Annotated in this window: 105 protein-coding genes and 3 tRNA genes (2 of these 108 cut by a window edge); 33 read left to right on the top strand and 75 right to left on the bottom strand. The window is 55.9% G+C overall.

Annotation, left to right across the window (positions count from 1 at the left end):
- From KIK84_RS12550 to KIK84_RS16625, 4 genes are all read left to right on the top strand, one after another.
- Positions 1-465 carry the 3' portion of a MotA/TolQ/ExbB proton channel family protein gene (locus KIK84_RS12550; protein ID WP_214123443.1) on the top strand. 246 nt of this gene lie to the left of the window's left edge, so 465 of the gene's 711 nt are visible here — the last part of the coding sequence; its start codon lies beyond the left edge, outside the window; the stop codon is at positions 463-465.
- Between the two features lie 27 nt (positions 466-492).
- On the top strand, positions 493-912 hold the full coding sequence (locus KIK84_RS12545; RefSeq protein ID WP_214123442.1) for an ExbD/TolR family protein: 420 nt from the start codon (positions 493-495) through the stop codon (positions 910-912).
- A gap of 104 nt (positions 913-1,016) precedes the next feature.
- The gene (locus tag KIK84_RS12540; protein WP_214123441.1) at positions 1,017-1,706 is read left to right on the top strand and encodes a Bax inhibitor-1 family protein; all 690 of its coding nucleotides are present in this window, start codon (positions 1,017-1,019) and stop codon (positions 1,704-1,706) included.
- 104 nt (positions 1,707-1,810) lie between these two features.
- Positions 1,811-2,218, top strand: a complete 408-nt coding sequence (locus KIK84_RS16625) for a hypothetical protein (protein WP_250207952.1) — start codon at positions 1,811-1,813, stop codon at positions 2,216-2,218.
- A gap of 42 nt (positions 2,219-2,260) precedes the next feature.
- On the opposite strand, the gene rlmD is transcribed toward KIK84_RS16625, so the two are convergent.
- The 4 genes from rlmD to surE are packed head-to-tail and all read right to left on the bottom strand — an operon-like array spanning position 2,261 to position 6,306.
- Positions 2,261-3,766, bottom strand: coding sequence for a 23S rRNA (uracil(1939)-C(5))-methyltransferase RlmD (gene rlmD, locus KIK84_RS12530; RefSeq protein WP_214123440.1), 1,506 nt, complete (start codon positions 3,764-3,766; stop codon positions 2,261-2,263).
- Between the two features lie 7 nt (positions 3,767-3,773).
- On the bottom strand, positions 3,774-4,748 hold the full coding sequence (locus KIK84_RS12525) for a peptidoglycan DD-metalloendopeptidase family protein (protein ID WP_214123439.1): 975 nt from the start codon (positions 4,746-4,748) through the stop codon (positions 3,774-3,776).
- A 13-nt stretch (positions 4,749-4,761) separates the two neighbouring features.
- Entirely contained in the window at positions 4,762-5,541 is a 780-nt protein-coding gene (locus KIK84_RS12520) for a protein-L-isoaspartate(D-aspartate) O-methyltransferase (protein ID WP_214123438.1), read from the bottom strand.
- Between the two features lie 6 nt (positions 5,542-5,547).
- The gene (gene surE, locus KIK84_RS12515) at positions 5,548-6,306 is read right to left on the bottom strand and encodes a 5'/3'-nucleotidase SurE (protein WP_214123437.1); all 759 of its coding nucleotides are present in this window, start codon (positions 6,304-6,306) and stop codon (positions 5,548-5,550) included.
- A gap of 156 nt (positions 6,307-6,462) precedes the next feature.
- Between surE and KIK84_RS12510 the strand changes: the two genes are divergently transcribed.
- The 6 genes from KIK84_RS12510 (at position 6,463) to KIK84_RS12485 (ending at position 12,457) form a co-directional block, all read left to right on the top strand.
- The gene (locus KIK84_RS12510) at positions 6,463-6,834 is read left to right on the top strand and encodes an SWIB/MDM2 domain-containing protein (RefSeq protein WP_214123436.1); all 372 of its coding nucleotides are present in this window, start codon (positions 6,463-6,465) and stop codon (positions 6,832-6,834) included.
- Positions 6,835-6,914: 80 nt separating this feature from the next.
- Positions 6,915-7,928 (top strand): ABC transporter permease subunit, encoded by a 1,014-nt coding sequence (locus KIK84_RS12505; protein WP_214123435.1) that lies wholly within the window; start codon positions 6,915-6,917, stop codon positions 7,926-7,928.
- Positions 7,925-8,827, top strand: a complete 903-nt coding sequence (locus KIK84_RS12500) for an ABC transporter permease subunit (RefSeq protein WP_214123434.1) — start codon at positions 7,925-7,927, stop codon at positions 8,825-8,827. Before KIK84_RS12505 ends, KIK84_RS12500 begins: the two co-directional genes overlap by 4 nt.
- A gap of 4 nt (positions 8,828-8,831) precedes the next feature.
- Positions 8,832-9,821 carry an ABC transporter ATP-binding protein gene (locus KIK84_RS12495; RefSeq protein ID WP_214123433.1) on the top strand — a complete coding sequence of 330 codons (990 nt, stop codon included), beginning with the start codon at positions 8,832-8,834 and terminating at the stop codon, positions 9,819-9,821.
- Positions 9,822-9,832: 11 nt separating this feature from the next.
- Positions 9,833-10,822, top strand: a complete 990-nt coding sequence (locus tag KIK84_RS12490; protein WP_214123432.1) for a dipeptide ABC transporter ATP-binding protein — start codon at positions 9,833-9,835, stop codon at positions 10,820-10,822.
- Positions 10,823-10,852: 30 nt separating this feature from the next.
- Entirely contained in the window at positions 10,853-12,457 is a 1,605-nt protein-coding gene (locus tag KIK84_RS12485) for an ABC transporter substrate-binding protein (protein ID WP_214123431.1), read from the top strand.
- Between the two features lie 313 nt (positions 12,458-12,770).
- Here KIK84_RS12485 and KIK84_RS16620 read toward each other — a convergent pair whose 3' ends face one another.
- Positions 12,771-13,766, bottom strand: coding sequence for a PaaI family thioesterase (locus KIK84_RS16620; protein WP_250207950.1), 996 nt, complete (start codon positions 13,764-13,766; stop codon positions 12,771-12,773).
- Positions 13,759-14,598 (bottom strand): IclR family transcriptional regulator, encoded by an 840-nt coding sequence (locus tag KIK84_RS12475; RefSeq protein WP_214123430.1) that lies wholly within the window; start codon positions 14,596-14,598, stop codon positions 13,759-13,761. The genes KIK84_RS16620 and KIK84_RS12475 overlap by 8 nt, the downstream gene beginning before the upstream one ends.
- 134 nt (positions 14,599-14,732) lie before the next feature.
- Here KIK84_RS12475 and KIK84_RS12470 point away from each other — a divergent pair, with 134 nt between their 5' ends.
- A complete protein-coding gene (locus KIK84_RS12470; RefSeq protein WP_214123429.1) occupies positions 14,733-14,966 on the top strand; it encodes a hypothetical protein in 234 nt (77 codons plus the stop codon).
- Between the two features lie 12 nt (positions 14,967-14,978).
- Here the strand turns inward: KIK84_RS12470 and clpB are convergent, their stop codons facing one another.
- Positions 14,979-17,573 carry an ATP-dependent chaperone ClpB gene (gene clpB, locus KIK84_RS12465; protein ID WP_214123428.1) on the bottom strand — a complete coding sequence of 865 codons (2,595 nt, stop codon included), beginning with the start codon at positions 17,571-17,573 and terminating at the stop codon, positions 14,979-14,981.
- A gap of 316 nt (positions 17,574-17,889) precedes the next feature.
- Here clpB and dapA point away from each other — a divergent pair, with 316 nt between their 5' ends.
- Positions 17,890-18,783 carry a 4-hydroxy-tetrahydrodipicolinate synthase gene (gene dapA / locus KIK84_RS12460; protein WP_214123427.1) on the top strand — a complete coding sequence of 298 codons (894 nt, stop codon included), beginning with the start codon at positions 17,890-17,892 and terminating at the stop codon, positions 18,781-18,783.
- On the opposite strand, the gene galE is transcribed toward dapA, so the two are convergent.
- The 20 genes from galE to KIK84_RS12360 all read right to left on the bottom strand — a co-directional run bounded on the left by galE (position 18,773) and on the right by KIK84_RS12360 (position 44,268).
- Positions 18,773-19,831, bottom strand: coding sequence for a UDP-glucose 4-epimerase GalE (galE, locus tag KIK84_RS12455; RefSeq protein WP_250207949.1), 1,059 nt, complete (start codon positions 19,829-19,831; stop codon positions 18,773-18,775). The two genes, dapA and galE, sit on opposite strands and share 11 nt — an antisense overlap.
- A 52-nt stretch (positions 19,832-19,883) precedes the next feature.
- Positions 19,884-20,393 carry a molybdenum cofactor biosynthesis protein MoaE gene (locus KIK84_RS12450; protein ID WP_214123426.1) on the bottom strand — a complete coding sequence of 170 codons (510 nt, stop codon included), beginning with the start codon at positions 20,391-20,393 and terminating at the stop codon, positions 19,884-19,886.
- Positions 20,394-20,397: 4 nt separating this feature from the next.
- The gene (gene moaD / locus KIK84_RS12445) at positions 20,398-20,649 is read right to left on the bottom strand and encodes a molybdopterin converting factor subunit 1 (protein ID WP_214123590.1); all 252 of its coding nucleotides are present in this window, start codon (positions 20,647-20,649) and stop codon (positions 20,398-20,400) included.
- Between the two features lie 109 nt (positions 20,650-20,758).
- The gene (gene moaA, locus KIK84_RS12440; protein ID WP_214123425.1) at positions 20,759-21,814 is read right to left on the bottom strand and encodes a GTP 3',8-cyclase MoaA; all 1,056 of its coding nucleotides are present in this window, start codon (positions 21,812-21,814) and stop codon (positions 20,759-20,761) included.
- Positions 21,815-21,818: 4 nt separating this feature from the next.
- Positions 21,819-22,394 carry a hemerythrin domain-containing protein gene (locus KIK84_RS12435; protein WP_214123424.1) on the bottom strand — a complete coding sequence of 192 codons (576 nt, stop codon included), beginning with the start codon at positions 22,392-22,394 and terminating at the stop codon, positions 21,819-21,821.
- Positions 22,391-24,829 (bottom strand): adenosylcobalamin-dependent ribonucleoside-diphosphate reductase, encoded by a 2,439-nt coding sequence (locus KIK84_RS12430; RefSeq protein ID WP_214123423.1) that lies wholly within the window; start codon positions 24,827-24,829, stop codon positions 22,391-22,393. Before KIK84_RS12430 ends, KIK84_RS12435 begins: the two co-directional genes overlap by 4 nt.
- A gap of 11 nt (positions 24,830-24,840) precedes the next feature.
- A complete protein-coding gene (locus KIK84_RS12425; RefSeq protein WP_214123422.1) occupies positions 24,841-25,542 on the bottom strand; it encodes a carbonic anhydrase in 702 nt (233 codons plus the stop codon).
- A complete protein-coding gene (locus KIK84_RS12420; protein WP_214123421.1) occupies positions 25,539-26,306 on the bottom strand; it encodes a peptidylprolyl isomerase in 768 nt (255 codons plus the stop codon). The genes KIK84_RS12425 and KIK84_RS12420 overlap by 4 nt, the downstream gene beginning before the upstream one ends.
- Positions 26,307-26,317: 11 nt before the next feature.
- Positions 26,318-27,049 carry a respiratory nitrate reductase subunit gamma gene (narI, locus tag KIK84_RS12415; RefSeq protein ID WP_214123420.1) on the bottom strand — a complete coding sequence of 244 codons (732 nt, stop codon included), beginning with the start codon at positions 27,047-27,049 and terminating at the stop codon, positions 26,318-26,320.
- Positions 27,046-27,720 carry a nitrate reductase molybdenum cofactor assembly chaperone gene (narJ, locus tag KIK84_RS12410; RefSeq protein ID WP_214123419.1) on the bottom strand — a complete coding sequence of 225 codons (675 nt, stop codon included), beginning with the start codon at positions 27,718-27,720 and terminating at the stop codon, positions 27,046-27,048. Before narJ ends, narI begins: the two co-directional genes overlap by 4 nt.
- A gap of 16 nt (positions 27,721-27,736) precedes the next feature.
- Positions 27,737-29,269, bottom strand: a complete 1,533-nt coding sequence (narH, locus tag KIK84_RS12405; RefSeq protein WP_214123418.1) for a nitrate reductase subunit beta — start codon at positions 29,267-29,269, stop codon at positions 27,737-27,739.
- 23 nt (positions 29,270-29,292) lie between these two features.
- Positions 29,293-33,075 (bottom strand): nitrate reductase subunit alpha, encoded by a 3,783-nt coding sequence (locus KIK84_RS12400; RefSeq protein ID WP_214123417.1) that lies wholly within the window; start codon positions 33,073-33,075, stop codon positions 29,293-29,295.
- Positions 33,076-33,103: 28 nt separating this feature from the next.
- Complete coding sequence (locus KIK84_RS12395; protein WP_214123416.1) at positions 33,104-34,735, bottom strand: MFS transporter; 1,632 nt, start codon at positions 34,733-34,735, stop codon at positions 33,104-33,106.
- A 10-nt stretch (positions 34,736-34,745) separates the two neighbouring features.
- Positions 34,746-36,026 carry an MFS transporter gene (locus KIK84_RS12390; protein ID WP_214123415.1) on the bottom strand — a complete coding sequence of 427 codons (1,281 nt, stop codon included), beginning with the start codon at positions 36,024-36,026 and terminating at the stop codon, positions 34,746-34,748.
- A 160-nt stretch (positions 36,027-36,186) separates the two neighbouring features.
- Positions 36,187-36,858, bottom strand: coding sequence for a response regulator (locus KIK84_RS12385; RefSeq protein ID WP_214123414.1), 672 nt, complete (start codon positions 36,856-36,858; stop codon positions 36,187-36,189).
- A gap of 11 nt (positions 36,859-36,869) precedes the next feature.
- Complete coding sequence (locus KIK84_RS12380) at positions 36,870-38,768, bottom strand: type IV pili methyl-accepting chemotaxis transducer N-terminal domain-containing protein (protein ID WP_214123413.1); 1,899 nt, start codon at positions 38,766-38,768, stop codon at positions 36,870-36,872.
- 143 nt (positions 38,769-38,911) lie between these two features.
- Positions 38,912-40,189 (bottom strand): molybdopterin molybdotransferase MoeA, encoded by a 1,278-nt coding sequence (locus KIK84_RS12375; RefSeq protein WP_214123412.1) that lies wholly within the window; start codon positions 40,187-40,189, stop codon positions 38,912-38,914.
- 25 nt (positions 40,190-40,214) lie between these two features.
- Positions 40,215-41,666: a threonine synthase gene (gene thrC, locus KIK84_RS12370; RefSeq protein WP_214123411.1), complete on the bottom strand. Its 1,452-nt coding sequence runs from the start codon at positions 41,664-41,666 to the stop codon at positions 40,215-40,217.
- On the bottom strand, positions 41,666-42,976 hold the full coding sequence (locus KIK84_RS12365; RefSeq protein ID WP_214123410.1) for a homoserine dehydrogenase: 1,311 nt from the start codon (positions 42,974-42,976) through the stop codon (positions 41,666-41,668). Before KIK84_RS12365 ends, thrC begins: the two co-directional genes overlap by 1 nt.
- A gap of 65 nt (positions 42,977-43,041) precedes the next feature.
- Positions 43,042-44,268, bottom strand: a complete 1,227-nt coding sequence (locus KIK84_RS12360) for a pyridoxal phosphate-dependent aminotransferase (protein ID WP_214123409.1) — start codon at positions 44,266-44,268, stop codon at positions 43,042-43,044.
- A gap of 74 nt (positions 44,269-44,342) precedes the next feature.
- Between KIK84_RS12360 and KIK84_RS12355 the strand changes: the two genes are divergently transcribed.
- The 3 genes from KIK84_RS12355 (at position 44,343) to KIK84_RS12345 (ending at position 47,100) form a co-directional block, all read left to right on the top strand.
- Complete coding sequence (locus KIK84_RS12355; protein ID WP_214123408.1) at positions 44,343-44,711, top strand: Mth938-like domain-containing protein; 369 nt, start codon at positions 44,343-44,345, stop codon at positions 44,709-44,711.
- Positions 44,712-44,837: 126 nt separating this feature from the next.
- Positions 44,838-45,350, top strand: coding sequence for a peroxiredoxin (locus tag KIK84_RS12350; protein ID WP_214123407.1), 513 nt, complete (start codon positions 44,838-44,840; stop codon positions 45,348-45,350).
- 100 nt (positions 45,351-45,450) lie between these two features.
- On the top strand, positions 45,451-47,100 hold the full coding sequence (locus KIK84_RS12345) for a PhoH family protein (RefSeq protein WP_214123406.1): 1,650 nt from the start codon (positions 45,451-45,453) through the stop codon (positions 47,098-47,100).
- 40 nt (positions 47,101-47,140) lie between these two features.
- On the opposite strand, the gene dnaB is transcribed toward KIK84_RS12345, so the two are convergent.
- From dnaB to uvrC, 11 genes are all read right to left on the bottom strand, one after another.
- Positions 47,141-48,550 carry a replicative DNA helicase gene (gene dnaB, locus KIK84_RS12340; RefSeq protein WP_214123405.1) on the bottom strand — a complete coding sequence of 470 codons (1,410 nt, stop codon included), beginning with the start codon at positions 48,548-48,550 and terminating at the stop codon, positions 47,141-47,143.
- A gap of 136 nt (positions 48,551-48,686) precedes the next feature.
- Positions 48,687-49,139, bottom strand: coding sequence for a 50S ribosomal protein L9 (rplI, locus tag KIK84_RS12335; protein WP_214123404.1), 453 nt, complete (start codon positions 49,137-49,139; stop codon positions 48,687-48,689).
- 11 nt (positions 49,140-49,150) lie between these two features.
- Entirely contained in the window at positions 49,151-49,432 is a 282-nt protein-coding gene (gene rpsR, locus KIK84_RS12330) for a 30S ribosomal protein S18 (protein WP_214123403.1), read from the bottom strand.
- Between the two features lie 59 nt (positions 49,433-49,491).
- The gene (gene rpsF / locus KIK84_RS12325; protein ID WP_214123402.1) at positions 49,492-49,857 is read right to left on the bottom strand and encodes a 30S ribosomal protein S6; all 366 of its coding nucleotides are present in this window, start codon (positions 49,855-49,857) and stop codon (positions 49,492-49,494) included.
- A gap of 112 nt (positions 49,858-49,969) precedes the next feature.
- Positions 49,970-50,266, bottom strand: a complete 297-nt coding sequence (locus tag KIK84_RS12320; protein WP_214123401.1) for an H-NS histone family protein — start codon at positions 50,264-50,266, stop codon at positions 49,970-49,972.
- Between the two features lie 95 nt (positions 50,267-50,361).
- Positions 50,362-50,437: transfer RNA gene (locus tag KIK84_RS12315), tRNA-His, on the bottom strand.
- Between the two features lie 60 nt (positions 50,438-50,497).
- The gene (locus KIK84_RS12310) at positions 50,498-52,360 is read right to left on the bottom strand and encodes a SurA N-terminal domain-containing protein (protein ID WP_214123400.1); all 1,863 of its coding nucleotides are present in this window, start codon (positions 52,358-52,360) and stop codon (positions 50,498-50,500) included.
- Between the two features lie 68 nt (positions 52,361-52,428).
- A tRNA-Val gene (locus tag KIK84_RS12305) sits at positions 52,429-52,504 on the bottom strand.
- An 8-nt stretch (positions 52,505-52,512) separates the two neighbouring features.
- The gene (locus tag KIK84_RS12300; protein ID WP_214123399.1) at positions 52,513-52,785 is read right to left on the bottom strand and encodes an HU family DNA-binding protein; all 273 of its coding nucleotides are present in this window, start codon (positions 52,783-52,785) and stop codon (positions 52,513-52,515) included.
- 109 nt (positions 52,786-52,894) lie between these two features.
- On the bottom strand, positions 52,895-53,470 hold the full coding sequence (gene pgsA, locus KIK84_RS12295; RefSeq protein WP_214123398.1) for a CDP-diacylglycerol--glycerol-3-phosphate 3-phosphatidyltransferase: 576 nt from the start codon (positions 53,468-53,470) through the stop codon (positions 52,895-52,897).
- Between the two features lie 21 nt (positions 53,471-53,491).
- Positions 53,492-55,411, bottom strand: coding sequence for an excinuclease ABC subunit UvrC (gene uvrC, locus KIK84_RS12290; RefSeq protein ID WP_214123397.1), 1,920 nt, complete (start codon positions 55,409-55,411; stop codon positions 53,492-53,494).
- A 24-nt stretch (positions 55,412-55,435) separates the two neighbouring features.
- On the opposite strand from uvrC, the gene earP reads away from it, so the two are divergent.
- The 3 genes from earP to KIK84_RS12275 all read left to right on the top strand — a co-directional run bounded on the left by earP (position 55,436) and on the right by KIK84_RS12275 (position 58,156).
- Positions 55,436-56,533, top strand: coding sequence for an elongation factor P maturation arginine rhamnosyltransferase EarP (gene earP, locus KIK84_RS12285; protein ID WP_214123589.1), 1,098 nt, complete (start codon positions 55,436-55,438; stop codon positions 56,531-56,533).
- A 106-nt stretch (positions 56,534-56,639) separates the two neighbouring features.
- Entirely contained in the window at positions 56,640-57,194 is a 555-nt protein-coding gene (efp, locus tag KIK84_RS12280; RefSeq protein ID WP_214123396.1) for an elongation factor P, read from the top strand.
- 92 nt (positions 57,195-57,286) lie between these two features.
- Positions 57,287-58,156 carry an LOG family protein gene (locus KIK84_RS12275; RefSeq protein ID WP_214123395.1) on the top strand — a complete coding sequence of 290 codons (870 nt, stop codon included), beginning with the start codon at positions 57,287-57,289 and terminating at the stop codon, positions 58,154-58,156.
- A 43-nt stretch (positions 58,157-58,199) separates the two neighbouring features.
- Here KIK84_RS12275 and KIK84_RS12270 read toward each other — a convergent pair.
- From KIK84_RS12270 to cysS, 5 genes are all read right to left on the bottom strand, one after another.
- Positions 58,200-58,292: transfer RNA gene (locus KIK84_RS12270), tRNA-Ser, on the bottom strand.
- Positions 58,293-58,318: 26 nt separating this feature from the next.
- Complete coding sequence (tilS, locus tag KIK84_RS12265) at positions 58,319-59,266, bottom strand: tRNA lysidine(34) synthetase TilS (protein WP_214123394.1); 948 nt, start codon at positions 59,264-59,266, stop codon at positions 58,319-58,321.
- A 23-nt stretch (positions 59,267-59,289) separates the two neighbouring features.
- Positions 59,290-60,264, bottom strand: a complete 975-nt coding sequence (locus KIK84_RS12260) for an acetyl-CoA carboxylase carboxyltransferase subunit alpha (RefSeq protein WP_214123393.1) — start codon at positions 60,262-60,264, stop codon at positions 59,290-59,292.
- A 16-nt stretch (positions 60,265-60,280) separates the two neighbouring features.
- Positions 60,281-60,925 (bottom strand): DNA-3-methyladenine glycosylase family protein, encoded by a 645-nt coding sequence (locus tag KIK84_RS12255; protein WP_214123392.1) that lies wholly within the window; start codon positions 60,923-60,925, stop codon positions 60,281-60,283.
- A complete protein-coding gene (cysS, locus tag KIK84_RS12250) occupies positions 60,907-62,295 on the bottom strand; it encodes a cysteine--tRNA ligase (RefSeq protein ID WP_214123391.1) in 1,389 nt (462 codons plus the stop codon). Before cysS ends, KIK84_RS12255 begins: the two co-directional genes overlap by 19 nt.
- Positions 62,296-62,459: 164 nt before the next feature.
- Between cysS and KIK84_RS12245 the strand changes: the two genes are divergently transcribed.
- The 5 genes from KIK84_RS12245 to KIK84_RS12225 are packed head-to-tail and all read left to right on the top strand — an operon-like array spanning position 62,460 to position 66,791.
- The gene (locus KIK84_RS12245) at positions 62,460-63,575 is read left to right on the top strand and encodes a tetratricopeptide repeat protein (protein ID WP_250207947.1); all 1,116 of its coding nucleotides are present in this window, start codon (positions 62,460-62,462) and stop codon (positions 63,573-63,575) included.
- An 18-nt stretch (positions 63,576-63,593) separates the two neighbouring features.
- Positions 63,594-64,844: a L,D-transpeptidase family protein gene (locus KIK84_RS12240; RefSeq protein ID WP_214123390.1), complete on the top strand. Its 1,251-nt coding sequence runs from the start codon at positions 63,594-63,596 to the stop codon at positions 64,842-64,844.
- A complete protein-coding gene (locus KIK84_RS12235) occupies positions 64,841-65,425 on the top strand; it encodes a peptidylprolyl isomerase (protein WP_214123389.1) in 585 nt (194 codons plus the stop codon). The genes KIK84_RS12240 and KIK84_RS12235 overlap by 4 nt, the downstream gene beginning before the upstream one ends.
- Before the next feature lie 20 nt (positions 65,426-65,445).
- Positions 65,446-65,955, top strand: a complete 510-nt coding sequence (locus KIK84_RS12230; protein ID WP_214123388.1) for a peptidylprolyl isomerase — start codon at positions 65,446-65,448, stop codon at positions 65,953-65,955.
- 2 nt (positions 65,956-65,957) lie between these two features.
- Positions 65,958-66,791, top strand: a complete 834-nt coding sequence (locus KIK84_RS12225) for a UDP-2,3-diacylglucosamine diphosphatase (protein WP_214123387.1) — start codon at positions 65,958-65,960, stop codon at positions 66,789-66,791.
- Here KIK84_RS12225 and ygiD read toward each other — a convergent pair.
- Positions 66,778-67,719 (bottom strand): 4,5-DOPA-extradiol-dioxygenase, encoded by a 942-nt coding sequence (gene ygiD / locus KIK84_RS12220; protein WP_214123386.1) that lies wholly within the window; start codon positions 67,717-67,719, stop codon positions 66,778-66,780. The genes KIK84_RS12225 and ygiD overlap by 14 nt on opposite strands.
- Before the next feature lie 94 nt (positions 67,720-67,813).
- Here ygiD and KIK84_RS12215 point away from each other — a divergent pair, with 94 nt between their 5' ends.
- Both KIK84_RS12215 and KIK84_RS12210 read left to right on the top strand, forming a co-directional pair.
- Positions 67,814-68,131, top strand: coding sequence for a hypothetical protein (locus KIK84_RS12215; protein ID WP_214123385.1), 318 nt, complete (start codon positions 67,814-67,816; stop codon positions 68,129-68,131).
- 166 nt (positions 68,132-68,297) lie between these two features.
- A complete protein-coding gene (locus KIK84_RS12210; RefSeq protein ID WP_214123384.1) occupies positions 68,298-69,071 on the top strand; it encodes a YceI family protein in 774 nt (257 codons plus the stop codon).
- Between the two features lie 5 nt (positions 69,072-69,076).
- On the opposite strand, the gene KIK84_RS12205 is transcribed toward KIK84_RS12210, so the two are convergent.
- The 7 genes from KIK84_RS12205 to KIK84_RS12175 all read right to left on the bottom strand — a co-directional run bounded on the left by KIK84_RS12205 (position 69,077) and on the right by KIK84_RS12175 (position 77,824).
- Positions 69,077-69,631, bottom strand: a complete 555-nt coding sequence (locus KIK84_RS12205) for a DUF3833 domain-containing protein (RefSeq protein ID WP_502757557.1) — start codon at positions 69,629-69,631, stop codon at positions 69,077-69,079.
- Positions 69,632-69,642: 11 nt separating this feature from the next.
- The gene (locus KIK84_RS12200; RefSeq protein ID WP_214123383.1) at positions 69,643-70,224 is read right to left on the bottom strand and encodes a chalcone isomerase family protein; all 582 of its coding nucleotides are present in this window, start codon (positions 70,222-70,224) and stop codon (positions 69,643-69,645) included.
- A gap of 105 nt (positions 70,225-70,329) precedes the next feature.
- Positions 70,330-71,325 carry a Tim44 domain-containing protein gene (locus KIK84_RS12195; protein ID WP_214123382.1) on the bottom strand — a complete coding sequence of 332 codons (996 nt, stop codon included), beginning with the start codon at positions 71,323-71,325 and terminating at the stop codon, positions 70,330-70,332.
- A gap of 71 nt (positions 71,326-71,396) precedes the next feature.
- Complete coding sequence (locus KIK84_RS12190) at positions 71,397-74,489, bottom strand: efflux RND transporter permease subunit (RefSeq protein WP_214123381.1); 3,093 nt, start codon at positions 74,487-74,489, stop codon at positions 71,397-71,399.
- Between the two features lie 12 nt (positions 74,490-74,501).
- Positions 74,502-75,662, bottom strand: coding sequence for an efflux RND transporter periplasmic adaptor subunit (locus tag KIK84_RS12185; protein WP_214123380.1), 1,161 nt, complete (start codon positions 75,660-75,662; stop codon positions 74,502-74,504).
- 27 nt (positions 75,663-75,689) lie between these two features.
- Positions 75,690-77,123 (bottom strand): efflux transporter outer membrane subunit, encoded by a 1,434-nt coding sequence (locus tag KIK84_RS12180; protein ID WP_250207946.1) that lies wholly within the window; start codon positions 77,121-77,123, stop codon positions 75,690-75,692.
- Complete coding sequence (locus KIK84_RS12175) at positions 77,120-77,824, bottom strand: CerR family C-terminal domain-containing protein (RefSeq protein WP_214123379.1); 705 nt, start codon at positions 77,822-77,824, stop codon at positions 77,120-77,122. Before KIK84_RS12175 ends, KIK84_RS12180 begins: the two co-directional genes overlap by 4 nt.
- A gap of 148 nt (positions 77,825-77,972) precedes the next feature.
- Between KIK84_RS12175 and KIK84_RS12170 the strand changes: the two genes are divergently transcribed.
- Together KIK84_RS12170 and KIK84_RS12165 are read left to right on the top strand one after the other, a co-directional pair.
- Positions 77,973-78,188, top strand: coding sequence for a DUF2061 domain-containing protein (locus tag KIK84_RS12170; protein ID WP_214123378.1), 216 nt, complete (start codon positions 77,973-77,975; stop codon positions 78,186-78,188).
- A gap of 573 nt (positions 78,189-78,761) precedes the next feature.
- On the top strand, positions 78,762-83,285 hold the full coding sequence (locus tag KIK84_RS12165; protein ID WP_214123377.1) for a beta strand repeat-containing protein: 4,524 nt from the start codon (positions 78,762-78,764) through the stop codon (positions 83,283-83,285).
- Positions 83,286-83,298: 13 nt separating this feature from the next.
- Here the strand turns inward: KIK84_RS12165 and KIK84_RS12160 are convergent, their stop codons facing one another.
- The 3 genes from KIK84_RS12160 to KIK84_RS16925 all read right to left on the bottom strand — a co-directional run bounded on the left by KIK84_RS12160 (position 83,299) and on the right by KIK84_RS16925 (position 87,487).
- Entirely contained in the window at positions 83,299-84,858 is a 1,560-nt protein-coding gene (locus KIK84_RS12160; RefSeq protein ID WP_214123376.1) for a ShlB/FhaC/HecB family hemolysin secretion/activation protein, read from the bottom strand.
- Positions 84,859-85,266: 408 nt separating this feature from the next.
- Complete coding sequence (locus tag KIK84_RS12155) at positions 85,267-86,688, bottom strand: aspartate kinase (protein WP_214123375.1); 1,422 nt, start codon at positions 86,686-86,688, stop codon at positions 85,267-85,269.
- 115 nt (positions 86,689-86,803) lie between these two features.
- Positions 86,804-87,487: a PEP-CTERM sorting domain-containing protein gene (locus tag KIK84_RS16925; RefSeq protein WP_214123374.1), complete on the bottom strand. Its 684-nt coding sequence runs from the start codon at positions 87,485-87,487 to the stop codon at positions 86,804-86,806.
- A 231-nt stretch (positions 87,488-87,718) separates the two neighbouring features.
- Here KIK84_RS16925 and KIK84_RS12145 point away from each other — a divergent pair, with 231 nt between their 5' ends.
- A complete protein-coding gene (locus tag KIK84_RS12145; protein ID WP_214123373.1) occupies positions 87,719-90,046 on the top strand; it encodes a heparinase II/III domain-containing protein in 2,328 nt (775 codons plus the stop codon).
- A 6-nt stretch (positions 90,047-90,052) separates the two neighbouring features.
- Here the strand turns inward: KIK84_RS12145 and KIK84_RS12140 are convergent, their stop codons facing one another.
- The 3 genes from KIK84_RS12140 to KIK84_RS12130 form a co-directional block, all read right to left on the bottom strand.
- Positions 90,053-90,514 carry a hypothetical protein gene (locus KIK84_RS12140; protein WP_214123372.1) on the bottom strand — a complete coding sequence of 154 codons (462 nt, stop codon included), beginning with the start codon at positions 90,512-90,514 and terminating at the stop codon, positions 90,053-90,055.
- A 62-nt stretch (positions 90,515-90,576) separates the two neighbouring features.
- Complete coding sequence (locus KIK84_RS12135; protein ID WP_214123371.1) at positions 90,577-92,373, bottom strand: sensor histidine kinase; 1,797 nt, start codon at positions 92,371-92,373, stop codon at positions 90,577-90,579.
- Between the two features lie 12 nt (positions 92,374-92,385).
- The gene (locus KIK84_RS12130) at positions 92,386-93,231 is read right to left on the bottom strand and encodes a phosphate/phosphite/phosphonate ABC transporter substrate-binding protein (RefSeq protein WP_214123370.1); all 846 of its coding nucleotides are present in this window, start codon (positions 93,229-93,231) and stop codon (positions 92,386-92,388) included.
- Positions 93,232-93,452: 221 nt separating this feature from the next.
- On the opposite strand from KIK84_RS12130, the gene KIK84_RS12125 reads away from it, so the two are divergent.
- From KIK84_RS12125 to KIK84_RS12110, 4 genes are read left to right on the top strand one after another with little or no spacing between them, the layout of a single operon-like run.
- Entirely contained in the window at positions 93,453-93,866 is a 414-nt protein-coding gene (locus KIK84_RS12125) for a DUF2306 domain-containing protein (RefSeq protein ID WP_214123369.1), read from the top strand.
- Between the two features lie 30 nt (positions 93,867-93,896).
- Entirely contained in the window at positions 93,897-94,958 is a 1,062-nt protein-coding gene (locus KIK84_RS12120; RefSeq protein ID WP_214123368.1) for a sensor histidine kinase, read from the top strand.
- 10 nt (positions 94,959-94,968) lie between these two features.
- Entirely contained in the window at positions 94,969-95,802 is an 834-nt protein-coding gene (locus KIK84_RS12115; RefSeq protein ID WP_214123367.1) for a LytR/AlgR family response regulator transcription factor, read from the top strand.
- A 51-nt stretch (positions 95,803-95,853) separates the two neighbouring features.
- Positions 95,854-96,786, top strand: coding sequence for an L-lactate dehydrogenase (locus KIK84_RS12110; RefSeq protein ID WP_214123366.1), 933 nt, complete (start codon positions 95,854-95,856; stop codon positions 96,784-96,786).
- A 20-nt stretch (positions 96,787-96,806) separates the two neighbouring features.
- Here KIK84_RS12110 and KIK84_RS12105 read toward each other — a convergent pair whose 3' ends face one another.
- Entirely contained in the window at positions 96,807-97,574 is a 768-nt protein-coding gene (locus KIK84_RS12105) for an SDR family NAD(P)-dependent oxidoreductase (protein ID WP_214123365.1), read from the bottom strand.
- A gap of 109 nt (positions 97,575-97,683) precedes the next feature.
- Here KIK84_RS12105 and KIK84_RS12100 point away from each other — a divergent pair, with 109 nt between their 5' ends.
- The gene (locus tag KIK84_RS12100) at positions 97,684-98,499 is read left to right on the top strand and encodes a sulfite exporter TauE/SafE family protein (protein WP_214123364.1); all 816 of its coding nucleotides are present in this window, start codon (positions 97,684-97,686) and stop codon (positions 98,497-98,499) included.
- Between the two features lie 72 nt (positions 98,500-98,571).
- On the opposite strand, the gene KIK84_RS12095 is transcribed toward KIK84_RS12100, so the two are convergent.
- From KIK84_RS12095 to KIK84_RS12015, 17 genes are all read right to left on the bottom strand, one after another.
- Complete coding sequence (locus tag KIK84_RS12095) at positions 98,572-100,275, bottom strand: amidohydrolase (protein ID WP_214123363.1); 1,704 nt, start codon at positions 100,273-100,275, stop codon at positions 98,572-98,574.
- Positions 100,276-100,313: 38 nt separating this feature from the next.
- On the bottom strand, positions 100,314-101,297 hold the full coding sequence (locus tag KIK84_RS12090; RefSeq protein ID WP_214123362.1) for an aldo/keto reductase: 984 nt from the start codon (positions 101,295-101,297) through the stop codon (positions 100,314-100,316).
- 110 nt (positions 101,298-101,407) lie between these two features.
- A complete protein-coding gene (locus KIK84_RS12085) occupies positions 101,408-101,986 on the bottom strand; it encodes an HD domain-containing protein (RefSeq protein WP_214123361.1) in 579 nt (192 codons plus the stop codon).
- Between the two features lie 23 nt (positions 101,987-102,009).
- Positions 102,010-103,653: a hypothetical protein gene (locus KIK84_RS12080; RefSeq protein ID WP_214123360.1), complete on the bottom strand. Its 1,644-nt coding sequence runs from the start codon at positions 103,651-103,653 to the stop codon at positions 102,010-102,012.
- 2 nt (positions 103,654-103,655) lie between these two features.
- The gene (locus KIK84_RS12075) at positions 103,656-104,462 is read right to left on the bottom strand and encodes a sulfurtransferase (protein WP_250207945.1); all 807 of its coding nucleotides are present in this window, start codon (positions 104,460-104,462) and stop codon (positions 103,656-103,658) included.
- Positions 104,463-104,468: 6 nt separating this feature from the next.
- Positions 104,469-104,945, bottom strand: a complete 477-nt coding sequence (locus tag KIK84_RS12070) for a DUF2269 family protein (protein ID WP_214123358.1) — start codon at positions 104,943-104,945, stop codon at positions 104,469-104,471.
- On the bottom strand, positions 104,942-105,304 hold the full coding sequence (locus KIK84_RS12065; protein WP_214123357.1) for a DoxX-like family protein: 363 nt from the start codon (positions 105,302-105,304) through the stop codon (positions 104,942-104,944). The genes KIK84_RS12070 and KIK84_RS12065 overlap by 4 nt, the downstream gene beginning before the upstream one ends.
- Positions 105,301-106,182: an NAD-dependent epimerase/dehydratase family protein gene (locus KIK84_RS12060; protein WP_214123356.1), complete on the bottom strand. Its 882-nt coding sequence runs from the start codon at positions 106,180-106,182 to the stop codon at positions 105,301-105,303. The genes KIK84_RS12065 and KIK84_RS12060 overlap by 4 nt, the downstream gene beginning before the upstream one ends.
- A 67-nt stretch (positions 106,183-106,249) precedes the next feature.
- On the bottom strand, positions 106,250-106,795 hold the full coding sequence (locus tag KIK84_RS12055) for a GbsR/MarR family transcriptional regulator (protein WP_214123355.1): 546 nt from the start codon (positions 106,793-106,795) through the stop codon (positions 106,250-106,252).
- 116 nt (positions 106,796-106,911) lie between these two features.
- Entirely contained in the window at positions 106,912-108,033 is a 1,122-nt protein-coding gene (locus tag KIK84_RS12050; protein WP_214123354.1) for an ABC transporter substrate-binding protein, read from the bottom strand.
- A gap of 334 nt (positions 108,034-108,367) precedes the next feature.
- The gene (locus KIK84_RS12045) at positions 108,368-109,402 is read right to left on the bottom strand and encodes an ABC transporter substrate-binding protein (RefSeq protein ID WP_250207944.1); all 1,035 of its coding nucleotides are present in this window, start codon (positions 109,400-109,402) and stop codon (positions 108,368-108,370) included.
- 194 nt (positions 109,403-109,596) lie between these two features.
- Complete coding sequence (locus tag KIK84_RS12040) at positions 109,597-111,336, bottom strand: glycoside hydrolase family 43 protein (RefSeq protein WP_214123352.1); 1,740 nt, start codon at positions 111,334-111,336, stop codon at positions 109,597-109,599.
- A 73-nt stretch (positions 111,337-111,409) separates the two neighbouring features.
- The gene (locus KIK84_RS12035; protein WP_214123351.1) at positions 111,410-112,195 is read right to left on the bottom strand and encodes a DUF7402 domain-containing protein; all 786 of its coding nucleotides are present in this window, start codon (positions 112,193-112,195) and stop codon (positions 111,410-111,412) included.
- Between the two features lie 156 nt (positions 112,196-112,351).
- Positions 112,352-112,765, bottom strand: a complete 414-nt coding sequence (locus tag KIK84_RS12030) for a hypothetical protein (RefSeq protein WP_214123350.1) — start codon at positions 112,763-112,765, stop codon at positions 112,352-112,354.
- Positions 112,766-113,458: 693 nt separating this feature from the next.
- The gene (locus KIK84_RS12025) at positions 113,459-114,199 is read right to left on the bottom strand and encodes a sulfite exporter TauE/SafE family protein (RefSeq protein WP_214123349.1); all 741 of its coding nucleotides are present in this window, start codon (positions 114,197-114,199) and stop codon (positions 113,459-113,461) included.
- Between the two features lie 178 nt (positions 114,200-114,377).
- Complete coding sequence (locus tag KIK84_RS12020; RefSeq protein WP_214123605.1) at positions 114,378-114,635, bottom strand: hypothetical protein; 258 nt, start codon at positions 114,633-114,635, stop codon at positions 114,378-114,380.
- A 76-nt stretch (positions 114,636-114,711) separates the two neighbouring features.
- On the bottom strand, positions 114,712-115,343 hold the 3' portion of the coding sequence (locus KIK84_RS12015) for an MFS transporter (RefSeq protein WP_214123348.1). 598 nt of this gene lie beyond the right edge of the window; 632 of the gene's 1,230 nt are visible here — the last part of the coding sequence; its start codon lies beyond the right edge, outside the window; it ends in the stop codon at positions 114,712-114,714.

Genomic DNA, 115,343 nt, shown 5'->3' with positions numbered 1-115,343 from the left:
GCAGGTCAAAGCGCCACCCAACACCACCGCCACACACAAGAACAACTGCACGACGTACTCGACCTGAGTGACTGGGTGAACCGTTGCCTGCGCAACAGCATCGACGACAGTGCAGCCCGCATGCAAACCGGCTTGGCTCTACTGGCTTCTGTCGGTTCGACAGCGCCATTTGTAGGCCTTTTTGGCACGGTATGGGGTATTTACCACGCGCTCATGGCAATGGGCCAAACAGGACAAGCCAATATTGGCCAAGTAGCTGGCCCTATTGGTGAAGCGCTGATCATGACGGCCTGTGGTTTGGCTGTAGCTATTCCTGCCGTGGTGGGTTACAACGCGCTGACACGCAGCAACAAATTCGTGCTGAGCAAACTGCACCGTTTTGCCCACGATTTGCATGCTTTCTTCGTCACTGGAACCCGTGTCACGGATGGCGAGAAAAACTCCCCTGCCCTGCGCTTGGTTTAAGCCCTCACTCACACAGGATTCATCCCTATGGCAATCGGACTTCATGACGAGGGAAACGACGATGGCATGGTCAACGAGATCAACATGACTCCCTTTGTGGATGTCATGCTGGTTTTGTTGATCGTGTTCATGATCACCATCCCCGTGATGCACCAAAGCATCAGCATCAACCTGCCGCAAGCGCAAGTGAAACAGCCTGACCAAGAGCCTGAAGCGATGGAGTTGTCCATCGATGCGCAAGGCCAGTATGTGCTCGACTCGCAGCCACTCGCGCTGACCGATTTGCAGGCCGTGCTCCAACAAAAAGCCCAGCAGCAACCCCAACCTGCTTTGCGCATCCACGGCGACAAAGACGTGCGCTACGAATTCGTAGCACAAGCACTGGCTCACGCAAAGTCTGCAGGCATGCAAAAAGTAGTGTTTGTGACGCAGCCTGTGCACCAATAACCTGTCATCGCTATGGTTATTGCCCTGCTTGGGCAATAACCCAACACTTGAAAAAACCTAGAATAGCCGCATCTGCTTGGCAGAGTTTTTGAGGAGTACACGCTATGAGCGATCTATACACCCTAAATGGCAGCTACACCCTGACCAGCGCCGCCCAACGCAACCGCGTATTGCGCAACACCTATTGGCTGTTGGCTATGAGCCTTGTTCCCACCGTACTAGGCGCGTGGGTTGGCGTAGCTACCGGCATTGGCAACGCCATGAGCGGCGTGATGGGGCTGGTTGTGTTCTTGGCTGGCGCATTTGGTTTTCTGTACGCCATTGAGCGCACGAAAAACTCTGCTGCGGGCATTCCAGTCCTCTTGGGCTTTACCTTCTTCATGGGGTTGATGCTCTCGCGCTTGATTGGTTTTGTACTGGGCTTTAGCAACGGCTTTGAACTGGTCTTCACAGCATTCTTAGGAACCGCAGGCGTATTTGTCGCCATGGCCAGTTTGGCAACAGTGATCAAGCGCGACCTGAGCGGCATGGGCAAATGGCTGTTTGTGGGCACCGTGATGCTGATCATTGGCGGTCTGATCAACGCATTCGTGGCATCGAGCACCGGGATGGTCGTCATGTCCATGATTGCGATTGGCATTTTCAGCGCCTATATGCTGTACGACGTCAAACGCATCATTGACGGTGGTGAGACCAACTACATTACCGCGACCTTGGCACTGTATTTGGACATCATCAATGTGTTCCAAAACTTGCTGGCTTTGCTGGGTATTTTTGGTGGTGAGCGCGACTGAAACACTTTGCGCAATTGCTACGAAGAAAAGGCCCTCATGAGGGCCTTTTTCATTTAAGCTTTTCTGAAAGCTGCCGATAAGCCAGCTAACCACCTTTTTTAGCCATGCCCAAACGCCTCATCCCTTTGCTACTGTCTACGCTGCTAGCGGGTTGCGACCTGCAAAGCGTGCAAGCCCTGCTGGCAGATCCGCGCGAAGTGCAAAAGGAGGCCGATGCCAAAGCGATTGGTGGTGCATGCCGCCATGCCATGCGCAGTATTGAGGACTGTTATGGTCTCAATCCCAAAGCATCCAAGGCAGCCATTTTTGCAGGCTGGCGGGAAATGGACATTTACATGCGGGAAAACAAAATCGAAGGCGTTGCGCCTTTGGGCCTCAAAGCTCCGCCGCTGATCAAACTTCCGCCCAAAGACGGGGTAGAAGACACCACCAGCAGCGATAGCAAGGAAAAAACCGGTACAGCCAACACTGCCAGCACAGACAAAACCACAGGAAAAAGCGCACACCACTAGCCTGTTGCAAAAACCAGTTGCAGGCTAGTGCGTGTGGCGGACTCAGCGCTCAAATACGGCAATACTTTCCACGTGTGCCGTATGCGGAAACATATTGACAGCCCCCGCCTGCACGCAGCGATAACCCGCTTCATTGACCAAGACACCTGCATCACGCGCCAAGGTTGCGGGGTTGCAGCTCACGTACACAATCCGCTGCGGAGGAATCCAAGCAGCAGGACGGGCCGCCTCGTTTTGGCACAAAACTGCCAGTGCTTGCGTCAAAGCGTACGCGCCTTCACGCGGTGGATCCACCAGCCATTTGTCAGCCACCCCATCAGCAGCCAGCATCTCCGGGGTCATGTCAAACAAGTTTCTTGCTACAAAATTAGTAGCACACATGGCACTACCAGTATGCTGTAGAGCCTGTTTACGCTCTAAATTCCAGCGCAAATTTTCACGCGAACGCTGCACCAGTGATTCCGCGCCTTCAATGCCCAACACCTCGCGTGCTTGGGTCGCCAATGGCAGAGTAAAGTTGCCTAAGCCACAGAACCAGTCAATCACGCGTTCGTGCTTTTGCACTTGCAAGAGTGCCAAGGCACGTGCCACCAATACCCGATTGATGTGCGGATTCACTTGGGTGAAATCCGTCGGCTTATAGGGCATGACCACACCAAAATCGGGCAAGGCATACGCCAGTTGCCCTGTCTCATGGCCAGGTAACTCCTCTAAGCGGTGGATTGTGTCTGGTCCTTTGGGCTGCAACCACCATTGCACGCCTGCATTAGCAGCGGCAAAAGCCTGCAAACGGGCGCGATCGGCATCGCTCAGTGGCTGCATATGGCGTAGCACCAGTGCAATGACCGGCACCCCCACGGCACCATGATCGGCATCGCTAGCTGCCAGATCCCCCACAGCCAACTCGATTTGTGGCACCGTTTCGGCGGCATCCATGCTGCCAATCAAGGCCCGCAACGGCAAGAGCAAGCGCTCCACAGCGGGTGCGAGCACAGGGCACACCGTCATATCGGCCACAAACTGGCTCTTGCGCTCATGAAAACCAATTAGCACCACGCCCTTTTTGCGCACATAGCGCACCGATAGGCGTGCTCGATAGCGGTAGCCCCAGCTCGGCCCCTCTATGGGTCGCATCATGCGCTCTGCACGCACTTTACCGATGTGCTGTAGGTTGTCTTCTAACACCCGCTGCTTGACTGCGACCTGTGCGCCCATGTGCAAATGCTGCATCTTGCAGCCGCCACAAGCCCCGGCGTGCAAGCCGAAATGCTGACAACCGGGACGCACCCGTTGCGAGGACTCGCGGTAAAGCTGCGTCAGGCTCGCTTGCTCAAAGCTGGCTTTGCTGCGCTTAACAGCGGCTTGCACCACTTCGCCGGGCAACGCGCCTTCGATGAAGACCACCTTGCCATCAGCGCGGTGGGCTACGCCTTGCGCTTCCAAATCGAGCGCTTTGACATGCAAAGCAGCTTCTGGGAAAGACTGGGCCGCAGGCAATGCGGCATCGTGCAGCCCCTCGGGGGCCGCGTTGTGGGTAGTGTCAGACATGCTGGAATTAACGGCTGGGCAGGTACTTGGTCGGATCGACCGGTTTGCCTTGTTTGCGCACTTCAAAGTGCAATTTGACTTTGTCCGAATCGCTGTCCCCCATGACCGCGATTTTTTGCCCCTTCTTGACCAACTGGTCTTCCTTGACCAGCAGGGTTTGGTTGTGGGCGTAGGCAGTCAGGTAAGTGTTGTCGTGCTTGAGGATGATGAGGTTACCGTAGCCACGCAAGCCAGATCCGGCGTAAACCACCTTGCCGTCGCCAACGGCGACCACAGGGTCGCCGGCTTTGCCGCCAATATCCACACCCTTGTTCTTGGCTTCATCAAAACCAGCCAATACCGCCCCATTGCTCGGCCACATCCAAGAAGGATCGCCATCGGCCGCAGCGTTGCTGCTAGAGGCGGCACTGGGCGTCGCCGTTGCAGTGCTGGCGGCGGCTGATGGCGCACTGCTTGCAGCCGGTGTAGTGGCTGCTCCACTGGTTGCAGGCGTTTTAGTGGCTGCGCCTGCTGCTGGCAAAGCCGTGGTACTGGCGGCACTGCTGGCCACCGGCTTGGTGCTCACCGCGCTGTCAGAAGCCGTTGCGGCAGGGGCAGCCGCTGCAGTAGTGGCTGTTGCAGCTACAGCAGAGCCAGCTACGGGTGGCACAACGCGCACCACTTGGCCCACTTCGAGATGGTTGGGGTTATCCAAACCATTCCAGCGCGCAATATCTTTGTAGCTCTGCCCAGTTTCCAAGCCAATCCGAATCAAGGTGTCACCCGGCTTAATGGTGTAGTAGCCAGGCTTGCCTGCGTTCTCAAAGCCTGGGGGCTGGTGCACTGCCGCTGTGCGTGGATCCATGCCCACCGCGCTGGGCTTGCCTGCCACGCCCGTGCGATCTTCTACAGGGGCTTTGTTAACGGGGGTGGAGCCGCAGCCATACAAAGCCAAGGCTCCGGCCATGATGGCCACCATCCAGTGCAAACGCAATCCTGTCATGTCCTTAAATCCTTCAAGCGAGCCCCGATTTTAGGGGGACGAAATGAACAGCCTCGAGCAACTGCTGGGAATACCCTTGCCGTGTTTTATCCACAACAACCAAGGCCTGCTTCCCACCAGCGACTACAACGGGCGCCACCAATCGCCCACCTACCGCTAACTGATCAAGCCAAGGTTGGGGCAGTTGATCACCTCCCGCTGCCGAAATGATGGCAGCGTAAGGCCCACCAGCAGGGTAGCCCAGCATGCCATCGCCCAATAGCAAGTGGATATTGGGAATGCGCAATGGGCGCAGATTGCTGCGTGCTTTATCGTGTAAACCCTGCAGGCGCTCCATGCTGTAGACCTCGCTGGCTACGCGACTCAAGACCGCCGCTTGGTAGCCACAACCTGTCCCGATTTCCAACACTCTTCCCAAGCGCCCAGATGGAGCCACGTCGAGCAACAAGGCAATCATGCGGGCTACCACACTGGGTTTAGAGATTGTCTGGCCCAACCCAATCGGCAAGCTGGTGTCTTCGTAGGCTTGGTTCACCAGCGCAGAATCCACAAATAAGTGGCGCTCTACTTCGCTCATGGCGCGCAAAACGACTGGGTTGCTCACGCCTTGCGCTGCAATTTTTTCAACCATGCGCAAACGCACAGCAGCAGAATCCATTCCCCAACCTTGTGGAGCTGATGGTGCTGGCGCTTTGGTGGTTTTCAATGCTGCCTTTGGAGCAGCCACTGGTGACACGGGCAAGCGCGCGGGAAAAGCTGGCCGCGGTTTGCTAGACGAACCCGACTGCGACATGCCCACTTACCCCAAACGCGCCACGGTTTGGGCCCAGTAGCCCAAGTGCTGGTGATCGGTCAAATCAACTTGCAGCGGCGTAATAGAAACATGGCCTTGGACAGTGGCATGGAAGTCGGTTCCATCCGCATCGTCCTTGGCAGCGCCTGCGGCCCCGATCCAATACATGGTTTCCCCACGTGGACTGACTTGTCGAATCACACTCTCAGCAGGGTGTCTGCGTCCCAAACGGCAAATTTTGGGATGCTTCAACGCGTCGTAAGGCAAGTTGGGAATATTCACATTAAGCAGCCAAGGCTTGGCGCTGAGCAGACTTTGGTCTATCAACTGCCGCACCAACTCTTGGGCCTTGCGCACTGCACTGTCCAAATGCACCCAGTCTCTGTCCACTTGTGAAAAGGCAATCGAGGGAATACCCATCAAATAACCCTCCATCGCCGCCCCTACCGTGCCCGAGTAAATGGTGTCGTCCCCCATATTGGCACCATTGTTGATACCCGAGACGATCAAGTCTGGCTTGTAGTCCAACAAGCCCGTCAAAGCAATGTGAACGCAGTCTGCTGGTGTGCCGTTGATGTAGCGAAACCCGTTCGGTGCTTGGCGCACATACAAAGGAGAATGCAAGGTCAGCGCATTGGACTTGGCGCTGTTGTTCTGTTCTGGCGCAATCACCTCCACTTGGGCAACGCGGCACAGTGCGTAGTACAAGGTTTCTAGGCCTTTGGCTTGGTAGCCATCATCATTGGAAAGCAGTATCTTGAGCATGCTGCGAGGGTACCAGAACGAACCCAGTGCAAAAAAAAGAGACATTCAGCAAAGAAAATGCGTTTTCACTCTTGGAAGAGCCTATTTTTGCCATTAGCATGTAGCAGTCCAGAGATAGCACTGGCGTTTCATTCCACAGACTAAGGACACTGAACCATGGTTACTGCTAAGAAAGCCCCAGCCCCCAAGGCTGCCCCAGCCAAAAAAGCTGCTCCCGCTAAGAAAGTTGCTGCTGCAAAAAAAGCTGCTCCCGCTAAGAAGGCTGCTCCAGCCAAAAAGCGCACACCTAACGCCGCTTTCATGAAGGCCCTGACCCCCAGCGCCGCTTTGGCTGCAGTGGTTGGAAGCGCCGCACTGCCTCGCACTGAAGTGGTGAGCAAGCTCTGGGCTTACATCAAGAAAAACAACCTGCAAGACAAAACCAACAAGCGCCTGATCAACGCTGACGCCAAGCTCAAAGAAGTTTTTGGCAAAGCACAAGTTTCCATGTTTGAAATGGCTGGCTTGATCGGCAAGCACTTGAAGTAATTCTGCTTACCTGCAATAAAACGGGCTGGTTATTACAACCAGCCCGTTTTTTTTGGCTTAGTTTGTGCTTAAGGATACGCATGCTGCGTCTTGTTCTATCCCGTATTGGCCTTCTTATTCCTACTTTCATTGGGATGACTTTGGCCGCCTTTTTCCTCATCCGACTGATACCGGGTGATCCAATCGAAACTCTGGCTGGCGAGCGCGGCATCGATGCTGCTCGCCACGCTCAATTGCTCAAGGAATATGGCCTAGATCAACCCCTCATCACCCAGTACGGGATTTACCTCAGCCGCGTACTGCATGGTGACCTAGGCAAATCCATGATCACCCAAACCCCGGTGCTGCAAGAATTTTTGTCCTTATTTCCTGCCACCGTAGAACTGGCCATCTGCGCCATCATTCTGGCCGTGTTGATAGGTGTGCCTGCTGGAATATTGGCCGCCGTCAAACGCAACTCCATCTTGGATCATGGTGTCATGGGTTTATCCCTCACCGGCTATTCCATGCCTATCTTTTGGTGGGGTTTGCTGCTGATTTTGCTGTTCTCGGTGCAACTGGATCTGACGCCAGTTTCTGGACGCATTGCGGTAGAGTTTTTCATTGAGCCGCGCACTGGATTTTTGCTGCTAGATAGCCTGCTCAGTGACAGCGAAGGCGCTTTCCAATCCACCGTCTTGCACTTGCTGTTGCCCGCCATCGTATTGGCTACCAATCCGTTGGCTGTCATCGCACGCATGACCCGTTCGGCCATGCTGGAGGTACTGGGCGAGGACTATATCCGCACCGCCAAAGCCAAAGGCTTGTCGAGCACCCGCATCGTGGCAGTGCATGCATTGCGCAATGCACTCATTCCAGTACTCACCGTCATTGGTCTGCAGGTGGGCATGCTCTTTACCGGAGCTATCTTGACGGAAACCATTTTTTCTTGGCCCGGCGTTGGCAAATGGCTGATTGAAGCGATCAGCCGACGCGACTATCCCGTTTTGCAAGGCGGCATGCTGCTACTGGGCGCAGTGGTCATGACGGTCAACCTGTTGGTAGACATCACTTATGGCCTGATCAACCCCCGCATTCGACACGCACGCACATGACACCCTCCCAAACACCCGTTGCTGCAGCCGCAAGCAGCACACGCAGCCCATGGACTGATTTCTGGCGTTATTTCAGTTCCAACAAAGGAGCCGTTGCAGGCTTGGTCATTGTGCTGCTGGTGACTGCCATGGCACTGCTCGCCCCATGGATTGCGCCCCACGCCCCCAATGCCACAGACAGCTCGGTCTTTCTCAAACCACCCGCATGGCAAGCGGGTGGCTCATTGACCCATTTGCTTGGAACCGATGCGATTGGGCGCGACATCCTGTCTCGTCTCATGCACGGCGCTCGCTTGTCGTTGATGATTGGTGTCGTTGTTGTGCTCCTGTCAATGGTCAGTGGCGTGCTGCTAGGGCTGCTGGCTGGCTACTTCAAAGGCATGCTGGAAGCCAGCATCATGCGCTTGATGGACATATTGCTCACACTGCCCAGCCTGCTACTGGCTATCGTGATCGTGGCCATCCTAGGCCCTGGAATGCTCAATGCCATGCTGGCCGTCGCCGTGGTGATGCTGCCGCATTACGTGCGCATTACACGTGCTGCGGTGATTAGCGAAGCATCGCGCGACTACGTGACTGCAGCCCGCATGGGTGGGGCAGGCCACATCCGCCTGATGGTGCTGGAAATTTTGCCCAACTGCGCTGCCCCACTCATAGTGCAGGCCTCATTGGGAATTTCTGCGGCTATTTTGGACGCAGCAGCTTTGGGATTTTTGGGCCTAGGCGCCCAACCTCCTGCTCCCGAATGGGGCACCATGCTGGCCGATGCCCGTGAATTTGTGCTGCGGGCTTGGTGGGTGGTGACCTTCCCCGGTCTGATGATCCTTGTCACCGTATTGGCTTTTAACCTATTGGGCGACGGTCTGCGCGACGCCCTCGACCCCAAACTCAAACGCTAACACCATGGCATTGCTCGATATTCACAACCTGTCTGTGCAATTTCCATCACCCGCAGGTGTGATGCATGCGGTACAAGACATCAGTCTGCACTTGGAGGCAGGCGAAATTCTGGGCATCGTCGGCGAATCCGGCTCTGGCAAAAGCGTGACCATGATGGCACTGATGGGCTTGGTTGCATTTCCCGGCACCGTACAAGCACGCACCATGTCTTTCAATGGACATGACCTGCTCACCTGCAGCCCCCGTGCGCGTCGCCGAATCACCGGCAAAGACATGGCCATGATCTTCCAAGATCCCACCACTTGTCTGAACCCTTGCTTTACCGTCGGCTACCAATTGGCAGAAAGCCTGCAGCTGCACCTGAACATGAGTGCCAAGCAAGCGCGCACGCGCAGCATTGAACTGCTGGAGCAAGTGGGTATTCCTGCAGCCGAAAGCCGCCTCAAAGCCTATCCGCACCAACTCTCGGGGGGCATGAGCCAGCGCGTCATGATTGCCATGGCCATTTCCTGTAATCCCAAGCTGCTCATTGCCGACGAGCCCACCACGGCTTTGGATGTGACGATCCAAGCCCAAATTTTGGATTTACTCAAAACCCTGCAAAAAGAACGCGACATGGCACTCGTATTGATCAGCCACAACATGGGCGTGGTGAGTGAAATGGCCGACCGAGTGGCTGTGATGTACGCTGGACAAGTGATGGAAGAACGCAGCACGCAAGCCATATTTGCAGCGCCAGCCCACCCATACACCGAAGCATTGCTGGCTGCCATGCCAGAGCACAGCACGCACCACAGCCGACTACAAACCATACCGGGCATGGTGCCTGGTCTGCATGACCGCCCCGCAGGTTGCTTGTTTGCGCCACGCTGCCAGCACGTGCGTGAAGGCGCTTGCGCACAACGCCCCGAACTGATGGAGTGGAGCGATGGCCGTGTGCGTTGTCACTTTGCGCTCCAAGCTCCCTCCCCTTCTGCGGCTCAGCCTGCTTAATGCTTAACCCCATGCATAACACCTCTACTCTTCCCCCTGTGGTACAGGCCGAGGATTTGCGCCAGACCTACACCATCCGCAAAGGCTTGTGGCGCAAGCCAGACCAACTCCAAGCGGTGCGCGGCATATCGTTTGCAGTGCACGCAGGCAAAACCTTGGCGGTAGTTGGTGAATCGGGTTGCGGCAAATCGACACTGGCCCGTATGGTGTCTCTGCTAGAAAAGCCCACCAGTGGACAACTTTTGTTGCAAGGCGTGAGCACGGTCAATGCCTCCGCGCAGATACGAACCCAACAGCGCCAACAGGTGCAACTGGTGTTCCAAAACCCCTATGGCTCACTCAATCCTCGGCAGCGTATTGGCAGCATTTTGCAAGCGCCCTTGCGCATCAATACCCCACTCACCGCCCAAGAACGCGAGCAAAAAGTGCGTGACATTCTGGCCAAAGTGGGACTGCGACCAGAGCACTATGACCGCTATCCCCACATGTTCTCTGGCGGTCAACGGCAACGCATTGCCATCGCACGTGCGCTCATGCTCAACCCTGCTTTGGTAGTGGCTGATGAGCCTGTATCGGCGCTGGATGTATCAATACAGGCCCAAGTGTTGAACTTGCTCAGCGACCTGCAAGAAGAATTACAACTGGCCTACTTATTCATTTCGCACGACTTGGGTGTGGTGCGCCACATTGCCCATGATGTGATGGTGATGTACTTGGGCCAAGTGGTTGAACACGGCAGCAAGCAAGCGATTTTCGAGCGCCCCCTGCACCCTTATACGCAAGCCCTTATGGCATCCACGCCTGGACTGCATGGCAGCAGCAAACGCATCGTGCTACAAGGTGAGCTGCCCTCGCCGCTCAAGCCGCCCCAAGGGTGCGTGTTCTCAACCCGCTGCCCCTTGGCCAACGAGCGTTGCCGCCAAGAACGCCCCGTCCTCACAACGGTGCAAGGACGCTTGGTAGCCTGCCACGAGGTCAATACATCAACCGTTTCGCTGTGATTGAACAGCTTTTTGAAGGAGAGTGAAGCAATGTCATCCCGTCAACGTTGGGCCGTAATCGGTGCCCTGGCTATTCCATTCGCACTGGCCGCCGCGCCTGCTGCCGCAAAAACCTTGGTGTACTGCTCTGAAGGAAGCCCAGAAAACTTTGCGCCCAGCCTGAACACCACGGGCACCTCTTTTGACGTGACCGAACAGATTTACGACAACTTGGTGAACTTCGAGCACGGTGGTACCAAAGTCGTTCCAGCACTAGCCGAAAGCTGGACCGTCTCCAAAGACGGTTTGGAATACACCTTCAAACTGCGCAAAGGCGTGAAGTGGCACACCAGCAAAACCTTCACCCCCACCCGCGACTTCAATGCTGACGATGTGCTGTTCATGTTCGAGCGCCAGTGGAAAGAAAGCGACCCCTACTTCAAAGTCACCAGCCCCAACCACTCCTATTTCAACGACATGGGCATGAACAGCCTGCTCAAGTCGGTCGAAAAGGTAGATGACTACACCGTCAAAATCACCCTGAACAAGCCTGAAGCACCCTTCTTGGCCAACTTGGCGATGCAATTTGCAGGCGTGCAATCTAAAGAGTATGCAGACGCCTTGCTCAAAGCAGGCACACCAGAAAAAATTGACCAAGAACCCATTGGCACTGGCCCATTCCAACTGGTGCAATACCAAAAAGACGCCATCATCCGCTACAAAGCCTTCGACAAATACTGGGCTGGCAAAGCCAAGATAGATGATCTGGTGTTTGCCATCACGCCGGACGCCTCGGTGCGCTGGGCCAAGCTGCAAAAGGGTGAATGCCATGTCATGCCCTACCCCAACCCCGCCGACTTGGAAGCCATGCGTGCCGACAAGAACATCACCGTGCTGGAGCAGCCGGGCCTGAACGTGGGCTACTTGGCCTACAACACCACCAAAAAGCCGTTTGATGACGTGCGCGTGCGCAAAGCCCTGAACATGGCTATCAACAAAAAGGCCATTGTGGATGCGGTTTACCTGGGCAGCGGCATCCCCGCTACCAACCCCATTCCTCCCACCATGTGGTCTTACAACAAGGCTGTGAAGGACGACGCATACAACCCAGAGCAAGCCAAGAAACTCTTGGCTGCAGCGGGCTTCCCCAATGGCTTTACCACCGACCTGTGGGCCATGCCCGTGCAACGCCCCTACAACCCCAACGCACGCCGCATTGCCGAGCTGATGCAAGCAGACTTGGCCAAAGTGGGCGTTACAGCGGAAATCAAGAGCTTTGAGTGGGGTGAGTACCGCAAACGCATGCAAGCAGGCGAGCACCAAATGGGCATGCTGGGTTGGAACGGTGACAACGGTGACCCAGACAACTTCCTCAATACCTTGTTGGGCTGCGAGTCCGCCAAGACCAATGGCTCTAACGTCGCCAAGTTCTGCTACAAGCCCTTTGATGATTTGGTTCTGAAAGCCAAGACAGTGACCAACACGGCAGAGCGCACCAAGCTGTATGAAAAGGCCCAAGTGGTGTTCAAAGAGCAAGCGCCTTGGTTTACCATCGCCCACGCCGTGCAAGTGGGGCCCGTGCGCAAAGAAGTGGTGGGCTACAAGCTCAGTCCCTTTGCCAAACACACCTTCTACGGTGTGGACATCAAAAAATAAACTGATTTTTAGACGCAAAAAAGCCGCTTGTACTAAGCGGCTTTTTTTTATGCGCTTGGTTGCAAGCGCACTGTGTGCAGCAGCGCAGGGCTTAGCGATGGCGCTTGCCAGGTTGCTTCTTGCTGCGAGTGTGGGAACCACGCTCCAAGCTCACGCGCTGACCACGACCGGGTGTAGGGATGCTTTGACCAGGCAGAGGTGTAGGACGTGGGGTCGCTTTGCGATCAGCTTCAGTAACAATTTTGTTGCCCATTTGGCTTATTCCTGTTGGTTGGTGAAAACGCGCATTTTCCCACGTTTTTTATCCGTGGCGTTAATCCGCTGCGTTCATCAGCCCATGTACCGTGCGATGCCCACTGGCCAAACGGGTCAGAATTTTGAAAGTACCGGTTCCATGGGCGCAGCACTGTCCTTTGCCATCCCATACCGATACCTCACAAAACGCCAAGGTGGGGGTGCGGTGCAAAACCTTGCCAATAGCCTGCAAATGCCCATGCGCTAGGTCAGCGGCACGCATAAAACTGCTTTTCATTTCGATAGTGACAACACCTTGGCGCATATCGAAGCTGCGCGCAGCCAAGGCCATGGCCACATCCATCACACTCATCAATGCCCCACCATGGGCTACCCCAAAGCTGTTGCGAACCGCTTCGCGGGCGCTGAGCCGCACCGTGGCACTGCCCTGCTCTAGCGTATGCAGCTCCATGCCTAGGCATTGCGACAAAGGCGACATGCCGCTGGCATCGTACGCTCCACCGTTTTGCACGGCACCAGCCCAAGCTTGCTGCCATGCTGCGTCGGTGGTCATAGGACTGACGCATACAGCACCCAATCGCAGGCCTTGGGCACGCCAGACATCGGCCTGTTGCTGCAACCAGTCCTTGAGCTGCCACCACACAGCAGTCCCTGCTAGTAGTACAACAGGCATGGCCTGCTTTGCAGATTGCAAAGCAGGCAAACAGGCTTGCACCAAAAGCTGCAATTGCGCTGCGAGCCGCTCTTCGTACTCTTCGCTGCTCTCGTGCTCAGCCATACACACCACCAAGCCTTGTAATGCCCCAACGCGATGGGCTATGGCCTGCCCATCTTGGTGTGCATGTGCTGCATGCAGCACGTGCCAACGCACCGCGCTGAGTTGACCTTGCCACTCCTGCGCAGCTTGCTCTAGGCTATCGGCATCTGAGCCCAGCAAGACCAGCGAGGCTTGGGCACCATCCAAAACTTGGGCCACCCATGGCTGAACTCTGTCAGGCACACGGCCCCACAGTGCCCATGCATGCGCAGGGGATAGAGAGGAAGTTTCATTCATACAGATACGAAATTTGATCCTGCAGCAAAGACAAACTGATTGCAGCCTCTTTCAAATACTGCCGTACTTGGGCTTGGTCAGGACCGATATGCTGGTCAATACGGCGAATGTACGGGCACGTCAGCGCCGCCAGAGCGATGTTATTGGGCCCCAGTATGGGGTAGGAAATATCCACCACCCCGTAAGACTGGGCACTGGGGCGCTCCAAGAAACCTTGTTGGCGCACCAACTCCATGGTTTGCTGCAGTTTGTCGTTGCTGATGGGCACCTCACCATCGACCGGCGTGTGCTCGGCCAACATGCGGTCAAAAGACGCCGCATCGGAATAAGCCAGCAACAAATGCCCAGATGCTGTATCGAGCAAGCCCACCCGGGTCCCCCGTTGCACCGAAAAACTCCATCCCCGTGGACTGTGTATCTGCGCGGCAATCAGCACGTTGCCACGGTCGTACACCCCCATATGACACGATTGCTCCGACTTGCGGGCAAACTCATCCATCACTGGCAGCGCTTGGTTGATCAATCTGCTCAAGGGTGGATGCATATTGGCCAAAGCAAATAGTTTGAGGCTGAGCGCATACCGATCACCCGATGCGGTACGACGCACATACTGGCGTGCAACCAAACGCTCAAGCATGCGGTAAATCTCGCTGGCACTGCGATCCATTTCCTTGACGATTTCCGCACGGGTCAAGCCATGGGGTTGACTGGCCAGCAATTCCAAAATGTCCAGCCCCTTATCCAACGCTGGGGCTCGGTATTTATCCGTGGCATCAAGTGCAATCGCATTTTTTGGTGGACGTCCACGGGGACGTGGTGGGGTAGCGCTCATAATTGTTAAAGTGTCGCTTTAAGGATAAAAATAACAAGCACATTAGAACGTTAAAAATCCTTGCAACCTTACGCTATTGGCTAGAGTGAAAGGATTTTCTAGAATGCCCTCAACATACCACTACAAAGGTTCGCATGGCCACTGTCACATGGAAACAAACCGCCCCTACATGGGTAGCGCTCATTGATGATGAGCCTGTTTGCACCCTCAAAGGCAAAGACATTGGCGGCTGGACTGCCAGCTGGCATGGTGATCGGCTCTGGCAACCACCTGCGCATTTGCCCAAGGCAAGCCCGCAGGCCACCCGGTTTTTCATGGACTTGGCCGAAGCCAAAGCCGCTGTAGAGGAAGCCCTAGGCACTGCCTAAGGCTTAGCGGCTTCAAGCCTTGCCAAACTCAAATTGGCCGGGGCTTTTAATGGGATCTACGTCCACAGCGATCACATCCTTGGGGGCAAATTGCCCCTCTAGCAGGAGTTTTGAGAGTGGATTTTCAATGCGCTGCTGGATCGCGCGCTTGAGCGGTCGCGCCCCAAACACCGGATCGAAGCCCACCTTGGCCAACTCGGCCAAGGCTTTGTCAGACACCTGCAACGCGATATCCATACGCTGCAAACGCACTTGCAGTTGCTGTAGCTGGATCTTGGCGATGCTCGCGATGTGCTGTGCATCCAAACCATGGAAGACGACAGTTTCGTCGATGCGATTCAAGAACTCGGGGCGGAAGTGGTTCTTCAGCTCACCCCAGACGGCGTCTTTGATGTCCTCGTAGTCCTGGCCCACCATGCTCTGGATGAGGTGCGAGCCGATGTTGCTCGTCATCACAATCACCGTGTTCTTGAAGTCGACGGTGCGGCCTTGGCCGTCAGTGAGGCGGCCATCGTCCAGCACTTGCAGCAGGATGTTGAACACATCGGGGTGGGCCTTCTCCACCTCGTCGAGCAGCAGCACGCTGTAGGGCTTGCGGCGCACGGCCTCGGTGAGATAACCGCCCTCTTCGTAGCCCACATACCCCGGAGGCGCACCGATCAGACGCGCCACAGAGTGCTTTTCCATGAACTCGCTCATGTCGATGCGCACCAGATGGTCCACGCTGTCAAACAGGAAACCCGCCAAGGCCTTGCACAGCTCGGTCTTGCCCACGCCCGTGGGGCCGAGGAAAAGGAAAGAGCCCGTCGGGCGGTTCGGGTCGGAGAGGCCCGAGCGTGAACGGCGGATGGCATTGGCCACCGCGCTGATGGCTTCATCCTGCCCCACCACGCGCTCGTGCAGCTTGCCCTCCATCTGCAAGAGCTTGTCTTTCTCGCCCTGCATCATCTTGGCCACCGGGATGCCCGTGGCACGGCTCACCACCTCGGCGATTTCTTCCGCACCCACTTGGGTGCGCAACAGCTTGTTGCCGACAGCCCCTTCGCCCTTGGCCTCTTTGGCCTGGGCTTCCTTGAGGCGCTTGTCCAACTCTGGCAACTTGCCGTATTGGAGCTCGGCCACTTTGTTGAAATCACCTTTGCGGGTGAATTCATCGATCTGCAGCTTGAGCTTTTCGATGTCTTCGCGCACCTGCTGGCTGCCCTGGGCCTGAGCCTTCTCTGACTTCCAGATTTCTTCCAGATCAGCCGCTTCTTTTTGCAGCTGCGCGATTTCTTCCTGAATCAGCTCCAGACGCTTTTGCGAGGCCTCGTCGGTCTCTTTCTTCATGGCCTCACGCTCGATCTGCAGTTGGATCAAGCGGCGATCCAGCTTGTCCATGACCTCGGGCTTGGAGTCGATTTCGATCTTGATCTTGGCCGCAGCTTCGTCAATGAGGTCAATGGCCTTGTCGGGCAGGAAGCGGTCGGTGATGTAGCGGTGGCTCAGCTCGGCCGCAGCCACGATGGCTGGATCGGTGATGTCCACGCCATGGTGTACTTCGTATTTCTCTTGCAGACCGCGCAGGATGGCAATGGTCTGCTCCACCGTGGGCTCGCCCACGAGCACCTTCTGGAAGCGGCGCTCCAGTGCGGCATCCTTCTCGATGTACTTGCGGTATTCGTCCAGCGTGGTCGCGCCAATACAGTGCAGCTCACCGCGCGCCAGAGCGGGCTTGAGCATATTGCCAGCGTCGATCGCACCCTCGGCCTTGCCCGCGCCCACCATGGTGTGGATCTCATCGATGAAGAGGATGATGCGGCCCTCGTCCTGCGACACCTCTTTGAGCACCGCTTTGAGGCGTTCTTCAAAATCGCCCCGGTATTTCGCCCCGGCAAGCAAGCCCGCCATATCGAGCACCAGCACGCGCTTGTCGCGCAGGCTCTCGGGCACCTCGCCGTTGACGATGCGCTGGGCCAGCCCTTCCACAATCGCAGTTTTGCCCACACCGGGTTCGCCAATCAGCACAGGGTTGTTCTTGCTGCGACGTTGCAGCACCTGGATGGCGCGACGGATTTCATCGTCACGGCCGATCACCGGGTCCAGCTTGCCCGCACGGGCACGCTCGGTCAAATCGAGGGTGTATTTCTTCAAGGCCTCGCGCTGCCCTTCAGCCTCGGCGCTGTCAACCTTTTGACCGCCACGCACCGCCTCAATGGCACTCTCAAGGCTCTTGCGCGTCAGGCCATGCTCTTTGGCTATGCGACCCACATCCCCCTTGTGATCGGTAACCGCCAGCAAGAACAACTCACTGGCAATGAATTCATCGCCGCGTTTAATAGCCTCTTTCTCCGTAGCTTGCAGCAGCTTGATCAACTCGCTGCTGGGCTGCATGGTGCCTTGCTCTTGCACATGCGGCAGACGCTCAACCGCTTGCTCCACAGCCTGTGCAAGCCCCGTCACATCAGCTCCTGCACGGGCCAGCAAAGCCTTGGGGCCGTCTTGCTGGCGCAGCATGGCCAGCAGCACATGGGCTGGCTCGATGTGCGAGTTGTCTTTCCCCAAAGCAAGTGACTGCGCCTCGCCCAAAGCCTCTTGAAATTTGGTGGTCAGTTTGTCTATACGCATGGTGTGTCCCTCAAACAAGTACTAGCCCCTAGCTGGGTACACCGTACGGTATTTCAAGAGGAACTAGCACTGCAAGCATGTGCTAGCATGCAACGCATGATCTGCATCAAGTTCTGCCATGGCAACCTCCCTCTGGGTGGCTCCAGTGCGCATGCGGGTTATAAATCCTCCAAACCAACGCTCATCTGACCGGAGCTTGGTTCCGTTGTCAGATGGGCAACGGAACTGCGGCAGATGTACCTCCCGGCTTGGTTTCCCCCTCTTTGACAACGGTTTGATTCGGTCGCGTTTTGGCTTTACCGAAAGGACTTTTGTCATGTCTGCCTCCCATCTCACTCCGACAGGCTTTTGGCTCGCGCTGGTTACTCCTTTTTTACCCGACCACTCGGTTGACTACACCAGCCTGCAAAAACTGGCACAGCATTACCAAGCCCAAGGGGTGCAAGGTCTCGTTCTATGCGGCTCCACCGGGGAAGGCCCGTCTTTGGATGAGGATGAATGCCTGCGCATTGTCCAGACTGTGCATGACAGCGTGCCCCCAATGCCCTTGGTCGTGGGTCTGAGTGGCTACCACCTCAAGAACTTGCAAGCACGCTTGCGCCAATGGGAGGCAGCCAAACTGCAAGTGCAAGGTGTTTTGGTATCGGCCCCGAGCTACATACGCCCTTCGCAAAAGGGGTTGATAGCATGGTTCCAAACCTTGGCCGACACCAGTCCGGCCCCAGTATGGCTGTACGACATCCCCTACCGAACAGGCAGCACGTTGCAATTGGAGACGATACGTCAGCTAGCACAGCATCCACGGATAGTAGCGATCAAAGACTGTGGAGGCGATGCACGCAAAACACAGGCACTGGTACAAGACGGACAGTTGGCCCTGCTTACCGGTGAAGACCACCAAATACTGCCCGCCATGGCCTTGGGAGCCGCAGGCGTAGTCAGTGCGGCAGGACATATCCACCCCGAGCGTTTTGCCCAATTGGTACACAGTCTGCGACACGACGATGGGCCACGCAGTCGCCAGCTCTGGAGCCAACTATTGCCGTGGTTGGATCTGGCATTTTCTGAGCCCAACCCCAGCGTCCTCAAAGCTGCATTGCACCAGCAAGGTCTGGTGCAGGATGTACTACGCCCACCGATGCAAACCTGCAGTCCCGCCACTGCAGAAAAGGTGCGCCAATGGCTCAATCACAGCCAACTCATGCCGTAACGGGGGAGGCGTAGCCCTGCGGATTCATGCTCTGCCAGCGCCATGTGTCTGCACACATGTCGTGCAGGCTGCGCTGGGCTTGCCAGCCCAGCAGGCGCTGCGCGGTGCTGGGATCGGCCCAGTAGGCAGGCAAATCCCCAGGGCGACGCGGCTGGATTTGGTAGGGCACCTTGCGGCCCGAGGCTTGCTCAAAAGCCTGCACCACATCGAGCACGCTGCACCCTTGGCCAGTGCCTAGGTTGATGGCCGTGCACTGGCCACCTGTACCGCGCTGCAGCATGTCCAAGGCACGCAAATGGCCTTGGGCCAAATCCACCACGTGGATGTAGTCGCGCACGCCCGTGCCATCGGGGGTGTCGTAGTCGCTCCCCCATACGTTGAGGGATTGGCGCCGCCCCACCGCCACCTGCGCGACAAAAGGCATCAGGTTGTTGGGCACGCCTTGGGGATCCTCGCCAATCAAGCCGCTGGGGTGGGCGCCCACTGGATTGAAGTAACGCAACAAAGCAATGCGCCAGTGGGGCTTGGCGCGGCTTTGCGCGCGCAGCATGTTTTCAACATCCAGTTTGGTCTGCCCATACGGGTTGGTCGGGGCAAATGGGTGGTCTTCGGTATAGGGCAAACGCACCGGGTCACCGTACACCGTGGCCGATGAGCTGAACACAATTTGCTCTACGCCGCAGTCCTGCATGGCTTGGAGCAAACGCACCGTGCCCAGCACATTGTTGTCGTAGTAGTGCAGTGGCTCGGCCACCGACTCACCCACCGCCTTGAGGCCGGCAAAGTGAATAACGGCTTGGGCTTGGCTGCTGCGCAGTGCATCGCGCAGGGCTGCGCCATCGCGTATGTCGGCCTGCACGCGCTGCACGGTTTTACCCGTGATGCGCTCTACCCGCGCCAAGGCTTCGGGTGAACTGTTGCAGTAGTTGTCCAACACCGTAACGCGGTAGCCCGCTTGCAGCAGCTCCACGCAGGTGTGGCTACCGATATAACCTGCGCCACCCGTTACGAGCACACTGGCTGCTGCAGGCATTGTGTTGGTTTGCATGGTGTTTCCCTGAAATGTGTCGTTATTGCGTACTGCGGTGACTGCCACTGAGTCACTCGCTGCTGTTATGGCTGGCTATGCCCCAGCGCTGCAAAGCGGCATCGTCGCTGGCACGGGCATCCACCCAGCGGGTGTCCTCTGGCGTGCTTTCTTTTTTCCAGAACGGTGCCTGCGTCTTGAGATAGTCCATCACGAACTCGCAGGCTTGGAATGCCGCACCACGGTGCACTGCACTCACCGCGACTAGCACCACCACATCGGCAGGCTGCATGGGCCCTACCCGGTGCACCACACGCACAGCCAATACGCCAAAACGCGCTATCGCCTGCTGCGCCATGGATTCAATCGCGGCCTCGGTCATGCCGGGGTAGTGTTCCAGCTCCAAGCCCTGCACTGACCCCGCTGCATCTTGGGCGTTGTAACGGTCGCGCACCGTGCCTAAAAACGTGCAAACTGCGCCCACACGCCCGTCAATGCCATACAAGGCCTGCTGCTCGGCAGCCACGTCGATAGGCTGCGTTTGGATATGCACATAGACCAAGGGAGAAAGCGCGGTGCTCATACTCTCAACCACCCGTGACTGGCGGAAAAATGGCCACTTCTGCACCAGCGACCAAAGGCTGGCTTTCATCGGCCATGACGTGGTTAAGCGCCATCCGGATGGGGCGTTGTCTATCCAAAGCTTGGGCCGCTTGGGGGCTGCGTTGCATCAGCTCATCGCGCAGTTCGCCCAAGGTACGGGCCTGTGTAGACCAGTTTTCTTGGCTGCAGCCCATGGCTTCGCGCACAGAGGCGAAATAGCGCAACTGCAGCGACACCACAGTAGGCGTGTTGCGGGATAAATCGGTCACAGACAAATCAGTAAGGGCCATAGTGCACACCAAAAAACAGAGCAGAGCCTAGCCAAGGCGCCAAGTATCTCCGCATTTAACCGCCGATATAACTCATCTCGGCACGCCGATGAAAATGGATCACTTGGGGGATGGACGCTAGTTTTCCACGCTGCTCGGAATAATGATCCTGCCTCCGCTGCCAAATATGCCTGATGGCATCACCCAGGGCTTGCTGATTCGCCCCTTGTCCCGAACGCAGTAAGGCACGCATATCGGTACTGTGCCGACCAAACAAGCAAGTGAAGAGCTGTCCATCTGCGGTGATCCGAGCACGGCTGCAATCACCACAAAAAGGCTGCGTCACACTGCTGATCAAACCCAACTCACCAGAGACATCCGGTGCATTGCTGTACTGCCAACGCTCTGCCGTTTCGCCTTGGTGATGGGCCGATAAGCGTTGTAGAGAAAAGTGTGGCTGCAGCATGCGCACGATCTCATCGCTGGGCAACACATGCTCCATAGACCACCCATTGCTGCTACCCACATCCATGAACTCAATGAAACGCAGCACGATGGGTTTATCCAGACAGTAGTGGGCCAACGGCAGGATTTGTTGGTCATTCCAGCCGCGCCGTATCACCACATTGACCTTCACGCACTCAAATCCAGCATGCAAAGCGGCATCGATTCCTCGCAACACTGTATCTACCGGAACGCCCACATCGTTCATGCGTTGAAACACGCTGTCATCTAAGGCATCTAGACTCACCGTCACCCGACTCAATCCTGCGGCTTTAAGCGCTGCAGCTTTGCGTGCTAGCAAAACCCCGTTGGTCGTCATGGCGATCTCCAGCGGTGCCCCACCGACCGTCTGCAAACGGGCTAAACGCTCGATGATCTGCTCCACCTGTTTACGCAGCAAAGGCTCTCCACCTGTAAGGCGCACCTTGCGCACCCCCAGCGGAATAGCGGCCTGTACCAAAGCCTCTATTTCCCCGCCACTGAGCAACTCAGATTGAGACAAAAAAGCGTGGCCTTTGCCAAACTGGGCCTTGGGCATGCAATACAAGCAACGGAAGTTGCACTGATCTGTCAGACTGATGCGCAAATCGTGCAAAGGTCTGCCTTGGACATCCATAAGCGCATGCATGGCGTCAACGCTCTACCTTGGCAACTGGATCCATGCGACGGGCAGCCATCACGCTGCCAATCTCTCGTTCTTGGGTGTGCGTGAGCAAGGCCTCCACACAGGGGTAAACCAGCACCTCCTCCATCCGCACATGCTCGGTATAGGTCAGCACGAATGCTGCCACTGCCGGATCACTGGGCCATGCACGGACAAATTCGCGGTCTTGCACATCAGCCTGCAATAAACGCTTTAAATCACTGCGGACGGTTTGCCACATGGCATCCAGCTTTGCATGTTCGTGCTGTAAGCGCTGCACGGCATGCTGCACCTCTGCTGTTCCGTGCACCAAGGCCAAGGGGAATATTTGCTCCTCCTCATCCAAGTGGTGCAAGGGGGCGGCTTTGTCGAAATAGCGCATCACATCCTGCGCAGCCTCGATGGCCTCCCCATCCACACCATGCTGGCCCACATGAACCTGCAACCTTTGCAGCAATACCAGCATGCGCTGAACACGCTCATGGCACGCCTTGAGCATGGCAAACGGTTGTTCCCAACCACTAGACGGGGCACAGACAGCGTGCAATTGAATAACAGAACTCATCCACAGCTCCCTGTGAAACCGCATTGGGTGCAATAGTCACACCCATCTTTGCGAATGACCGCATGCGCACCACATTCGGTGCACTTTTTACCCACCATGACAGGGGCTTGGTCTGAGGTTTCCTCGGAAAATGCCAATTCATCCTCAACTGGCTCAGTCGCATTCCCAGCATTGCGCTGCGCAATGATTTGCTGCAACGCATAGGCGATGGCAGCCACCTCCGAGTCATGCCATAGCGGCACTTTGCTGCCATCTTGCTTGGTGTGATGCCCCAACCGTACTGGCCCTCTATCCCAAACCACCTTGCGCATATCGCCCAGTGCGCGCTCTAAAAAACCCCCACGGGCAGCCAACGACAGCAGGCGCATGCTGGAGGTAATCCACTGCTGCGATTCACCACTTTGCCCCAAAGGCATAAAAAACTCGATAGCACGCTCTTGTACGCCAACGCCGTCTGCTGTAGCGACTGGCAAAAAGGACACCACTAGGTACAAGGTTTTGTGGCCCTCTTGCGTCCAGTACTCCACTTTCTCGGCCACTGCCTGCAGCGCCCCTTGTGGCCGCCGCTCAATCACCGCCCGCATCGGGTCTATAGCCGCAGTGCACACCGTGTCCACGGTGGCAGAGGTAGCACTTGCTGTCGATACAGGAGTCGTTTGCAACACAGCGCCCAAAATGGAATTAGGACGGTAGGTTGCCAGACCTTTCAGCTTGGCATGCCAAGCCTGTCGGTACAGATTTTTGAAATCGTCATAGGGATAGTCTGCTGGCACATTGACGGTTTTGGAAATTGCCGTGTCCACTAAAGGCTGCACCGCTTGCATCATGGCAATGTGCTCGGCAGCCCCCATTTGCAAGGCACTGACAAAGCCAGGCGGAAGCTGTGTGACATCTCCGCCCAGCGTACGGTATACGCGCCAAGCATGATCCTCCACCGTGTATTCACTGGTGCGGCCATCAGCCTCACGCTTTTTGCGTGTATACGTCCACGAAAAGGCCGGCTCAATACCGTTGGAAGCATTGTCCGCAAACGCCAAGCTGACTGTGCCAGTGGGTGCAATCGAGAGCAAATGGCTGTTGCGAATGCCGTGTGTGCGGATGGCCTTTTGCAATGCCGCAGGCAAGCGGCTGGCAAAGGTTCCGGGTGCCAAATAGCCCTCTACCTCAAAGCGCGGAAATGCCCCTTTTTCTTTGGCTAAAGCCACTGATGCGGCATAGGCACTGTCACGCATGCAGGTGGCAATGCGTACGGCCATGGCGCGGCCTTGGGGCTGGTCATAGGGCAAGCCCAGCATGCACAGGGTATCGCCCAAGCCCGTAAAGCCCACTCCAATGCGCCGTTTGGCGGCTGCCTCGGCTTGTTGCGCAGGCAAAGGCCAGACCGTCACATCCAGCACATTGTCCAGCACACGCACCTGCAGCGCGACGCATTGGGCAAAGGCCTCCATGTCAAACTGTGCTTCGCCCTTCATTCCAAAGGGATGGCGCACAAAACGCGGCAAGATGATGGGCCCCAAATCACAGCAACCGTAAGGCGGCAAGGGTTGCTCACCACAGGGATTGGTCGCCTCTATGGTTTCGCAGTAAGCCAGATTGTTGTCTTGGTTGATGCGGTCTAAAAACAAAATACCGGGTTCTGCAAAGTCATAGGCCGAGCGCATCACGGTATCCCACAGGCTGCGCGCGGCCACACTGGCATACACCCACAATCCATCGCTACGCTGGTAAGCTCCTTGCTCTTGCAATGCAGCCCCCGGAGAAGCAGGGTGCACCAAATGCCACGTTTGGTCGGCTTGCAAGGCGTGCATGAAGGCATCCGTCACCCCCACCGATACGTTGAAATTATTCCAGCGCCCTGGGGTGCGTTTAGCGGTAATAAACTCCAACACATCCGGATGGTCTATGCGCAACACCCCCATTTGTGCACCGCGCCGAGAACCTGCGCTCTCCACGGTGGAGCAAGACTGGTCAAACACATTGATGTAGCTGCACGGCCCCGATGCCAATGACGCCGTGCCCTTGACCTGCGCCCCCCGTGGACGAATGCGGGAAAAGTCATAACCCACGCCACCGCCACGGCGCATGGTTTCAGCGGCTTCGCGCAAGGCTTCGTAAATACCGGGGTAGCCATCGTCGTCATGCCCTTGGATGCAATCCCCCACTGGCTGCACAAAGCAATTGATCAGCGTGGCTTGTATGCCAGTGCCAGCCGCACTCATGATGCGCCCTGCCCCTATCGCCCCTGCGCGCAAGTTGGCCAAAAACAAGGTTTCGTAGTGGCTCTGTTGGTCCGGTTTTTCCGCGCTGGCCAGTGCGCGCGCCACGCGGCGAAACACATCGTCAGCGCACGTTTCACCAGCTTTGAGGTATTTCTCAGCCAGTACATCGTGGCTGATTGTTTGGGGCGCTAGCCCAACATCCACACAAGCATTCATAAATTGTGTTCCTAAGAATCTGACAAGGTGATCACTTGTCCGTCGTATTCCACATAGGGCTGGTAAGGCCCCGTGCCGCTGTGCGGAGCAATGGAAGCCGGCACAAAGTCGGCTTGCTGGGCATCGAAAACGTGAATCTCACCATCCTCTATGACGTAGTGCCAACCGTGCAAGGTCAGTCGCCCCGCCTCCACTTCACGGCGCACCATGGGGTAGTCCATCAAGCGCTCAAGCTGCAGCACGACAGAGCGCTGTTCGGTGCGCAGCAAAGCCTCGGGACAGCATTGCACGGGCAGCAAAGCCTCTTGCGCCAGCTTCAGCCACGCCCGCAGCGCTCGCGCCTCATCGGGCACCCCCTCGTAAGCTGCCCGAATAGCCCCGCAGTGGCTATGCCCGCACACGATGATGTGCTCCACATGCAAAGCCAGTACGGCGTACTCGATCGCGGCCATGGTGCCGTGCAAACCATGGGTTCCGTCATACGGTGGCACCAAAGCCCCCACATTGCGCACGATGAACAACTCCCCCGGCCCCGCTCCAGTGAGCAGATAAGGCACCAAACGCGAGTCCGAGCAACCAATGAACAAAGTCTTAGGGTGCTGGCCTTGTGCCACCAGCTCCTGAAAACGCTGCTGGTGCAAGGGAAAATAGCTGGAGTGAAAGCGCCGCAAACGTTGCAGCAGCTCATCGGGGGCATGGGGGTCTAGGGTCATTGCACCAGCAAAGAATCGGCCGCATCCAAGGTGATGCCCTGCACTTCAGCCTGCCCCACCAACAAACGCATGTACTGGTGCAAGGCCTTGGCCCGTGACTGCAAGGTCAACTGCATGGCCACACGCTCACGCACTTCGCTGTACGCGGCCTGCTTGCCCTTGCGCTGTCCCAACACCTCAATGATGTGAAAACCAAAGCGGGTGTGGATCAGACGGGGATGCACCCCCAATCCCCAACCTGCCTGCGTCTGGTGAAACAGCTCGTTGGCCAATTCGGGCGCGCAGTCTTGCGCTTGCAACCACCCCAGATCGCCGCCTTGGGCACTGCTTGGGCAGTTGGACAACTGCGCCGCCAACGTTGCGAAATGGTCTGCCGGTACGTTTTTTCCCAGCAACTCCAGCAAGGCTTGCTCAGCGCGCACAGTCAGTGCATGCACATTCACACCCGGTGTGACGGCAAACAAAATGTGGCGTACATGCACGGACTGCCCCACCACATACTGTGCCAAGTGGGCTTGATAGTAGCGTTGACACTCATCCTCACTGGGCAATGGGCTGTGCACGGCTGCATCCACCATGGTCTCCAGCACCAGCCTATCGGCATCGCTCAGCATGGGCGCTTGCGTACCTGCGCAGGGTGCCAGCAAGCCGACCTGTACCGCTTGCTGGCGTAACAGTTCGCTGTAGGCCCGCTCGCGCAGGGTGTAGTCATCGAGTTGCTCGCCTGCAGCATGCAAGGCCACTCCATTGATAGACGCCATCATGTGGTACTCCTTTAGCGGTGGGATTGGCTGTGGCTCATGGGCTGGCGTGGCGTCATGCCAATGCGGCGACTGCGCACCAACTGGTAAGGCCGCACCACATAGGCCAAGGTGCCAAAACCGCTCCACACATGCACCAAACGGGTGAATGGAAAGACCAAGAAAATGGACATGCCCAAGAACATGTGCGCCTTGAACACCCAACTGGCCTGTGCCAACAGAGCTGGTGCATCGGCGCGGAAGGTGACAATGCGCTGCGCCCATTCGGCCAGCTTCACCATCATGCTGCCATCCAAGTGCTGGGCAGACAGAGGGATAGTGGCCAAACCCAAAGCCAGTTGGATCCACAACAACACCAGCAGCACGATGTCACTGGCTTTGGAATTGCAGCGGATGCGCACATCACTCAAACGACGGTGCAGCAAGATGCTCACACCCAGCCAACCCAACAACCCAAACAGGCCACCGGACACCATGGCCACCAACTGCTTGGCTCCAGCGCTGATGAAGGACTCGTACACAAAGTGCGGAGTCAACATGCCAACAGTATGGCCAAAGAACAAAAACAATACGCCCAAGTGGAACAGATTGCTGCCCCAACGCAGTTGCCCCGAGCGCAGCAACTGCGACGAATCGCTTTTCCAGGTGTACTGGTCACGGTCAAAACGCAGCAAGCTGCCCAACAAAAAAATAATCAGGCAAATGTAGGGATAGATGCCAAACAAGAAGTTATCAAGGTAGGTCATGCGGCTACTCCTGCGTCTGTGCGCTTGCGCACAATGTGAATAGGTTGCGTCTCGCCCGGACGGGCTTGCCCGCGGGCGGAGCATCCCGCAAAGGCCTCGGGCTCAGCCCAACTCTCATCCAAGGGCTCATCAGCAGTGATGGGAACGGCTTGCACGCGCTGCCCAGCCAGTTCCAACACGGCAGCCAATGCGGCGGCATAAGGGCTACCACGCTGCAGCAAAGCGCTGAAAATGGCCGCCACGATATGGGCCACCTCGCCCAAGAACTCTTGGGCCACTGCCACGGGTTGTGTAGAGGCAAACTCCAACACCACGCACAGGTGATCGGGCAACTCATCGAGGCACAAGTGCAAACCGGCTTGCTCGTAGGTTTTCAGCAAATCGACCATAGCGGGGCCGCGATCACGCGAATCGCCATGGACATGCTCAAACAAATGCAAGGAAGTAGCACGCCCCCGGTCAAAGGTCTCGACGTACTGCGCCTCCACTTCCAAGGGATCATGGCGCAGCAGTTCGGTCGCCAGTTGGCGCAGCTCAGCACAGCGGCTACTGGGCAGCGCGCCTTCATCGTCCACAGCTTGTAGCAATACAGGCAGCTGCGCGCGCAAAGACGCGTGGGGATAGCCCAGCAGCAAGGCCAAAGCGCGCAAGGTGTATCGGTTATTTTTCATAATAGGCTCCTTTGCATCAAACCGCAGACTGGATAGGAATAGTGCGGCGCTTCTTGCCCCCAAAGAGGCTGGTGTCACTGCTGCCATCTGAGCAGCCATTGCCCATGGAGAAGCCACAACCACCGCGCAAATCAAAGGCGTTTTCGGCGTACTCGCGGTGGCTACTGGGAATCACAAAACGGTCTTCGTAATTGGCAATCGCCATCACGTGGTACATCTCCTCCACCTCGGCTACCGACAGGCCGGTTTGCTGCAACACAGCCAGGTTTTCCACCTGATCAACATGTTTGCTGCGCTGGTAAGCGCGCATGGCCAGCATGCGCTCCAGGGCTCGCACGACTGGCTCCACATCACCGGCGGTAAGCAAATTGGCCAAGTACTGCACTGGGATGCGCATTTGCGCCACATCGGGCAACTCACCGTTGCTGCCCACATGGCCAGCATTGGCAGCCGAGGTAATGGGCGACAGCGGCGGCACGTACCAGACCATGGGCAAGGTGCGGTATTCGGGGTGTAGCGGCAGGGCAACTTTCCACTCCATGGCCATCTTGTAGACGGGGCTGTTGCGTGCGCCTTCCAACCATGCCTCGGGGATGCCGTCCTTGCGGGCTTGCTCAATCACAGCGGGGTCGTGGGGGTTGAGGAAGACATCGAGCTGTGCTTGGTACAGGTCTTTGTCGTTTTCCACACTGGCAGCCTGCTCAATGCGGTCAGCGTCGTACAGCACCACGCCCAAATAACGGATGCGGCCCACACAGGTTTCTGAGCACACGGTGGGTTGACCCGCTTCGATGCGGGGGTAGCAGAAGATGCACTTCTCGGCCTTGCCAGTCTGCCAGTTGTAGTAAATCTTCTTGTAAGGGCAGCCACTCACACACATGCGCCAACCGCGGCATTTGTCTTGGTCGATCAACACAATGCCGTCATCCTCGCGCTTGTAGATGGAGCCACTGGGGCAACTGGCCACGCAAGCAGGGTTTAGGCAGTGCTCGCACAGACGAGGCAAGTACATCATGAAGGTGTTCTCAAACTGGCCCACCATGTCTTTTTGCACTTGTTCGAAATTGGCCAAGTTGGCGTCTTGGCTGCGCTTGCTGAATTCCCCGCCCAGAATTTCCTCCCAGTTGGGGCCCCACTCGATCTTCTCCATGCGCTTGCCGGTAATCAGCGAGCGTGGTCGCGCAGTCGGGGCTGCTTTGCTTTCCTTGGCTGACTGCAGATGGTCATAGTCAAAGGTAAAGGGCTCGTAGTAGTCGTCAATCTGCGGCATGTTGGGGTTGGCAAAGATGCGCATGAGCAACTTCCATTTACCCCCCTGGCGCGGCTCGATAGAGCCATCGGCATTGCGAATCCATCCGCCCTGCCAGCGGTCTTGGTTTTCCCAGTCTTTGGGATAACCGATGCCGGGCTTGGTCTCCACGTTGTTGAACCATGCGTATTCCACACCCGGGCGGCTGGTCCAAACGTTCTTGCAAGTGACCGAGCAGGTGTGGCAGCCAATGCACTTGTCCAAGTTGAGCACCATGCCAATTTGTGCGCGTACTTTCATTGTGTTTCTCCTTGTAGTGCGTATCAGGACTGAATGCTGTTGGTGCCTTCACCATCGAGCCAATCGACTTTGCGCATCTTGCGTACCACCACGAACTCGTCGCGGTTGGTGCCTATGGTTCCGTAGTAGTTAAAGCCGTAGCTGAACTGCGCGTAGCCGCCGATCATGTGGGTGGGCTTGGTCACGATGCGGGTCACTGAGTTGTGGATACCGCCGCGTGTGCCGGTGATCTCTGCCCCCGGGGTGTTGATGATTTTTTCTTGGGCGTGGTACATCATCACCATGCCGGGGTTGACCCGCTGGCTCACCACCGCACGGGCGGCAATAGCACCGTTGGTGTTGAACAATTCAACCCAGTCGTTGTCCACAATGCCTGCACTTTTGGCATCGTCCTCACTGAGCCAAATCACCGGGCCGCCCCGGTTGAGCGTGAGCATGTGCAAGTTGTCGCTGTACGTGCTGTGGATACCCCACTTCTGGTGCGGGGTGATGAAATTGAGCGAAATCTCCTTGTGCCCATTGGGCTTGCGATCCATCACATCGCCCACGGTCTTCAAATCGACTGGTGGTCGGTAGCTGGAGAAACCTTCGCCGAAGGCCGCCATCCAAGGGTGATCCAGATAGAACTGCTGGCGACCAGTGAGCGTGCGCCATGGAATCAACTCGTGCACGTTGGTATAGCCCGCGTTGTAAGACACCTTCTCCGACTCCAGCCCAGACCAAGTGGGCGAAGAAATAATCTTGCGCGGCTGGGCTTGGATATCGCGGAAGCGGATTTTTTCGTCCTCGCGGTGCAAGGCCAAATGGCTGTGGTCACGCCCGGTTTGCTTGCTCAACGCTTCCCAGGCTTTGACGGCCACATGACCATTGGTCTCAGGAGCGAGCTGCAGCACCACTTCGCAAGCGTCGATATCGGTCTCAATCTTGGCCATCCCCTTGGCCACACCCTCGGTGTGCACTTGTCCATTGAGCGCTTTGAGTTGACCAACCTCGGTTTGGGTATTCCAGGCAATGCCTTTGCCACCGTTGCCAATTTTGTCCATCAATGGGCCCAACGCCGTGAAACGGGCGTAGGTATTGGGATAGTCGCGCTCCACCACCTGCACTTGCGGCGCGGTCTTGCCGGGGATGAGGTCGCATTCGCCCTTTTTCCACTCGGCCACCCCATAGGGTTGGGCCAGTTCAGCCGGGGTGTCGTGCATCAGTGGGCTTAGCACCACCTCTTTCTCTACGCCCAAGTGGCCTACACACACCTCACTAAAGGCCTTGGCAAAGCCTTTGTAGATTTCCCAGTCACTCTTGCTCTGCCACGCCGGATCCACGGCAGTAGAGAGTGGGTGGATAAAGGGGTGCATGTCACTGGTGTTGAGGTCGTTCTTCTCGTACCAAGTGGCGGTTGGCAACACGATGTCCGAATACAGACAGGTGGTGCTCATGCGAAAGTCCAGCGTCACCAACAAATCGAGCTTGCCTTCGGGCGCTTTGTCATGCCATTGCACTTCGGTCGGTTTGGCCTCATCAGCACCCAAATCCTTGCCCTGCACCCCGTGGGTAGTGCCCAGCAAGTGCTTAAGGAAGTATTCGTGCCCCTTGCCGCTGGAACCCAGTATGTTGGAGCGCCACACGAACATGTTGCGCGGCCAGTTGGCTGGATGGTCTGGATCCTCGCAGCTCATGCGCAAATCGCCGTTCTTGAGCGACTGCACCACGTAGTCCTTGGTATCCATGCCTTTGGCTTGGGCGTCTTTGACCACCTGCATGGGGTGGGTTTGTAGCTGCGGGGCACTGGGCAACCAGCCCATGCGTTCAGCGCGCACGTTGTAGTCGATCAAGCTGCCGCCAAAGCGCTGCTTGTCGGCCAGTGGCGAGAGGATTTCCTCCACACCCAACTTTTCATAGCGCCACTGATCGGTGTGGGCATAAAAGAAACTGGTGCTGTTTTGCTGGCGTGGTGGGCGCACCCAGTCCAAGGCAAATGCCAGTGCAGTCCAGCCAGTTTGGGGCCTCAGCTTTTCCTGTCCCACATAGTGGGCCCAGCCACCACCGCTTTGGCCTATGCAGCCGCACATCATCAGCATGTTGATGATGCCGCGGTAGTTCATGTCGCAGTGGTACCAGTGGTTCATCGCCGCGCCGATGATGACCATGCTCTTGCCATGGGTCTTGTCAGCGTTGTCGGCAAACTGGCGCGCCACGGCAATCACTTGCTCACGCTTGACGCCGGTGATTTTTTCTTGCCAAGCCGGGGTGTAAGGGGTGTCGTCGTCAAAGCTGCTGGCAGCGTTTTCACCGGCCAACCCCCGGGCCACGCCATAGTTGGCCACGGTCAGGTCAAACACGGTAGCAACCACGGCGTAGCGCTCTTGCCCTTCTTTACCCAGTTTGATGCGACGCACTGGCACTTGGCGCACCAGCACATCGTCTTGCTTGTTGGCGGTGAAATGGGGCGTATCCACCCCGCCGAAATACGGGAAAGCCACTGCACCCACGTCGTATTGGCTGCCTTGCCCCTCCATCAGGCTGAGCTTGAGCTGCACCCGTTCGCCATCGCGTGCTTCTTTGTCTTCTAAGTTCCACTTGCCTTGGTCAGCACGGCCTTCTGCGCCCCAGCGGAAACCAATAGAGCCGTTGGGCAGCACGATCTTGTCGTCTTGATCGATGGCAACGGTCTTCCACTCGGGGTTGTTGTCTTGCCCCAGCTTGCCGTTGAAGTCATCGGCACGCAGGTAGCGGCCCGGCACCAGCACTTGGCGGCCATCGGGCAAGGTGCGCTCTTCCAACTGCACCAAATTGGGCATGTCGGTGTAACGGCGCACGTAGTTATCAAAGTAGGCCGAGCGCTTGTCGAAATAAAACTCCTTGAGGATGACGTGTCCCATGGCCATGGCCACCGCAGCATCGGTGCCTTGCTTGGGATGCATCCACAAGTCAGCCAGCTTGCTGATCTCGGCATAGTCGGGCGTGATAGCCACCGTCTTAGCCCCCTTGTAGCGCACTTCGGTGAAGAAGTGGGCGTCGGGTGTACGGGTCTGGGGCACGTTGGAGCCCCAAGCAATCAGAAAGGTGCTGTTGTACCAATCGGCACTCTCGGGCACATCGGTTTGTTCGCCCCAAATTTGCGGACTGGCCGGAGGCAAGTCGCAGTACCAGTCGTAAAAGCTCATGCACACGCCACCAATGAGGCTAAGGTAGCGACTGCCTGCGGCGTAGCTGACCATGCTCATGGCGGGAATGGGCGAAAAACCGATGATGCGGTCAGGCCCGTATTGCTTGGCCGTGTACACGTTGGCACTGGCCACCAATTGGTTAATCTCTTCCCAAGTACTGCGCACAAAGCCGCCCAGACCGCGCTGCTTTTGCCACTCGGCACGCGCCTGTGGGTTCTCCACGATGCTGGCCCAGGCATCAACCGGGCTTTTGGAGACAGCCAAGGCCGCACGCCAGTGCTTGAGCAAGCGGGCGCGGATCATGGGGTATTTCACGCGGTTGGCGCTGTACAAGTACCAACTGTAGCTGGCACCGCGGGCGCAACCACGGGGTTCGTGGTTGGGCAAATCGGCCCGGGTACGCGGGTAATCGGTTTGCTGGGTTTCCCAAGTGACGATGCCACCTTTGACATAAATCTTCCACGAGCAAGAACCCGTGCAGTTCACACCATGGGTGCTGCGCACGATTTTGTCGTGGGCCCAGCGGTTGCGATAGGCATCTTCCCAGGTACGGTCTTCACCGGTGGTCAAACCGTGTGAGCCGGAAAAGCCCTCTGTAGGAGCCGAGAAGTGGCTCAAGCGGTCGAGAAAGTGACTCATCGTATGGTCTCCGTATGAAACGAGGTATTCAGGGGTTCTTGATCTCGGCGCCTGCCCGCAGGTAGAACCACCAGTTCAGCACCAAGCACAGGGCGTAAAACCCTGCGAATCCGTAGAAGGCGTATTGGGGTGTTCCCGCCTTGATCTGCTCGCCGATCAGCACCGGAGCGATGAAGGCGCCGTAAGCGGCAACTGCCGATGTCCAGCCCAGTACAGGGCCTGCTTGTGAGCGGTCATAAATGACCCCGATGGTGCGGAAGGTGGAGCCATTGCCCACGCCGCTGGCGGCGAACAACACAATGAACAAGCCCATGAACAAGGGGAAGTACTGCTCGGGAGTTGCAGAGTGGTAGGCCTGTTGCATGACATAACCCACGGCCACCGAAGCTGCCACCATCACCACCGAGATCACTTGGGTCACGATGGAGCCGCCCAACTTGTCAGAGATCCAACCACCCACTGGGCGCACGGCAGCTCCCACAAAGGGGCCAATCCATGCGTACGTCAGAGCCGATGGGGCGTTAGGGTTCTTCAGGGTGTGTTGCAGTACGCCTTGCACATCAACGATGTGTTGCACCCCAAAAATCACCGTAATAGCCAGGGGCAAGGCCATGGAAAAGCCGATAAAACTGCCAAAGGTCACCACATACAGCGCTGTCAGGCTCCATGTGTGCTTGTTAGAGAAAATGGCAAACTGCTTTTGCACGTTCTCCTTCATGGCACCGAATGCGGCCACGCGCATCATGAGCAGTGAGGCCACGATATCCAAGGGAATCGCCACCCACATATTGAGCACCCCCAAACCACTAGGTGCTGGCAGGTAGAGGTAGAGCATGCCAATCGAGGGCAAGAAAGCCAGCGAATAGAGATAGGTGATCTTGGCAAACGCCAACACGGGGTGGCCTGTGGCAGGCGATACGCTCTTGAGGTTGTTCATGCCCCACCAGCACAAAGCAGCCAGGGGGACCAAGGACAGCAACCATGCAAACCCTGCGTTTTGGATGTAAGTGGGAGTGCCTGCTGCAATCTTGCCGAAGATCCAACCACTGTCCTTGACCAAGACCTTGGCATCGCCACCGAGTACACCAAACAGCCCCACGGTCATGACCAAGGGGATGACGATTTGCATGGTGGTCACCCCAAAGTTGCCCAAACCGGCGTTCAAACCCAATGCGGTGCCTTGCAATCGCTTGGGAAAGAAGGTGCTGATGTTGGACATGGAGCTGGCGAAATTGCCGCCGCCCACGCCAGACCACAAGGCCATGAGTTGGAATACCCACAGCGGCCACTCAGGGTGCTGCAAGGCCAAGCCTGTGCCCAATGCGGGGGCCAGCAGCATGGCGGTGGTCAAGAAAATGGTGTTGCGGCCCCCTGCCATGCGGATCAGGAACGAGGCCGGTATGCGCATGGTGGCCCCCGATATGCCAGCAATAGCTGTCAGGGTAAAGAGTTCGGCTTGGGTGAAGGGGAAACCCAAATTGAGCATCTGCACCGTGATGATTCCCCACATGCCCCAGATGGCAAAGCCACACAGGAGCGCAGGGATGGATATCCACAGATTGCGATAGGCCACTTTCTTGCCCGCGCTCTCCCAGTAACGGGCATCTTCGGGTTGCCAGTCAGCGATATCGACTGAGTGATTGCTTACTTGCTTGCTCATGAATTAGCTCCTAGTGCTGCAGGGCTGGATTGGCGGCGGTGTTGGCAGTGGCCGCCCCCATGGGGTCCACCTGGCGTACCTCAGTCCAGTACATCCAAATCAGAGACACCCAGACGACGCCGTACATCAGCATGAAAGCGCTGGAGCGCACACCTGTCAGGTCCATCAGGGCGCCAAACAGGATCGGCAAAACAAAACCACCCATGCCACCGGCCAAGCCCACAATGCCGCTGATAGCGCCGATGTTGTGGTTGTAGTCGTCACTGATGTACTTGAAGACGCTGGCCTTACCGAAGGCAAAGGCAGTACCCAAGACGAACATCAGCCCAGTGAAGACATACACATTGAGACCGATGTGGAAGCTACTGCTGCCATTGACGGTGGTGACGGTGAAGTCGGTTTGGGGATAGGACAGAAGGAAAAGGCAAATCCAGCTCACCCACAGCACCCACCAAGTCACTTTGTGGGCACCGTATTTGTCCGACAGCACACCGCCCACGGCACGCAGCACGCCACCAGGCAAGGAAAAACATGCCGCCAGCAAAGCGGCCACCCGAATGTCCAGCCCGTACTCGCCCACGTAGTACTGCACCATCCACAATGCCAGCGCCACATAGCCACCAAAGACGATGCTGTAGTACTGGCAATACTTGACGACACGGGGATCTTTGAGCGACTTGAGTTGCTGCGACAGACTCACTGTGTTGGGCACCAAGTGCTGGGGATTGCTGTGGCTAAACATCCAAAACAGCACCAAAGTACCCAGCATGATGGCGGCGTACACCTGTGGCACCATGCTCCAACCAAAGGCCACCAAGATCACCGGTGCGACAAACTTGTTGACAGCAGAGCCAGAGTTGCCAGCGCCATAAATGCCCATGGCCGTTCCCTGTTGGCTCCTAGGAAACCAACGGGCTACATAAGGTGTTCCCACCGAAAAGGAACCACCCGCTAGGCCCACAAACAGGCCAATCACGATGAAGTGCCAATACTCTGTGGCGTAGGCCATGAGCCAAATGGCGGGCACGGTCACCGCCATCAGCACGGCCATCACGATGCGCCCACCAAAACGGTCTGTCCAAATGCCCAGCGGCACACGAATCAATGAACCGGTAAGCACCGGAATAGCGGTCAACAAACCGAATTCGGTGGCATTGAGGTTGAGCATTTTCTTGATCGGAATACCGATCACGCCAAACATCATCCAAACCATGAAACACACGGTGAATGCCAGTGTGCTGACGATCAGGACCGACCACGCCTTTCTTGCATTGCTTAATTCAGAGGTCATCTTTCTTCTCCTAGAGATGACATGACTGTCCGTTTTTCAGGCTCCGCTGCCCATCCACCGTTGGGATGGGAACCCCCTATGCAAAAGAACTAGGCCCGCCGAGGCGGGCCTAGTTCCAAAGGAGTAGTAAGGGTGCTGTTGGGATTCTTTTTGCGCTGCGTCAAAGCAAGCCCTGCGCTGCAGCGTATACTGCTGCCTGCACACGCGAGCCCAGTTGCAGCTTGCGCAAGATCGCCTGCACGTGCACCTTGACCGTGGTTTCCGCGATATCCAGCTCGCGCGCAATAAGTTTGTTGCTGTCGCCACGCGCCAGTAGCAGCAATATCTCCCGCTCACGGGCCGACAAGCCTTCATGCAGCATGCTCTCGTGCACGACAGCAGCGCTAGCGAGAGGCGCTGCTGGTTTGGTACGAAAAGCGGCTACAAATTTGGTCATCATCTCGGGACTGATGACAGGCTCGCCCGCCAAAGTGCGCACGATGGCCTGGCACAGTTGGTCGGACTCCACCGTTTTGAGCAAATAGCCATCGGCCCCGGCTTGCATGGCTGCGGCCAAGTCTTCTTCGTTTTCACTGACCGTCAGCATCAGGATGCGGGCTTTGGCAAAGGCTTGCTTGAGTGGCTCAATCCCATCAACACCGCGCACACCGGGCAAATGGTTGTCCAGCAAAATGAGATCGGGCTGCACCGTCCCTGCCATGCGCAAGGCTTGCCCCAAATCGGGAGCCTCAGCCACCACATCAAAGCGGCCATCTTGTTTGAGCAAAGCCACCAAACCGCGGCGAAACAAGTTGTGATCGTCGATCAATAACAGCTGGATGGGATGAGACATAAAAAAGCAGGTTACTTGAGTGCAGCAGCAGCGCTGGTCACGGGATGTTCTGGCAATTGCAGTTGCACGCAAGTGCCTTGACCTGGGGTGGAGTAGATCTGCACGTGTGCGCCAATGGACTGCGCCCGCTCATGCATGATGTGTTGCCCCACATGCTGGGTGCTGATCGTCTGCGCAGGCGCATAGCCTGTGCCATTGTCTTGCACACTGAAAGTCCAGCTGCGCCCCTTTTCAATGCGCAAGGTAACGGCACTGGCTTGCGCATGCTTGCGCACGTTAGAGAGCGCTTCTTGCACCACATGCAGCACCTGAATTTGCACATCCGATGGCAAAGGCAAACCGGCTCCCGTGACTACCAACTCCACTGCCAAATTGGTTTGGTGGCGGAATTTTTGCAGGGTCTCTTGCAGCGCGGCTTCAATGTCATCGGTATTGGTGCGGGTGCGAAAGTGCACCAAGAGTTCACGCACATCGTTGATGCTTTCTTTCAAGCCCGCATCGAGCTCATCGATCACGCTTTGCACCTGTGGCTGCGGTGCTTGCTGGGTAGCATGGCGCAGTAGTTGAACCTGAATTTTCAGGAAAGCCAAGGACTGGGCAATCGAGTCGTGCAGTTCACGCGCCAGCAAAGCCCGCTCTTCGCTGACGGCGGCCTCTCGCTCCAGTGCCGATGCACGCAAACCCTCCAGCGCACTGGCCAAGTGGCTTGCCAAGGCGTCCAGTAGCTCGGTTTCTTCGCTGGACAGCACCATGGATTGGCGAAAAAACAGATTCACCTCACCCAGCAAGCGCTGCTGCAAACGCACGGGCACGCTGACCATGGTTTCGTAACCCACTTTGGCACACGCACGCTGGGGTGCACTGTCCAAGCTGTGGATGGGAATCACCCGAGTACGGGTATCAGGCGTGCCACAAGCACAGGCACCTGCCAACAGGCTGTGCTCATGGTCTTGCATTTCTTGCGGAAAACAGTCTGAAGCCAACATCACAAACCGCTGGTTGGCTTCATCAGACCAGCGCACTGTGACGGCATCGGCCCCCATGACTTGGCGCAAGCGCTGGGAGAAACCTTGGGACATCTCTTCGATAGAGTTCACCCCAGCCAAAAAATCGCTAAAGCCATAGAGGGTTTCAATGCGAGCGCGCTGCGCCTCAATACGCTGGGTTTTGGCAAGCACTTGGGCCTCCAAACCATCGACCATGTCTTGCAATCGCGCCGCCATGCCATTAAAGCCTTGGGCTACCAAGGCGAATTCGTCTTGGCTATCCACTTCGATGCGCGCACGAAAGTCCCCTTTTTCCACCAAACCCAAGCCTTTTTGCAATTGCACCAAGGGATTGATGACGTACAGATAGCCGGTGTAGAGCATCACCACAGCGGCAAAAATGGCCAAGGCCATCATGATGAACTGGAACAAATTGAGCACCGCTGTCAGCTTGGCCAAATGCTGCTCAATGGCGCCCACCAGTCCATCGATAGCGGCTACCAAAGCATCGGCTGACTCCAACACCGGTTGTTGCTGACCTTGTCCCACCGGCATCTGGCCCACCCACTCAGGCCTTTGCGCTTGCCACAGCAACTGCACCGCCGCAAAACGTGCGCGCACACTCTCATCCCAGGGCACAAAAAGCGGACGGGCAGGATCGCCCTGCTCCAAGGTTTGCAAAGTACGATCCATCTCTTGGATACGCTGCATGCGCAGTGCTTGATCCAGTCCTGCCTGCATTTCACTGGCCATGCGCCAACTGCGCATGCGCATACGCCCGGCCTCGTTGACGGCGGCAGCGCCACCCTCCAGTTGCCACGTGACCCACGAGGTCAAGCCTATGGACGTCAAGGCCAACAGCAACAAGGTGACCCCAATGCGAATCAGCTTGCTGGAAAGAGAGGTGCTGGACAACAGCGTCATGGGGTGTTCAATGCGGGCAAAAAATCGAGAACCCGCACTGTGACGCAGCCCAGCACAGTTCGGCGGGCCCACCAACAAATGGATTGACTTAAGTCAAACAACAGCCGTGCATGCCGCGCTCCCAAGCACGGCCTGCACTGGGTTTATGCCCACAAACTGGCAAAGCTGAGGTAGGGCACCAGTTGGCCATGCTCAACGGTCTGACCGGCAGGCACATCCACCAAACCATCTCCCCACACGGTCGAGGTGAGCACGCCCGAGCTTTGGCTGGGAAACAGCTCCAAACCACCTTCGGCACTGCGGCGCACACGCAAAAATTCACGGCGTTTATCGGCTGTAGAGCGCATGAAATGGGCTGGAGCAGCTATAAATTTTGTAGCATCGAGCGCAGACTCCATAGAACCTTGCAAGCGCAGCAGCAGCGGGCGAACCAGCAGCAAACAGGTCACCAAACTGGCCACCGGGTTGCCGGGCAAACCGGCAAACCACGCCTGCTGACCGGCATGCTGCAAGCGACCAAACGCAAAGGGCTTACCAGGTTTGATAGCGATCTGCCATACATCGACAGTGCCCATGGACAGCACCGCAGCGCGCAAGTGGTCTTCCTCCCCCACCGACACGCCGCCACTGGTCAACACCAGATCGTGCCCGGCCACGGCAGCGCGCAAGGCGTCTTGGGTGGCAGCCAGCGTGTCGGGGACTATGCCCAAATCGGTCACCTCACAACCCAAGCGCTGCAGCAGGCTGTGCAACACAAAGCGGTTGGAGTTGTAGATGGCACCGGCTGGCAAATCGTGTGGAGCCACTGCTCCGGGCATGATGAGCTCATCCCCTGTGGTGAACAAGGCCACCCTTGGGCGTGCGGCCACCTGCAAACTGGCACGCCCCACGCTGGCAGCCAAACCCAACGCAGCAGGCGTAAGGCGCTGGCCAGCCGACAGCACCACGGCGTTGTGTGCCACATCTTCCCCCGCACGGCGGATGTTGTTGCCCAATCGCGCAGCCGAAGGGCTGCCTGCTTCGGGCAAGCGCAACAAGCTGGGCTGATCGGCGCGCTCCTCTAGCGTGCAATGCTCTTGCATCACCACCACATCGGCACCGGGGGGGATGGCCGCTCCAGTGAAAATACGCGCAGCCGACCCCGGCTGCAAAGATTGGGGCTGGCTACCGGCTGGTACGCGCTGCAATACCGGCAGGCCGACAGACGCCGGGCCGCTGGCCAAGGCCACATCGGCCATGCGCAAGGCATAACCATCCATGGCGCTGTTGTCAAAGCCCGGCACCTGCAAGGGTGACACCACATCCTCAGCCAATACACGACCATCGGCTTGCAATGTGGGCAGCGTCTGCACGCGCCCTAGTGGCTGCACCATGTCGTGCAAGCGCTGCAACACGTCATCAAGGGGAAGCAAAGCGCGCATGGTGCAGGTTACCTCTTTCCGTCCGTCAAGCGCACACGCGGGCTATCAGCGCCTTGACCTGGGCCACATCGGCCGGCATGACCTGCACCCGCTTGGGCAAGGCTTCAATGCCGTTGAACTTGGCTGGGCGTTCAGGCTGGCGGCCAATGGCCTCTTCAATAGTGGCGGCAAACTTGATGGGCAGGGCAGTCTCCAGCACGATCATGGGAACGCCGGGTTCACGGTGCTCCAGCGCCACCTTCAGGCCATCGGCGGTGTGGGTGTCGATCACCATGCCATGCTGCTCCCAGGTGGTGCGGATGGTGGCCAAGCGGTCTGCGTGCGTGCTCTTGCCACTGACAAAACCGTAGCGGCTGGCGGCATCGGCAAAGTGGGCATCGCCGCTCAAGTCAAAGCGCCCTGCTTTGGCCAACTGCGGGCCAAACAAATCGGCCACACGAGCGGCATCACGGCCCAGCAGGTCGAACACAAAGCGCTCGAAATTGCTGGCCTTGCTGATGTCCATGGAGGGGCTAGAGGTCTCGAAGGTATCGGCACTGCCGCGCACACGGTACACACCGGTGCGGAAGAATTCATCCAGCACATCGTTCTCATTGGTCGCCACCACCAACTTGGCAATGGGCAGGCCCATCATGCGGGCCACGTGACCAGCGCAGACGTTGCCGAAGTTGCCGCTGGGCACGGCGAAGCTGACCTTCTGGCTATTGGTTTGCGTGGCTTGGATGTAGCCCGCAAAGTAGTACACCACTTGGGCCAGCAAACGCGCCCAGTTGATGCTGTTGACCGTGCCGATGCGGTACTGGCGCTTGAATTCCAAATCGTTGCTCACGGCCTTGACGATGTCTTGGCAGTCGTCGAACACGCCGTCGATGGCGATGTTGTGGATGTTCTCATCCATCAGGCTGAACATTTGGGCCTGCTGGAACGGGCTCATGCGACCGTTGGGGCTGGTCATGAAGACGCGCACGCCCTGCTTTCCGCGCATGGCGTATTCAGCTGCACTGCCGGTGTCGCCACTGGTGGCACCCAAGATGTTGAGCGTCTCGCCACGGCGGGCCAGCTCGTACTCGAACAAATTGCCCAAGAGCTGCATGGCCATGTCTTTGAAGGCCAGTGTGGGGCCATTGGACAGTGCCTCAATCAGTACCGGCTCCAAGCCAGAGCGGGCCGATGGATCGTCCAAGTGGCGCACGGGGACGATTTCGCCAGTGCCAAACACCTCGGCGGTGTAGGTCTTGCGGCACAGGGCGCGCAGATCATCGGCCGGAATGTCGTCGATGTAGAGCGACAAAATCTCAAAGGCCAAGTCCGCATAGCCCTGCTGCAGATACACCTCGCGCCAGCGCGCCAAGGTGGCATCGCTGACTTGCGGATAGTGCTCGGGCATGTACAAGCCGCCATCGGGCGCCAAGCCTTCGAGCAGGATTTCACAAAAGCGCTTACGGTCTGGGTGACCACGGGTGGAGAGGTACAACATCAGGCCAATTCCTCTTTGCGGATACGAACGATAGGGGCCAACACAGTGGGCAGGTTTTGCATCTGGGCTTGGGCCGTGTTCATCTTGGCCTCTTGGCAATCATGGGTCAGGATGATGAGGTCGGTCTGACCCGATTCATCGCCGCTGGCGCGCTGCAGCACGGCGTCGATGTTGATGCCCGACTCGGCCAACAGACCCGTGACTTTGGCCAACACGCCGGTTTGGTCGGCTACGCGCAGGCGCAGGTAGTAGCTGGTGACGACCTCGCTCATGGGCAGCACAGGCAGGTTGCTCATCGCATCGGGCTGGAAAGCCAAGTGCGGCACGCGGTGCGCGGGGTCTGCCGTGTGCAAACGGGTGATGTCCACCAAATCGGCGATCACCGCACTGGCGGTGGGCTCGCTGCCAGCGCCCTTGCCGTAGTACAGCGTAGTGCCGACCGCATCGCCATGGGCCATGACGGCGTTCATGGCGCCTTCTACGTTGGCAATCAAGCGCTTGGATGGGATGAGCGTCGGGTGCACGCGCAGTTCCACACCATGTGCGGTGCGTTTGGTCACGCCCAGCAGCTTGATGCGGTAGCCCAGTTGCTCGGCGTACTGGATATCCGCCGCTGCCAACTTAGTGATCCCTTCCACATAGGCCTTGTCGAACTGCACGGGAATGCCGAATGCAATCGCACTCATGAGCGTGAGCTTGTGCGCAGCATCAATCCCTTCAATGTCAAAGGTTGGATCGGCTTCGGCATAGCCCAAACGCTGGGCTTCTTGGAGCACCACCTCAAAGTCCAAGCCCTTGTCACGCATCTCGGACAGGATGAAGTTGGTCGTGCCATTGATGATGCCTGCCACCCATTGCAGGCGGTTGGCCGTGAGGCCTTCGCGCAGCGACTTGATGATGGGAATACCACCGGCCACTGCAGCCTCGAAAGCCACCATCACCCCCTTGGCCGATGCAGCGGCGAAAATTTCGGTACCGTGCACCGCCAGCAAGGCTTTGTTGGCCGTCACCACGTGTTTGCCTGCGGCAATGGCTTCGAGCACCAGTTCGCGCGAGAGCTCGTAGCCCCCCATCAACTCGACCACGATGTCGATATCGGGGTTGGCAATGATGGCACGGGCATCGGCCACCACTTGGGCTTTGTCGCCCACAATGGCACGGGCTTGCTCCACATTGCGGCGCGACACCATCGTCACCTCAATGCCACGGCCAGCGCGACGGCGAATTTCCTCTTGGTTGCGCTGCAATACGTGGAATACACCGCTACCCACGGTGCCCAAGCCAATCAGGCCAATTTGTATCGATTTCATACGTTTTCAGTCTCTAGAGCCCGTCGGATGGGCTGGTTACGCTATCAAAACTATAGCAATCAAAATCATGTCGCGTGGCGCTTGCGGTACGACTCCAGGAAGCGGGCAATACGCCCAATCGCTTCACGCAAATCGTCCTCATGCGGCAAAAACACAATGCGGAAGTGGTCTGGAGCGGACCAGTTAAAACCCGTTCCTTGCACCAGCATGACGCGCGTTTCGCGCAGCACTTCCAAGAAGAATTCACGATCATCCTCAATCGGGTAGACCTTGGGATCGAGCCTAGGGAACATGTACAGCGCCGCTTGTGGCTTGACGCAGCTAACCCCCGGTATGGATGTGATGAGTTCATAGGCCACATCGCGCTGGCGACGCAGGCGACCGCCTTCCTTGACCAAGTCTTGGATGCTTTGGTAACCGCCCAACGCAGTTTGGATGGCGTATTGGCCCGGCACGTTGGAGCCCAGCTTGAGGTTGGCCAGCATGGTCAAGCCCTCAATAAAGTCTTTGGCTATGTGCTTGGGACCTGAGAGCACCATCCAGCCTGCACGGTAACCACAGGAGCGATAGGCTTTGGAGAGGGAGTTGAAAGTCAATGTCAGCACGTCCGTAGACAAACTACCCATAGCCGTGTGCTGCACACCGTCGTACAGCACTTTGTCGTACACCTCGTCAGCCAACACCACCAAACCGAATTCACGGGCAATTTGCAAAATACCTTTGAGCACCGCATCGCTGTAAAGCACACCCGTGGGGTTATTCGGGTTGATGACGACGATGCCCTTGGTACGTGACGTCACTTTGGCACGGATGTCGGCCAAATTGGGTTGCCAGTTGTTGTCTTCTTCGCACTGGTAGTGCACAGGCGTTCCACCCGATAAGCTGGTAGCGGCTGTCCACAAAGGGTAATCGGGGGCAGGTACCAGTAATTCGTCACCGTTGTCGAGCAAGGCATTGCACGCCATCACGATCAATTCGCTCGCACCATTACCCAAATAAATGTCTTCCAACGTGACGCCAGCGATGCCTTGCTGCTGGGTGTAGTGCATCACTGCCTTACGGGCGGAAAATATACCTTTGCTATCGGAATAACCTGCCGAGTTGGGCAGATTGCGGATCATGTCTTGCTGGATTTCCTCTGGGGCATCAAAGCCAAACGGCGCCAGATTGCCGATATTGAGCTTGATGATCTTTTGTCCCTCCTCTTCCATCTTCTTCGCCGCATCCACGATAGGCCCACGAACGTCGTACAAGACATTGGCCAATTTGGCGGATTTCTGAATCGTTTTCAAGGCAACTCCGATAGCAGTAAGGGTTAAGGGGGAAACCTATAATTTGACCACAAACTTTTCCCCCATCTCCCGCCATGAAACTGATTCCTGACACACTGCAAGGCCCCTCGATACAAGCTTACGGGCCAGGATGGATTGGCGTGAGTGGCCAAAAGCACAGTGGCGGCCTGCTGGTGAGCAGCCAATACGGCGTCCAAGCATGGGATGTGCAGCAGTTTTCTGACCTTGATTTGCACCACATGGAAGCACTGGGCAATATGGGAGCGGAAATCATCATTCTTGGGACAGGCCAGCAACTGCGCTGGGTTCCTGCACCTTGGATGGCCAAGCTCGGACAAAAACGCGTGGGCTTGGAATGCATGGATACAGGGGCTGCATGCCGCAGTTACAACTTCCTCATGGCGGAGGGCCGCAAAGTGATTGCAGCACTTCTACCGTTATAGCCAAACGGCATAGCCTATTTCGGGTAAAATACTGGGTTGCGGTGACCGCCCCTTTCTGTCACAGGGACGCGCTGCAAAACAGCTACAGCATATTGCGGGCTGTTGCCTCACCTACAAAATATTCCTATGGCGATTGTTGTTAACAAACCACTCCCAGAATTTGAAGCCAACGCCACTGGTGGCATCAAGGTCAGCAACGTATCGCATCTCGGTCAAACCGTGGTGCTGTATTTCTACCCCAAAGACAACACCCCTGGCTGCACGACTGAAGCAATGCAATTCCGCGACAAATACAAAGACTTCACCAAGGCTGGTGCAGTGGTGTTTGGCGTGTCACGCGACAACATGAAATCGCATGAAGATTTCAAAACCAAACTCGAATTGCCTTTTGAGTTAATTGCCGACACCGAAGAGAAGATGTGCCACATGTTTGGCGTCGTGAAAAACAAAATCATGTACGGCAAAAAAGTCAAAGGCATTGAACGCAGCACTTTCCTCATCGGCCCTGATGGCATTGTCAAAGCAGAATGGCGCGGACTGAAGGTTCCAGGCCACGTGGAAGAAGTGCTCAAAGCAGTGAAAGCAGTGAAAAAAGGTATCGCAATCCCCGCACCTGCTACAGACGCAGCAGCAGCTTAGGCACCACACTGATGCAAGCCATAGCGCCTTTTTAGGCGCTATTTTTTTGTCTTTTTGCATGTTGTCTTGACCGGGGTATGAGTCGTGCATAATGGTTCGCATGCCATTGCCATCTGCACCTTCCAAGCGCGCCGACCGCCTGCAAGCCTCGGCTTTTGAAAACCAAGCAGCACCTGCTACCAAGAAAGTCAGTCGCAAAAAACCAGCGTCGACCCTACAGGAACTAGCGCCCCCCGCAGTAGTAGCCCCCCCGCAAAAACCACTTGCTGAAGTTGTGCTTAGCAACAACGTGCCAACCAGTACCCCAAGCAACGCACGAAAACGAGCAGCAACGGCACCTGTCACACGCAAAAAGACAACAGGACCGAAAAAATTGTTCGTGCTTGACACCAATGTGCTCTTGCATGACCCGATGTCTTTGTTCCGCTTTGAAGAGCACGACATTTTCTTGCCCATGATCGTGCTAGAAGAGCTGGATGGTCATAAAAAGGGCATGACCGAGGTAGCTCGTAACGGCCGTCAAACCAGTCGCATGCTGGATGCCCTAGCCGCTGCGCCAGGCGCAGACATGACTTTGGGCTTTGACCTGAGCAGCACCGGCAACAAAGATGCCCAAGGGCGACTACTGTTTCAAACCCAAGCACTGGACTACAAGCTACCGCTCAGCCTTCCCCAAGGCAAAGCCGACAACCAAATTCTGGGCGTGGTAGAAGCACTGCGACAAATTCATGCTCCCCGTGAAGTGGTGCTGGTGTCCAAAGACATCAACATGCGCGTCAAGGCACGTGCACTCGGTTTGGCCGCAGAAGACTACCAAAACGACAAGGCCCTCGATGATGGGGACTTGCTCTACTCTGGGGCATTGGCATTGCCCGCCAATTTTTGGTCTACCCATGGCAAGCACATCGAGAGCTGGCAGCAAGGCCCCCACACCTTTTACAAAATTGAGGGACCACTGGTACCGCAACTGCTGATCAACCAGTTTGTCTATTTTGAAGCCCCATCTGAACCCAGTCTCTACGCACGGGTTACCGAGATTCGTGGAAAAACGGCCATTTTGAAAACACTGAAAGATTTCAGCCATCTCAAAAACGCTGTCTGGGGCATCAATACACGCAACCGCGAACAAAACTTCGCGATGAATTTGCTCACAGATCCTGAAGTGGACTTTGTCACACTGACTGGTACAGCAGGTACGGGCAAGACTTTGATGGCATTGGCTGCCGGCTTGACGCAAGTACTGGATGACCGCCGCTACACAGAAATTATCGTTACCCGAGCAACCGTCAGTGTTGGGGAAGACATAGGCTTCCTTCCCGGTACTGAAGAAGAGAAGATGGGCCCGTGGATGGGCGCCCTAGACGACAACTTAGAGGTGCTGGCCAAGAATGACACAGGGGCTGGCGAATGGGGGCGAGCAGCTACCAATGATTTGATTCGAAGCCGGATCAAAATCAAAAGCATGAATTTCATGCGTGGTCGCACTTTCTTGAACAAGTACGTCATCATTGATGAAGCACAGAACTTGACACCCAAACAAATGAAAACGCTCATCACTCGTGCAGGCCCGGGTACCAAGATCATTTGCATGGGCAATTTGGCACAGATTGATACACCCTACCTTACAGAAGGATCTTCTGGCTTGACCTATGCCGTAGATCGCTTCAAAGGGTGGCCACACAGTGGGCACATTACCTTGGCCCGTGGCGAGCGTTCGCGTTTGGCTGACTTTGCAAGTGAAGTCCTCTAAACGCTCTACTCTATCTGCTTAGAGTGTGGTGAAGGCGTTATCAGTAATCGCCTTCACCATATCCTCGTGCCAAGTTTTCAAATTTGGTGAATTTGTTCAGATAGGCAAGCTTCACTGTTCCGGTTGGGCCGTTACGCTGCTTGGCTATGATCACTTCAGCAACACCCGGCTCTTTGCATTGATCTTTGGTGTAGTACTCATCACGGTAAATGAACATGATGATGTCCGCATCCTGTTCAATAGCGCCAGACTCTCGCAAATCACTCATCATCGGACGTTTATCGGGCCGCTGCTCCACACTTCGGTTCAGCTGCGATAGTGCAATAAGAGGACATTGCAATTCACGAGCAAGCATTTTCAGGCCACGGGAAATTTCACCCAACTCGGTCGCTCGGTTTTCACCGTCACCACCACTACCACTCATCAACTGCAAATAGTCAACAACAATCAAACCCAGCTTGCCACATTGGCGGGCCAGTCGGCGAGCGTTGGCACGCAACTCGGAGGAACTTAAACCTGCCGTTTCATCAATATGGAGAGAGATTGTGCGCAAGCGTTCAATCGCATCTGTCAATCGAGGCCATTCTTCATCGCTGAGTTTGCCTGTTCGTAAATGCCCTTGGTCAATGCGTCCAATCGACCCCACGATACGAACCGCTAGCTGTGCAGCCCCCATTTCCATCGAGAAAACGGCAACGGGCAATCCCTCATTCAAAGCGACATGCTCGGCAATGTTAATAGCCAAAGCCGTTTTCCCCATGGAAGGGCGGGCTGCTAACACGATCAAATCACCTGGCTGCAAACCCGCCGTCATGCGGTCAAAGTCATAAAAACCAGTTGGTACCCCCGTGACGTCATTCGGGTTATCTGCCATCTCCTGAACGCGATCCAGCAAATTCACGACCAAGGAATCCATTGACTGAAAACCTTGGCGATTACGCTTACCCTGCTCTGCAATATTGAATATTTTTTGTTCTGCTTCATCCAGCAGCTCAGAGACTACTTTTCCCTGAGGATTGAATGCATTGGTCGCAATTTCTTCGCTGGCCGATACCAGTTTGCGCAATACCGACCGATCGCGCACGATTTCTGCATAGCGACGGATATTTCCAGCACTAGGTACATACTGTGCCAAGGCATTGAGGTATGCCACACCACCTATATCTTCCGCTTTGCCTTGTACCTGCAAGAACTCATAAACCGTGATGACATCTGCAGGCTTATTGGCATTGATCAGGTTGGCGATCGCGCCAAAGATCAGCTTGTGTTCAAAGCGATAAAAGTCTGCATCCAGCAGCAGATCAGCAACGCGATCCCATGCTTGGTTGTCCAACAGCAACCCCCCTAGCACGCTGGATTCTGCTTCGATGGAGTGAGGTGGTACACGCAAACGCGCTATTTGTGGATCAGCTTCTATTGTGATTCTGGATGAAGATTCTTCTGTCGCCATATGTCAATTCCTTAGTCGCACATGCTACCTCTTCTACAGTTGAGCGAGGCAACTCCTAACCATGCAAACGCAATACACAATGCGCAATAAAAAAGCCGCTGCAAAGCAGCGGCTTTCGAGCAAGCAGAAAATCTGCTTAGTCAGCTTCGCCGTAAACAGAAACGGTGATATCCACTACAACATCCGTGTGCAGTGCGACACTCACTGTACTGTCACCAATGACCTTGATAGGGCCATTGGGCATACGCACTTGTGCTTTGGCAACAGCAAAACCAGTTTTTGCCAATTCTTCAGCAATATCGTAGTTGGTGACAGAGCCAAACAAACGACCATCTACACCAGCCTTTTGGCTCAGTTTGATGGTCTTGCCAGCCAACTTCTCACCTTGGGTTTGCGCTTGAGCCAATTTTTCAGCTGCCGCTTTTTCCAACTCAGCACGCTTGGCTTCGAATTCAGCTTTAGCGGCTTCCGTAGCACGGCGTGCACGACCAGAAGGAATCAAGAAATTGCGAGCGTAGCCGTCCTTGACCTTCACCACATCACCTAGGTTACCTAGGTTGACTACTTTTTCCAGCAGAATGATTTGCATGGTTTTTATCCTTAAATCTTGTGCTGGTCAGAGTAAGGCAACAAAGCCAAGAAACGAGCACGCTTGATAGCAGTGTTCAATTGGCGTTGATAAATAGCGCGGGTACCTGTCAAACGAGCAGGGATGATTTTGCCGTTTTCAGCAATGAAATCACGCAATGTATCGACGTCTTTGTAGTCAATTTCTTCAACACCAGCCACAGTGAAGCGGCAGAAACGCTTGCGCTTGAACAACAGGGATTGGGTATTGCGCTTGGGGCGCTTGTCTTTATTGAAACGTTTGGGACCAGCCATCATGGGCTCCTATTTCACTAGGTTTATGCAGCACACAGACTGCATATATATTATTCAACTTAAGCTTGATACTCAGCTTGCTGAGCCTTGCGCGCATCTTCGCGCTCAACAGCCTTCATCATCAATGAAGAACCTGTTTCTGCTTTTTTCTTCAGCACCGTCAAGTGACGCAAAACTGCATCATTGAAGCGGAAGGCATGCTCCAATTCTTCCATGACAGCTTGGCTGGCTTCAATATTCAGACACAAATAATGGGCTTTTGCTAGCTTATTGATCAAGTAGGCCATTTGACGACGGCCCCAATCTTCCACGCGATGAATTTTGCCACCACCAGCTGTAATGGCGCCCTTGTAGCGCTCCAGCATAGCAGGAACCTGTTCGCTCTGATCCGGATGGATCATCAAGATGATTTCGTAATGACGCATAACACTCCTTTAGGATTTCCCCTACGGGTAAGAAAGCCACCCTAGCGTCAGCAGGGCGGCAAGGCAATCTAGCATTATAGCTTGGTTTAAGCGACGCGATAGGCAGCGTACGTCACTTGATCAGGAATTCTTCCTTGTTTTTTCCTGCCAACCATTTTGGCGCAATGCCACGCCCGGTCCATGTCGCACCGGTCATTGGATCACGATACTTAGGTGCCACTTTTGATCCTTTTGCAACCCCAGTTGTCTTAGCTCGAGCAGTAGAAAAAATATCCTCTGGAGTCAGTTGATATTCCGCAACCAGTGCTTTTACTTGAGAAATAGCAGACGAGAGTTCTTGCTTACGGGCTATTTCTATTTGCTGCTCAAGAGCCGTTTTTTGCTCAATTAGTTCTTTTAGAGAAGGCATATATTCGACCTCGGGTTAAAAAAGAAACTATATTCTATCGAGTATTTCCAATAAATACCAATAAAAAAGCCCGCTTAGAGCGGGCTTTTAGCAACTGGGGTGGCTGATGGGACTCGAACCCACGACAACAGGAATCACAATCCTGGACTCTACCAACTGAGCTACAGCCACCGAAGACTCAAATTATACACTTTTTTCAAGCAATAAAGAGAAAGCAGCCTTGCTTCACTGCTATTTTTTCGTACTGACCTTGAATTCGGTCTTCAAGCTTTGGTAGAAAGCATCTCCTTCTGCGGCTAAACGTGCTTGTGCTACTCGATTGCTACCGCCAGCATTACTGGGCGCCTCCAAAATCTTGCGCACAACCACGACAGCTCCGCCTCCTTGGGGTAAATCTACTTTTTGGATGGCTGGCAACTTCGCCGTTGAAACACGCATCACAGCATCCTTAACCACTTCTGGAAGGTCTTTGCTTGCACGAGAAACAGTGACAGTCGATCCAATACGGTCATCCTTCTGCCCCAAGAAAATTGCTTTTGCATTTGCTGCATCACGTGCCAATACAGATGCCTTTTGATTTGCTAGCAATTTATATACTTCAGATTTGGCTTGGGAGTAATCCAGTGGCACAGAGGGTGAATGCGCCAGTACTCGCACTGAAACAATTTGCGTTGGTGACAGATCAATAGGTTCCGAATTGGTTTTGACGGTAGCTGCATTGCCAAAGATCCAATCTCGAACCTTCTGGTTGCCAGCTACAGCATCTTGAGTTGATCCAGCCAGATTAACCAAACCACTTACTCGGACAGGATTAATAGCAAGCTTCTTGGCTGCACCAACATAGCTATCAGGCTCTTCATAGACAGACGATGCCAAGATTTCGGCCATTTCTGCAAATTTCTTCTGAGCAAGTGCGCTGCGCAGCTCTTTCTCTAATTTGGCACGCATTGACTCCAAACTAGGTACGGATGGCTTTTTGATATCGGTTAATTGAATAATGTGGAACCCATAGTCAGTCGCAATCAAATCGCTGATTTTTCCTTTTTCCATCGAAAATACAGCGTCCTCGAATGACTTCACCATAGCACCACGCGCAAAGAAATCCAAATCGCCCCCCTTGCTTGCAGAGCCAGGATCATCCGAATACTGCTTTGCTAGCTTTGCAAACGAGGATGTATTGCTTTTGACTTGATTCAAAATTCCCAACGCTTTCGCTTTTACTTTCTCGCGTTCAGCACTTGGCAAGTCTTTGTCTGCTGCAATCAGAATATGACTGGCTCTGCGCTCTTCTTTGCTTGCCAGTTGTGAGGCATTTTTCTCGTAGTAGTCCTTCAGTTCAGCATCAGAGATCACCACTTGTTTAGCAATTGCATCAGCACTTAGCAGCAAATATTCGACATCCACTTTTTCTTCTGACTTGAAATTTTCATTATGGGCATCAAAGTATGCTTTTGCCTCGGCATCAGTAACTGACACTTTGGAAAGGTAGTCCTTGGGATCGAAATATTGCAACTCTACTTCTCGTTGCTGACCATAGGCCTGCCATGCCAGTTGGGCATTGGATTTAACCAAAAAGTCGGATGCGGCCAAAGCGGCAAACACTTGGCGCCCCGTTAATTCATTTCGAAATTGAGCCTCAAATGCAGTTGGCGTTAGACCTTGGGCTGCCAACAATTGTTTGTATTTATCATAATCCAGAGTACCGTCCGCTTTTTTCAAGCTTGCAATAACAGGAATTTTTTGCAACTCACCAGCCAAACGCGCATCTGTCGTCGCCAAATGGTTGCGCTGTATATAAGCCTGAACCAACTTAGCCTGAATCAACTGGTCTAAAGTGGCTTGCTTGGCCTTTTCTGATTCAAGCAACTTAGGGTCAACGTTCACACCTGATGCGCGTATGCGATCAACTTCGTTTTTATGCGCTTGGTCCCATTCTTCCTGAGTAATGGACTTGCCATCTACAGTGGCAACAGATGCACCCTTGGTAATAAATCCTTTATATCCATCTACACCAACCATGACAAATGCAACAATGATCAGCAGAAATAAAGGCGCAGCAAAAAATTTGGTATTGCGGCGAACAAAGTCGAACATAAAAACCCCAAGCTAAAAAACAAAAACGAGGACTTAGATTTCTCTAAGTCCTCGTTTTACGCAAGAATTGGTGGGTGATGACGGGGTCGAACCGCCGACCTACGCCTTGTAAGGGCGCCGCTCTACCAACTGAGCTAATCACCCAATTCTTTTCAGTTTAAGGCGTCTTTCAACGCCTTACCTGGACGAAACTTAGGCACTTTGGCAGCTTTGATTTTGATGCTCGCACCAGTACGAGGATTGCGACCAACTCGTGCAGCACGCTTACCAACTGCAAATGTACCAAAACCAACCAAAGAAACCTCGCCACCTTTTTTCAAAGTAGCCTGAACAGCGCCCAAAGCAGCATCCAATGCGCGCGCAGCAGCTGCTTTGGAAATATCAGCTTGGCTTGCAATGTGCTCAATCAACTCTGTCTTATTCACAAAAACCTCTTGGCATTAATCGACGATTTATCTTCTCAACATACCGTCGTTGTCAGCGATCCATGCATTGTATACGAGAAAAAAAGCTATTTTTTGCAAACTGGTAAAACTATCGTACCCGAGCTTTGATCTCTGGTAACGCACGCTGCAAGTAGTACACCATAGACCACACCGTCAGTACCGCTGCACACCAAATCATCACCACGCCGACATGTTTGGCTAAGAGCCCCCCCAGCAATGGGCCATCCCAAAGCAGCAAAGGTATTGCAATCATCTGAACAGTAGTTTTGACTTTACCCAACATATGTACGGCCACGCTGCGCGAGGCACCTATCTGCGCCATCCATTCACGCAATGCAGAGATAGCAATCTCACGACCAATGATGATCAACGCTACGAACACATCCACTCGCTGTAGGTAAACCAAAATCAAGATAGAGGCACACACCAAAAACTTATCTGCAACAGGATCCAAGAAAGCACCGAAGGCAGACGACTGATTTAGTTTGCGTGCCAAATAACCATCAAGCCAATCAGTCAGTGCAAACGCAACAAAGAGCACTGTGGCTAGGTGGTTGCGATCTGGGAGCGAAAGCCACGCTGCGGGCATGTAGAACACCGCGAGCAACAAAGGAATTGCCGCAATGCGCGTCCACGTGAGAATGGTTGGAATGGTTGTAAACATGGGGGGATTGTGGCACGCCAATCAGCGCAGAGCTTTATAGATTGTCTCGGCCAATTGCAGGGAAATGCCATCAACCGTCATCAAGTCTTCGACACTTGCAGCAGCGACTCCTCGCACGCCACCAAAGCGCTGCAGTAAACGAGCCCGCTTTTTGGGCCCAATCCCTGCAATTTCTTCCAACTGACTGCCCCCTACACGCACTTTGGCTCGGGCAGCGCGCATGCCCGTAATAGCGAATCGGTGTGCTTCATCGCGTATTTGTGCCACCAGCATCAGGGCCGCAGAATCAGCGCCCAAATAAACTTTCTCACGACCATCGGCAAACACCAACTCCTCCAAGCCAACCTTGCGTCCCTCCCCTTTTTCCACCCCCACGATGCGCGATACGTCCAAACCAAGTGACTCGAACACCCTTTTGGCCATGGAGACCTGCCCTTTGCCACCATCGACCAGCACGATGTCAGGCATTTCTTGGATTTTGGCTGCATCTTCTGCGCTGTTTTTCTCTGCCAAACGAGCGTAGCGGCGTGTCAGCACCTGCTCCATTGCTGCGTAATCGTCCCCCCCTTGTATACCGGAGATATTGAAACGACGGTATTCAGTGCTTTGCATCTTGTGGTGGTGAAAAACTACGCACGAGGCTTGGGTTGCTTCTCCCGATGTATGGGAAATATCAAAGCACTCAATGCGCAGGCGCTCCAAATCATCAACAGGTAAATCCAACGCCTGTACCAAAGCCCGGGTGCGGGCCTGCTGGGAGCCCTCTTCTGCGAGTAAACGTGCCAACTGAATACCCGCATTGGTTTGAGCCATTTCCAACCAAATGCGACGCTGCTCTTTGGGCTGACTAGTGTGTACTACGCGCACTCCTGCCTGCTCCGACAAAGTGTCCAACAAATGCTTATCGACGGCATGGCTGGTAATCAGTACGGCGGGCATAGCACTGTCCACATAATGCTGGCTAATAAAAGCCTGCAATACCTGCTGCTCAATTGCCATCAGTGCATCTGCACCATCCCACTCCTCCACCACTTGCTCCACGTGTGCCGGAAAGAATGGCCTATCTCCCAAATGGCGACCACCCCGCACCATGGCCAAATTGACGCAAGCACGACCGCCCTGCACTTTGACGGCCAAGATATCGATGTCACGCTCATCCACTGTCTCCACCGATTGCTGGTGCAAGACACTGGCCAAAGCACTCATTTGGTTGCGCAATACAGCCGCTTGCTCAAACTCCAGCTTGTCGGCGTGGGCCATCATGCGCGCTTCCATCTCGCGCATCAACTCCTGCGCCTCACCGTTCAAAAATCGCGTCGCATCACGCACATCAGAGGCGTACTGCTGCTCCGAGGCATGCCCCACACATGGACCAGAGCAACGCTTGATTTGGTACAACAAGCAGGGGCGACTGCGATTGGAGAAGACCGAATCCTCGCACGTGCGCAAGCGAAACACTTTTTGCAGCAACACGATGGTTTCCTTGACCGCCCAAGCACTCGGGTAAGGACCAAAGTACTGGTGACGCTTATCCACCGCCCCACGGTAGTACGACACACGACTGAACTGATCGGCACTGATGTCTGGTGATGCCTCGCCCTTGCGAACTGCTGAGAGGCGCAAGTAGGGGTAGCTTTTGTCATCCCGAAACAGGATGTTGTATTTGGGGTGCAGCGTTTTGATGAGGTTGTTTTCCAGCAGCAACGCCTCAGCCTCACTGCGAACCACCGTCGTTTCCATGCGCACAATTTTGCTGACCATGTGCCCAATGCGGGTGCCGCCATGATCCTTCTGAAAATAGCTGCTCACCCGCTTTTTCAGGTTGATGGCCTTACCCACATACAGCAACTGCTCTTGGGCGTCGAAATAGCGGTACACACCTGGCAATGCTGGCAATGCTGCCACTTCGCGCAACAGATTTTCGGGATGCTCTGAACTCATGGCGGTATTGTGGACAATCCTAGAATGCTTTGGGACATCTTCTGCACCGTTATCGACAACTACGGCGATGCTGGCGTTTGCTGGCGCTTGAGCCATGATCTGAGTGAACGCGGCCACCAAGTGCGGCTGTGGATGGACGATGCCACGCCTTTGGGCTGGATGGCACCAGGAGCTATCCATGGCGCTTACCCAGGCATTACCGTCTTGCCTTGGAGCCATGCCCACGATACGAACCGACTGAGCAAGCTACCGATGGCCGATGTATGGATCGAAGCTTTTGGCTGTGAAATTGCTACAAATTTCATAGCGCATGCAGCATACTCCATAAGCTCTAGCGAGCAAAAACACTCAAAACATCCAATTTGGATCAACTTGGAATACCTGAGTGCTGAAACTTATGTAGAACGCTGCCACCGCCTCCCCTCCCCCGTGTTGCACGGCCCCTTACAAGGTCATCACAAATTTTTCTTCTACCCTGGCTGGACAGCGCGCACTGGCGGCCTGCTGCGCGAACCCGACTTGTGCCAACGCCAAACGCAGTGGCAACGGCTGGCGCGCCAAGAACAACTGCAACACTGGCAGATCGATTGGCGAGGCGAAACGGTGTGGAGCCTGTTTTGCTACGAACCACTAGCGCTTGCCACCCTACTGGAGCGACTACAAGCAGCAGATACCCCGCAGCTGCTACTGGTAACAGCCGGACGCGCCAGCCAAGCAGTGCAAGGGTTACTAACAACATCCACTGCAGGGGCCATGCGTGTGCATTACCTGCCCCACATGACCCAACAAGCCTATGACCAACTGCTCTGGTCTTGCGATGTCAATTGCGTACGAGGAGAAGATTCCATCGTGCGCGCTTTATGGGCAGGCAAGCCTTGGCTCTGGCAAATCTACCCCCAAGATGATGGGGTACATGCCGATAAATTGAACGCCCTGCTAGATACCCTTCATGCCCCTGCTGGTGTACGCCACCTGCACCACTGCTGGAACGATTTCAGTCCTGACTGCCTCTTGCCAGCCATGACCGAATGGCAAGCATTTGCCCACGATGCGCGACAACAAATGTTGGAGCAAACCGATCTCACATCGCAGCTACTGCTTTTTGTAGAGGAAAACCGATAAAATCAAAGGCTTTGCACGAATTGGCAAATGCCCCGCGCCTGCCAATTCCCTTCGCCGCTGCTGCGGCATACCAGTCGCACGAGGCGACAAACCGTTCTGTTCTACTATGAAAATCGCTCAAGAAATCCGCGCCGGCAACGTCATCATGCATGGCAAAGACCCCATGGTTGTGCTCAAGACTGAATACGCACGTGGTGGCCGTGGTGCGGCAACCGTGCGCATGAAGATGAAGAGCTTGCTGTCCAACTTTGGCTCCGAAGTCGTTTTCAAGGCCGACGACAAAATGGAACAAGTGATTTTGGACAAGAAAGAGTGCACATACTCTTACTTCGCTGACCCTCTGTACGCCTTCATGGACACCGAGTACAACCAGTACGAAGTAGAAGCCGAAAACATGGGCGACGCCCTGCACTACCTCGAAGACGGCATGGCGGTAGAAGTGGTGTTCTACGACGGCAAAGCCATCTCTGTTGAGCTGCCCACCACCGTAGTGCGTGAAATTACTTGGACTGAACCGGCTGTCAAGGGCGACACCTCTGGCAAGGTCTTGAAGCCCGCCAAGATCGCTACGGGCTTCGAAATTGGCGTGCCAATTTTCGTAGACCAAGGCGACAAGGTTGAAATCGACACCCGTACTGGCGAATACAAAAAACGCGTCTAAGCAACATGCTTGCGTGAATTCGCTCCACAAGGCCCCGATTGGGGCCTTTTTTGTTGGTATCGTTGCAACCAGCATCAACCAACAATGCCACTATGGAAAACACGCAAAACCTGAATGAAGCCCGCATCGCGAATGCATGGGCTGACTTGCAACGCCACTCCGATCAAGGCTATACGCTCGAAGCAGATGCATACCGCCTTGCATTTGCGGATCCCGAGTTTCTGTTGCGCCGAGAAACACGCGGCATCCGATTCCAACTGGAAATGCTCAAACCCGATCTTGAGCAAGCCCAGCAAGGCATTGAAAACACCATCGTCGTTTTTGGCAGCGCACGCTTCTTAAGCCCTGATGACGCGCAAGCCAAACTGCAAAGCGCCAAAGCCTCGGGCAATACACAGCAAATCACACACGCAGAACGCTTGGTGCGCAATGCTGTTTACTATGAACAAGCACGCTTATTCGCACGCATTGTCGCCACTTACAGTGCCGACAAAGCTGCTACTGACCGGGTGTACATCTGCACCGGTGGTGGGCCCGGCATCATGGAAGCCGCTAACCGTGGCGCCCACGAGCTGCAAGCTCCCTCAGTGGGACTGAACATCACACTCCCCCACGAGCAAAGCGCCAACCCCTACATCACGCCATCGCTATGCTTCAAATTCCACTACTTTGCAGCACGCAAAATGCATTTCATGATGCGCGCCAAAGCATTGGTGGCATTTCCCGGTGGCTTCGGTACGCTTGATGAACTCTTCGAGGTCGTAACCTTGGTACAAACGCGAAAGGCCAAGCCCGTACCCATCATTTTGTTTGGCAGCCAATACTGGAAACGTTTGATCAATTTTGATTTGTTGATCGAAGAAGGCGTCATTTCGCCTGAAGACTTGGATTTGTTTGAGATCGTGGACGATCCCCAATTGGCATGGGACAAGATTCGCCAGTTCTACCAATTGCCTGAGTAACACAGCAAAAAACAAAGCCCCGCACTGGGCGGGGCTTGCTATTTGGCGGAAACGGAGGGATTCGAACCCTCGATGAGGCTCAACACCCCATACTCCCTTAGCAGGGGAGCACCTTCGGCCACTCGGTCACGTTTCCTGACAAGCCGTTATTATGGCACGGTTTTATGCCGCAAAAACCAAAAACGCCCCTCTGCGTTGCACAAACCCCAGACCAACTTTGATGTGAATACTATGCCCTCGGGTGGTGCAGGCTGCCACTTGGCGCAGCAGTTCTTGCATCTGGGCTGCAGTTGGTGTGGTGTACGCCGCATTTTTCAGCCAATAGCGCAGTACTTGTTGCTGCCGCTCTGGTGCGAGTTGCTGCAGCGCACGAATGCGCACTCCCCCATTGCCTACATCTAGAACCTTGTCTGCATCTTCTGCCGCTTGCACATCCAGCAACTGCTGCGCTGACCACATATGCTTTGCAGAGCGCGCAATCGTCTCACGGGCGTGTGGAAACAACTCGTAGACCACTGGCAGCAGTCGTTGCCGAATTTTGTTGCGCGTGTAACGCTCATCGGTATTGCTTGGGTCTTCAATAAAAGGCAGTCCATGGGTGGCAAGCCACAGGCGCACACTCGCCCCCGCGACAGTGAGCAGAGGGCGGTGAAACTCGATGCCATCGCGCAGCCAATGGGTTGGCATACCCGCCAAACCAGCCAACCCTCCACCCCGCAGCAACGCCATCAGCACTGTTTCCACTTGATCGTCGGCGTGTTGGGCCAAAGCAATTGATGCAATAGATGCCTGTTTGGCCATGCGCACAAGGGCTTGGTAGCGTGCGATGCGAGCAGCATCCTCTGGACTCTGCCCTGCTTGCGCATGCGCATTCACATGCTCGATCAGCAAAGGAATTGCATGGTCAGCACAAAAAGCTTTGCAATGGTTCTCAAAATGGGCGGCCGCTGCTTGCAAACCATGGTTGACGTGGAGTGCGACCACCTGCCCCGGCCAACGCTGCCATGCTGCAGCCAGCAAGGCAGTGGAATCAGCACCCCCGCTAAAAGCAACCCCCAGACTGAGCTGGGGGTTGAAATCTGCAATAGCCTGGTCAAGCGACTGGGCCATAGGCGATACACCGCAGCAAAGGCTTAGCGCCCTGCCTTGGTATCGGTGAAGCGACCATAGCTTTGCAAGCGCTCGTAGCGACGATCCAGCAACTCTTGGGTCTTTAAATCAGCCACTTGGCGATAGGCATCATTGAGAGCTCGCTTTAGAAAAGCACAGGCTTGCTTGTGATCGCGATGAGCGCCACCGACAGGCTCATTCACAATTTTGTCGACCAAACCCAGGGCTTTGAGGCGATGTGCCGTGATGCCTAACGCTTCGGCTGCGTCTTGGGATTTCTCGGCTGTTTTCCACAAAATGGATGCGCATCCTTCGGGGCTAATCACCGAGTAAATGGAGTACTGCAGCATGATGACTTGATCGGCCACAGAAATAGCCAAAGCACCTCCCGAGCCACCTTCACCAATGATGGTGGTAATCACTGGGACTTCCAACTGCGCCATTTCAAAGATATTGCGTCCAATCGCCTCAGACTGACCGCGCTCTTCCGCATCAATACCGGGGTAGGCACCGGGCGTATCCACGAACGTGAACACGGGCAAGCCGAATTTCTCCGCCAACTTCATCAGACGCAAGGCCTTGCGATAGCCTTCAGGCTTGCTCATGCCAAAGTTGCGGGCACCACGTTCTTTGGTATCGCGGCCTTTTTGATGCCCCAGCACCATGCAAGGCACGCCATTGAAACGAGCCAAGCCGCCCACAATGCTCAAATCGTCAGAAAAGTGGCGATCCCCATGCAATTCCACAAAATTGGTGAAAATTTCACCAACATAGTCCAAGGTATACGGACGCTCAGGATGGCGTGCAATTTTGGTGATTTGCCAAGGCGACAAATCGCTGTAGATGTCCTTGGTCAGTTGCTGGCTTTTTTTGCTCAGTTGCTCAATTTCTGCAGAAATATCTACAGCAGACTCATTTTGTACGTACCGCAATTCTTCAATCTTGGTTTCCAGCTCCGCAATGGGTTGCTCGAAATCGAGAAAAGTTCTCTTGGCCAACGTATTTCTCCTTTGTTCAATAGGCAACTGGCAATGGATCCAGTGAGCGCCAAATATACCAAGTTGCAACCGTGCAATACGGTTGCCAAGCAGCGGCCACTTCACGCATATCACTGCGACTGACCTGCTCACCCGAAAAATAATTCTTGCTGATCCCGCTGATCAGCCCCACATCGTCCAGAGGCAGCACATTGGGGCGCATCAGGTGAAAAATCAGAAACATCTCTGCCGTCCACCGACCAATGCCACGAATAGACACCAATTCTTTGATGATTTCTTCATCAGGCATCTCCAGCCAGTTGGCTACATGCAGGCTGCCATTTGCAAAATGCAGCGCCAAATCCACCAAATATTCAACTTTGCGTGCACTCAAACCGGCTGCACGCATGTCATCAACTTTGAGCTTTAGTACCTCTTGGGGACACAACTGCTTGGGCAAGCGCTCGAAACGATCCCACACAGCTTGCGCCGCTTTGACAGAGATTTGCTGCCCAACAATGCTGCGAGCCAACGTAACAAAAGCATCGCCCCGGGACTGCAAACACACATCCCCGAATTGTGGAATAAGACGGCGCATAACCCGATCTTTTTTGATCAGGTGCTTGCAAGCATCCTCCCAGTAACTGGGGTTGGACAATGCCGTCAAGACACAGCCTCCCATGTCGTCCCTGCTGGCGTGTCCTTGAGCACAATACCCTTGTCGAGCAAGGCTTTGCGAATTTGGTCGGCCAAAGCATAGTCTTTGGCTGCTTTGGCTTCTTGGCGCAAGGTAATTTGCGCTTGCACATAAGCCGCATCGACCGATGCCCCCGCACGCAAAAACACCTCGGGCTCTTGCTGCAAAACCCCCAAAATTCCACCTAACTGGCGCAACACAATCGCCAACTCAAGGGATGCCGTTTTGTTGACTTCACCAGCCAACTCAAACAGCACAGCAACCGCTTCGGGCGTACCGAAATCCTCGTCCATAGCGACACGAAAGCGCTGTGCGTACGGATTACTCCAATCTATCGTGGCTGCGTTGACACTATCCAAGCTAGGCACAGAAGCCAAAGCAGTGTAGAGACGTCGCAATGCTGTCCGGGCATCGTTCAAATGGACATCGCTGTATGCCAGTGCACTGCGGTAATGGGCTCGGGCAATAAAGAACCGCACCGTTTCTGCATCGTACTGGGCTAGCACGTCACGGATAGTGAAAAAATTGCCCAGGCTTTTGGACATTTTTTCATTGTCGCGGGTCACAAACCCGTTGTGCATCCAATACTGAGCCATGGTTTTGCCACAGGCCGCTTCGCTTTGCGCGATCTCATTTTCATGGTGTGGAAAGAGCAAATCGGCACCGCCGCCGTGGATATCAAACGTCTCCCCCAAGAGCGCTCCGCTCATAGCCGAGCATTCGATATGCCAGCCAGGACGCCCATCCCCATAAGGCGAAGACCATTTGGCATCGACTGGTTCGGTCGGTTTGGCCGATTTCCATAGCACGAAATCCAAAGGATCTTGCTTTGTCTGTGCAACGGCAACACGCTCACCCGCACGCAGCTCATCCAAGCTCTTACCCGATAACTTGCCATAACCATCAAACTTACGCACCGAATAATTCACATCCCCCTCAGGGCTGCGGTAGGCATAGCCCGCTTGCTCCAACTTATCTATCAGACCCAGCATTTGACCAACGTATTCGGTCGCACGGGGCTCGTGATCTGGAGCGGCAATACCCAAGGCGACAGAGTCCTCGTGCAAAGCTGCGATCATCCGATCTGTCAGCGAGCGAATGGACTCGCCATTTTCGACAGCACGGCGAATAATTTTGTCGTCTATGTCGGTGATATTGCGCACAAATGTCACGGCATAGCCACTGGCCTGCAGCCATTTGCGCACAACGTCAAAAGCCACCATGGAGCGTGCATGCCCCAGATGACAGTAGTCATAAACCGTCATACCGCAGACATACATCTGCACAGAACCAGCAACAAGAGGTTGAAATGGCTGCACAGCGCGCGCCATGGAGTTGTAAATGCGTAGAGACATGCGAACGGGAGTGAAATTGGCGGTGACACGGGCAAAAAACCGATAGAGGCTGCTCCGCAATCACCCCATGCCAAGGCATTGTGGTGGACTTGGTCAGATACAATCGGCTAGCAGTATAAAGCCCATCTTTGACAGTTCGGCAACACGCTAGAAAAACAGATTTTATGAACTTTGCGCATCCGTTTACTCCTCGCCAACTTCGTCAAACGCTTTTGTGTGGGGTGTTTTTTCTCAGCCCCATGTGGGCACTGGCTGACGAATACTCGGATGTAGCGCAGCTGGCCAAGAATGGAAAATACGCCGAAGCCCTGAGCAAAGCAGACCAGTACTTGGCACAAAAACCGCGTGATCCGCAAATGCGTTTCATCAAAGGGGTTGTGCAACGCGACAGCGGCAAAACATCGGACGCTATTACGACCTTCACACGGCTCACAGAAGACTACCCAGAACTGCCAGAACCCTACAACAACTTGGCCGTTTTGTATGCTGGAGAAGGCCAATACGACAAAGCACGCAATGCGCTGGAAATGGCCATCCGCACCAATCCCAGCTACGCCACTGCGCATGAAAACTTAGGCGATGTGTATGCCAAGCTGGCCAGCCAAGCCTACAACAAGGCACTGCAACTGGACTCCAATAACACGGTTGTGCCGCCTAAACTGGCCCTGATTCGGGAACTGTTCAGCCCCAATACCAACGGCAAAAGCAAACCCAGCACCATCGCCCCAACTAGCAATGCACCTACAGTAAGCAAAGCTCCCCCCACGCTGCCTGTGCAAGCAGGTGCTGGTAACCCTAGCGACAAAAAAACACCGTCAGCCCCCGTTAGTGCGCCTGTCGCAACCACCCCAACGACCACGCCAAGCACGCCTGCGACCGCAGCGAACAACAGCGGTACACCGGCCAAATCGGCCGCTAGCGATACAGACAAAACTGCACAAAAACCCGACAAGGATATTGAAACGGCCGTGCGCGCATGGGCCAAGGCCTGGGCCAACAAAGACATGAAAGCCTACTTTGCTGCCTACAGCAAAGAGTTCGATACGCCTGCCAACATGTCTCGCAAAAGCTGGGAAGACGACAGAACGCAAAAAATTACCAGCAAGAAGACAATCAGCGTCAAAGTTGAAGGCATCAAAATCACCCTACATAACAACCGAGCCAGTGCAAAATTCCGCCAAGAATACAAAGCAGGCGGTCTAGCAGTGAGTAGCAACAAAACATTGGACTTGGTGAAAAACGGAGATCGTTGGCTCATTACACGTGAATCGGTCAACTAACTCCCCACAACGAATTGCATGTCTTTTTTCAGAATCCTGCATGGTGTTGCATTAGCCACTTTTCTGCTCTGCGCCAACGCACACAGCGCCTCTGTAAAACAAGCCAAAGCCCCCCCCAACCACGCACAAGCAACGCCTGTCAGCAACACCGTGCGGGAAGATGGTAAAGCCGAGGCACATCTCATACAGGTGCTGCAACTCATCGGCAAAGCTGATATGGACAACGCCCTCGGTCAAGCGGAAAAAATGGTGCGTCAATGGCCCCATTTCCAGCTAGGCCAATTGGTATATGGCGACTTGCTAATGGCCAAAGTACGTCCTTTGCAAAAGTTGGGTGACATGCCCACCCCAGTTCAGGCTGAAAGCCAAACGGCGCTCAATAACTTGCGCGAAGAATCCCAACGCCGAATTCGAGCATTGCGCGAGCGTCCACCACAAGGCGCTGTGCCTGTGCAATTTTTGCGCTTGGCCCCCTCCATCAAACACGCCATTGCTGTTGACGCCTCACGCTCGCGGCTTTACCTCTTCAAAAACAGCAGTACGGGGCTAGAACTCATCAGTGACTACTACATATCCGTTGGTAAAGCTGGCATTGATAAATCGGTAGAGGGCGATCAACGCACGCCTTTGGGTGTTTACTTCATTACCAGTTACTTGGATCCCAAGTCACTCAAAGACTTCTATGGGGCAGGCGCGCTACCCATCAACTACCCCAATGCTTTGGATCTCAAACGTGGCAAAACAGGAGGGGGGATTTGGCTGCATGGAACTCCACCAACCCAGTTTTCTCGCGCTCCCAAAGCCAGCGATGGCTGCGTAGTGCTAGCCAATCCAGACCTCACGCGCATCATCCAAACAGTGGAAACCAGAACCACGCCGGTACTTATTACGCCTGAAATTCAGTGGGTAAAGCCCGATGCAGACAAAACCACCTTGCAGCACTTTGAAACCACCCTGCTGCAATGGCGAAGCGCTAAAGCGTCAGGCGACATGTCTGCACTGATGTCGTTTTATGCTCAAGACTTCAAGAACAACACCAGCAAAGATTTGGGTACTTGGAAAGACAGTCTGAAAAAAGAGGTCAGCAAAACGGGGGGCAGATCCATTGAACTCAAAGAAGCCTCTTTCATGCGTTGGAAAGACCGTGATGACATCATGATCGCCAATTTTGACGAAATTAACGAAGGCACCCGATCTAGCCAGAAAAAGCGCCAGTACTGGATTCGAGACAAAGAACATTGGAAGATTTTTTACGAAGGTACACAATGAAGAAGACCATTGAACGTTGGCGTTTGCATGCGCTAGCTGGCCTGCTCGTGCTAGCAGCACCATTCACCCAGGCAGCCGATCCTCTGCCCAAAGTACAGCTAACAACCAATATGGGCAATATCGTGATTGAGCTGTATCCCGAAAAAGCACCTAAAACTGTGCAAAATTTTCTTCGGTATGTGAAAGAGCATCACTACGATGGCACCTTATTTCACCGCGTTATCAACGGCTTCATGATCCAAGGCGGCGGCTTCACACCCAAACTGGAGCAAAAACCCACCCATGACCCCATTCCCCTGGAAACCAACAACGGCCTGAAGAACGACATTTACACCGTGGCGATGGCGCGCACAGGCAACCCCAACTCCGCCACGGCACAGTTTTTTATCAATGTCACAAACAACACCAACCTCAACGCCCCCATGCCCGATGGTTATGGCTACGCCGTGTTTGGCAAAGTCATCCAAGGCACTGAAGTAGTGGAAAAAATCAAAGCCGTGCGAACCACCCGCTTTGGCTATATGGCCGATGTACCCGCAGAGCCGGTCATCATCCAAGCAGCGTCCTTGCAAACCCCTTGAATCTTTTTTGGAGTATTCCCATGACACAACCCCGCGTAGAACTCAGTATCAAAGGCTACGGCAACATCGAAATCGAGCTCAACCAAGAGAAAGCGCCCACCTCGGTCGCCAACTTTTTGGAGTACGTCACCAGCGGCCACTATGACGGCACCATCTTTCACCGCGTCATCAACGGCTTCATGATCCAAGGCGGCGGCATGGACGAAGAATTCAAGCAAAAGGAAACCAAGGCCCCCATCAAGAATGAAGCCGACAACGGACTTAAGAACAACACCTACACCTTGGCCATGGCCCGCACATCCGACCCACATTCGGCAACGGCCCAGTTCTTCATCAACGTTGCCAACAACGACTTCCTGAACTTCAGCTCCCCCACCTCAAGCGGTTGGGGTTACGCCGTGTTCGGTCAAGTGGTCAAAGGCCAAGATATCGTGGACCAAATCAAAGGCGTGAAGACAGGTCGCAAAGGCTTTCACCAAGATGTTCCCAACGAGAACATCGTGATTGAAAAAGCCACCGTCTTGGCATGACCATGCCCCCCACAACTCCAGTGCTGAACGTGCCTTCAGCGTGGAGTCGCTTGGAATTCATCTCCGACATTCATCTGCATGAAGAAGACGAGGCGACATTCCAAGCATGGCGCTCGTACATGCTCACCAGCACAGCGAACGCCATTTTCATATTGGGTGATTTTTTCGAAGTATGGGTTGGTGATGACACACTGACCCACGCCCCTACAGGCTTTGAAGCCCGGTGTGTGGACGTACTGACACAAGCCGCACAACGACTACCAGAGCGCCCCATTTATCTGATGCACGGCAACCGTGACTTCCTGATGGGTGACGACTTGGCGCGCGCAGCCCACGTCCAGCTAGTAGCAGACCCCACGGTAGTGCAATGGAATGATGAGCGCTTGCTCTTGACCCATGGCGATGCCTTGTGCACCGACGATGTACCGTACCAAGCGTTTCGCAGCATGGTGCGCAGTCCAGCGTGGCAGCATGATTTCTTGCAGCGCCCCTATGCAGAACGGGTGGATATTGCAAAGAGTCTGCGCCAGCAAAGCCAAGCCAACAAGCAAGCGCACGCGGTGTACTCCGAAATAGACCTGCCACTGGCTGCGCAGTGGTTACAAACCCATGCTTGCCATACGCTGATCCACGGCCATACGCATAACCCCAGTAGCACCGCACTAGGCCAAGGCAGGCTCCGTCATGTTCTCAGTGACTGGGTGTGCCAAGGCCATACCGTCATCAAAGGCGATGTGCTGTGTGTCATGCAAACAGAGCCCGTGGGACTGCAAGTGCAGCGCATCGCCTTGGCCAGCTTGTGGCCGTGCGCCACTGCAACACTTACCCCCAGATAACGGAGCGCATCGATATCGATGCCGACTCAAAGCCTTCATTGAAAAATTGCACCTTGTCTTGCTTCTGAGCAACGGCGGCGGCATAAAGCAATGGAAGCATGTGATCATGGGTGGGGTGTGCATGGCGGCTTACTGCGCCCCAACTTTGAAAGGCCGCCAGTGCATCCACATCACCGCGGCTGAGCAATGCCGCGCTGCGCGCATCAAACTCCTGCGCCCAGTCATAAGGACTGGCAAAACCAGTGCTGTCATCGGTCATACGCAGGTTATGCACCACATTGCCACTGCCCACGATAAGCACCCCCATTGCACGCAAAGCCTGCAACTGCCGTCCCAGTTGCACATGCTCTGCGGGTGGACGGCTGTAGTCCATACTGAGCTGCACGATAGGAACATCCGCTGCCGGGAACATCGGGCGCAGCACGCTCCATGTTCCGTGGTCCAAGCCCCATTCACTGCCGTCTACCTTGAGGGCGGCACGCCCTGTCAAATGGGGTTGCTGGAGCTGTGCGGCCAAAGCCTGCGCGGTGATTGGAGCGCCCGGTGCCGGGTACTGCAAGGTTTGCAACTCCTGCGGAAAACCGCTGAAGTCGTGAATGGTGGGCGGGCGCATCATGCCAGTCAGGTACCACCCTTGCGTCAACCAATGGGCAGAAATGCAAAGAATCATTTGCGGCTTAGGCCAGCGCTTGCCTGCGCCGAACTGCTGCCCCAACCCCACCCACGACTGGTGCCAGCGGTTGTTGCGAATCGCATTCATAGGGCTTCCATGCCCCAAAAACAGCACTGGCATGCGTGCACTGGGCTTCAAACCAGGTAGCTGCCCCTGCTTGGCCAGTGCCGCAAGGGCTTCGACAGGGGTGAGAGATTGCAAACCCAAGAGCGCTGCAGCGCTGCTCACAAGACGACGACGAGATATCTGAAGCATGCCCGCAGGTTAGCAGCCCTCAGACGATTCACCATGTACAGCCATTTGATAAGGGCTTTCAAGTCATTTGAATGGCTAAGCGACAATTGTGCTCATGAACAACCTGCTTGACTCTCTTTGGCTGCTAAGTACGCGCTTACTTCGCGTGCTGTGGTTGACTGCCGTTGCACTGCTGGTGCTCTGCTTTTTGGCATTGATGGCTATCTTGGGCTTGGTGGTGTGGCTGGTGTACCGCCTCAGAGGTCGCCCAGCACAAGCCAACCCTTTCATGCGTTTTCAACAAACCGCCCACGCTTGGCGCACAGGGGGTTGGCAGGGTACACGCTCCCATACAGACGCATCCACAACTGAAGCGAACGTGGTGGACGTGCAAGCGCGTGAACTCGATCCTGCGAACAAACGCTTGCACTAAGGCACGACCTGTAGCCCCCCCTAGAAACGCCAACCGATGCAGTGCAACCATCATCCATTGCTGTGAGTGGGGACATTCCCGCAACGGATTGGACAAGTGCACTGGAGGCCATGCTTTGCGGCATGTCAACCCCCAACGTGCTCTGACAAACCGACCTGCCCACGCTATGCTTTGGATCAAATCATCCACACCACAGTACACCACGATGCCCTACTTTGCTTTGACCTCCATACCGCGCTATGCAGCCACTGCCTGTGCTGTACTTTGGATCAGCGCCTGTACTACCACTGGCAACAACCAAGCTCCCAGCAATATCAGCAAGCCCCCCACCCCAGTCGTCAGCAACCAAGCCCCAGCCAGCCAAGAGCAAACGCTCTACACCATCGACTCTGCCCAGACCCAACTGCACTTGCTCATTTACAAGGCGGGAACCTTGGCCAGACTCGGCCACAACCACGTCATCAGCTCACGCACGGTGCGTGGCAGTGTGTGGCTGGGAGATACCGTATCGAACAGTGGGTTTGATATCCAAGTACCAGTCAATGAGTTAATAGTCGATGATGATGCAACGCGTCTGGCTGAAGGGGATGACTTTCCATTGAACTTGCAGCAAGCGGCCAAAGATGGCACCAAAGTCAATATGCTGCGCGAGGATCTCCTAGACGGCGAGCATTTTCCCCTCATCACACTGCAAGCAGCACGCATAGAGGGCACTTGGAAAGCCGCTACCGTACAGGCCTATATGCGCATCAAAAACCACACCCGCACAATCAGCGTGCCCGTACAACTACAACGGCAAGGGTCAACATTGACCATCCAAGGTGAATTTCAGATCAAACAAACAGATTTTGGGATTACCCCTCTGAGCGTGGCGATGGGAGCATTGCAGGTGCAAAACACAGTGACTATCAAATTCCAGCTCGTGGCCAAGCGGTCATAGCCTTCTCAAGGCTTGCGCTTGTTAAACGAGAGAGTGACCTCCCCCAAGCGCACGCCAAACTTGCTCATGGTGGCCTTGTTGAGCATGACTTGCTCATTCATGAGGTACATCCAGTCATCAAACTGCACTTCGTACACAGAGCCATCCACTGGCAAGCGCAAGGTGTACTGCCAATTGAACGCATTGCCCATTGCGCGGCCTTGGGCCGTACCCACCACGTCATCGGCTACACCGGTGTAGCGCCCATCAGGCAATTGAGTCAAACGCCAAATGCGCTTTTGCACCGTGCCATCGGAGTACACAAAGTCCTCATCCAGTACGCCCTGCGCGCCATTCCATTGGCACTGCATGACTACGCTAAAGCGCTTGACGACCGCCCCCGATCGGTCGGTAAAGACCCCATAAGCATCAATCACTCCATTGAAATACGTGCGCAAATCGAGCGCAGGTTTTTCATTGGCGTACTGCTCAATCTGTTGGCTGGCACAGCCTTGTAAACCTAATGCGGCTACACCACCCAAACCACCCAGCAAGCCCTTGACCAGTAGACGTCGTTTCACGGTATGTCCTTTCAAAGTTCTGCCAACAACTGGCTACGCAACTGCGGCTCGCTGGTCCACGGTGCAAGCCAAATACCAAAAAAACACTCGGCAAACACTGCGTCATCGCTAGCGGCCAAAGCCTTGCCATTGAAAAAGAAATGCGCCCCCTGCTCAGGCACGTGCACCCCAGTCAGATGATCGCCCTCGTGCACATCGGGAAAGGTTTGCCCCATAAAGTGCAACCAGCGCTTGGCCACTGCGGCATCCAGCGCACCTGCACGTTGCATCTCCTTCAAAGAACGTTCGGCAATCAAGCGCCCGCGCAAGCTGCGCCAATACGCCAAGTCCAAAGCAAACGAATACGCGGCATAACGCTGTGGCTCAAAGCCTGCAGGCACCCACAAAGAAGCATCGTAAATTGACAACCCCACAAACCGCATACGGGCCATGCCCCGCTTGGACACTGGAGGTAGCAGGGACTGAACTGCAGCAGGAAGAACAGACTGTGCGCTACTGGCTTGTGCCTTAAAGGGGGCAGCCCCCGCTACCAGAGTGGCACCAAGCCAGCCTGTGCACTGCAATGCTTGACGGCGAGATACACGGTTTTGCATACGGGTACTCCACGGTGTTGCTGTCAGGCAGTCTAGCCAGATACAAAAAAACCCGGCACTGCCGGGTTTTTGTGCGGGCCAAGGCGCGTCTTGGCGCTGCTCTTTTCAATGCAAGGCTTGGATACCTGCCACCATCCACCCGGCACTGCCATCCTTGGGTTTGGCCATATTCCAGACCTCGCGGAACGGCTCAGCAGCTTGGTCTGGAGCTTCTTGGATGGAGCCAGAAAACTCCACACTGGCCAGCCATTCATTGCCCAAATCTTCTATGCCCAGCAACTGCGCATGCAGCGCTGCCACATGGGTGTGGTTGCTCGCACCACCGCTGTGCTGATCGCGCTCAGCCAACTGTTGGCGCACCTCGCGCAGCATGCCATCGGTCATCATGGACTGCAGTTGGCCGACATTGCCTTTGTCCCATGCAGCTTGCAAAGCCACAAAAGCTTGCTTGGCAGAGTCGACAAAGCGTGGCACATCAAAATCAGCAGGAATGCTCCAACTACTGGTGTTGCCCACGTTGCCAGACTGCAAGCGCGAACCAATCATGCTGCCACCAGACGCTGGCGCACCCCACGATGCTGCATTGCCAGCGCTAGGCTGGTTGTATGCAGGTGGCGTAGCCACAGGCACTGGACTGGGTGCATAGGCTGCACCCGCACCCGCCATAGCATAAGGAGTGCGCTGCATACCTGCTCCTTGCTGGGCACGGCGGCGCATAAACCAAGCCAACGCGGCCATGGCCAGCATCGCCACCAAAGCGACCAGCAAGATATTGCCAAAAGCCGCCCCCAACCCCAGGCTGCTGGCCAACCACGCCAAGCCTAAGCCGGCTGCCAAACCACCCAGCATGGCACCCCATGGTTTGCGGGGTGCAGCAGCAGCAGGTGCCGCCCCCATGGGTTTAGCGGCTTGTGCCGATTGGCCTGCAGGTGCACTCGGTGCAGCCGGTGTAGAGGGGTTGGCATCGCGTTGCATCACATTGCTCGATTGCTTGCCCATGGATTTGCCACCGCCCATGCGGCGCGCAGCCTCTGCATCCATACCACTGAGTGCCAAGCCAACAGCCAACGCCCCTGTCAAAACATACGACCACATTTTCATGTCTGCCCCTTTATCAAAAAGTGCCGCCATTGTGGCAATGCAGACAATAGGTACGCATCCCATAAGCCCTTTCAATGCCGGGTGAAACGCTGACGCATACGACCCAACCAATGCTCAAAATCATCCACCAGAGTGAATACCGATGGGATCACCAGCAAACTGAGCACCGTAGAAGTGATCAAACCACCGATTACCGCAACGGCCATAGGACTTCGGAAACTGGTATCGGCACTGCCCCACCCTACCGCCAACGGCACCATGCCCGCCCCCATGGCAATGGTGGTCATAACCACAGGACGAGCACGTTTGTGGCAGGCATCAATCAGCGCATCGAAACGGCTCATGGGCGCACGTACCGGATGCCCATCGCTGCCATCATGACCACGGCGTGCCAAGATGGCGTACTCCACCAGCAAGATAGAGTTTTTGGTCGCAATCCCCATGAGCATGATGAGTCCGATCAGTGAGGGCATGGAAAAGCTTTGGTTGGCGATCAACAGACCCACAAACGCTCCCCCCAAAGACAGTGGCAAGGCCGCCAAGATGGTGAAGGGTTGCAAAAAGTCCTTGAACAGCAGCACCAGCACGATGTAGATGCACAGCACCCCGGTGAGCATGGCCAAACCGAAACTGGCGAACAACTCACCCATGACCTCGGCATCGCCCAGCGTGAGTTGCTTTACGCCAGGCGGTAAGTTGGTCAAAGAAGGCAACTTCTGAATTGCTGCAGTGGCGTCCCCCAAAGGCATTCCCGACAACTCCACCTCGAAGGTGATATTGCGCGAGCGGTTCAGGCGGTCAATCACCGCTGGGCCACCCACTATCTCCAACGTGGCAACTTGGCTGAGCATGACAGGCCCACGCACGCCCGAAACAGCCAAACGCCCCAGCACCTCCAAGTCAGTGCGTGCCACATCGGCCAAACGCACAACAATGGGCACTTGGCGTTGACTCAAATTGAGCTTGGCCAAGGCATTGTCGTAATCTCCCACAGTAGCGATACGCAAGGTTTCGCCAATCGCTGCACTGGTCACCCCCAAATCGGCTGCACGGGCAAAGTCTGGACGCACAGCGATTTCTGAGCGCACCAAACTGGCGCTGGAAGTGATGCTTCCCAAACCACTGATGGTGCGCAAATCCTTTTCCACCGCAGTGGCCGCTGTGGCCAAGGCCTGCGGATCTTCACCAGTCAATACCAGCTGGTATTTCTCACCATTGCCACCCAAACCCACTTTGGTACGCACTCCAGGCAGCGCCGCCATGGCGGCGCGTATGGCGTTTTCTATGCCTTGCTTGCGAGGTCGCTTGCCACGCTCGGTCAATAGCACGGTCAGCGTGGCTTTGCGCACATCACTGACCCCCGATGTGTCAAATGGATCTGTCCCTGCAGCACCGCCGCCAATGGTGGTGTAAACACTCTCTATGTGCTCGACCTTGGTCAGCAATTGGCGTGCATGCTCGGCCGCATCGCGTGTCAGGGCCAAGGTTGCCCCAGGTGGCAACTCGATCACCACCTGTGTTTGTGAGTTGTCATCGGGCGGAATAAACCCCGTGGGCAACAGCGGTATGAGCATGAGTGAACCGATAAAAAAGGCTCCTGCTGCCCCCATGGTGATCCAACGGTGCTGCAACGCCCAATGGCTTAGACGCAGATAGGCGGGCATCCAAAATGGATCTTTGTGTTCGTGTGCACTGGGCTTCATGGTGTATGCAGCCATCATGGGTGTCAGCACTCGCGCCACCACCAATGAAGCAAATACAGCCAATGCGGCCGTCCACCCAAATTGCTTGAAAAACTTGCCTGGAATCCCGCTCATGAACGCAGTAGGCAAAAACACCGCAATAAGAGTGAAAGTGGTGGCCACGACAGCCAGCCCAATTTCATCGGCTGCTTCCATGGCTGCTTGGTAGGGGGGTTTGCCCATGCCCAGATGGCGCTCGATGTTTTCCACTTCCACAATGGCGTCATCGACCAAAACACCAATAACCAACGACATCGCCAGCAAGGTCACGATATTGATGGTGAACCCGAAGTAGCCCATGCCGATAAAAGCTGGAATGACCGACAAAGGCAAAGCTACCGCCGATACGATAGTCGCACGCACGTTGCGCAAAAACAGCCACACCACGATGACGGCCAAAATGGCACCTTCGTACAGCATGCTCATGGAGGCCTCGTACTCATCGGCCACGGGTTGTACGAAGTCAAACGCTTGGGTGAGTTCAATGTCTGGGTGCTGGGCCTTCAATTCATCGAGCACCACCTTAACTGCAGCCCCTACCTCCACCTCGCTGGCACCTTTACTGCGGCTAATTTCAAATCCAACCACAGGCACTCCATTGAGCAGTGCCAGCGCGCGCGGCTCAGCCACCGTATCACTGATGGTTGCCAACTCATCCAAACGCACCCGCTGCCCATTGCTCAGCGTCAATTCCAAACGGGCCAACTCTTGGGCAGTTTGAACCGTGGCGATGGTTCGCATGGGCTGCTCGCTCCCCCCCAAATCCGCTCGTCCCCCTGCACTCTCGGTTTGCACTTGCTTGAGTTGGCGTGAAATGTCGGCAGCCGTCGTGCCCAAAGCTTGCAGCTTCAAGGGATTGAGCGCCACATCCACTTGGCGAGTCACTCCCCCCACACGCGAGACAGAGCCCACCCCCTTGACACCGAGCAAACGGCGCGCCACGGTGTTGTCCACAAACCAGCTCAACGCCTCATCGTCCATTTTCGAGGAGCGGATGGTGTACGCCAAAATGGGCGATCCTGAAAGATTCACCTTGTTGACAACCGGATCACGCAAATCGCTGGGCAAATCGCTGCGAACCCCCTGCACGGCGCTGCGTACTTCATCCAATGCTTCTTGGGTGGATTTTTCCAAGCGGAACTCGGCAGTGATAGTGACCCCACCGTCTTGCACTTTGGTGTGAATATTTTTCAAACCCTGGATAGTGGCAATCGCGTTTTCCAACTTGCGCGCCACTTCCGTCTCCAACTGCGCTGGCGCTGCACCAGGCAAGCTGGCACTGATGGTGATGGTTGGCAACTCCAAATCGGGGAACTGCTGCACCTTCATGCCATTGAATGCCAAAAGCCCAGCAAAGGTCAGCATCACAAAAAGCATGACTGCGGGGATAGGATTTTTGATGGACCAGGCCGAGATATTCATCGTCCTTGCTCCTTATTTGATAGCTGTCACAGCACTATTGGCGGGCGTTTCAACCACTTTTACTGTATCGCCATCGCTCAGAAAGCTACCGCCACTGGCCACCAATTTGTCACTCGCTTGCACGCCACTTTGGACTTCAATGCGATCACCCAGTACGCGCCCGGTTTGCACCTTGCGCTGGCTCACCTTGTTGTCAGCACCCACGCTGTATACGTAGCTAAAGCCATCGCGTACCACCACCGCCGTTTGCGGCACAGTCAGCGCGGTAGTGGATCCAAGGTTGAATGCACCGCGTGCATACATACCGGGTTTGAAAGCAGCGCCCAAGGCCTGCCCTGCTGTAACGGGGGTGAGTATGTCCACATAGACCCATCCGTTGCGGGTGGTGGTATCCACCGTTGGGGCCAGCATGCGAACCTTGCCTTTGGCCTGCACACCACTGGGCGATGTGAGTAGCACCTCCATACCGGGGCGAATGCGGTTGAGCTCAGAAGCCGTCACTTCACCGCGCCACTCCAAGCGCGCCTGACGGATGAGTTTGAACATCTCTGTCCCGGCCGCCACAACCGTTCCCACACTGACTGTGCGGGCGGAAATGATGCCGCTATCGGGAGCCAGTAGTTGGGTTTGCTTCAAGCGCAGCAATTGGGCATCGAGCTGCGCCTTGTTGGACTCGACACGTGCTTTGGCTGTGGCCTCTTGGGTGAGGTATTGGTTCACTTGCTGTGCGCTGATGGCCCCAGTGCCTTGTACGGCACGGGCCCGCTCGGCATTGGCACTGGCTTCTGCGGCATTGGCCTGTGCTTCATTGAGGTTGGCACGGGCCAGAGCGACATCCGCTTGCACGGTTTCAGCGGCAAAACTGGCCAATAGCTGCCCACGCTTGACACTATCGCCCACGCCCACATGCAGTTCGACCACCCGCAAACCAGCTGCCTCGGCACCAACGCTGGCTTCTTGCCAAGCTGCCACACTGCCGTTGGCGGCCAATTGCACGGGCCATTGCTTGGTTTGCGCTTGCACCAAGGATACAGTGAGCGCTGCTTTGGGGGCCACAGTTGCTGGCTTATCGGCTGCATGGCCGCTGGTCGCAAGTGCACCCCACGCAAGCGCCGTGAGTATGCAGACTGCCAGCAGGCTCAGAGTAAGGGGTTTGATCGAGATTGAAGGCATGGCGTTGCTCTCACAAAAGTCAAAAAATCAGGGTTGTGTTGTGCTGGCAGTAACGGCGGCACTGCTGACTGCATCGGGCTCAAATCCGCCTCCCAAAGCGCGGTACAGAGCGACCCAAGCACGGTTGCGTTCCAGCACCAAATTCAGTTGTGCTGAACGCGCGGACAAAGCATTGCGGCGAGCCTCCTCCAGCTCTAACAAACTGGCCAAGCCTTGGTTGTAAAGGGCTTGGGTGGCCGTCAAAGCTTGCGCATAGTTGTCAGCAGACACTGCGGCATCTTGCTTGCGCGCCTCGGTACTTTGCAGATTGACCAAGGCCTCCTCCACCTCGCGCACAGCTTGGCGCACTTTGGCGCGGTAGGTAGATACCGCTTGGGCATAAGCCACTTCGGCAGAGATCACATTGGCTTTGCGTTTGCCCGCATCGAACAAGGGCACACTCAATGCCAACGGACCGAAAGACCACGTATCCAAATTGGTTTCAGTCCCCAAACTGGTGTAGCGCATAGCCCCTACCGAACCACTCAAGGTCAGGCTTGGATAGCGCTGTGCTTTGGCACTGCCCACTTGGGCACTGGCCACCAGTACATCGCGTTCGGCGGCAAATACATCGGGACGCTGGGCCAATGTTTGTGCTGGCACACTTGCTACAGAAATAGGAGCAGCCTCAGCTTTACTAGCAAGGTTTGCAGCCATTTTTCTGCGCAAATCGGGTTCTGGCATTGCAGTGAGTGCCACCAATGCTTTGATATCCAAATCGCATGCAGCCTGCTGTTGCGTCACACGGCTTGCACCATCGGCGGCACTGGCTCGTGCTACCGCGGCGGTTGAAGGCGCTGCAAAACCCGCTTTGGCGTTGAGCTGGGTCAGGCGTGCAGTTTCTTGGCGCGAAGCAGCGTCTTTGCGTACCACCTCCAGCAACTGGTAGCAGGTAGCCAAGTCGTAGTAGGTATTGGCCACTTCGGCCGCGACGGAGACGCGTGCGTTGTGCCACAAGGCTTGGTTGCCTTGCAGTTGAGCGTCAGCGGCATTGCTGGCTATCCGATTGGCCCCCACCAAATCCAGCTCCCAACTGGCCTGCAAGCTTGCCGTCTGGGTCGTAGCCACTGGCACTCCGATTTGGCTCACACCCCGGCTGGCACTGACACTGGCATCTACCGATGGGAGCAACGCAGCATTGGCACTCGTGCGCTGAGCGCGGGCTGACTCAACACGCGCCAAAGCCTGTGCCACATCGGAACTCACAGTTTGAGCCGCCTCAATCAACTCCACCAACAGAGGATCTCCCTGCTGTTGCCACCATTGGGCTAGAGCACCCACACTGCCGTGGTGTGGCAATGGCGCTTGCCACTGAAGTGGCGCTGCCGATTCCACTTGGGTGGCCGGCATTGGGATAGCGCAGGCACTGAGCAACAAGGCTGCTGATGAGAGCGACAAGATGCGTGAATACATGGATTTCATGGTGCTAACGGGGTAGAGGTCACGACTGCCTGCACGGCGGCCGTGCGGCGGCGAGCCTCTGCATCGACCAAGGCCAGTGCATAGGTCACCAAGCTATCGAGGTACGCATCCAAGGCCTGCGGCGTATCCACCAAACTTGGACATATGCGGGTATACAAGTCATTGCCCACATGCAGCATGACGCCCAGACTGTTAATGGCAAAAACCAAGCGGTGCACTGCCACATCTGCATCGTGGAGCTGCAAGTGGCGGCACAGCATGCGTGCCATGGCCATGTGAGCAGGGACAATGCTGGTTTCAAGCTCATGCTGCCACACCCCCGTGGGTTCGAGCATCTCCCGAAAACACAGCTTCATATAGCACTGCTGAATGCCTTGGCCTTGCTTGAGCGGCATGACAAAGCTCTCGAGCAGGCTGCGCAATCCCTGCGCCAAGTCCATGTCCGCGGTATCGAGCACTTCCAAAGGCACTGGTGGATTGGTGCGCGGATCGGCAAATACCGCGCGGTATAAGCCCACCTTGTCACCAAAGTAATAACTGATGGAAGCGACATTGGTGTGGGCAGCCTGCGCAATGTCACGTATGGAGGTTTTGGCAAACCCCTTCTCCGCAAAGAGCAATAAGGCCGCATCCAAGAGGCGATTGCGCGCGCCTAAGGCTTCGGTTACAGGCGCAGCGGTATGGGGCTGATCGGTAGACATGACGCTGCATTCTACGCAGCCCATTAATCAAACGTTTGATTAATTCCCAACAGCAGGGGGTTGGCTATGTTGATAGTAGTCAATTTCAATTGGAAATCAAACATTGATAGCCATAGCATTAAGGCATCCATCGCACTAGGAGAACACCATGACCCGCATCCGCACCCTCGCCTACCAGAACAAACTCACCCTCATGAAAACAGGCAGCTACTACATCGTGCACATCTGTGTGGCGGCCATGGTGGCCTATGCCGTTACGGGCAATTTGCTCGCGTCGCTCACGCTGAGCCTGCTAGAGCCCACCGTTCAAGCGGTAGCATTTTTCTTTCATGAACGTGCGTGGAATCGACGCCTATCGGCCTAAATATTTCGGCAAGGCATTCTTTCGCACCAGCAGGCAACACCACAGCCTGTATCTGTGATGCAACATTGGTGCTACCCATTACCACCAGACCATGCTGGCGGCAGATACAACTTGGGGGAACAATTTCAACCAGCTCCATTCGTAACGTTAGCGCAAAAATCTCATCCACCACAGAAGGGAATTGCCCCACCATACAAAAACTTTTACCTCCAACACTCCTGATCAAGATAGACGGTATCCAGTCCACCCTACCCAATGGCATTACATAACATTACACAGACCTTTCATGAAAGACACATATTTGCTTGTCCAAAAATGAAAAAATCGCCCAAGTTATCTGCTTAGTCGTTGGATATAAATGTCTCGCAAACCCGCGAACGCAGGCCAATCAGCGCATCAACGGTGATTGAGGGGATGGCCAATAGTGACCGCGAACTGACCAGTGCACTACAAATGCACAGGCTGTGGGGATGAGTCACTAAACCTGCTAGCTTGGTGGAGTCTGATTTTTATCAGTCTTTACAGACATTCGATTCAACACGTTTTATCTATCTTGTTGAATCCATAACAACTATGCCAGCGCCCTCCATTCGTGGCTCCTACTACAGCATCAGCCCGCTTGAAGATTGGTTACCAAGCGTACTGGCCTCTAGTCTTGCTTGGTGTTTTTGCGCAGTACACGCTGCCCCCATCGATGGCAAGGTGACATCAGGATCAGGGTCGGTAAGCCAGTCTGGAACTACCACGACGATCACACAAAGCAGCCAAAACCTGTCCATGACGTGGAAGAGCTTCAATATCGGAAGCTCCGAAACCGTCAACTTTGTCCAACCGAACAGCAATGCCATTGCGGTCAACCGCATCCTGGACACCAACGGCACGCAGATACTGGGCAGCCTGAATGCCAACGGCAAGGTTTACCTCATCAACCCCAATGGCATCCTGTTTGGCTCGGGAGCCCAGATCAACGTGGGTAGCTTGGTTGCCAGCACCCTGGATCTGAGTGACAGCAGCCTTGGCAGCAACGAACGCAGTTTCAGCGGCAGCGGAGTTGGTAGCGTTATCAACCAAGGCAACATCACTGCAGCCGATGGCGGCTACGTGGTTTTCTTGGGCAATACCGTCCGCAATGAAGGGGTTGTGCGCGCACGCTTGGGCACCATTGCCATGGGCGCTGGCAATGCAGTCACCCTGACTTTTCAAGACAACCAGTTGTTGCACCTGCAAGTGGATCAAAGCGTCCTCAACAGCTTGGCCCAAAACCAAGGCCTGCTTCAGGCTGACGGCGGAACCGTGCTCATGAGTGCGGGAGCCAAAGACAGCATGCTTGCAAGCGTAGTAAACAACACGGGCATCATCCAAGCGCGCACGGTCGAAAACCGCAACGGAACCATCGTGCTTTTGGGTGGCATGGAAGCGGGCACCACGGAAGTGGGGGGCACCCTAGACGCCTCTGCCGCTGACGGGGGAAATGGTGGTTTTATCGAGACGAGCGCGGCCAAGATCAAGGTAGCAGATGGCACCAAGATCAGCACCTTGGCGACCCATGGTGACAGCGGTACCTGGCTGATTGATCCGACGGACTTTACGGTGGCTGCCAGCGGTGGCGACATCACAGGGGCCACCCTGTCGAGCAACTTGGGCGGCGGCAATGTCACGATCCAAAGCACCACGGGGGCCAGTGGTACGGCGGGGAACATCAACATCAATGACGCCGTGAGCTGGGGCGCGAACACCACGCTCTCGCTCAACGCGCAGAACAACATCAACGTCAACGCCAATATCACCGCCACGGGAGCCAGTGGCAAATTGGCCTTGCTCTACGGCCAGAGCGCTGTCGCTTCGGGCAATACCAGTGACTACAGCATTGCAGCGGGCAAGAGCATCAGCTTGCAAGCGGGGAGCAACTTCAGCACCAAGCTGGGCAGTGATGGCACCGTTAAGACTTATACGGTGGTCAACACTATCGCGGCGCTGCAGGGCATAGGGAGTGCACTCACGGGGAACTATGTACTAGGCAGTGACCTCGACAATAACAACGCAGCGTTTACACCCATCGGAACCGCCGGTGGAGCCTCCGCCTTCAGTGGAACGTTCAGCGGCTTAGGGCACACGATTTCAAACCTGAATATCAACCGTGGAAGCACCGCCATTACCGGTTTGTTTGGTGACGTGAATGGCGGGACCGTACGGGATGTCGGTCTTATCAACGGGAGTGTGACCTCCACCAGCATTTCCATTGGGGCTCTGGTTGGCGTACTGGAAGGGAACGGCGTTGTAAAGAACAGCTACGCACGGGGGGTTTCGGTCAGCACAACGAACACCGGGACAACGGTGGGTGTCGGAGGACTGGTTGGATTGGCTCAAAATGCCACCATCAGCAATAGCTACGCCACTGGTTCCGTGACAGGTTCGGGCTCAAGCTATGTTGGAGGATTGGTCGGCGTGATTGCAAAAAACAGCTCGGTCACGATTAGCAACAGCTACGCCACAGGCGCAGTATCCGGAGCCAACCAAGTGGGCGGGCTCGTTGGTGGACAAGCCTCCGGAAACTCTGTCAGTGCCTACTCCGTCAGTATCTCCAATAGCTATGCAACAGGCGCAGTGACAGCAACAGGCAGTCAGGCTGGCGGATTGGTCGGGGCCTTTTTCTCCACAACGTCCACCACGGATGCGTCAACCAGCCTTACCAACAGTTTTGCCAGTGGCAGCGTGACTGCCAGTGGCAGCAATGTGGGTGGGCTGGTGGGGCAATGGACCAATACCGGGACACTGAGCAATAGTTACTCCACAGGTGCAGTGCAAGGAGCCGACTATGTGGGTGGACTGATCGGGCTGGTCAGTGCCGCTGGCACGATCGAAAAATCCTACACCACGTCATCAGTGAATGGCACATCTGGAACCACCTACGCTGGCGGCTTCGTGGGTGGGGTGACAGCAGCGGCAACGGTACGCAACAGTTTTTCAGCAGGGACAGTCACAGGCAGTGGCTCCAACATTGGAGGCTTCATTGGTCGGCGCACGGCAGCATCCAATGGACTGTTTTCCAATCTCTACTGGGATCAAACCACCTCAACACAATCCGGCCCTGTTGGCAGTGGTAACGGGGCTGGCTTCACCACCAAAACTGCGGCGCAATTGAAGTCTGCCAGCACCTTGTCTGCGATTGGCTGGGATATCTCCAATGTAGGCGGCAGCAGCGCTGTATGGCGTATCTATGATGGCCAAACATCGCCCTTGCTGCGCAGTTTTCTCACCAGCATGACAGTTGCAGGCAATGGAACCGCTGTGTACGACGGCAATACCAATGTGACTAGCGAATTGGGGAGTACCTACACGTCCAACAGCAATCTGTTGAATACGGCAAGCCTGTCCATGATTGCCAGCAGCAAAGACGTGGGAACCCACACGGTGACAACGAGTGGCAACCTGTATTCCACCCAGTTGGGTTACGACATCAGCTATGCCACCGGCAGTGTCACCATCACCCCTGCCACCGTTACCGTCAGTGGAGCCAGTGCAGCCAACAAGACTTATGACGGCACTACCAGCGCCTCTGTGAGCGGGGGCACTTTGAGTGGCTTGGTGGGCAGCGAGACGCTCACCCTCACCCAAAGCGGTAGCTTCGCCGACAAGAATGCTGGCAATGGCAAGACCGTGAACACGAGTTTTGCTATTGCCGATGGCAGCAATGGAGGGCTTGCCAGCAACTACCAGCTCGCCAGCAGTTCTGGCTCAACCACCGCCAACATCACTGCGGCCACTGTCACCGTCAGTGGAGCCACCGCAGCCAACAAGACTTATGACGGCACTACCAGCGCCTCTGTGAGCGGGGGCACTTTGAGTGGCTTGGTGGGCAGCGAGACGCTCACCCTCACCCAAAGCGGTAGCTTCACCGACAAGAATGCTGGCAATGGCAAGACCGTGAACACGAGTTTTGCTATTGCCGATGGCAGCAATGGGGGGCTTGCCAGCAACTACCAGCTCGCCAGCAGTTCTGGCACTAGCACTGCCAACATCACCCCGGCCAGCTTGGTGGTGAGCGGCATCAGCGCACAAAACAAAGTCTATGACGCGACTACCTCCGCCACACTGAGTGGCACAGCCAGCGTAACCCCATTGGGGGCTGATGTTGTCAGCGTCGTTGGTACAGGCGTAGGCCATTTCCTTGACAAGAACGTGGGCACGGCCAAGAGCGTAGCGGTCACCGGATACAGTCTTGTTGGAGCCGATGCTGGCAACTATACGGTTGTACAACCCACAGGGGTAACCGCCGACATCAGCAAAGCACCTCTGCTGGTAAATGGCGTAACAGCAGCCGACAAAGTCTACGATGCCACTACCACGGCCATTCTCAGTGGTGGGGCTGTTACGGCACTGGGAACTGATGCACTGAGCCTGAATACAACGGGAGCCACAGGGCAGTTTGTGAATGCCAATGCTGGTTTGAATAAAAACGTCATTACTACTGGATACGTCTTAACTGGCGCAGATGCCAACAACTACGACTTGCAGCAACCAAGCAGTGTGACGGCTAATATCAGCCGTGCCACTGTCACCGTGAGCGGTGCAACGGCACAAGACAAAACCTACGATGGCACTACTACGGCAATCGTTACAGGAGGAAGCCTTAGCGGATTGGTGGGTGCAGAAACACTGAGCCTGACCCAAACTGGCAATTTCAATGACCCTAACCCGGGCAACGGAAAAACAGTGACACAGAGCTTTTCGCTCGGAGATGGCAGTAATGGTGGTTTGGCAAGCAATTACCAATTGGCCAACACGACATCAACTACCACAGCATCGATTCTGGCTCTGCCAGATACAACATCCCCCACATCCACGTCCACGGATGTGGGCAACCTGAGCGAACTGGCCAAGTCCGCCATTTTTAACCCTGCACCGACTTCACCCAACCTTCAGATCGTAGAACACAGCACAGAAGCTATGGCTAGCAGCGATTCCCAAAATTCTGCGCGGGAAATACCACAGGCTAAAACTGTCGTAACAACTGCCAGTACCTCAGGCCCCGTATTGTTGATTCGGGATGGGGGTGTCAACCTGCATGGCGACCTGCAATTGGTGCTTGCACCTTGATGCAAGGTGCCATTTAAAAGTGCCGACCTAGCTCCACCCATATCTTCAGCGTGTTCTGGGCATTCACTTGGGCATTGTCCGAGTTTGCACGGGTTGGTGAAGCAATATAGAGCAGCCCCGTCCATCGGTTGAGCCCTCTCCAGTTCAAGCCCAAACCGGCACCACTGAGTGTTCCCGTATTCATGCTGGTACCCCAAGGGTAGCGGTTGATCGCAACGGATGCGGTGTCAACAAATGCAATCCATTGCACATGCCCACTCAACCAACTGCCAGCGTCATAGCGGTATTCCAATGTGACACGGTAACCTTGGTCGCCCGACAGGCTGCCCACATCGTAGGCTCGTACCGAGTAAGGGCCGCCGATCGACATTTTTTGGGATTGATCCAGATTGCTGTTAGCCCATTGGCCTGCAAATGAGATCAACAGGAAATGCGCACTGCCCAGCTCCTGCAAACGTGAGGCACTGAAGTTCCACTTGGCTTGAAAACCCTGCGTTTTTGCCGCATCGGCATCACTCGCTAGCGCAGCTGCATTGCTAAATGACAAATTACTGCCAGACCATGCGGCACTCCAAGTATTCACCGCCGCGGATAGCCATTGGTCTTTGTAATCACCGCTCAAGGTCAACGACAGTGCTTCCATATCCCGATCCGTCCGCACACCCGATGAATCGATACGATCCAACAACTCTGTCTGATCCAACTGCATTTGGAAATACAGATTGCTCTCCCTGCTGCGTCGCAATGGCTGGCGAATCCATTCGCTCACGACCTTGGCAGTACCATGGGCATCGATCGTGCTAAACGCACCGCCCAATCGGTAATCCAACGATGAATAAGCCAACCCAGCACGGGTTCCACGGCCATTGAGCAACACTTCGTAGCCCAAGCGCCCATAGCTTAAATGGCCCACCCCACCATCCTGCGCAGACCCCAGAACACCCACAGTCAATACATCCCCCTGTTGCATCGGATTATTGATATTGAGTGTCCCGGCAACTCGGTACGGCGATATATAGCTATTGCCATAGTTGTCCAGAAGAACATTGCCCTCTACCTCTGGGCCCGGTGTCAAACGCAGCAAAAGATCCGACGTTCCACTGCGATCTCCTGGCTGCAAAACAGCACTCACCCCCACTGGCACGTCCGATAGCATGAGCAAAGACTGATTCAAGGCCGTTGCCTCGACAACATTGCCAGGCTGCAGTGACGCCGTCATGTCCTTGAGGAGTTTGTCATTCAAACGGGTCTGGTTATCGATAGCAATCCGTCCGTAAGCGGCTTCCACCACCACAATCCGCACCTTTCCATCGCGGATGATCTGAGCAGGCGTCACCGCTCGCGCCAATGGATAACCTCGTGCATGGTAAAAATCAGCGATACGTTTGGCCAACAAATCCAATTCAGACAAGGTCAGCCACTTGCCTTGCGCATCAGCAACCAAGGCGTGCAAGGTATCCACGTCAAAGACACTGTTGCCCAATATTTGGAGCTGCTTGACTTCAAAGCTCAACTCCTGCGTGGGACTGTTGCCAGAAGCGACAGGTGGGTCTTCTATGACGAGTGCAGGCATTGGGGCTGGGGATGAGTCCCAAACTCTGTCTCTTTGGGCAGGAGGAAGCACATTGCCCAAGTTAGGGGTTGCAATCTCCGCTGCCTTGACCACCAGCTGCCCACTCACCAACACAAGCAAACAGGTAAGAGTTGAACGCTTCATCTTGCACAAAACCGAGTGTCGAGGCGGCAAATTAATGTATGTTGAGGAGACAGGCTTGGACTGCTTTTCGCAGTGTTGCGCAGTAGTTTGCCTCAGCTTCTGGCGAATATTGTTTCAAGTAGTCAGATGTAGCTAAACCGATGCATGAACCAGCCCAAACGTTTGCAACAAACAACGGGGCTGTGCTCACAATAAACACAAAAAAGCCGCGCTGCCTCAAGGGAATCAGCGCGGCTTGTTACTGCAGTAGCGTCTTAATCGCTATCACACCCGAGGCACAGGCGCACCCGAGTTCACGCACAAGGCCATGTTCAGCGCCTTGATCGCGGTTTTGTAGTCCGCACGCTCAATCACAAACTGCATGTTGACCTGACGCAGGGTTTGCGAGACGCAGTTGACGTTGACTTGCGCATCGGCCAAGGCTTGCGCCGCTTTGGCCAGCACACCGGGGATGCCGATGTTCGAGCCAATCGCGCACACAATCGCACTGGACTTGATGGTCACCAGTTGGTAAGCCGCTTCCAATTCAGCCACCAGTTCGGGCGTAACTTGGTTATCCCATACCAGATGCGCGATGGAGTTGGCATTGGTCGCCTTCAGGATGTAGCTGATGTCATGCTTGCAGAACACTTCCATCAGCCCAGCATCAAAGCCCACCGTGCCCACCATGCTGGGGTCATGGATTTCGATCAAAGTCACTTTGTCGGTGCCAGTGACGATCTCCACACGGGCACGCTCGCCCACAAAGTCTTTGGTGATAAGCGTGCCGGGGTGGTCAGGCTCAAAAGTGTTCTTCAGGCGAATCGGAATACCAGCCAACTCCATGGGTTTGGAGGCCTTGGGGTGGATGGCTTCCATACCCACATCAGCCAGCTGGTCAGCCACGTCGTAATTGGTGGCCCCCACCACAATGGCGTTTTCCAAGCCCACCAAATTGGGATCGGCAGAGGACAGGTGGAATTCCTTGTGGATCACCGCTTCGGCGGGACGTACTTCCACGGCAATCTTGCTGAACGTGACTTCGGAGTAGCCGCGATCGAACTCGCGCATGATGCCTTCGGTGCCCTTGGTGTAGCCAGTAGCGACGATCACGTTGTTGACCAAATCCAAGTTCTTGAAGCTGTTGGCAATGCGCTCGTCAATCGTCCAAGCTTCGTTGTCATCAAAACCAGCCAAGTCCATCAAGATGGCGTTCACGCCGTTGGCTTTGAGAATTTCTACCGAGTTAAACGCGCTGTGCGATTCACCAATGGACGCCAACACTTCACGCGCAGCCAACAGCACGTCTTTGCGGCTTAGGTATCCACTGGCCAGCACATGGTGCATGGCATTGAGGTATTCACGCGCTTGGGCAATGCGGTGGTCGATAAAGGCATCGGCCACATCCAGTGGCAAACCCAAATCGGCATAGTTGGCATTGAGTTTTTTCAAACTAACAGCCAAACCTGCCAGCGCATCCTGATAACCCTTGCCCTCGGCAAACAAGGCGTAGATACCGCGCTCACCCGTCTTTTTGTGCTCCAACAGTTGGTTGGTCACGCCCGAATAGGCGGACACCACGTAAATGCGACCATACATGCGCGAACGGTCATACAGCATGATGTGGCGCAGCACATCGCCAAAGGCGGTCATCGAAGTGCCGCCGATCTTCTCGACAGATATCTTGGAGGGGTTTACGTCTTGCATAGACAGGCTAAAGTGGGGGAAACCCCGCATTTTCCACCACTTTTGTAATTGTTTTCTTTTCTCAACAGCAATGCGGCACGAACTGCTGTAGGCACTTGGCTAGCGGGGGACTCGATCAAGCAGTTTTGCGTTTACGGTAGCGAACGAATCCCGCCACGCCAACGACCCCCACCAGCATCATGGCTAGCGACTCAGGCTCTGGCACAGCAGACACGAAGTACAACTGATCCTGAGCGTATTGCGTGTATTTATTGTCTTTGTACAGGTTGAGCACACGCACTTGGTCACCGACGTCTTTCCAGCCATTTTTTACTGCGGCATTGGCCATTGCCACCAAAGTTTGCGCGTAACTGTCTTGCGTATAAAGATATCCGTACCCAGAGTTGGTGGATGAACCATGCCAAGACTGAACCTTGTACGAATCGAGTTCATGCTCCAAATACCAAATCGCCACTTGGAAAGAATTGGCCTTGGCGTTAGTCGACAAGATGCTCGACTGGAAGTTTTTGTCCACATTGAACTGGGTAAACAACCATTCGGTTTGCACACTCAATGGGTCACTGGTCGCAGTACCGCCAGAAGCCGGGTTGGTTTGGCTGTAATAGGACGAAACAGCGTTTTGGGTGGCGTTGGATACGCTTTTTACATACAGAGTGGTATTGGTGTAGAGGGTCTCGTACAGCTCCACACAAAAGGTATAGAACGATTTTTCACCCGACAGAGCCGAGCCATTGGTTTTCACCTCAATAGCCGAAAACGCGCCCGCGTAAGTGCCTGAGGGCGAAGTCGAAAGCTTCACAGCATCTCCAGCCACCACAGAAGCACCTACCCATTGGACACCAGCAATCGCAGCCATTGCCAAAACCGTCTTACCAACCATCTTTAAACCAGTTTGACGCATACTTCCCCCTGAATATTGAGCATTAGTGAAATGCAGCAGATTGTTCCGTTGACCAGTCTGCTGGGTAAATAGTCCGTCTGGACTATCGACCCATTGACACCATGCCCTGCTGTCCTAGGAAACAACCCTATGCGCCATCTGCTTTGCCTCATTGCTTTTGTGGGTTTGCCAGTTTTAGCCCAAAGCGATGCCGACTTGGTATCAGCCCGCAGTGCCGAACTGCGCCACGCAATAGCCAACGAACACCCTCGTCTGCAGTTGCGCCCCACAGACTTGCCTGCATTGCGTGCTTTTTGGAACGCACTGCCCACAGAGCCAGATGGCAACGCACTGGCGCAACTGGCAGTACCAGCACTGGACAACAAACCGCTGATTGCCGAGCCACGCCCCGTCAAAAACGGCACGGCCGATGGCAACAAACTCTGGCAAGCAGGCTACAAGGCCGCCTACGAAACAGCGGCTTGGGGCCAACGCTACGCCTTAGCCTGGCTACTCACCCAAGACCCCGCATATGGGCGGGAAGCCGCACGCTGGCTGATGCACTTGGCCAGTTGGCACATCACCGCCGATACCTACCGCACCAACGACGAGTTATTCATCCAGTCGCTGCGGCCCATGCTCTTTGCCTACGACTGGGCTTACGACGCCCTCACCCCCGACGAACGCCAAACCATTACCCGGGCACTGAACACCCGCATGGACATACTGGCCAGCCAGATACAGCCCAAGTTCAGCCTGACGCGCCCCACCAGCCCCGACAACTCGCTCAGCCACCCAATGCGCTTTATCTCCACACTGGGCCAAGGTGGTTTGGTGCTGCTGCATGAGAACAAAGCTGCAGCGCAATGGCTGGCCTGGAGCTACGAGTACTACCTGCGCCAGTTTCCCGTATGGGGTGGCCCTGCTGGCGGCTGGGCCGAGGGCATGAACTACTGGAGCACCGGCATTACCCAGCACCAGCGCTTTTTGGAAGGCATGGCCCTGCAAGGCTTTGATGCACCGCTGCAACGCCCGTTTTGGCGCAACACGGCCTACTTTGGGGTGTACAACCAAATGCCTTATGGGGGCTCGTTTTTTGGTGACCTGAACAACATCGCCAATCCATCGGGCAGCATCGCGCTGATCTTGGAAAAAGCCGCCATCCTCAACCAAGACCCTTACCCACTGGCCTACGCCAAGCGCCTAGGCCAAAAGCCACCCACCGCCTTTAGCTACTACACCTACGATGGCATCGATGCGTTTTTGCAGCGCTTTCGCACCGTGCAAGCCAAACTGCCCGAGGTGGCCTTGAGCGACTTGCCACAAAGCCGCTACTTTGACGATATAGGCGTGGTCAGCATGCACTCGGCACTGGGTGATTCCGCCAACGACATCATGCTGGGTTTCCGCTCCAGCCCGCAGGGATCGGCATCGCATGGCTTTGCCGACCAAAACAGTTTCGTGCTCAACGCCTATGGTCAGCCACTGGCCATCAACTCAGGCTACCGAGAGTTCTACGACAGCCCCCATCACATAGGCTGGAGCCGACAAACCAAATCCAAAAACGCCGTGCTGTTTGGCAACCAAGGCCAGCGCATCAAAGACGCCGCCGCCACAGGTGCTATCACACGCTTTGCCACCGGAAACACCTTCAGCTTTGCCAGCGGCGATGCCACCGCCGCTTACGCCCCCCATGCCACGCGTGCGCTGCGGCATGTGTTTTTTGTGAATCGACGCTACTTCCTCATGCTGGACGAAGCGGCTGCACCCCGCGCTGTCCCATTCCAATGGCAGTTGCACGCCCGAAGCAGCATGGCGCTTGCCCCCGAGCAAGGAGAAATTACCCAGCAGCAAAAAGACGCTCGCCTGACGGTGCGCTTCATCAGTCCTGCCGCCAACACCCTGACAATGCGGCAAACCGATGCCTTCGATCCCCCGGTAAACAGTGGCTACCAAGCCAAAATGCCCAACGAATGGCATACCACCATCGAAACCACCACGCCTGCCAAGCAGCAAGACTTTCTCACCCTGCTCTACCCATGGCGGGCCAATGGTGCAGGTGCCCCCCCTTCGCAGAACCTGCAGGCCACGCAAGGCTTTGCCACCAGCGTGGGCAGCGACACCATCTTGATAGCCCGTGAAGCAGAAAAGCAAGTAGATGCGGCAGGCTGGCAGCTACAAGGCATGGCAGCCAGCTTCAGCCCGCAAGGCGATGCGCTGCGCTTTGCTTTGGTGCAAGTGCGCAGCCTGCAAGGCGCGCTAAGCCTATCGGCCAGCGCGCCCATCAACGCCGAGGGAACACGCAGTGCCAACAGCCTGCAACTGAGCAGCACCCAGCATGAACCCGTTACCCTGCGCATCCGCCCGGGATTTGCAGTGCGCCAAGTGAGTGGTGCAAGCCCATGGCAACAAGAAGCCGATGGCACCGTGCAACTGCAGCTCCCCAGTGGCAGCGCGCAAATAGTGCTGCAACGCTAAAGCGAGCTAGTGCTGCCCGCGAAAATCGCGCCAGCTGGCACGGGTAAACCACGCGCACACTACCATCACCACGGCAAAAAAGCCTTCTACCCCCCAGTCGATATGGGGGAAGCCGCGCAAGCCAAAAACTACAGCCAGCGTGCTGATCAGACACAGCAAACCTGCCAAAAACGCCCACAGCAGGGACAGCGTTCGCTCAATGCCCGACTTCACGGTATTCATGGTGTCGCGCGTTTGCTCAAACGCTTCTACTGCATCGGCCACCGCGCTTGGCTCTTGCCCTGCCGCAGCCTGCGCGATGTTGTTCTGTGCCACCATGGCGGCAAAGTCGCCACGCTTAGGGCGCAATGCGCGCTTGCGCCACCAAAAGCCCAAAAAAATCAACACCACGGCAGCAATAAAAAGCGCGGCATACAGCAACTGATCTTGCCAAGGCACAGATCCAGCATGTAAAACGTAATGCAACATAGACAAAACTCCTTGTTCTGCCCACTATGCCAGAGCCCATCAGCAAATAAAACTATGGGGCACTAAACAGCACGCGCCAGCCACAGCGTGACGGTGGTGCCCACACCAAGGGTGCTTTGCAATTCCACCTGCCCGCCGTGCAGTTCCACAATTTCTTTGACCAAGCACAGGCCCAGCCCGGTGCCAGGAATATTGCCGGACGTGTCTGCACGAAAGAAACGTTCAAACGCATGGCTGCACTGCTCAGGCGTCATGCCCAAGCCGTGGTCTTGCACCGCAATACCAACTTGCTCCCCCTGTGCCGTGCTTCTGTGCTGCACCGACACCTGCACTTGGCCGCCTTGGGGCGAATACTTGAAAGCATTGGACAAAACGTTGCCCAGCGCTTGGCGCATCTTGGCGCTGTCGTATTCAACCAGCAGGTCTGCAGGCAAGGGCTCTACCGTCAGGGTGTGAGTGCCTTCGGGCACGGCCACGGCAGCGCAGGTATCTTCTATGAGCTGGGCGATGGGCTGCACCGCCAGTTCAAAATCCTTGCCTGCCCGGGCCTCGATGCGGGCTAAGTCGAGCAGTTCGTTCACCATGCTGATGAGCAGTTTGGACTGGCGGTGAATGACTTGCAGCATGCTGCGCTGGGCATCAACGGGGTATTGGCGGTTGAGCAGCAGCTCCACAAACCCAAACACGCTGACCATGGGGGTGCGTAACTCATGCGCGGCAGTGGTCAAAAATTCGCTCTTCATGCGCGCCACATCGGCCTCAGCAGTGATATCACGGAAGTACAACACCATTTGGCCCCGTTCATTGACCCGGTGCTCGCGCCGCAGCAAGCGCCGCACAGGGCGGACGAGGGCCAGCTCCACCACCTTGTCGGTATTGTTCGCCGTGGCAGGGCTGTAGTGCTCTGGCTGCTCGCAGTTCGCGGCCAAGGCGACATCAAACGCTGCACGCGTTAGGCCTGGTTGTACCGCCATGCTCACCATGCTGGTGAACGCAGGGTTGGCATAGGCCAGCTCGCCATTGGCGGCAAACACCACCAAACCATCGCTGCTGAGCGCAAAAATGGCATCCAAACGCTCATTGCGCTCCACGATGTCGTGGTACTGCTGCTGCAACTGCAGCGATGCGTAGTTGAGCGAGCTTTGCAGCAGCGCCACCTCACGGCTGCGGGTGGGTACGGTCAGAGTGGCACCGAAATTCTTGGCCATGCCATCGGCAAAGGCAGCGCACTGCGCAACTGGCCGCAAGCGGGTACGCAAGAAAATGAACAAGGCCAGTACCGTCAAAGCCGCCGTCAGCATGGATGACATGACTGCTTGCTGGCGCACCAGTGAGCGGGCTTGCGCTTCGCCTTGCCGATCCAGGGTGATGCGCGTCCACCCCACCAAACTGCCCACTTGGATAGGAGCCCACACCTCAATGCGCCCCGTGTCTTCATCGCCCACAAGGAGCTGCAACACCTGCGGCTGCGAGGGGGGTGTTTGGGCCCCCAACTCAAAGTTCAAACGCGGTGCATGGTTACCATCCACATCCACCACGGCACGGGGTTTTCCATGCGGGTCGAACACCGCCAGTTGCACCAAGTGGGGTGAGTTGCGCATGTTGATGAGCAGTGCCTCCAACTCGCCGCTGTCGCGGGTGATCACCGCCCGCTCTGCCGCCGTGGCCAGCGTAGTGGCCAAGGTGCGTGCTTGGGATTCGGTGGCAGTGCGGTTGATGTGCGCGATGCGCGACTCGTACCACAAGCCATATGAGAGCATGGACAGCAAAGTGACCGCAATGGTCAGCCATGACACTTGCGCCAGCAAAGACCATTGGCCCTTTTCAGGTGACCAGCGCATGGACTTGGTGCGCAGCATAGGCAAGCCCTCTTACTTGGGTTGCACGACAAAGCGCTCCAAGCGCAGCGCCTCCAGCGGAGCATAGTCTTTCGCGTAATCGGCCTCGACCAAATCGTCCAGCGCTACCCCCTCAAGCAGCTTGCGCCCTGCCTCGGTTTTGGCCAACTTGGATAAGGCATTGCGCACCGCCGTGCGGGTGGCAACACTCACACGCGGGTGTGCCACCACCGGGTGCGATGCTGTGGCAGGGGTCTCATAGAGCACACGCAACTTGTCGCGCACCTCCACCGGCTCGCGCTCCAAGGTCGAGCGAATTCCCCCTGCAGCCGGGTTGTCACCGCGAATGACGGCGCGGTAGGCATTCACATGGGTTTGCACATAGACCGCTTCGGTGGAAATTTTGAAACGCTCCCCCAGCAGCGCGCGCATGTAAAGCGAAGCCCCAAAAGCATTGGGCGCCGGGTAAGCAATGGTGCTGCCACGCAGTTCTGCCAGCTCGCGCACAGGGCTATCGTTGCGCACCACCAAAATGCCCGATAGCGGCTCCTTGCTGCGCACCAAGGGCACATAGCCCACGGCCCGGCGCGCCATGACGGCGTGGTAAGGGTTCATATAGGCAAAGTCAGGCTCTGCTGCCAAGAACGAGGCTTCAAACTTGGGAATAGTCTCGGAAGTTTTCAGTTCAAACTGGTGGCCCGTTTCGGCCTCCAATGCATCGAGCACTGGACGCCACGTGCGAAACACTTCCACTACCGGGAATTGCGGCACGACCGCGAAGGTGTAGGTCTGCGCCTGTACTCCCACAACGCTGCTGAGCAAGCCCAGCAGCAAGGAGATACGGGAAAAGCCAGCCAAGGTGCGAGCGAGTTTGCGCATGCGATGCCTCCTACCAACAGCCATATCCAATGGGGCCACTTGCGAACCAGTATGGCATGCATTGCTAGTACTTGCTACCTGTCCCGCAGGCCTGCGGCAGCTACGGCTGGCGGCCATTGCCCAGCATTTGGCGGTGCTCTGGCGGCATTTCGTCGCAAAGCGCTGGGTCTTAGCCGATGCGCTGGGCACAGTGGCGCTATCGCTTTACGAAAGACCCGACCATGCAGCTCACCCCTGTTATTGCCATCCACCTCACTGCGGCGCTGGCCGCGCTGGCCATAGGGCCTGTGGCCATCTGGGCTCGCAAAGGCCCAACGCAGCGCACCCGCTTGCACCGCGCCGCAGGGTATGCGTGGGTCACGCTGATGCTGATCACGGCCCTCAGTGCCATATTCATCCGTGACTACCGCATACCCAACTGGGCTGGTTACACGTGGATTCACCTCTTTGTTCCGGTTACCTTGGTATGCCTGAGCGTGGCCTTCTGGGCGCTCTACCGCCACCGCATTGCACTGCATCGCCGATTCATGCAAGGCTTGTATCTCGGCGCATGCGTGGTCACTGGTGCATTCACCCTGCTCCCCAACCGCTACTTGGGTCAGCTGGTGTGGGGCCAGTGGCTGGGCCTGCTCTGAGCGCACTGGGCGCGGCATACTGGCAACCCTATGCCAGCTTTTCTTTCATCCGCCTATGTGCAGCGTGGCATCAAAGTACTGCTGCTCAACACGGTCATTGCCATGGGCATTACCTTGTTTGACCAACACACCCTAGTGAAGAACTTGGTGTACTCACACTGCATAGGCCTGAGCATTTGGGCTTATATCGAGGTCGCCATCTGCCTGTGGGTGGGCAATTGGCATGCGCATGCCTCCCGCTTGGTATGGATAGTGCCGGCAGCGGTGGTGCTGGGCTACTTCAGCGGCATTTTCCTGACCGATGCGCTGCTGGGCTCGAACTCGCTGTCCATATGGAAAACATCACCGCGCTACGTAATGGGCATGCTGTTCATCAGTTTGGTGGCCAGCGGCGTCATCAGTTGGGCTTTTGTCAGCCGCGAGCAACGGGCTGCAGAACGCCAGCAGCTAGAAGCAGCGCGCCGCCAAGCCAGCGAAGCCCAGCTCAAACTGCTGGAGGCGCAGCTAGAACCGCACATGCTGTTTAACACGCTGGCCAATTTGCGGGCACTGATCGCGCTGGACCCGGCTCGCGCCCAAACCATGCTGGACCACCTGATTGCCTACCTGCGCGCCACCTTAGCCGCATCACGCAGTGCCTCTACAGACGGCCATCAGCACACGCTTGCCGATGAATTTGCACGCTTGCAAGACTATCTGGAACTCATGGCCATTCGCATGGGGCCACGCTTGCAGTACCAATTGGACTTGCCCGAATCCTTGAGCACCCAACCCGTGCCACCCCTGCTGCTGCAGCCTTTGGTGGAAAACAGCATCCAACATGGCTTAGAACCCAAGGTAGCTGGCGGCAGCATTCGCATCAGCGCTGGGGCTGCCGATGGCATGCTGGCGCTGGAGGTACTCGACACTGGCTTGGGTGCCGATATGGCCAAACTGCAAGCGGCACCGCACACCGCTGCAGGCCAAGGTTTTGGTTTGCAGCAAGTGCGCGAACGATTGGCCACCACCTACGGCCACCATGGTGCTATGGTTTTAATAGCGCCTCCAGCAGGTGGCACAAGGGTTAGCATCACATTTCCCATAAAAAACTGAAGTGCCAACCATGCCCAGCGCCACGCCACCAGTCACCGCCCTCATCGCCGAAGACGAACCCCTGCTGGCACAAGCGCTGCAAGCCGAGTTGGCCCGTGCGTGGCCTGCTCTGCAGGTGCTACGCACTGTGGGTGATGGCGCATGCGCCGTGCAAGCCACGCTGGAGTTGCTGCCGCAGGTGCTGTTTTTCGACATCCGCATGCCAGGCATGAGTGGGCTTGATGCCGCACTGGAACTGGCTGAGCTGTGGCCCCCAGCGCATGTGCCGGAGCGCCCTTTTCCGGCTTTGGTGTTTGTCACGGCGTACGACCAGTATGCCGTGCAGGCCTTTGAGGCACAGGCCATGGATTACCTGCTCAAACCCGTGCAAACCGAACGCCTGCGCAAAACCGTAGCCAAGCTACAAGCAGCACTGCAGATCGACAGCACCACACCACAAGCCAGCCTCAACACCACGCTCAGTCAGTTGTGTGGACTGCTGCAAGCCCAGCAAGCCTCCAGCACCGCCACCCCACAAGCCACGCTGCAAGTGCTGCAGGCCAGCGTGGGCAACCACATCCACATGGTGCCCATCGAATCCGTGCTGTACTTGGAAGCGGCAGACAAGTACCTGCGTGTACTGACTGCAGAGCGTGAATACCTGTTGCGCACCCCGCTCAAAGACTTGCTGCCACAGCTCGATCCGCAGGTGTTTTGGCAAATCCACCGTGGCACCGTGGTGCGTGCCAGCGCCATAGACACCATCAGCCGCGACCACACAGGCCGCCTGACTCTGAACCTGCGCGGACACGGCGACACACTGGTCGTCAGCCGCCTCTACGCCCACCGCTTCAAAGCCATGTAGGGCGGCTAAGGCGGTGGAATAATGGCCGCCACAGCAACCAGGGAGACACACATGAAAGTCGGAATTGTCGGTGCGGGCATGGTAGGCAGTTCAGCGGGCTATGCCTTGGCGCTAATGGGTTTGGTCACCGAGATCGTGCTCATTGACCACAACCATGCGCTGGCCATCGCACAAGCCGAGGACATTGCCCACGCGGTGCCCTTCATGTCCTCCACCGTCGTGAACGCGGGCCAATGGTCTGACTTGGCTGGGGCAGGTATCGTTATCTTGGCCGCAGGGGTGAGCCAAAAGCCGGGAGAGACCCGCCTAGAGCTGCTGGAGCGCAATGCTGCGGTATTCCGCGCGGTACTGGCCCAAGTGCTGCCAGTGGCACCTGATGCCATTTTCTTGATAGCGTCCAACCCCGTAGACATCATGACCCAGATCACCACCCGTTTGTCTGGACTGGATCCTAGGCGGGTCATTGGTTCGGGCACCATATTGGACACCGCCCGCTTTCGCAGCCTTATTGGCCGCCATTTGGGCATATCGCCGCAATCCGTACACGCCTATGTGTTGGGCGAACACGGGGACAGCGAGGTACTGGCGTGGTCCAGCGCACGCGCAGGATCGGTGCCGCTTACCTCGTTTGCCGCACAAATTGGCGCACCACTGACCGATACCTTGCGCAGCCAAATTGATGATGGCGTGCGCAATGCTGCGTACAAAATCATCCATGGCAAAGGATCGACCTACTACGGCATTGGTGCGGGCTTGGCCCGCATCGTCAAAGCCATTGTGCAAGACCAACGCGATGTGCTATCGGTCTCTATCGCCACGCCCGAGGTGGCAGGCATACGCGATGTAGCCCTGTCCATTCCCCGCGTGGTGGGTGCCGCAGGGGTACTGAGCGATTTGTTCCCAGATCTGAGCGACGACGAACACGCAGCGCTGCACCGCAGCGCCACCTTGCTCAAAGAACGTGCCGATGCTGTGACCTTGTAGGGACAACACAAACGCGGCTATCAAACCGCTAGGTAGCCGCCATCCACTGGCAAGGTAACCCCGTTGATGTAACTGGCCATGTCGGAGGCCAAAAACACCGCCGCTTGCGCCACTTCCATGGGAAAACCCAAGCGGCCTGCGGGTATGCGGGCCATAAAACGCTGCAAACGCTCGGGGTTGGCCCGCGTTGCGGCGGTCATGGGCGTCTCAATAACCCCTGGAGCGATCACATTGACGCGGATGCCACTGGCCGCCAAATCCGCCACCATGGACTGTGAGAGCAAACGCACCGCGGCCTTGGATGCCGAATAGCCCACCGCATTGGGTTGACCATGAAAAGAAGCCCCCGAAGAGATGTTCACCACCGTGCCCCGAGTGGCGCGCAATGCGGGCAAAAAAGCATGCATCACATTGAACACGCCAAGCACATTCACATCCATCACTTGGCGTACAGCGGCATGGGCTTGGGGGCTGTCCAGTCCCTCGCGCAATATCACCCCGGCATTGTTAACGAGGATGCTCACTGCCCCGACTTGGGCTTGCACTTGTGCCGCCAAACGCACCACCGCCTCGTTGTCCGTCACATCCAGTGCAAACACCCAACCCTGCCCACCAAGGGCCTGCACTTGGGCCAAGGTGTCACTGCATGCGCTGGCGTCACGGTCAGTGATGACCACCCGTGCCCCCGCTTGGGCATAGGCCAGCGCAATGGCTTGGCCAATGCCACTGGCCGCTCCGGTAATCAAGGCCAAACGATCGTGTAGCAAACCCCTAGGTGGTGCAGGCATATGCAAAAGCTCCAAAGTGATTCAGGTAAATGATTCAGGCAATAGGCCATGCACCATAGCAAAAATGCCTATGCCACAGTGCCATCACCAGTGCCGTCACAATAGCGCCATGCTGTATCTGTCCTTGGCGTTTTTTGGGTGCATCGCGGGCATCACCACCGTGTTGTTTGGTTTTGGAGGTGGGTTTGTAGTGGTGCCGCTGCTGTACCAAGCACTGCTGATCAGCCATGGCACCGAGAGCACAGTGGGGCAAGCGGCCATGCACATCGCGGTGGCCACCTCCACCAGTGTGATGGTGGTGAGCTCACTCATGGCAACGCAGCGCCACTACCGCGCAGGCAATTTGCGCCGTAACGAGATATGGCCTCTGGCCGCTTTCATTGGTCTGGGTTCCATGCTGGGGGCGTATCTAGCCTCCCATAGCACTGGGCCCACCGTGCGCTGGGCCTTTGTGGTGTATTTGGGCATCACCATTGCCGACTGCTGGTTGCGACGCGGTTTCTTGGCCGCGCACGAGCACCGCGCCACTGTCTCCTTGCCCCGTGTGGCAACCGTTTTCGGGGGCACGGCCATTGGGGCCATCGCCACGTTCTTGGGGGTGGGTGGCAGTGTGATGACGGTGCCCCTGCTGCGCCGCCGTGGCTTGAGCATGAGCCGCGCAACGGCCACTGCCAATCCGCTGACCACTCCAGTGGGGTTGGTGGGCTGCGCTTCCTACATGGCCGCAGGGCTGCTACTGCCCTCGCCCTTGGGCGCTTGGTATGCAGGCTATGTGGACTTGCTGGCTTTTGCGGTACTCACGCTGGGGTCGCTGTGCGGGGTCAAACTGGCATCGCCCTGGATTGGCCGCATACCGGATCGGGTGCACGCACAGGTCTATATCGGCCTGCTGGTTCTGGTTTTGGCGGTGATGCTGGTGCACTAAGCCCATGGCATGGCAGAGAACATCCTCAGCCTTGTATCGGGAGCCACTAGGGTGCAAGCAGGGGCAGAAAATTCACTGAACCATATGAATCGCTTGGTATTGCAAACGCCCACCCACATACACCTCCTGTGTGCGGATGGTGTCGAGCGTTTCCACAGAACTCTCGTAGGGATTGCGGTCCACAATTTGCAAATCCGCCCATTTGCCCACCTCCAGCGAGCCCGTCTGCGCGGCTAGTCGCAGCTGCCATGCACCATTAATAGTCATTGCCCGCACCGCCTGCTGCACGGTGATGCCCTGCTGCGGGTTGAGCAGCAGCCCCAAGCCTGTGCGGCGGTTCATGGCCGTCTGCATGAGCGCAAAACCATCGGGGGCGAACATGGGGCTGTCGGCATGCAGGGTGGGATGCACGCCATAGTCAAATGCACTGCGCACCGGCAATGTTTGCCAAGCCGCTTGCAATCCCACAATAGACTGCGCCAAGGCATCGCCATAGAACTTGATGTGGTGAATGTGAAATGACGGCGTTACCTGCAACTGTGCCAACTGCTGCATGCGCTCTGCAGGCAAAAATACACCATGCTCCAAGCGTACAGAGGGAGTCGCTCCCGCCAAGGGACCTGCCAGCTCTATAGCATGGAGCACCGCAGCATTGGACGCATCGCCTTGGCTGTGGATGGCCACCTGCCACCCTGCTGCGGTGTAGCGTTGAATTTTCTCCACCAATGCAGCCTCTTCAATCATGGCCTGGCCATGACTGCCGGCACGAATCCCCAGTGTGCGCCCTAAAGGACTGTCTAAATACGGCTTACTGGTGTACATGCTGCCCGTGTAGGGCGAGCCGTCATGCCACAACTTCAGCCCCAGAACCCGAAAGTACGGGTCTTGCGTGTCGGGTATATCCGGCAAATACTGCAGCTCGTCTTCCACCAAATAGAAAAACTGCCGAATGCGTGGCCTGAGCTGGCGCGACGCCGCTACCTTGGCCAGCATTGGCGGCACGTTGTAGCCCAGTGACGCCACTGAAGTCACCCCACGGGCCAATAAACCATCGAGCACATCCACATAGCGGTTGTAGACCTTCCACGGTGACTTCAGTCCCTTGAGCAAAGGCGCTGCAGCACGGGTCTCGGCGACAAATCCCGTCAAATCGCCCTGCGCATCACGCTCGTAATAGGAGCCGGCCCCGGGATCTGGGGAGTCCCTGCCGATGCCTGCCTCGGCAAACGCTCGGCTATTGGCCCAAAAGGAGTGCAAGGTTTGCGACACCAGCACCAGCGGATTGTCGGGTGCCATGGCATCAAGCTCTTGGCGGCTGGGTATTTTCAAATCTGGCGTCAGGATGGCATCAAGCCCACCAGCATAAATCCACGCCCCTTTGGGCTGCTCGGCAATCGCTTGCCGCAAAGCCTGCCACACCTGCGCATTGCTGCGGTAGCGAAAACCAGAAAGATCAACCGCACCACTAAAAACGGCAGTAATGGACGGATGCTCATGCGCAGCCACAAAGCCCGGCATGAGGGTGCGGCCCTTGAGATCGACCAACAAGGTGCCGGCACCTCGCGTGGCCATTACGTCCTCTGAGCTGCCCACAGCGGTGATAACACCATCGCGGATGGCCAGTGCCTGCGCTACGTGGTCTTGGGCATCGACCGTCAAAACCGGACCGCCATAAAAAATCACGTCTGGGTTGCTGCCTTTGCACCCCACAAGAAGCAGTCCTGCACAAGCCAGCAGCATCATGCGCCGCAACGGCAGACAAGCCTGAAGTTTCATGCTGCGCACGAACACTTGAGCGTTGGCAACCACTGCCATTACCAGCAGTGGTGTACCAAAGGCTTGGCGTAGCGAGCGTAGATCGCATCCAACGCCTTCATGGTGTTCTCGGACAGTGCGGGCAGGTCTGCTGCGGCCACGTTGTCTTGCACTTGGGCGGGATTCTTGCCCCCGGGTATAGAACAGGTCACCGCCGGGTGCATTTGAATCCAACGCAGCGCCATTTGCGCCATGCTTTGACCCGCTGGCACCAAGGGGCGCATGGCCTCTACGGCCTGCAAGCCGACAGCGAAGTCCAGTCCCGAGAAGGTTTCCCCCTTGTCAAACGCCGCCCCCTCGCGGTTGAAGGCACGGTGGTCATCAGCGGCAAACGCGCTGTGGGCATGCATCTTGCCGCTGAGCAAACCACTGGAGAGCGGCAAGCGCGCCAAAATGCCCACGCCGCGTTTTTGCGTCTGTTCAAACAGCAACTCGGCCGGGCGCTGGCGAAACAGGTTGTAGATGATTTGCACGCTTTGCACAGCGGGGTATTCAATTGCCTTGAGCGCTTCTTCCACCTTTTCCACACTCACGCCGTAGTGGCGCAGCTTGCCTGCTTGTACCAAGTCGTCGAGTACACCAAACACTTCGGGCATGTAAAACACCTCGGTCGGTGGGCAGTGCAGTTGCAGCAGGTCTATGGCCTCGGTATTAAGGTTGCGCATGCTGCGCTCCACAAACGCCGTGAGGTTGGCGCGCGTAAAACCGGCGGCCACATGCGGACTGAGCCGCCGGCCGGCCTTGGTGGCCACGTAAAACGGTTCGCTGCGCTCTTGGCGCAGCCGGGCCAACAAGCGCTCGCTGCGGCCATCGCCATACACATCGGCGGTGTCAAAGAAATTGACGCCTAAATCCAAGGCCCGGTGCAGCGCAGCCATGGAGTCTGCATCGTCCACCGCTCCCCATGTGCCGCCAATAGCCCAAGCACCAAAACTCACGGTTGAAATATTCCAGCCGGTGCGGCCCAAAGGACGGTATTGCATAGGTGTCTCCTCGTGTGATTGCTCTTTAGTCCTGCAGGCTATTTAACCAAAGTGGCTAGACAGTAGCGTGACCAATACCCATGCCCATGAAAGTGGGATTCATACACCGTTCAGGCACCAAACCACCCTTGCGTTTGGGCATGGCGCAATTGCCCATCGAGATAGGCCCACAGTGCAGGACACCCCGTCTCAATCGGTGGACGGATGCGTTTGACCACGCGCTCGTAGCTGATGCCGTTTTCGCGCCAGCTCTGGCCGCTGTTGGCTAGGTTGAGCAAGACCGGCATGGCACGGTCTGCGGCATGGGCAAAACGGGCTTCCGGGGTGGCCGCGTCTTCAAACTCCTGCCACAACGCCAAAAAGCGGGCAGCTTGCTCAGAGGGCAGCAGACCAAAGATGCGCTGTACGGCAGCCAACTCGGCGGCTTTGCGCTCTTGCCACCCTTCTTCGGCGTAGGCGATGGTGTCGCCCGTGTCGATCTCGCCGATGTCGTGCACCAGCAGCATGGCCACTACGCGGTTCATGTCCAAGGCCTGCGGAGCATAGGGAGCCAAAGACGATGCCAAGAGCGCAATTTGCCAACTGTGCTCGGCCGAGTTTTCTTGGCGATCCAAACCCAGCGGGCGGGTTTTGCGGGTCACCCCTTTGAGCTTGTCCAGCTCCAAGACGAAATCGATGATGGCTTGCATGGTCAATCCTGCTCTCGTACCGCTCAAGCCACGCACTGCTGTGGGTAGATGAACTTGATATCGGTGATATTTTTCTTGCCAATGCCGGGCAGCAAGGCATCTCCATGGATGTAGCCACCTTGGCTGCGAAAGGCTGGCACCGCATCGGCTCTACCCTGCTCTGCGGCATACAGCGCAGCCAGCGCCAGCGGCTCGGCATCGTCAAAACGGCAATACATGTGCTGGCTACTGGGCACCAACCAGCCCCGGTGGGCACGTTGGCGAAAAATATTGGCGCCTATGGCTTTGGCCAAGTCCAGGTACTGCGTTGCGCCTGTCGTACGGGCCACCTCCAGCACGGCAAATAGCGTGACCGCATCACTGGCAGTCGTGGCCAGATTGGCCTGCGGCTTAGCTGGGTTATCGGCGTTCCAGTCACCCAAGCCAAAATGGCCTGCCATGGCTACCACCGCGGGCCACAGCGTGGCCTTGCCACTGGCAGCCCAAGCGGTGGCATAGGTCAGTAGCATGATGGGAGCGATTTTTTCGCGGCGCAATTCCCAGCCCTTTTGGCCGTAGTAACCATAGCGCGGTACCTTGTGCCCAGTCAGATCCTTGCCATCGGCAAACATGGGCTTGATCTCGTTGGTCTGCGGGTCGTAGGCGTAGCGCGCATAGGCCTCTAGGCCCGACACCGTCCAATCCATCAGCTTGCGGCCACACTCACCTAGCTGGCGCGCCATGGAGACTTGCGCCAGCGAGGCATCGCCATAAATACCTTGGGGGCCGTTGAGCGCTTCTTCATCCATCTTGAACAGCACCCATGCTTCCATGGCCACAGCGCCGTATTCGGGCCCAAACTGGCGCTGCGCCCTGTCGCCGTAGTAAGAGAAGGTGTACTGTGGGTCGTTTTCGTCGGTAGGCGGCTCTTCCCGCTTGGTGGGGCGGTTGAACTGGTAGCAGCCCAACCCAGTGTGCGGGTAACGGCTGCGCACGTACTGCCAAGACATGAACTCGGCCCAGTTGAGCGCCCCTTGATCGTGTTCGGCCAAATACGCTTGGCAAGCGGCGTAGATCAAGTCGTTGCCCACATTCACAAACGACAGGCCTTTGGCCTCGCGCAGCACCTCTAAATCCTCACGGCGCGGTTGATCCCAAAAGCCCTGCTCCACCGTGGGTTTGCCGTAGTCGCCGTGGCGCGATAGCTCTACCGTATCCCAATTGAAGATATGGCTGTTCCAAATCGCTTTGATGAGCTTGGACGTCGCCTTGGCATCGGTCTCGTACATCAGCTCATAAAACGGGTAATGGTGCTTGAGCTCGTGCACCATGTTTTTGTTTTCAGGCCCTGCTGGCTGCAGCGTCTTGAGATCGATGAAAGAATGCCCGCCCCAGCGCAGCAAGCCGCTGCTGTCTGCATGGTCGAAATGCCAGCGCAGGGCCGCTTGGGCCGCGTTCTTGTAATCCCCGTTGCCCGTCAGCGCCGACAGTGCGCTCAACAGCCGAAACAAGTTTTGCTGCGACGCCAAATTGGATGGCTCCCAATCCGTGCCATCGACATTTTTCCAAGTGACAGGTCGGCCACTAAAGCTATCAGCCCCATCGAAAAAAAGAGGGGTCCCATGGTAGGGATCGCGGTATTGGCTCAGTATCCTATCGGCATAGCCACACAAGTAATCGAGCACCATACTCATTGCGACTTGCGCAACTTGTTGGCCAAGTGCTTGTCTTCAGCAGCACGGGCGCTGTTGCCGTTGCTGCGGGCGGTCAGGTCTGGGGCCAAGGCCTCGCGTCCATCGAACACAAAACAATCGCCCTTGTAGTGGGCACCACCGGTTTCCTCAAAGTATTTGAGGATGCCGCCTTCCAGTTGGTAGACGTGATCCAGCCCTGCGTCTTGCATGTAAATGGCCGCTTTTTCACAGCGAATGCCACCCGTGCAAAAGCTCACCACCGTTTTGCCTTCTAGGTCTGCCTTGTGCGCTTGCAGCGCGTCAGGAAACTCCGAGAACTTGGTAATGCGCCAGTCAATCGCCCCTTCGAACGTGCCGTAGTCCACTTCAAAGGCGTTGCGCGTATCCAGCGTCACCACGGGACGGCCCTCATCGTCGTGCCCTTGGTCGAGCCAGCGTTTGACAGTGGCAGGTGGCACCGCTGGTGCACGGCCTTCGGCGGGACGAATGGCCGGGTGGTTCATGCGGATGATTTCGCGCTTGACTTTGACCAGCATCTTGCGAAACGGCTGTCGCTCAGACCAACTTTCTTTGGGCTCTAAGTCCGCAAAGCGGCTATCGGCATGCAGCACTGCCACAAAGTCGCGCACAGCCGCCTCAGGGCCAGCCACAAAAAGATTGAGCCCTTCCTCAGCGACGAGGATAGAGCCCTTGAGTTCCAGTTCTGTCGCCTTGGCTTGCAGCAGATCACGCAGATCGGCAGCGTCAGGGATAGGGACAAATTTGTAAGCGGAGATATTGAGAATATTTTGCACGGGTCGCATTTTCGCTTAACTCCACAGTGGTGGCTTGTTCACCATGAGGTAAAACACGACCACCATGGCGACGAATGCGGGATAACCGAGGCGTTCCCACCACTTAGCATAGAGCCAGTAGCGTGCGGGTAGCGCAGTCTGTTCGTGCAATGCTTGCTCGGCCATCTTCACCATCTGCAATTGCAACCAGACCACAGGCAGCCAACACAAGCCTGCCAACGCATACAGAGCCAGCGATAGCACGAGCCATGGCGTTGCGAGACCAAAGCCTGCCCAATGCGCCAGAACTACACCCGTGATGGGCTGAAGGATGACCGTGGGTGTGGTGAACCACCAGTCAGCCCGCACGACCAAGCGCCCCACAATGACCTGGGCTTCTAAGCTTTTGCTGCGGTTGGCGAAGAAGAGATAAAACGCCGAACCAAATCCGGTGCCGGCCAGTAGGACGCTGGAGACGATGTGCAGCCATTTGACGATGAGGTAACTGTTCATGTCGGCTCCTTCATGAGCGCCCACAACAGGGCAGCGAGAGGAATGTTTTTAAGCAGCGGTCCCAGCGGATGCAGCCATAGCGATGGCTGCAGGATCGTAGCAATCGCCGTCATGACGAGCATCATCACCATGGCCGCAGCGTAAACCCAGCGTCGAGGCCGTAGCAACAGCAGCACACCTAGCGCCAGATCGACGGCGATGCCCGCCAAAATCGCTGGAGCTATCCAGACTTCGGCTATGTTGGCCTGCACCAGCAGGTCACGCCCAATGCCGTCGCGTTCGATCCAGCTCACCCAGGCAGTACCGAGCCAAACTATGACCAGACTCCAACGCAGCAAATCACGGATATGGCGGCTCATGTGGCGAGCTCCTGACTAGGGGTGAGAAAGAATTCAGGCGAGAGTGCCGCATGCCCTAGCAACTGATGAAATGCTTGCGCAGGTGCTGTGTTGTCTTGCTGGAGCAGGGTCAAGGTTTCGGTGCCCCAGGGTGTTAGAGGAATGAGGTCACCCATGCGAGCGCTCCATCGTGAAAGTCGATCCGGCAAGGGCCACACGCGTGCCGGTGCCAAGGTCATTTGCTGGCGCAGCTCGGCGATGAACTCGGCCAGGGTGCATGCACGTGGCCCGACACAGGCCAAGGTGTCCTGCTTGCCGGGCGGTGCGCTCAACAGTGTGCTGACTACCTGGGCGAGATCATGTACATGCACGGGTTGCACTTTGGTCCGCAAGGCTGCTCCGGGCAGTATGAGGAAAGCCATTTGGGCCAGTTTGAGAAACAACTCACTGCTGGCACCGCCGAGGCCAAAGACGATGCTGGGTCGCAGGATCACGCCGTCGGTTTGGCCCGCTGCGTTGAGCGCGAGAAGGCTTTCATCGGCTGCACGTTTGCTGCTGGCATACAGCGTGGGGTTGCCATCTACCCCCAAGGCCGATACTTGCACGATGCGTCGCACACCGGCCACAGCACAGGCTTCAAACAAAGCACGGGGCGAATCAGTGTGGATGGCAGTCATGGGGGTACGGCGACTGTTGCGCAAGATGCCCACCGCGTTCACGACGGCGTCGACGCCTTGCAAGCGATCCCTCCACACAGTGGCTTGCACATCATGCGTGTAGTCCATCGCAATGTCACCGCCACGACGCATCCCGCGCAAGACGGTATGCCCTTGCTGGCGCAGTGCTGCGCTGATGTGTCGTCCAATAAAGCCTTCAGCACCGCAGACTAGGATGTTCATGACGATCTCCTTTTGAAATTTCAGTAAAAACAGAAATATTCCGTCAAAAAAAAGCCCATGCAGGGCTTTAGCTTTTGCTCCCACCGCTGTCGTTTCCACGCACAAATTTTTGCACGCTGGCTCCCATGCGCAACACTTTTTCTAGAGTGGACGGCGACAGGCGCAGCATTTCATCGGCCCAACTGCCCAGCGAATCCATGAGGTGCAGCGTTTCACGTACGCGATCTTGGGTATCCGAGGGCTCTTTCTCGAATTTCTCGTTTGCAACCAAGTCCCGCAGCATGCGCACCGTGGGGTCGAATTCGCGCTCTTTGCGCTCGCGGATGACGGTTCGAAAAAGCTCCCACACATCAGTCGATGTTTCAAAATAGTCGCGCCGATCACCCAGCACATGGGCAACACGGATGAGGTTCCAGTTCAGCAGCTCTTTGATGCTGGTGCTAACGTTGGAGCGCGCCACGCCCAAGGTGTCGCCAATTTCTTCGGCATGCATGGGGCGGCCATGAAAGAAGAGCAAGGCATGAATTTGCGAAACGGTGCGATTGACCCCCCAAGCGGAGCCCATTTCTCCCCAGTGAATGACGAAACGGCGGGCAATGTCGGTGAGTTCCATGGCATGAAGTGTATTTCATCAGAAATTTCTGTCAATAAAGAAATTTATGAATTTTCTACTCTGCATCTCATTTGCGCTGAAGCCACATGCTTACTTCGAGCGCAAATGGGGATCAGTTATTGGACGAAGCGACTGCCTCGCGACAGGATGGTCAGATCCACCCAAGTACTGCCACTTTGCTGTCCAGGCCCGTAGTTCAGCACAAAGCCACCGAGGTCAATACGCCCGACTGTGGGCGTGGCCTTGAGAATCCCCTCTCGCGTCAGATTGTTACCCGCCTTGCGCAGGATGGCGACCAAGGCCTTGGCAGCAATGCACGATTCCAAGTTGGTGTAGTTCAACTTGGCACCATTTAATGCAGCAAGGGCCTCAGCGCATTCTTTGATGATAGGCACCGATATTTGATTGGCCGCACGCGGTGAAGGCATCACTTGCGAAACCACAGTACCACGGGCCAAGTTGCCAACCGACTCCACCAGTTCATCCGGATTCACGAACGAGAGGGCTGCTACCGGTATAGGTATCCCCTTGTCCGTCGATATTTTCAGGTATTCACCAACAACATTGAACTGTGTCGTTGCCAAGACATAGTGGGGTTGGTCTTGGGTCAGAGCAGCCACTTGCGCCTCGGTTATAGGTGCCCCTCGCTTAACTGCCACGCCCTTGGGTTTACTCACGCCCGCCTCTACAAACACTGAGGCAACGGCGTCATAGTTGCTCTGGCCAACGTCATCGTCGTAATACAACACCACCGCTTTGTTGGCCCCCACAGACCGCTTGTTTTCCATGATCTTCGCGACCTCGTCACGGTAAGAGGCTCGCACGCTATAGATATTCGGATGACTACGCAGGCTGGGCGATCCACTAAAGGGCGCAAAAAACAACATGTTGTTGTGTACGACTTGAGACAGCGCATCGATGCTGGTGGTGGCCGAGTTATAGCCAAAAAGCACGTGGGCACCGTTCTGGGTGATCAATTGCTGAGAATTCTCAGCCGCTCGTTGGCGGTTGTTGGCATTGTCCAGCGTCACCAACTTGATCTTGCGTCCACCCAACTGGTTGCTGGCATTGGCCCGGTTGAAGATGGCAAGAGCACCATCACGCATGTCGCGCCCGATATCGGCATTGCTGCCGCTTAAAGGGACGGATTGTCCAATGACAATTTCTTGTGCCCAAACCGAAAGACTGAGCCCCCCGAAAGCGAGTGCCGCACCCAACACAACGTTTATCTTGCGCATAGATACCCCTTTTCTAGCGAAACAGTGGCGCTTAAACAGCGAAGACTCCCTTACAGGAAATTTACAGCACCTCACCAGACAGATGCATCTATTCGTTCAGCAGGAAAACCCTGTATTGGTAACGCCGTCTGCTCGATTGACCAGCCTCATGAGGCAGTTGTCAAAATAACGACAAGCTCTCACACGCACACGACAGTTACTAGCCATTACATCGTTGTCAGTCGCGAGAATGCGCTCACAGTGGACCGCATAGGCGCATCCTAGGTTGCAAGATGCGCCACGTCACTCGCCGTTTGCGCCAAGGGACATGCTTGGCATCTTGGACAGGACAGAATCACGCGCCTGGACGCAACCCCAGCCAGCCAGGTGAGGCATCACCCTTGACCTCCCCAAAGTACACCGCAAAAGTTTGCCTCCAACGCTCGGCTTCGGCACGATCGTCCATAAAGCTCACGAATTCGGGCAGATTGGCGTTGGCGTATTCCCAAACTGGACGCAAACCATCGGGAGTACGCGTATCGGTACGGATAGACCAACCATTGGCCGCGACCTGCTGACGTGCACGCGAAGTCTGCCAGCTCATATAGAGCTTGGCCGCACTAAGATTGCGTGCACCTTTGACAATAGCGGCACGCTGCCCCCAAGCCAAGAAGGGATGTCCTTCTGCAAAAAACCAGCGAATCTTGCCACTCTGATCAAGCAGAGATCCCGATCCCCCTACACCGATCTGTTTCTGCTGCTGCGTGAGAGCCAAGCGAGGCGTATGCGACCCCCGCGCAAAAGCAGGCTCTTGTGCTGCAAATCGGCGAATCCAATCCCAGCCATAGGTCTCGGCATAACGCTTGAAAAGAAACAACACAGCGTCATCGTCATGCGGATAGGATGAAGCGATCTTGCCACGCCACACCGGATCGACCAGCGCTTGCGGATTGGTCGGTGGAACACCCACCACGCTGCTGTCATACATGCAGCTAAAGGCGATCACACCGATCGCCATCCAAGCACCATCGGCATCCTTGAAACCCGTGTGGATGTGCTCAAAACCAGTCGGCTTGAAGGCCTGCAAACGCCCCAAACGCTTCCAACGCGGAAAGTTTTGCAAGGTTTGCAGTTGGATGACATCCGGCACCACGGCATTATTGGCAAACTGGTTATCCAAACGCACATCGTGGAACTTGCTGTAATCGACCACGATCTGGATGTCGATTCCCGAAAACTGCTTCTGGAAAGCAGCCTTCACCGCATCTTGCTGAACCGGGGTATCGCCACCTGCGTAAATCACCAGTTTTCCGCCCTCGGCCAGCGCTGCTGCATGTAGCTGGCGCATCGCCTCGGACTCCATTTCCATGACATCTTGCGTGGCTGCCATAGAGCGTCCAGCCCCAAGCACCAAAGGTGCTGCAAGCGCAGCTTGCAAGAGCTGTCGTCGCTGACTTGATGCTACATAATTTTGTTGCCCCATGAATGACTCCTTTGAGATTGAGATTGATGAAACCACACTAAGTGTGCAAGGGAATAACCGTGCCAATACCCAGACCCGCTTAGTGCAAAGCAGCCCCAACCTTATTTCGAGAAAGAAAAATGTTTGAAATCTGCATAACCTACTCTTGTTGCCACAAAAGACGGCGTCCCTGAAGCGGCTTGAGCAAATAAGCCCACCTGTGCTCCAACCCATCGTCCAGGCTGCGTGAGCATCACAGGACCTAGCTTTGTAAAGTTGTTGCCGTCTAGGCTATAGCTGAAAGAAACTTTGGCATGGATAGACCGCAGCATGGATGGCCAAAAGTGGGGAAAACTTGGGGCGTGTTCAGCAACGGTGACAGGCTCGAAATACGCCCTTACCCAAACAGGCCCATTCACCTTGACGGGCGCAGTTAGTACAGTTTCTTGTCCACCGGCATTGGCACGGGGTCGAGTGACTTGCACAAGCTTGAGGCCATCGGCTGTATTTTCAAGACCTATCCAACCATAGTCATAACCAAGAACCAGAAGACCGGCACGTTCACCTGATAAATTGGGTTTTAACTCAAGCTGCACCGTGGCAGAAAAATGCATGCCTGGCAATTTTTGAGTCAGCATGCTGCCGCTTTCCCAAAGGTTCGACGATGAGGATACGGCCTTGAGCCGGAGCGCACCGCGTACGCTGGTATCTACCCAGTCTGCTTGCGGATTGGCATTCCATTGCCAGCCCAAATGAAAGCCATTTTCAAATTCATCATTGGCGAGCGCTGCGGTGCGGCGCTGCGATGGAAGATTGGGCTTGCGATAGCTCGTAACAGGTTGTCCAAAAGTCTCATCCGCTTGACGCTCTCCGATGATGGGCCAATCATCATCCATCCACGTCATGGGCTGCAACAAAACCCTGCGACCATAGGAATCGGTGTCTTGAAAGTGAATAAACCAATCCTCATTACTGCTGGTCGTTACCCACGCCCCCTGATGTGGGCCATTGAAATCACTTGAGCCTTGATCCATTACGTTTCTGCCCTCATAGGGGCCGTATATGGATTTTGAACGGAATACCCCTTGCCACCCACCTTTCACCGATCCTGCAGGGGCAAAAACGTAATACCAACCCTTGCGCTTGTATAGCTTGGGCCCCTCCGTGGTAAACCAAGGCTTTTCCCCTTGCGAAGTTTTCACTTTGGGCTGTTTACCACCATCGATGATAGGTATCGCTTCACCGATGGTTGCCGTTCCATCCTGCGACAATTTTTTCAGCGCAATGATATTGTTTATCCCCGCGCGTGAAGCCGCATAAGCAAATGCCAGATAGCCCTGACCGTCATCATCCCAAAACGGAGCAGGATCTATCGCTCCTTTGGTGCTATCGACCAAAATCGGCTTTGACCAAGGCCCCTTTGGGTCTTGAGCGGTCACCACAAATATGCCGAAATCTGGATCGGGGTAATAGATATGAAACTTTCCCTTATAAAACCGAATAGCCGGAGCCCAAACACCCCCCCCACGACGCGCTACGCTGTGATGTGCTTCTGGAACATTCGCTGCAAGGGCATAGCTGATGATGCTCCAGTTCACCAGATCTTTTGAATGCAGTACCGGAAGACCTGGAATATTCGTGAATGACGAAGCCGTGAGGTAGTAATCATCGCCAACCCGTATGACATCGACATCGGAATAGTCTCCTTGCAATATCGGGTTAACGTATGAGCCATTGCCTTGATCTGACATCCATACGCCTGCAGGCATTTGGGTGTATGGAGTGATCAGTGGCGTCTCAGCCGAATGGGCTACAGACATCCACAAAATCGAGCAAAAGAACACCAGTGTTAGCTGTCTCATTTTTTCTCCACCTGCCTAATAAGAAATCCCATGCCACATAGCCCAATAGGCTATGCACTTACCTCTGAGACTTTTAGAGATCGCGTCCCCATACTTCAATCTGCGTCAAAGCCGGGAAGGGAGAGGGGTCATCTGCCTTCACCAACGAATGCAGTTTCAACCACTCAATCTTTCGCTCGACAAAAGAGAAGCGCTGCGCGGCACCTGATTTATGCAGTGACAAATCCACGGTCTCACCATCGGAAAATGTCACACTGACTCTTTCCCACCAAGCATCGTGTGGAAAGTCAGCCCGGAGATAAAGCACCACCTCATCCGCCATTACGGGCCGTCCGAACTCAAGCGTTAATGCAGCCTGCGGATCACGATTAATCCCCCAACTGGTGAAGGGCCAAGAACCGTGATCGAAACAGGCTTTTTCACCGTCAATGGCATTACGCGCCGCAAACGGTGACTCTCCGCGCGTTTCAACATTGGCTATCGCATGCGGATAAAGCGATTGGTTGCCGTGATGATCCAAAGAATTGAGCGCCAAGTTGCGACGAGCCCCAATTTCAAAGCGTGCCGCCCTGCGCACATGCAGGCGATGGCATTCGCCCAAGAACGCTTGCGGCGCGTAGGACATTCGCTTCTCACCAAAAGGAATGGGGAAGCCAAAAGACGACTCCTTCAGGAAAACGATGGATGGCACCATCGCAGCTTCCAGAGACACATAAACATGCGCTGACTCTGAAGCCGTCAAAATCAATTGATCACCGTCTTGGTACTCTTTTCCATAGACAAGGATGAGTTCATCGTCGGCCGACGCCTCTGCCCTCACCTGTCCTGCCTTATCCACAACCTTTAGGCTAAGTTTCATGCGTTTTTCTTTCCTCTGTGCAGATGTGTTAACGTAAACACACTGGGCGCAGTTTAAAAGTCCTGAGGATCTATTGCCAATGCGGAAAAACCCGTGATTCAGACTGGTTCAATCCTCATGGAATATCTTTCAAGATGCGCTTAAACCAGTGCGCACCTACACCTTGACGTTCGTACGCAGCAGCGCGGTTCGCAACTCGCGGGTGGCTGGTTTTGATACATCCACGGCTTTCACGGCCAAGTCAAATGAGGAGCCTGGCTTGATGTGGGCTGGCAGCAGCTTTTTGATGGGGGTGATTTTGGGGTGCTTGCCACCAGCAGCACACATGCGCACGGCAAAGCCTTGTTCGTCCAGCACGCCTTTGGCATACAGCTCTGCCAATTGAGGCATGGACACAAAGGTGGAACGCTTCACATCTCTAGCCCCCGGTTCGCTCACGGTGCGGACGATTTCAAACTTGCCAAGCGAATCGCGCTGCGTGTTGGTAAACGGATGCAGCACCACCGACTCGCTCTTGCCCCCTTTGGGCGGCGTGATGGTGTGCTCAACGGCAATGTCTGTCAGCAGCATGTGTTTTCCTTTGAATGGGGCTGCACCATAACAAAAACCGCGCAGTCCTTTCGGAGTCCGCGCGGTTTGTCATCAATTAACCATCCACTCTGAGACTTCGCAAAATCACTGGTACGACCAATGGAGGCAGGTCAGCATCCACATTGCGGTAACGACAGTCACATGCTTTCTTTCCGATGCAGCAAATCGTAATCATTCGACCTCCGTTTGAGGTTGGCTAGATGACTAAAAATGGGGGGTACTTGATGGGAATAGGAAATGCAAACTGAGCCCCCAGAATTGCCAGGGTTTGGGGTTGTTGAGCCTATTTGCTCTGGTGTGCGTGCTGACTCGGTCGCGTCGGGACTAGCGCGGCGATGTGGTCGATCAGTTCCAGCGTCGCGAAGAGCAGCTCGTCTGCATCCACATCCTCAAACACGGCATCAACGACACACACATGGAAGCAGAAATGCTGATTGAGACTGAAGCCTAAGTGGTGGGCTTTCATCTTTTTGCAAGACTTTGACCAGATCGCGGTCAGCGCCTTGCACCAGGCCGCCCATCAATGACGCCGTCCATCATTTCCGCCACGTCCAAGCGTGCTGTACACGGTGCCCATTTCCAAGCCGATGATGCCCCCAACATTTTCTTGGGCACTTCAGCAACCATTATTGAATTCGCATCACCGGGCAACAAGCCTACGCCACACAGGGTTTACAGCAGTTTCGGCAATGACGACGCCAGCATGGCTAGGCCTGAGAGCGTGAGCAGCACCAGAATGATTTGCCGAAAGCGCACCTCGCTCAGCCCGATGTAGACATGTGCGCCAAGGCGCGAGGTGATCAGCACGACGGGCACAATGGCCAAGATAGAGATCCATTGCGAGGCCACCACCAAGCCCTGTGCCACATAGAGCAGCATGGCCACGATCAGCATCACGAGGTTGAAGTTCTGAATGATGGCGCGCGCTTCGTCGCGTGGCAGCTGGCGCAGCGTGCACCACAGCGTGGGGATCGCGCCGGTGAAGCCGCCCACGCCGCCCATGAAGCCGCCGATCCAACCCACGACACCATCGCCCAGCCGGCTGCCGCGCACCGGGCGCATGCGCGTGGCCAGCAGCATGAAAGGGCACCAGATCAACAGCATCGCGCCCAGGCAGGCTTTGAACAGCTGAAGGTTGAGCATGGGCAGCACCCACACGCCCACGGGGACACCGACGAGTCCGCCAAGCAGAAATGGCGCAAGCGCACGCCAGTCCAGCTTGCGGCGCACGGTAAAGGCGGCGGTGATCTGCCCCGTGAGTGCCCCCGTCACGGCCAGCGCCGCGGCGAGCTTGGGATCCAGAAACCAGGCCCAGATGGAGAGCGACACCAGACCAAAGGCAAAGCCCGAGAGGCCTTGCACAAAGCCGGCCACAGCGGCACCCATGAACAGCACAAGGAGAGATTCAGTCATGGATGGGTGGGTTTCTTAATCCAGAAAGGCTTGCGCGAACTCGCGCGCAATAGCCGCAAACACGCCGCCCTTGGCGGTGTCGCCGCCTTGCGGGTTCACGATCTCGACCGCAGATAGGAAATTCAAGCTCATGAGACCAAGTATGGCATGAGTTGTAGTTATCAAAGACGCCTTGATTTCAGTAGTTTGCGGCGGCGAAGGCAACCCTTAGTGGGGTTGCTGCGTACGCGCTGGTTCTTGGGCTGGTGCACACTCCGGCGTGCCCCGCAGCGCTTTTCTGCGGCGGCACGTCCGTGCAAGAGCCACGCGCAATCTCCGCTGCCATGCCGATGCTCTCGCCCAGCGTGGGGTGCGGGTGGATGGTCTTGCTGTGGCCGTTGGCAATGGCGCGGCCCGATGCGGCCCATAGGAACAAGCCCTGCATGCGTTTGGGCACTTAGCGTACCTTACATAACTGGGAAACCGGCATCCACGAGATCCCGTACAGCGCTTACAAGCTGCTGCGCTTGATGTCATGCTCGGCCGAAGGGCCGTACCCATGAAACTATGAGCGCAAAGACCATCATGCCAGCAGACAGCACAAAGGTCAGGTGCATCCCGGCGGCAATGGCCGAAGCAGTGGCATGCGCAAAGTCTTGCGTTCCTGCCCCCAGCGAGAAGACGGTGCCCAAGGCAGACGCGCCCACAATCAGACCGATATTGCGCGAGAGGCTGAGCAAGCCTGAGACTGTGCCGCGCCGCTGCTTGGGGGCATCCGCCAGCACAGCGGTATTGTTGGCCGACTGGAAGAGCTGATAGCCCGGAGTCAGGATGACGATGGAAAGCACGTAACCAGCAATGCCAATCATGTTCGGCAGGAACGCGAGCAAGCAAGCACCAACAGCCAACAGGACAAGCCCTAGGACCAGTACACGTCCACTGCCCCACGCATCAACCAGACGTCCCGAAGGAATACCACTGAAGATGGAAATGGCGGGGCCAATCGCCATGACAAGGCCAACCTGCGTTGCATTCAAGCCGAGAGCGAGCCCCAGATAGAAGGGAGCAAGCACCAGCGTCGCCATCATGACAGCGGCCACCAGCACGTTGACGAGCAGCTTGGGTGCCAAGCGTCGATCCATCACCGACCATCCAGTTGCAGATG

Origin of the sequence: Curvibacter sp. CHRR-16 (assembly GCF_018474005.1) — a bacterium.
GTDB lineage: Bacteria > Pseudomonadota > Gammaproteobacteria > Burkholderiales > Burkholderiaceae_C > Allorhodoferax.
The sequence above is the reverse complement of the archived record's forward strand: the minus strand, read 5'-3'. Positions and strand labels throughout refer to the sequence as shown.

Coding starts and splice junctions, on each gene's coding strand:
- KIK84_RS12545 (WP_214123442.1), top strand. CDS start 493: ATGGCAATCGGACTTCATGACGAGGGAAACGACGATGGCATGGTCAAC.
- KIK84_RS12540 (WP_214123441.1), top strand. CDS start 1,017: ATGAGCGATCTATACACCCTAAATGGCAGCTACACCCTGACCAGCGCC.
- KIK84_RS16625 (WP_250207952.1), top strand. CDS start 1,811: ATGCCCAAACGCCTCATCCCTTTGCTACTGTCTACGCTGCTAGCGGGT.
- rlmD (WP_214123440.1), bottom strand. CDS start 3,766: ATGTCTGACACTACCCACAACGCGGCCCCCGAGGGGCTGCACGATGCC.
- KIK84_RS12525 (WP_214123439.1), bottom strand. CDS start 4,748: ATGACAGGATTGCGTTTGCACTGGATGGTGGCCATCATGGCCGGAGCC.
- KIK84_RS12520 (WP_214123438.1), bottom strand. CDS start 5,541: ATGTCGCAGTCGGGTTCGTCTAGCAAACCGCGGCCAGCTTTTCCCGCG.
- surE (WP_214123437.1), bottom strand. CDS start 6,306: ATGCTCAAGATACTGCTTTCCAATGATGATGGCTACCAAGCCAAAGGC.
- KIK84_RS12510 (WP_214123436.1), top strand. CDS start 6,463: ATGGTTACTGCTAAGAAAGCCCCAGCCCCCAAGGCTGCCCCAGCCAAA.
- KIK84_RS12505 (WP_214123435.1), top strand. CDS start 6,915: ATGCTGCGTCTTGTTCTATCCCGTATTGGCCTTCTTATTCCTACTTTC.
- KIK84_RS12500 (WP_214123434.1), top strand. CDS start 7,925: ATGACACCCTCCCAAACACCCGTTGCTGCAGCCGCAAGCAGCACACGC.
- KIK84_RS12495 (WP_214123433.1), top strand. CDS start 8,832: ATGGCATTGCTCGATATTCACAACCTGTCTGTGCAATTTCCATCACCC.
- KIK84_RS12490 (WP_214123432.1), top strand. CDS start 9,833: ATGCATAACACCTCTACTCTTCCCCCTGTGGTACAGGCCGAGGATTTG.
- KIK84_RS12485 (WP_214123431.1), top strand. CDS start 10,853: ATGTCATCCCGTCAACGTTGGGCCGTAATCGGTGCCCTGGCTATTCCA.
- KIK84_RS16620 (WP_250207950.1), bottom strand. CDS start 13,766: ATGAATGAAACTTCCTCTCTATCCCCTGCGCATGCATGGGCACTGTGG.
- KIK84_RS12475 (WP_214123430.1), bottom strand. CDS start 14,598: ATGAGCGCTACCCCACCACGTCCCCGTGGACGTCCACCAAAAAATGCG.
- KIK84_RS12470 (WP_214123429.1), top strand. CDS start 14,733: ATGGCCACTGTCACATGGAAACAAACCGCCCCTACATGGGTAGCGCTC.
- clpB (WP_214123428.1), bottom strand. CDS start 17,573: ATGCGTATAGACAAACTGACCACCAAATTTCAAGAGGCTTTGGGCGAG.
- dapA (WP_214123427.1), top strand. CDS start 17,890: ATGTCTGCCTCCCATCTCACTCCGACAGGCTTTTGGCTCGCGCTGGTT.
- galE (WP_250207949.1), bottom strand. CDS start 19,831: ATGCAAACCAACACAATGCCTGCAGCAGCCAGTGTGCTCGTAACGGGT.
- KIK84_RS12450 (WP_214123426.1), bottom strand. CDS start 20,393: ATGAGCACCGCGCTTTCTCCCTTGGTCTATGTGCATATCCAAACGCAG.
- moaA (WP_214123425.1), bottom strand. CDS start 21,814: ATGCATGCGCTTATGGATGTCCAAGGCAGACCTTTGCACGATTTGCGC.
- KIK84_RS12435 (WP_214123424.1), bottom strand. CDS start 22,394: ATGAGTTCTGTTATTCAATTGCACGCTGTCTGTGCCCCGTCTAGTGGT.
- KIK84_RS12430 (WP_214123423.1), bottom strand. CDS start 24,829: ATGAATGCTTGTGTGGATGTTGGGCTAGCGCCCCAAACAATCAGCCAC.
- KIK84_RS12425 (WP_214123422.1), bottom strand. CDS start 25,542: ATGACCCTAGACCCCCATGCCCCCGATGAGCTGCTGCAACGTTTGCGG.
- KIK84_RS12420 (WP_214123421.1), bottom strand. CDS start 26,306: ATGATGGCGTCTATCAATGGAGTGGCCTTGCATGCTGCAGGCGAGCAA.
- narI (WP_214123420.1), bottom strand. CDS start 27,049: ATGACCTACCTTGATAACTTCTTGTTTGGCATCTATCCCTACATTTGC.
- narJ (WP_214123419.1), bottom strand. CDS start 27,720: ATGAAAAATAACCGATACACCTTGCGCGCTTTGGCCTTGCTGCTGGGC.
- narH (WP_214123418.1), bottom strand. CDS start 29,269: ATGAAAGTACGCGCACAAATTGGCATGGTGCTCAACTTGGACAAGTGC.
- KIK84_RS12400 (WP_214123417.1), bottom strand. CDS start 33,075: ATGAGTCACTTTCTCGACCGCTTGAGCCACTTCTCGGCTCCTACAGAG.
- KIK84_RS12395 (WP_214123416.1), bottom strand. CDS start 34,735: ATGAGCAAGCAAGTAAGCAATCACTCAGTCGATATCGCTGACTGGCAA.
- KIK84_RS12390 (WP_214123415.1), bottom strand. CDS start 36,026: ATGACCTCTGAATTAAGCAATGCAAGAAAGGCGTGGTCGGTCCTGATC.
- KIK84_RS12385 (WP_214123414.1), bottom strand. CDS start 36,858: ATGTCTCATCCCATCCAGCTGTTATTGATCGACGATCACAACTTGTTT.
- KIK84_RS12380 (WP_214123413.1), bottom strand. CDS start 38,768: ATGACGCTGTTGTCCAGCACCTCTCTTTCCAGCAAGCTGATTCGCATT.
- KIK84_RS12375 (WP_214123412.1), bottom strand. CDS start 40,189: ATGCGCGCTTTGCTTCCCCTTGATGACGTGTTGCAGCGCTTGCACGAC.
- thrC (WP_214123411.1), bottom strand. CDS start 41,666: ATGTTGTACCTCTCCACCCGTGGTCACCCAGACCGTAAGCGCTTTTGT.
- KIK84_RS12365 (WP_214123410.1), bottom strand. CDS start 42,976: ATGAAATCGATACAAATTGGCCTGATTGGCTTGGGCACCGTGGGTAGC.
- KIK84_RS12355 (WP_214123408.1), top strand. CDS start 44,343: ATGAAACTGATTCCTGACACACTGCAAGGCCCCTCGATACAAGCTTAC.
- KIK84_RS12350 (WP_214123407.1), top strand. CDS start 44,838: ATGGCGATTGTTGTTAACAAACCACTCCCAGAATTTGAAGCCAACGCC.
- KIK84_RS12345 (WP_214123406.1), top strand. CDS start 45,451: ATGCCATTGCCATCTGCACCTTCCAAGCGCGCCGACCGCCTGCAAGCC.
- dnaB (WP_214123405.1), bottom strand. CDS start 48,550: ATGGCGACAGAAGAATCTTCATCCAGAATCACAATAGAAGCTGATCCA.
- rplI (WP_214123404.1), bottom strand. CDS start 49,139: ATGCAAATCATTCTGCTGGAAAAAGTAGTCAACCTAGGTAACCTAGGT.
- rpsR (WP_214123403.1), bottom strand. CDS start 49,432: ATGGCTGGTCCCAAACGTTTCAATAAAGACAAGCGCCCCAAGCGCAAT.
- rpsF (WP_214123402.1), bottom strand. CDS start 49,857: ATGCGTCATTACGAAATCATCTTGATGATCCATCCGGATCAGAGCGAA.
- KIK84_RS12320 (WP_214123401.1), bottom strand. CDS start 50,266: ATGCCTTCTCTAAAAGAACTAATTGAGCAAAAAACGGCTCTTGAGCAG.
- KIK84_RS12310 (WP_214123400.1), bottom strand. CDS start 52,360: ATGTTCGACTTTGTTCGCCGCAATACCAAATTTTTTGCTGCGCCTTTA.
- pgsA (WP_214123398.1), bottom strand. CDS start 53,470: ATGTTTACAACCATTCCAACCATTCTCACGTGGACGCGCATTGCGGCA.
- uvrC (WP_214123397.1), bottom strand. CDS start 55,411: ATGAGTTCAGAGCATCCCGAAAATCTGTTGCGCGAAGTGGCAGCATTG.
- earP (WP_214123589.1), top strand. CDS start 55,436: ATGCTTTGGGACATCTTCTGCACCGTTATCGACAACTACGGCGATGCT.
- efp (WP_214123396.1), top strand. CDS start 56,640: ATGAAAATCGCTCAAGAAATCCGCGCCGGCAACGTCATCATGCATGGC.
- KIK84_RS12275 (WP_214123395.1), top strand. CDS start 57,287: ATGGAAAACACGCAAAACCTGAATGAAGCCCGCATCGCGAATGCATGG.
- tilS (WP_214123394.1), bottom strand. CDS start 59,266: ATGGCCCAGTCGCTTGACCAGGCTATTGCAGATTTCAACCCCCAGCTC.
- KIK84_RS12255 (WP_214123392.1), bottom strand. CDS start 60,925: ATGGGAGGCTGTGTCTTGACGGCATTGTCCAACCCCAGTTACTGGGAG.
- cysS (WP_214123391.1), bottom strand. CDS start 62,295: ATGTCTCTACGCATTTACAACTCCATGGCGCGCGCTGTGCAGCCATTT.
- KIK84_RS12245 (WP_250207947.1), top strand. CDS start 62,460: ATGAACTTTGCGCATCCGTTTACTCCTCGCCAACTTCGTCAAACGCTT.
- KIK84_RS12240 (WP_214123390.1), top strand. CDS start 63,594: ATGTCTTTTTTCAGAATCCTGCATGGTGTTGCATTAGCCACTTTTCTG.
- KIK84_RS12235 (WP_214123389.1), top strand. CDS start 64,841: ATGAAGAAGACCATTGAACGTTGGCGTTTGCATGCGCTAGCTGGCCTG.
- KIK84_RS12230 (WP_214123388.1), top strand. CDS start 65,446: ATGACACAACCCCGCGTAGAACTCAGTATCAAAGGCTACGGCAACATC.
- KIK84_RS12225 (WP_214123387.1), top strand. CDS start 65,958: ATGCCCCCCACAACTCCAGTGCTGAACGTGCCTTCAGCGTGGAGTCGC.
- ygiD (WP_214123386.1), bottom strand. CDS start 67,719: ATGCTTCAGATATCTCGTCGTCGTCTTGTGAGCAGCGCTGCAGCGCTC.
- KIK84_RS12215 (WP_214123385.1), top strand. CDS start 67,814: ATGAACAACCTGCTTGACTCTCTTTGGCTGCTAAGTACGCGCTTACTT.
- KIK84_RS12210 (WP_214123384.1), top strand. CDS start 68,298: ATGCTTTGGATCAAATCATCCACACCACAGTACACCACGATGCCCTAC.
- KIK84_RS12200 (WP_214123383.1), bottom strand. CDS start 70,224: ATGCAAAACCGTGTATCTCGCCGTCAAGCATTGCAGTGCACAGGCTGG.
- KIK84_RS12195 (WP_214123382.1), bottom strand. CDS start 71,325: ATGAAAATGTGGTCGTATGTTTTGACAGGGGCGTTGGCTGTTGGCTTG.
- KIK84_RS12190 (WP_214123381.1), bottom strand. CDS start 74,489: ATGAATATCTCGGCCTGGTCCATCAAAAATCCTATCCCCGCAGTCATG.
- KIK84_RS12185 (WP_214123380.1), bottom strand. CDS start 75,662: ATGCCTTCAATCTCGATCAAACCCCTTACTCTGAGCCTGCTGGCAGTC.
- KIK84_RS12180 (WP_250207946.1), bottom strand. CDS start 77,123: ATGAAATCCATGTATTCACGCATCTTGTCGCTCTCATCAGCAGCCTTG.
- KIK84_RS12175 (WP_214123379.1), bottom strand. CDS start 77,824: ATGTCTACCGATCAGCCCCATACCGCTGCGCCTGTAACCGAAGCCTTA.
- KIK84_RS12170 (WP_214123378.1), top strand. CDS start 77,973: ATGACCCGCATCCGCACCCTCGCCTACCAGAACAAACTCACCCTCATG.
- KIK84_RS12165 (WP_214123377.1), top strand. CDS start 78,762: ATGCCAGCGCCCTCCATTCGTGGCTCCTACTACAGCATCAGCCCGCTT.
- KIK84_RS12160 (WP_214123376.1), bottom strand. CDS start 84,858: ATGCCTGCACTCGTCATAGAAGACCCACCTGTCGCTTCTGGCAACAGT.
- KIK84_RS12155 (WP_214123375.1), bottom strand. CDS start 86,688: ATGCAAGACGTAAACCCCTCCAAGATATCTGTCGAGAAGATCGGCGGC.
- KIK84_RS12145 (WP_214123373.1), top strand. CDS start 87,719: ATGCGCCATCTGCTTTGCCTCATTGCTTTTGTGGGTTTGCCAGTTTTA.
- KIK84_RS12140 (WP_214123372.1), bottom strand. CDS start 90,514: ATGTTGCATTACGTTTTACATGCTGGATCTGTGCCTTGGCAAGATCAG.
- KIK84_RS12135 (WP_214123371.1), bottom strand. CDS start 92,373: ATGCTGCGCACCAAGTCCATGCGCTGGTCACCTGAAAAGGGCCAATGG.
- KIK84_RS12130 (WP_214123370.1), bottom strand. CDS start 93,231: ATGCGCAAACTCGCTCGCACCTTGGCTGGCTTTTCCCGTATCTCCTTG.
- KIK84_RS12125 (WP_214123369.1), top strand. CDS start 93,453: ATGCAGCTCACCCCTGTTATTGCCATCCACCTCACTGCGGCGCTGGCC.
- KIK84_RS12120 (WP_214123368.1), top strand. CDS start 93,897: ATGCCAGCTTTTCTTTCATCCGCCTATGTGCAGCGTGGCATCAAAGTA.
- KIK84_RS12115 (WP_214123367.1), top strand. CDS start 94,969: ATGCCCAGCGCCACGCCACCAGTCACCGCCCTCATCGCCGAAGACGAA.
- KIK84_RS12110 (WP_214123366.1), top strand. CDS start 95,854: ATGAAAGTCGGAATTGTCGGTGCGGGCATGGTAGGCAGTTCAGCGGGC.
- KIK84_RS12105 (WP_214123365.1), bottom strand. CDS start 97,574: ATGCCTGCACCACCTAGGGGTTTGCTACACGATCGTTTGGCCTTGATT.
- KIK84_RS12100 (WP_214123364.1), top strand. CDS start 97,684: ATGCTGTATCTGTCCTTGGCGTTTTTTGGGTGCATCGCGGGCATCACC.
- KIK84_RS12095 (WP_214123363.1), bottom strand. CDS start 100,275: ATGAAACTTCAGGCTTGTCTGCCGTTGCGGCGCATGATGCTGCTGGCT.
- KIK84_RS12090 (WP_214123362.1), bottom strand. CDS start 101,297: ATGCAATACCGTCCTTTGGGCCGCACCGGCTGGAATATTTCAACCGTG.
- KIK84_RS12085 (WP_214123361.1), bottom strand. CDS start 101,986: ATGCAAGCCATCATCGATTTCGTCTTGGAGCTGGACAAGCTCAAAGGG.
- KIK84_RS12080 (WP_214123360.1), bottom strand. CDS start 103,653: ATGGTGCTCGATTACTTGTGTGGCTATGCCGATAGGATACTGAGCCAA.
- KIK84_RS12075 (WP_250207945.1), bottom strand. CDS start 104,462: ATGCGACCCGTGCAAAATATTCTCAATATCTCCGCTTACAAATTTGTC.
- KIK84_RS12070 (WP_214123358.1), bottom strand. CDS start 104,945: ATGAACAGTTACCTCATCGTCAAATGGCTGCACATCGTCTCCAGCGTC.
- KIK84_RS12065 (WP_214123357.1), bottom strand. CDS start 105,304: ATGAGCCGCCATATCCGTGATTTGCTGCGTTGGAGTCTGGTCATAGTT.
- KIK84_RS12060 (WP_214123356.1), bottom strand. CDS start 106,182: ATGAACATCCTAGTCTGCGGTGCTGAAGGCTTTATTGGACGACACATC.
- KIK84_RS12055 (WP_214123355.1), bottom strand. CDS start 106,795: ATGGAACTCACCGACATTGCCCGCCGTTTCGTCATTCACTGGGGAGAA.
- KIK84_RS12050 (WP_214123354.1), bottom strand. CDS start 108,033: ATGCGCAAGATAAACGTTGTGTTGGGTGCGGCACTCGCTTTCGGGGGG.
- KIK84_RS12045 (WP_250207944.1), bottom strand. CDS start 109,402: ATGGCAGCCACGCAAGATGTCATGGAAATGGAGTCCGAGGCGATGCGC.
- KIK84_RS12040 (WP_214123352.1), bottom strand. CDS start 111,336: ATGAGACAGCTAACACTGGTGTTCTTTTGCTCGATTTTGTGGATGTCT.
- KIK84_RS12035 (WP_214123351.1), bottom strand. CDS start 112,195: ATGAAACTTAGCCTAAAGGTTGTGGATAAGGCAGGACAGGTGAGGGCA.
- KIK84_RS12030 (WP_214123350.1), bottom strand. CDS start 112,765: ATGCTGCTGACAGACATTGCCGTTGAGCACACCATCACGCCGCCCAAA.
- KIK84_RS12025 (WP_214123349.1), bottom strand. CDS start 114,199: ATGACTGAATCTCTCCTTGTGCTGTTCATGGGTGCCGCTGTGGCCGGC.